This is a genomic window from Streptococcus sanguinis (genome assembly GCF_900475275.1).
Taxonomy (GTDB): domain Bacteria; phylum Bacillota; class Bacilli; order Lactobacillales; family Streptococcaceae; genus Streptococcus; species Streptococcus sanguinis_N.
In genome coordinates this window covers 1,211,101-1,326,443 of record NZ_LS483364.1, presented here as the reverse complement: position 1 = coordinate 1,326,443, position 115,343 = coordinate 1,211,101, and the positions used below count along the sequence as shown (strand labels likewise).

Below are 115,343 nucleotides of genomic sequence, written 5' to 3'. Positions count from 1 at the left end.
CAAGGTCAGCAATCAAACTCATCAGGACAAGCTGGCTCATCGCTTTGAGTCTTTTGAAAAAGCAGGTTTCACCATTTGCTCTCCTAAGAAGCAGGATTGGGAAGAAGCTTCGCTGCAGGTTTTTGAGCTTCTCAATCGCCTCTATCAAGATTTTCCGATTTATCGGTCTATTTCCAGTCAGCAGTTCAGTCAGATTTTTCAGAAATACCAGTATATTCTTGATTTTTCTATGGTTAAGCTGGCCTATAAGGAGGGCATGCTGGCTGGTTTTCTGATTGCCATGCCGGACTACGGTTCTCTGGTTTATCAAAAACTGACTCCTCTTAACCTAGCCAAGCTTTTTTGGGCTAAGCGCTTTCCCAAACGTTATACGATTATGTATCTAGGAGTAGATGAAGAATTCTTGGGGTTGGGCTCTGCCTTGGCCTATCCGATTTTTAAAGAAGCGCAGAAGCGACAAGCCTCAGCTATTGGAGCCTTGATTCATCAAAAAACAGTCACGCGCCACTATGCAGCGGAATTGCAAGGAGACAAGCATGAGTATGGTCTCTTTGAGTTGAATTTGAACTCCTGACTAACAAAGTAAATCACATTTTAAAAAGCAAATTTTCTAACCGAAGATTTGTTTTTTTAGTTAAAAATGAACACTATTTTCAGGTTGTTCAAAAACATGATGATTTCAGCTTTCAAAGATATATTTTTAAGCAAAAGCATTGAATTTTTGTAGGAAATTCTGTAAAATTTTAAGAGATTATTATATGGAGAAAAGGGAATTATTATGGAAAAAAGAATCACTGGCGATACGCTCCAGCGTTATTCTTTTAGAAAGTTATCAGTAGGATTGGTTTCCGCCACTATCGGAAGCTTCTTTTTGAGTACCGCAATAGGGGGAAATATAAGTACGGTTGAGGCTGCAGAAGTCTCAGCCGGCAAAACCGTTCCAGTTCAGTATCACTACGTAGTAGAGTCTGAACTGACTGAAGCTGAGAAGAATGCAGTTGTTAAGGAGCTTCCAAAGTTTGTGGAAGAAAACTCTGATGCTTATTATCTGGTTTACCGTCCTAAGACCCAGGGGCTTTCGGCAAAAAGTTTGCCAAAGACAGGCTACTCAAGTCTGTGGGAAGCAACTTTTGCAGCTGCTGGGCTGACTTTAGCAGTCTTAGTAATTGCACGAGGTAGAAATGGTAAGCGATACCTGTCTTCTATTTTACTGGTGACGGGTCTAGGCTCTATTCTCCTAGCTCCTTCTGTATTTGCAGTGACTAATATTGAATTAGCCGCCTACAATCAAAGGCTAAATTTGACAGTAGGAGATAAGCTGCCGGAGCCTTTAGAGATTGCTGGTTTTGAGTATGTCGGCTATCTTAAAAGCGGTGAACAAGGCAAGGAAAACACAGCAGGAAGTCATCAGCTTCCTACGGCACAGAAGGACTTGTCAGCTGTTGAAGTCGATCAGCAGGCGGGCAAATCTGCTAGTCTTTCTGGGAATCCGAGTGCTGCCAACAAGCCAGCATCTACTGAAACAGAGAAACTAACCGAGCAAGAAAAAGAGATTATTGCTGCCAAAGAGCGCGAATTTGCTCGGCTTTCTCCAGTCACTGAAGTACCAGAACTGGAATTCAAGAGCCAAGAAAGCAGCCAAACCCAAGTCCTGCCTTATCAAACAGAATACCAATATTCAAATGAGCTCGCAGAGGGGCAATCTCAGGTCATTCGCGCAGGTGTCGCTGGTACACGTACTGTTGTCACTCGCAATTATATTGCAGGTAAAGAAATTGTAAAAAGCGAAGTGGTTTCAGACCAGGTAACTGCAGAGCCAGTTTCGGAAATTGTGTTGGTTGGAACTGCTGCAGTAAAATCTGTTCCAAAAGAAGCGCCAGTTCAAGAAGTCCCAGAATTGACTATTTATGGAACTACACCAGATACCGCACCCGTGCAAGAAGTTCCCGAATTGACGGCCTATGGAACTACACCGGATACCGCACCAGTACAAGAAGTGCCTGAGCTAACAACTTATGGTACCTCACCAGATGAAGCACCCGTGCAAGAAGTTCCCGAATTGACGACTTATGGCACAACGCTAGATACAGCACCGGTTCAAGAAGTCCCAGAGCTAACAACTTATGGCACTGCGCCAGATACCGCACCTGTGAATGAAGTTCCCGAATTGACAACTTATGGCACTTCGCCAGATACCGCACCTGTGAATGAAGTTCCCGAATTGACAACTTATGGCACTTCGCCAGATACCGCACCTGTGAATGAAGTTCCCGAATTGACAACGTATGGCACTGCACCAGATACAGCGCCAGTACAAGAAGTTCCGGAACTAACAACTTATGGTACCGCACCAGATGAAGCACCCATGCATCAAGCTCCAGAATTAGAGCTGACTGCGACGGATGAAACAAGAAGAGAAAAGATCGATTTTTCCGTCGAAGAACAGTATACTGATGAGATTCCAGAAGGCAGTCGCCAAATTGTCACACCAGGTGTCCAGGGTGAGCGGGCTATTACCACTCGTATCTATACCTCGAATGGCCAAGAGGTTGACCGCCAAGTTTTATCGGATGAAGAAATTCTTGCAGCAGTCACTCAGATTATTAAAGTTGGAACAAGTAAGTCAAGCCTGATTCCGGCTGACGCACCAAAGGTTGAAGAACTACCAGAATACCCGCTAACATACACCGACGAAACGCGCGTAGAGAAAATCAACTATACTATTCGTGAAGAAGAGACTGATGAGCTGGTTCGTGATGCCCGTCAAATTGCGACTCCAGGAGTTGAGGGTGAGCGTACGATTAAGACCCGTGTCTATAGTTCCAATGGTCAAGAAATTGATCGCCAAGAGCTATCTAATGAGGAAACCCTAGCTCCAGTGACGCAAGTAGTCAAAGTTGGTACAGCTAAACCATATTTGGTTCCAACCGATTCACCAAAAACAGACGCCTTGCCAGAATACCCGCTGACTTATACGGATGAGACTCGTATTGAGAAAATAGCCTTCAACATCGAGGAGCAATATACCGATGAATTGCCTCAGGACGCCCGTCAAATTGCCACTCCAGGTGTTGAGGGTGAACGGACTATCAAGACCCGTGTCTACAGTTCCAATGGTCAAGAAGTTGAACGTCAAGAGCTGTCCAATGAGGAAACCTTGGCTCCCGTAACGCAAGTCGTCAAAGTCGGTACAGCTAAACCGCACATGGTACCAAGTGATGTGCCAAAAACAGAAGTTCTTCCAGAATATCCGCTGACATACACCGACGAAACTAGAGTTGAAAAAATCACCTTCACAATTCGTGAAGAAGAAACGGACGAATTGGTTCGTGATGCCCGTCAAATTGCGACTCCGGGCGTTCAAGGTGAGCGAACCATCAAGACTCGCATCTATAGTTCCAACGGTCAAGAAATTGATCGCCAAGAGCTTTCCAATGAAGAAACTCTAGCTCCAGTAACGCAAGTTGTTAAGGTCGGAACAAGTAAGTCAAGTCTGATTCCAGGTGAAGCACCAAAGGTTGAAGAACTACCAGAATATCCACTGACTTTCACAGACGAAACTAGAGTTGAAAAAATCAACTTCACTATTCGTGAAGAAGAAAGGGACGAATTGGTTCGTGGTGCCCGTCAAATCGCAACCCCGGGTGTTCAGGGTGAGCGTACGATTAAGACTCGCGTCTATAGTTCCAACGGACAAGAAATCGACCGGCAAGAGCTTTCGAACGAGGAAACTCTTGCTCCAGTAACGCAAGTTGTAAAAGTTGGTACTGCTAAGCCGAACATGGTACCAGGTGATGCACCAAAAGCCGATGCTTTGCCAGAGTATCCACTGACTTACACGGACGAAACCCGAGTAGAGAAAGTTGCTTTCAACATCGAGGAACAATATACCGATGAGTTGCCACAGGATGCCCGTCAAATCGCAACTCCGGGAGTGCAAGGTGAGCGTACGATTAAGACTCGTGTCTACAGTTCTAACGGTCAAGAAATCGACCGCCAAGAGCTTTCTAACGAGGAAACATTGGCTCCAGTAACGCAAGTCGTCAAAGTTGGCACGGCTAAGCCTCACATGGTACCGAGTGATGCACCAAAAGCAGATTCTTTGCCAGAGTATCCACTGACTTTCACAGACGAAACTAGAGTTGAAAAAATCAACTTCACAATTCGTGAAGAAGAGACGGACGAGCTAGTTCGCGATGCCCGTCAAATTGCCACTCCAGGTGTGCAAGGTGAACGAACCATCAAGACCCGCGTCTACAGCTCTAACGGTCAAGAAATCGATCGTCAAGAGCTGTCCAACGAGGAGACTCTAGCTCCAGTAACGCAAGTTGTCAAGGTAGGAACTGCTAAGCCAAATATGGTACCGAGTGATGCACTAAAAGCAGATTCTTTGCCAGAGTATCCACTGACTTTCACAGACGAAACTAGAGTTGAAAAAATCAACTTCACAATTCGTGAAGAAGAGACGGACGAGCTGGTTCGAGGTGCTCGCCAAATCACAACACCGGGTGTCCAAGGTGAGCGGATGATTAAGACTCGTGTCTACAGTTCCAATGGTCAAGAAGTTGACCGCCAGGAGCTGTCTAATGAAGAAACTTTAGCTCCAGTAACGCAAGTTGTCAAAGTCGGAACTGCTAAGCCAACCATGGTACCAAACGAAGCACCAAAAGCAGAGGCTTTGCCAGTATATCCGTTGACTTACACAGACGAAACACGCGTAGAAAAAATCATCTTTACTATTCGTGAAGAAGAGACGGACGAGCTGGTTCGTGATGCCCGTCAAATCGCGACTCCAGGAGTGCAAGGCGAGCGGACCATCAAGACTCGTGTATACAGTTCCAACGGACAAGAAATCGACCGCCAAGAGCTATCTAATGAGGAAACTCTGGCTCCAGTAACGCAAGTTGTAAAAGTTGGTACTGCTAAGCCGAACATGGTACCAGGTGATGCACCAAAAGCAGATGCTTTGCCAGAGTATCCACTGACTTACACGGATGAAACGCGTGTTGAGAAGATTAACTTCTCTATTCGTGAAGAAGAGACAGACGAGCTTGTTCGAGATGCCCGTCAAATCGCCATTCCAGGAGTTCAGGGTGAGCGTACGATTAAGACTCGCGTCTATAGTTCCAACGGACAAGAAATCGACCGCCAGGAGCTTTCCAATGAAGAAACTCTAGCTCCGGTAACGCAAGTGGTCAAAGTCGGAACAGCTAAGCCGCATATGGTACCGAACGATGCGCCAAAAGCAGATGCTTTAGAAGAGTTCGATTTAATTCAACTGCATAATTTATTAGCGGAAGCAGATCAGATTAAAGCTCAGGCACGTTATTTCAATGATAGTCAGAGTCATCAATCTAGCTATGATACTGCTTTGACAGCGGGTCAAGCGCTTCTGAGTCAATCACATGCTAGCCAAGCAGAAGTTAACCAACTGGTGGGACAAATCAATCAAGCCAAGGCTCAATTAAGCGGTCTTGAAGTTGTCAAAACTGCTCTTCAAACAGAGTACGATTTAAATCCAACTGTTAAAACAACTGCTAAATATAAAAATGCGGATTCAAATAAGCAGACAGCTTATACTGACGAATTGGCCAAGGCAGAAGGGGTTCTGAACAATCAAACTGCTACACAAGTGCAGGTCAATCAAGCATTTGCTAGCCTGACAGCAGCTAAAGAAGCTCTAAATGGAGTGCCTAAAGTTAAGCCGACAGTTTCTATTCTAAGTTTGACAGAAAATGCAGATGACAAGTCGGTTACAGTCCAATATAGATTAGAAGACCTGACCCAGTCCTTCCGTTCAGCAACTGCAGAATTGTACCAGGGTGATCAGCTTGTTCGTACTCTTCCGATTACCAATTTCGCAGGAAGTCTGAAGATTGGCGACTTAGACTACTACACAGGCTATACCCTGAAAACCAAGCTTACTTATGAACTGGATAATGGCAGCTTCACAGATCTTGAAACGGACAGCCGCAATTTCGAATTGGAATACAAGAAGATTGCCTTCCGAGATATTGATTCGGCTGAGTTTTACAGAAAAGAAAACGACCAGTTTAAGCGCGTCGTATCTATGAGCTCTATGCCTACAGATCTGTCTACCTACTTTGTCAAAGTCAAATCAAGTGAATCTAAGGAAATGCTCCTGCCGGTTCACAGCATAGCGGAAAGCCATAAGGATGGCAGGGATGTTTATAAGGTGACAGTCTCTCTGCCTGAGCTGGTCCAAGAAGGTGAGACAGGCTATAAGTCTGGCTATGACTTCTATATCAGTAAGGCAGTCCCTAGCCAGCAAAATGTCTACACCAGCTTTGCTGGTTTGATAGACGCTATGAAGAAAAATATGGCTGGCAACTATGTCCTGGGAGCTGATTTGGATGCTAGCGAAGTTAGTCTGGCACCTGCGGACTATGTCTATCTCAAAGGGAACTTCACAGGCAGTCTGACAGGTAACCATAATGGCAAGCAGTATGCGATTTATAATCTAGCCAAGCCTTTATTTGAAAACCTCAAGAGTGGTTCTTCTATTTCTAATCTGGATCTGAAAGAGGTCAATATTGTCGGTACTTACGACTCAGCTGCCCTAGCTCGCAATGCAGAAAATGCTCGAATCACAGATGTTTCAGTCCAAGGTAGAGTAGAAGTAAAAGAAAATGCTTCACAGGTAGCAGGTTTGGTAGTTATTGCTAACAATACCCAAATCACCAATAGCTCCTTTACTGGAACTATCGTGTCAAATGATAAACAGGGCAAAGAATACAATGTCGGTGGTTTGGTTGCCAATCTTAAGGGAGGAAACTCCTTGATTAGCCAAAGCAGGGCAGATGTGACCATTCTAGCAGGCGCTAGAGCCAACAACCAACGCTTCGGCGGTCTGGTTGGCCGTTTAGAAAACAATGCCCGCATCAGCCGTTCTTATGTAGCTGGAAAGATTCAAAACTCTACTAAGAACGGTCAGATTGGTGGCGTAGTAGGTTCCAATTACTTCAATGGCTTGATCGATAATGTCATCAGCAATGTCAGCGGTACAAATGTTTACAGTATTTCTGGCGATCAGGGTTATGAGAACAACCGCATCACAGAAGCTTATGCAGTTGAAGGAAATACTACACTGGAAAATGACAAGTTTGTCACTTCGACACTGACTCTGAACGAGGCAGAAGAAAAGCTGGCTGACCTAGACATTACGACCACGCTAGAAGACACGAATCTCAATATTTATTCTGTCAACTACGCTCAGGAAAAGAATGCTCGAGAAGACCGCCTGATAGCTTATGCTAACATGGAAAAACTCCTTCCGTTCTACAATAAGGAGACCATCGTTGCTTATGGAAATAAACTTCCAGATAATCACAAGCTTAATACCGAGTACTTGCTGGATGTTGTTCCGATGAAGGGCGATCAGATTATCACTGATATCAATAGCAATAAGACAGGAATTAACCGTCTGATGCTGCACTTTGAGGATAATACGGTTGACTACCTGGATCTGACCTATAAGGGAGATTTCAAATATAAGGCAATTGCAGAGTACAGTGTAAACGGCTTAGACCTCCTTTATACTCCAGAAGCGTTCCTATCAGACTATAGCAGAATTCTCAATCAAGTGCTGCCGGAGTTGAACCAGGTTGTCCTGGACTCACCGGCTATGCGAACTGTTTTAGGCGTGAATGCTGACACTTCTCTGGATGATCTCTATCTGGATACGGCTTTTGACCAAGTCAAGACCAAGCTGTCAGAAGAGTTACGCAAGGTACTGGCTATGGACAAGTCTATCAATACGGAAGGCAATGTTGTAGCAGACTATATAGCTCAGCAAATTAAAGACAATAAAGAAGCCTTCTTACTTGGTCTAACCTATCTCAACCGTTGGTATAATATCAACTATGACAATATCAATGTCAAGGAATTGTCAGCCTATAAATTTGACTTCTTTGGAAATCATAATGCTTCAACCTTAGATACCATCATTTCACTTGGTAAGTCAGGCATGAACAATCTTAAAGCTAAGAACAACTATATGGCTTATGATGCCTCGCTTTCTGAAGCGACTGGTAAACGAGGGCTCTTCAATTATCTAGAAAGTTATCGTCAGCTCTTCCTGCCGGACAAGTCCAATAATGAATGGCTCAAGACCAATACAAAAGCCTACATCGTTGAGGCTAAGTCGGATATAGCAGAAGCGAGACAGCTTCAGGATGCAGCCGAGGACAAGAGTAAGTATTCTGTCGGCGTTTACGACAAGATTACTGCTGATAACTGGGAACACAAGGGCATGCTCTTGCCACTCTTGACCATGACTGAGAAAGGTGTCTATGCTATCTCCAATATGTCTACCATCTCCATGGGGGCTTATGACCGTTATCGCCTTGATGCCAATGGCAGGGTTCGGACAGATGCAGAGCTAGCTGAATTTGTCGAAGACAGAGTGAGAAAAACTGCTGAATACCAGCGCGATCACTATGACTTCTGGTATAAGATTCTAAGCGATGAAAGCAAGGACAAGCTCTTCCGTTCTGTTCTGGTTTACGATGGATTCTCATTGGTTGACAAGAATGGTCAAAAATATTGGGCTCCAGCTAATGACAAAAAATCACTGGCTATGCAGGAATTCTTTGGACCAGCCGGCAAGTGGTATCCTAGCAAGGGCTATAATGCCTATGCTACAGGAAGTGTAACCCACTTTGATGCAGCTAAATTGTTAGAAGACTATGGTAACTCTGTCTACACGCATGAAATGACCCATAATTCTGACGGTGGTATCTACTTTGAGGGCAATGGCCGCCGCGAAGGTCTGGGAGCTGAGCTTTATGCTCGCGGACTCCTGCAGTCCACTCCAAGTGCAGATGAGGCAACCATTACACTCAATACCCTTTTCAAGGTGGACAAGGATTCTAAGACGCGTCTACACACATATAACTTCAAGGAACGCGTTCAAAATGCAGAAGACCTGCAACACTATGTCCATGGTATGTTTGACATGATCTACACCCTAGATTACCTAGAAGGTACCTCTATGCTGAAGCAGAGCGATGATGCTAAGCTTCAGTGGTTCAGGAAGATGGAGAATTACTATATTACAGATAAGTATGGTAAGGAGACCCATGCAGGTAACCAGACGCGAAGCTTTACTGCTGAGGAAATCAAGCAGCTGAAGACTTTTAACTCCCTGATTGAAAATGATGTTATCACTCGTCGGGAGAATAAGGATAGTGGGAAATACGGCCGAAATGGCTACCTCAGTCTCAGCCTCTTCTCACCAATCTACTCAGCCTTGAGCAATCCAAATGGAGCGCCGGGTGATGTCATGTTCCGCCGCACAGCCTATGAGTTGCTGGCAGCCAAGGGTTACCATGAAGGATTTATCCCTTATGTTTCTGGTAAGTACTCTAAGGAAGCCTTTGATGAAGGTAAGAAAACATGGGATGGATGGTCCGGAAGAGATGTTGGTCTGATAACAGACCAGAAAGTCTTGGAAAATGTATTCAAGGGTGAATATGACTCTTGGGTAGCCTTCAAGAAGGCCATGTACCAAGAGCGGATTAATCAGCTGACCAAGCTTAAACCAATCACCATTGAGTACGAGCTTAGAAATCCAAGTAGTACCAAGAAAGTAACTATTCGCTCTTATGAAGAGATGCAGAAGCTGATGGACGAAGCAGTAGCAGAGGATGTACGCAACATTGCCAATGCTACCAGCCGTGTAGATTCTAGCTGGGTCAATCTGCTTAAGAAGAAGATTTACAATGCTTATATTCGTGAGACAGATGACTTCAGACAGTCAATCTTTAATAAGTAAGCGACAAAATGTTTTTCAGAAATACCTTTAAAAATATCTAGACTGTAAAAAGTCTAGGTATTTTTTCTGCCATTTATTTCTAATATATCAATAATAATCCATCCAAGCCTGAATAAAGCAATTTTTTGTAACTTTTTTGTAACGAAAGTAGACAAAGAATAGAAAAATGATAATAAAAATTATAGTTTACAGGGCGTAAATTATAATTTTTATGTTATAATTGATATGTATATGTCATATTTGCTTATCATATACGAGTACTATCATTTTTAGTTTGGTAATAAATCTTGATTTAGAACCGACTGAAAATGAGGGGGTAGACAGGTGATGGTGTGCATGCCAGCATTTGTCTAAAATAAAATATAAAAAGAAGGAGGACCGCATTCAAGGTGAAACAAACTTATCATAAAGTGTCTCATGCTTTGATGACTTTGCTGCTTTTGGTATCAACCTTTCTTCCCTTGTTAAGCTCAAGTCCTAGGGTTTCTGCTGCAGAGTTAGGTGAAAGTGATTATCAGCTAACTACAGATGTCACTATTAATACTAATCCTTTAAAGGATACAGGCTACGGTGAAGGTAAATTTTACATTGCTCCGACCTATACATTTGAGGATAGCAAAGTATTAAATAATGGTGATACCATGGTTTATCGTGTTCCATCACAGTTCAAAATTGAGCGAACTTTGGAGGAAAACATTAGTGCACCGGATGGCACTGTTGTTGCCAAGTTGGTGACAGATCCTGTTTCCAATACAGCAAATATTACTGTCACAAATGCTGAGTATTTTGCGAAAATGCCAGATACCAAGCGTATTCAATCTTCTTTCACAGTGGTTTGGGCTGATAATATGCCTTATGACCAAGAGCAAGAAGTTAATTTCCCAGGTGCTAGAACCTATAGGCTGAAGCGTATCAAGGTTGATGAAGAACCACAGGGGTATTCCAAGTGGGGTGTTCAGGATTCTAAGGATCCTAATTATGTCAACTGGCGTATCCGTGTCAATCGTGATGTCCAAAATCTTGGTCAAGTTGTCATTGAGGACGCTATTCCAGAAGGTCAAGAGCTGGATGAAGATACAGGGATTACAGGTTACTACTTTACTGAGTGGGAAGGTGCTTCTGGCACACGTAAATCCTTTAACCCAAGCGATGTCGTTTCAATTACAGACTCCAATCATTTCACAGTTAATGCTGGGGATTTGAGTGGAAGAGGTATTTATGTTATCTACCGAACTCGTTTGACTGAGCCAGTAGATAAGGTAACCAAAAAAGCCTTTAACGATGTAACCGTTACATCTAATGGGCAAAAGATGCCTGATTTGTTAGCACGTCCATTCGCGCCTTTGACAACACTTGATGGTGTCGGGGAAGGTACCCGTTCTGATGAAGTTATCTTCAAAGTCAAAAAGGAATTGACTGGCCGCAATTTGGCAGATGGTGAATTTACTTTTGATTTGATCAATAAGGATGACAACGACAAAGTTGTTCAAACGGTAACCAATAAAGCTGGTGCCGTAACCTTTAAGAAACTTCGTTTCAAAAAAGAAGGAACCTTTAACTACGTCATTCGTGAACGCGCAAGTAATCTGCCAGGTGTGACAAACGATGCCAATTCAGACATCAATGTTACTGTTACTGTAACAGACAACAACGGCGTTAAGACAGCAGCGGTTACCTATGACCGTGATGCTTTCACCAATACATACAAGTTAGAGCCAGCGACTGCAACAATTACTGCTAAAAAAGTTCTGGATGGTAAAGCACTTGAAGCTGGTAAGTACACTTTCAAGCTGACTGAGGTTGGCGGAAATAACGTGGAACTTCAAGCAACAAATGACGCCAATGGTAATATCAAGTTTCCTGAAATCAACTATGATAAAGAAGGGACTTATACCTACAAGCTGACAGAAGTAGCTGGAAATGAAGCGGGAGTGACTTATGACAGTGCAGAACATACTGTGACTGTCACAGTGACTGAAAACAATGCCAAGTTGGAAGCTGCTGTTACAGACAACAATCCAACATTCACCAACAGTTATAAAGACTATGGTGTCAGCTATGAGTTTCTCAGCTCTAACCCAGCCTATCCAAACCTGCCAAAAGAAGTAACTGATTTGCTTCCAGCAGATACTAATCGCTACACTAGTGGTACTAATGTAGACGCTAAGCAGCCTACTAAAACAAGTGTTACAGTTACTGAAGGCACATGGACTTTCGAAGGCTATGCAGAAACGAATGCACAGACTGTTGCGGATAAGGACCTTAAATTTACCGGTAAATGGAATTTCACTCCAGCACCGAAATATAAGGTAACGTATGAATTTGTAAGCGAAGATCCGAATCGCGCCTTACCAGCAGAGGTAACAGAATTGTTGCCGACCGATGCCAATGAATACACAGATGGTACTGCAGTTCAAGCGGTTCAGCCAGCTAAGGATTCTATTGAAGTAACTGGAGGTACTTGGAAATTCCTTAAATATGACGCGGATAGTAAAACTATTGCAGGCTCAGATGTCAAATTTACAGGCACATGGACATTTGAAGCTAGACGTCCACAAGGACCAACACCACCACCATCTTCTTCAGATTCTACACCACCGTCATCATCTGGTGACAAACCAGTCGGTTCGACTGATGGAACCCCAGGTAATTCATCAGATAAAGATGGAAAAGATGTTCGTGGATCAGCAACTGGCAAAAAAGTTTTGCCGAAAACTGGCAGTGAAACATCTATCTTTGCGATAGCAGCAGGATTTGCACTGATTCTTTTATCAGCTCTTGTCTATCGTTTCAAAAAAGCTAATTAAAATTAGCCAAACGAATCATCTCAGCTAGCTGAGATGATTTTTTTGTCTTTGTCACCATCTATTCTCGATAATGTACTGATGTTTAAACTTATAAACTCTAAAGTAAACAGACATTTGAATGGCTGTTTTTACATTGGCTGAAATTTGCTAAGCTTGATTTTATAGTCAATAAATACCTTAAAATAAAAGTAAATATTGTTTTATAAAGAAGATTTGTTATAATAAAATAAGAAGAAGTTTCTTTATTTAAAGGGAGATGTGGATGAAAAATAAGAAGTTTAGGGTGATTCCTTTTTTGCCCTTAGTTTTGTATCTACTGGTTTTTCAGTACGGTTATTCGGGAATTGAGCCAGAGCCGGGGGTTGCTTATGGTTATCTTTACCTTTTTCTATTTTTAGTTCCTGTTGTCATTGCTTATTTTGTAGTTGCTGTTATGAATTTTGCAACACTGATGGGGGAAGTTACTTATTTACTCAAAGGACAGCTGTTAGGACATCTCTATCGTCTTTACTTTTCTATCTTTTTCTTTTCGATTTTGTTTTGCGGTCTTAATTATTATCAGTTGATAGCTCCATACGGCCCACAGATGAAAATTAGTGCTGGAGAAGCTTATAATCCCCTAGCAGCTTATGCCATTCCTATCTTGCTTTTTCTCTTAGGATTGTTAGGCAATCTCTTCTTCTGGGAGTTGGGAAAGAATGAAGTCCAAGAGGAGAAAGAGCAGCAGTATAGCGATAGTAATTGAGGAGTTTTTATTGCATTTAATCCTTAAAAGCCTGCTGAAAATCTATTTGCTCAGGCTTTCTTTGTGCTATAATAAAGAAAAACGATGAGGAGACATTCATGAATCAAACTGTTCAATATTTACAAGAATTAACGGCTATCCCTTCGCCAACAGGCTTTACGGCTGAGGTGGCAGACTATCTGGTGAAAACGCTGGGGGAAATGGGCTATGAGCCTGTCCGGACCAATAAAGGCGGCGTTCATGTTGTGGTTAAGGGCGAAAATGATGCCCAGCATCGGGTAGTGACTGCCCATGTGGATACACTGGGGGCTATTGTTCGGGCGGTTAAGCCAGATGGTCGTCTCAAGCTGGATCGGATTGGCGGTTTCCCTTGGAACATGATTGAAGGAGAAAACTGCCTAGTCCACGTGGCTAGCAGTGGTAAGACTATCAGTGGGACTATCTTAGTTCACCAGACTTCCTGCCATGTCTATAAGGATGCTGGGACGGTTGAACGTACTCAGGACAATATGGAAGTCCGTTTGGATGAAAAGGTGACGAGTGAGAAAGAAACTCGCGATTTAGGAATCGAAGTCGGTGATTTCATTTCCTTTGACCCTCGTACCACAGTTACTGAGTCAGGCTTTATCAAGTCTCGCTTTCTGGATGATAAGGTCAGCGCAGCTATTTTGCTCAATCTTTTGCGCGTTTATAAAGAGGAAAATATTCAGCTTCCGGTGACGACTCATTTTGCTTTCAGTGTCTTTGAAGAGGTTGGTCACGGGGCTAATTCCAGCCTGCCAGAACAAGCTGTAGAGTATCTGGCGGTTGATATGGGCGCTATGGGTGACGACCAGCAGACAGATGAGTATACGGTTTCCATTTGTGTTAAGGATGCTTCGGGGCCTTATCACTACGGCTTCCGCCAGCATTTGGTAAATTTGGCTAAGGAGCAGGACATTCCTTACAAACTGGACATCTATCCATTTTACGGATCAGACGCCTCTGCAGCTATGAGCGCAGGAGCAGAAGTCAAGCATGCCCTGTTAGGCGCTGGTATCGAATCCAGCCACTCTTATGAGCGTACCCATATTGATTCAGTTGTCGCGACAGAGCGTATGGTGGATGCTTATCTAAGAAGTGGCTTGGTTGAACAAAAAGGATAATTTTGTCTAAAATTATTGCTCAGATTATTGGTATAATTCTTAAAAATATGTTATGTTCGTATATAGAATTACTTTAGGTTAAAAGGGAGAAAATGAAAGTAGTTTGTGTGGATTCTTGTATCCGTGCTAGGGCATTTGGGATTGACATTGCCCTCCGCAATCGATTTGAGCTTTTTGAAGAAATGAAAGTGCCTTATGAGTTGTGGGTTTCTGAAGCGGATACAGATATATATGCTAATGTCTCTTCTAGGCAGCTTGTGCTGGATAGTTATGAAGCCTTGGGAATTGATAGGACTAAAGTCCGTTTTCTGGGCATAGAATTAGCTGGCAGGAGTCTGCAGGAGTTTGCTGAGGAGGAGCTTGAGCCAGAAGACTGGTTGATGATGGAGCGTCTGGATATTCCAGAAAATGTTCTCTTGAGACGTGGACAAGATTTTCATGTAGGTCGCGTCCTTCATCAGGATCATATGATCGCCCTCGGACAAGAGTTAAATAAAAAGGTCATGGGCTGGCTGGATCAGGATGTATTAGACTCTTTGATTTTGGTTGGGGAAAGCCAAGAGGCTTATCTGCCTCAAAAGATGAGGGATAAGGCCCTCTTTATTCCAACAACCTATGCAGATCAAGTGGTCCAATATCCAAGAGAGAGAGTCTTTGATCCTAAGGATATTCGCTTGGTGACAGTTAGTCGTTTGTCTGAGGAGAAAAATGTTCTGTTATTGCTGAAAATCATGGCTTTGCTCAAATTTAAAGGGTATGAGCAATTTAGCTTAGATATCTATGGAGATGGTCCAGATATGGCCATGCTGCAAGATGTCGTTCAGCTCAATGATTTGGAAGATATGGTTCATTTTAAGGGCTATCAGTCTAAGGTACCTTATCAAGCTTATGATGCCTATATTAGCACCTCCTTATCGGAAGCCTTTGCGACATCACTTTACGAGGCTCTAGTTAATGGCTTACCTCTGATAGGCTTGGATGTGCGTTATGCCAATCGCGCTTATATTAAGCATGGAGAGAATGGCTGGCTGATACCGCAAAATGACGCTAATCAGTATATTGCCCATCTAGAGCAATTTAGCCAATTTGGAGAAAAAGAATGGAGGGGATTTTCGGAAAAATCAAAAGAACTTGCTAATCGTTATCACAAAGGATTACTAGTCAATCTATGGGAAAAAGTTTTTAAAATGTCAAAAATAGGAGATTAAAAGGAGAATAATATGAAAAAGAGTTTAGGAAAAAAAGTAGAACTGGGACTGAAATTAGTTCCAATTCCTCTGTCTTTACTGCTTACTGGGACAATGGCAGTGACTATACAAGCAGATGAGGTAAATAATGAAACAGATGGGAATCAAGTCCAGAATAACCAGTCGACTCCTCCTATCACTCAAGAACTGCCAAATGATGGTACAATCAAAAATACACCAGCAGAGGGACCTTCTGGTCTAACCGTTTCAGAACAAGGAGAGAATGGTGCGGCCCAAGTCACGCCTGAAATCAAACGGTTAGCTCAAGAATTTTATGACTATCATACTCAGGAAGAGAGAGATGAAATAACTAAGGCTGCAACCATGACATCTGTCATGCCAGAGATACAGTCGGTGGAGCAAATAGAAGAAGCAGCTAAAAAGTATGATCATGCTTATGCAATCCGTAAGATGGATGGTGTCTTTAAATACATTAACTTAAAGGAAGTTGAAAATTTAAATCTAGTCAAAGATGAGGATTTTAGACAAGTTCCATCAAAAAGAGTATCTAGTTGGGATTCATTTATCCAAAATAATACAGCCCTTTTCTTTTTGAATAAGTGGGAGTCTATATTCAATCCAAATCCGACGCCAGAAGAAGTAGCTAGAATACCAAAATCTATTATTCCGCGCTCTGAATTGGATTTGACAGTTGATGAATCTATTCCAAAACGAGTGTTTTTGAGAACAGCATATACTCCACGAGAATGGCATGGTTGGAAAACCTACGAAGAGGCTTTTTCTAGAAAATATCTGCCTGAATCAGATCGTAGGATATTATCTATGAAAGAGATAAGGCAAATATATTCTGAAAATCCAGATATGTTCCGAGTTGAAGCGTTTCCTATTGAAAGGAGATTGTCTGAACGAGGACCTATTAATCCGTACTTTCAGAAAATTGTTATTAATCAAAAGGAAGTTGATTTTTATTCCCATCATTTCAATAACGATTTAAAGAATGGATTGTTTGATACACGAGATACGGATCCCTTAGGATTTGGTTATAGAGATCCCAATGAGCCATGGAGACAACAAAATTATCGTTTCAATGAATCTCAAATTGGTAGAATTTTTAGACTTCCTTTAGAATTAGATAAATATAACGATCTAGTGTATATCGACTGGCTGGGTAATAATCCGACTGTAATGGCGCCTTGGTTTGGTGAAAACAATATTAAAACCTTCCACTACAAACTGTATCTGATGAAACCTCATGACAGGACTCGCTATTATATCGATAGGGACTACACGATTCAAATTGAGGGCGTACATAATTTAATTGAGACGCCCGATGGTGGACTTACACCTGTTGAACCAACTTTTTATAGGGGAGGGAAGACTATACTTGGCTTAAGTATTAACCAACCTGACATAGATAGAGTTTTTAGAACGGTCAAAGCTGAAGGCTTCGTCTTTAAACTTTCAGATGTTAAGAAAGTTGATGAGGAACCGGGCAAGGTTCTTGTCCGTTACCAAGACGATCAGGGCAATGCCATTGCTAACCCCATTATGGATAAGCAATTGGCTAAAACCAGATACACAGTCAGCCCTAAGCCTCTTATTTCCTATAAGAATCAGCTCTATACTTATAAATCTCGATTATCATACTATGATGCTGAATCGGGAGAGTACGAAGCAAGAAGAACCAAAAGAATCGTCTATGAGTATGTACTCAGCCAGTTCCAACTTCCAAATGACGCTCCAAGCGAAGAACGACCAGTTTTAGAAATGACCCGCTTTGTAGATGAAAGCGGTCAAGAGCTGTCAGCCCCAGAACGAGGTTTGGTGGCGTCTAAGACTATTGCTGGTTATGACTTCCAGTCCAGCAGCAGCGAGGACGGCATCCGCACTCATGTCTATCGTTCTAGTGTGCATGAAGTGCCGCAAGATGCTCCGATTGAGGACAAGCCATCTATCGAAATCACTCGCTTTGTAGATGAATCAGGTCAAGAACTATCAGATCCAGAGCAAGGTTTGGTGGCGTCTAAGAGTATTATCAACTATGACTTCCAGTCCAGCAGTGACGAGGACGGCATTCGTACTCATGTCTATCGCGCCAGCGTGCATGAAGTCCCGACAGATGCTCCAAGTGAAGGCAAGCCAGTCATGGAAATGACCCTCTTTGTAGATGAATCAGGTCAAGAATTATCAGCTCCTGAACAAGGTTTAGTGCCATCTAAGAGAATTTCTGGCTATGACTTTCAGTCTAGTACTGATGAGAACGGCATTCGTACTCATGTTTACCGAGCAAGTGTACATGAACTACCGACAGATGTTCTAAGCGAAGACCTACCAGTCTTAGAAATGACCCGCTTTGTAGATGAAAATGGTCAAGAGCTGTCAGATCCTGAACGTGGTTTGGTGGCGTCTAAGAGTATCGCTGGTTATGACTACCAATCCAGCAGTGACGAGGATGGTATTCGCACACATGTCTATCGTACCAGCGTGCATGAAGTACCGACAGATGCTCCGGTTGAGGACAAGCCTTCTATCGAAATCACTCGCTTTGTAGATGTAGAAGGAAGACCTTTAGCAGCTGAGGAATTTGGTTTGCTAGATGCTAAGACTATTGAGGAGTATGGATTCGTTTCTGTATCAGATGCCAATGGCGTTCGCACTTATGTTTACAAGCCAAAAACGCATACTCAAACACCTTTGGGAACAGAAACTTCTGAGCAGAAGAGTCCTGTAAGGGTTGAAAACTCTGAGACTAGTCCAGTTCTATCTCGAGTGTCCAAACATCAATTACCAAATACTGGAAACACAAATTCATCATTCTTGGGAGCAGCAGTCATCAGTCTTTTGGCTTCCTTTAGCTTACTATATTCCAAGAAAGAACGAAAAAAATAAGGCCAATTTGGTCTTATTTTTCTTTTTCCATATTTTACTGCGACTTATCTAACACTCCAGACACTAACTGATTTTTCCTCCACAGGAAATTCTCCCCAGCCTTGGTCGTCAATGGTTACGATTTGGGAGCTGTTGCCCAGATAGTCGCTGAATTCTCTGCCAGCCCATTCTGAACCGACAAGCATGGATTTGCTGGCTGCTTGGTCATTACTGATAAGGACAGCGATTGGCTGACCATCGTCCTTACCTTGGCGGGTCCAGCCGATACAGTTGGCATCGTCGAAGTAGTCGTTCTGCTCGCCATAGGCTAGATTGAGGCGGATGTCTAGAAGTTTATCCAGTACCTCTTGAAAGCTCTCTTGTGCAAATTCTCCTCTAATGCCATAGTAGTCTCCGTAAAAGACGCAGGGCAATCCAGCTTCTCTTAGAAGTATGAGAGCATAGGCCGCAGGCTTGAACCATTCTTCGACGGTAGACTCCAGGGCCTGCCCTCTCTGAGTATCGTGGTTGTCCACAAAGGTTACAGCTGATTCGGGGTGATTTTTTGCAAGTGTCTGATCAAAAATAGTTCGCAGGTCATAGTCTGCTCCAGATTTGCTGGCATCAAATAAATTCTGATGGAGCTTGACATCGACTAGGTCAAAGCGATAGTCAATATTTTCTAGATAATCATTATTGGCCTTCTCATCGCTATTCCAAAATTCCCCAAAAACATAGAAATCTTCACCGTATTTTTCAGTAATATCGCGGATGAAATTCTTCATAAAGAAAGAATCAATGTGTTTGACAGCATCTAAGCGAAATCCATGTACACCAGTGCTTTCAATGAACCAATGGGCCCAGTCGTAGAGATTTTGGATGACTTCGGGGTGCTTGAAATCAATATCCGCATACATCAGATAATCGTAGTTGCCGTTCTCATTGTCCACTAGCTCATCATCTGCCCAACCTTTATTGTCTCCTTGAATGAGGAAAATGCCTGACTTGTTGTTTTTGGCATCATAGTCAGTGCCGGTGAAGTGGTACCAGTGCCATTTGAAGTCATTGTAAGTTTTATTGCGGCCTGGGAAGACAAACTTAGTCCAGCCTTTAATCTCGAAAGGTTCTGACAAGACCTTTGTGCGGTCGTTAGGATCAACTTCAACAACGGTAAAGCGCTCTTTATAGTCAGCTGCAGCCTTGTGATTGAGAACCACATCAGCAATAGCTTCGATACCGTTCTGGCTAAGTGCTTCAATCGCTCGGAGGTATTCTTCTTTCAATCCATACTTGGTGCGGACGGTCCCTTTTTGATCAAATTCACCCAAATCAAAAAGGTCGTATACACCATAACCGACGTCATTAGAGCCTGTTCCTTTGAAAGCGGGCGGCATCCAGACTTTGCGAATTCCTTTCGCTGCTAAGTTTGGTGCATCTTCCGCTAAGCGACTCCAATGCTGACCATCATCTGGCAGATACCATTCAAAATACTGCATTAAAGTTTGGTTTTCCATATAAATTTTCCTCTTCATTCTCACTGATTGGCTTTATTGTACCAAAAGAAGAGGAAAGGCGCAATCGTTTGCGTTTTTCTGCTACTATAGATATTTTGACATTTCCATAGATAAAAGATAGAATAGATTGAAACAAAAGCGCTTACATAGTATAATGGACTTGTTATAAAAGATTCTATCTAAAGAAAGGTGTCTTTATGAGAAAGAAAAGACTAGTTACATTACTCCTGCCAAGTTTGTTACTTGCACCTTTGGTATTGGCACAAGCTGTTCAGGCGGATGAGGCGACTCAAGCTAGCAGCGAGCGCACGGACAATCTCAAGACAGAAACAGTTGCAAAGGCTTCTGAAACTGGCTCCAAGGACCAAGAGTCAACGACAGTAGAAACTTCAAATCAGACTTCTTCAGAAGATTCGGTGCAGGAAAAGCAAGACAAGCCACCGCTTGCAGCTGAGGGAACGGTACCTAGTCTTAGCCCAGCGCAGGAGCAGGAGCTTCTTGCTTTGGCTAAAGATGTCAGCTCAGCACCTTCCGCTGCCTCAACTGCTGTGAAAGGTCAAGATTTATCTGCCTATACCGGCGGTCTTTCAAATCCTTCACTCTCAGATAAGGAAATAACCCTGCAGGAGGCTGTAGATGAATTGCTCAAGTGGGCAGCAGTCAGTGATTCTCAGTTGGGGAGCAGTGCCGAGGATAGAGCAAATCTAGCAAAGAGCCTGGGGATGATTGAAAAAGAGGCTGATTTGACAGCCAGTGTTCAGGGTGCTAATCTGCAATCTATGTATTCGGTTGCCAAGCGACTGCATGATGCTTATCGCTCCGAAAAGAAAGAGCCCCTCTTTTTGAATGGTCGTTCACAGCCAATTTTTCCATATAGTAGTGGTGAAGACAGATATGAGGAGTATACTTATGAAGGCAGTGAGATTGTTCGTTTCCCAGTCTATGTAGAGACTGACTACGATACGGATGGTGACGGTAAGCGAGATTTAGTCAAGGCTATTGTGCAGCTTCCTAAGGCAGCTGCTAAGGGTGATTATAAGGCTGCGACAATCTTGGAAGCTCGTCCCTATGTCGCTGGAACCTTGGATGAAGACCATGTGACGCTGGAAAGTCTCAATCTGCCGACAAACGGTTCTTATGACATGAAGAGCCTCCGCAATCAGCCAGCTAAGCGTCAGCCAGTTTCTAGCATGAGCAGTATTGATGCAGCAAAAAGAGCAATGTCATCGGATTGGTATTACTACAGTCCATATGAGGGGATTTATGACTATGAAAACTTGAACTGGTATGATTATTTCCTCGTCCGGGGCTATGCCTTTGTTTCTAGCGCTGGTCTAGGAACCAAAGGTTCTGAAGGTTTTAATACAACTGGCTCTGATTTAGAAATTGAAGCATTTAAAAATATTGTCGAATGGATCAATGGTAAACGAACGGCCTACACAGACAGAACTAACAATATCGAAATCAAGGCCGACTGGGCTAATGGCAAGGTCGGCATGACTGGTCTGTCTTGGGCTGGTACGACAACTTTCGGTGTGGCAACGACTGGCGTTGAAGGCTTGAAAACCATTGTTCCAGCAGCTGGAATTGCCAGCTGGTATGATTATTTCAATAGTCAAGGGTCGGCTTACACCAATCCGCCCTACAGTGATTTATCTTGGCTGTCGCTCTATGTCGCTACACGGTTGCTGGATCAAAAAGACTGGTCTGCTATTAGTAACAAGTATGCTGACTACATTAATCAGTTAAATAAGGACCAGAATGCGCACGGCCGTAACTATAGTCCGGTATGGCAGGAGCGGGATTACACGCTACATCCAGAAAAGATAAAGACCAGTGCCCTGCTAGTTCATGGTTTGAATGATGACAATGTCAAAACCAAACACTTTGAGCTCATGTATGATGCGCTAAAAAAAGCCGGTCAAGATGTGAAACTTTATCTTCACCAAGGAAATCATATCAATCCAGCTGCCGTATCTAGAGGCTTTGGTATTACAGCTAACAAGCAAGATTTTTATGACTTACTCAATACCTGGTTCTCTCATTACCTCTATGATGTAGAAAATGATGTCAGCAAACTTCCAGCTGTTTTAGCGCAAAATAACTATGATCCAAATAAATGGACCAGTTATGATGATTGGAAAAGCAGTAATCGCTTGATTCTGACAGCTCAGTCCAAGCGCTTAGAAGAAACGATTTCCAGTGACTACGCGGGAGCGGGAATTGATACCAGCAAGCGTGATGAAGCGGTTAGCAAAGCTTCTTCTAAAGCTAATTTGACCTTTATGACAGATGTCAAAGAGGATATGACCATTAAAGGACATATCCCAGTCCATTTCAAGGCAGCTCTGGCAAAGTGGGGCGGCAGTAATCTGCAGGTCAATGCCCTCCTAGTAGATGTATCAGACCAAGAGTTTGATGTGGTTGGAAACGGCGCAGCCAGTGATGAAAGTCAGAAAGACGGCTTTTGGATGGGCAGCAATCTCAACAATATGGATATCAAAAATTTTGCGACTATCAAAACCAAATACAAAGTCATTGCAAAAGGATGGGTCAATCTGGCTAATCCAGAATCGGGCTATACACCGTCTAGCTCGCAAAATAGTATTGATCCTCAAATTGGTCAATTCCAAGACTATACAGTCTATTTGCAGCCTAATCTCTATACGGTGAAAAAAGGTCATAAGCTGGCTCTTGTTTTCAACACGTACGACCCAAGCGACCTCACGATTGATCGTCAATATGAAGTAACTTTCAAGACGGACTCCATCAGTGCGCTAATACCTACTTTGGAAGCTAGTCGTTTGCAAAAGGCGAACTATATACCGAATGCTCTTGATACAGCTTATGCAGCTCTACCAGAGATTATTGGTGCCAAATTAGTTGCACCAGCAATTTTAGAAGTTCCTGAGTATATCTTTGACAGCGAAGAAGGAAAAGAAGTTCCGTCAGTTCAGTTGGCGGTTCACTATGCAGAACATTATGATCAGGCAGTAGGAAAAGTTCAGAAGATCAGCAAGCAGCAAGCTCCAGCTGCCTTACCTAAAACAGGAAGCAATTCAGATAAGGGAATCCTGCATCTTGGCCTGGCTCTGCTGGTCAGCACACTAGGCTTATCTAGTTTAGCAAAGAAATACAAACAACCGTAGTCGTTCTGTTTAATAAAGCAGCTGGAATTTCATAGTTAGATGAAGTTCAGCTGCTTTTAGCTTTATCTTGTAGCAGTCGTTAGGCAGAGACGAGACAAAAAGCCGCAAAAAGAGTATACTAATCTGTATAGAAATCGGTAAAGGAGCTCTCTTATGATTGAATTTAAAGATGTCACTAAAGTTTATGAAGGAACGGTAGCTCTCAATCAGCTGAATCTGACCTTGCAGAGCGGAGAAATCGTCGGTCTGATTGGTCACAATGGCGCCGGCAAATCTACTACCATTAAGTCATTGGTCAGCGTTATCAATCCTAGCAGTGGACAGATTTTTGTGGATGGGAAAGAATTGTCCGCTAATCGCTTGGAAATCAAGAAAAAAATCGGCTATGTAGCTGATTCACCTGATCTATTTTTGCGCCTAACTGCCAATGAGTTTTGGGAGCTGGTAGCGACTTCTTACGATATGACAAATGCTGAAGTAGAAGAGCGATTGGGAAATCTGCTCCATCTTTTCGACTTTGGCTCTCATCGCTATGAGGTTATTGATTCATTCTCTCATGGGATGAGGCAAAAAGTCTTCGTCATAGCGGCACTTTTGTCTGATCCGGATATTTGGGTGCTGGATGAGCCGCTTACTGGTCTTGATCCGCAGGCAGCTTTTGACCTCAAGCAGATGATGCGCCAGCATGCAGATAAAGGAAATACAGTTCTCTTTTCAACCCATGTCTTGGAAGTGGCAGAGCAGCTCTGTGATAAGGTGGCCGTTCTCAAAAAAGGGAAATTGATTTTCTACGGAACGATTGAAGAACTAAAAGGCCAACATCCAGAACAGTCTCTTGAAACCATTTATCTTGGTCTAGCTGGCCGTAGAGAAGAGGTGAGTCCTGATGCGCATTAAAGCTATAAAAAAACTCGTTGATATCAACATCCTCTACGCCATTCAGCCGTCTCAGCTGCAGCAGTACCGCAAGATGCAAGCTAAGAATCCTGAGCGCAAGGTCAATGTATCGCTGAAGGCCATCCGCATGTATCTGATTTTAGGACTGGTCTATCTCTTTCTTTTCGGCTTGATGGGCTCCCTGAACCAACTAGTTGGCAATCCTGGTCTCTTTGCCAATTTGGTTTCTGCTTTTGCTCTCTTTTCTATGTCTCAGGGCTTTCTGGTTTTTTACAATGTCTTTTATGAAAGCAAGGACTTGCAGTCTTATCGTCCCTACGCTTTTAGCGAAGCAGAAATCATCGTCGGCAAAAGCATTTCAGTTATTCTGACATTGCTGATTGCCATTTTGCCTATGTTCAGTTATTTCTTGGTTCTGGCTTTCCAAGGTGGTAATCCTTTCTTGGGCCTGCCCTTAGCTCTGCTTGCTATTCTGATTTTAAGTTCAGTTATCACCTTTCTGATTCTGATTGCCGTCCATTTCATTACCAAGACAGTCTTTTTCAGGAAGTACAAGACCATCCTGTCCAATGTCATTCTGGCTCTTGTTTCCGTCGGCTCCTTTTTCCTCTATTTTATGATTAATCAAATGAACAGCAGAAGCGTTGTAAATCGTACAGAGGTTAAAGCTTTCTTCCCGCCAGTTCAAGCTTTTTATGATTTTATTCTTCATCCTTTTCATACAGCTTCCTTGCTGGGATTTTTGGGTTGGGTGGCAGTCGCGGCTCTTCTATTTTTCATCGTAAAGACCAAGGTGATTCCAGAATTTTATGAGGCCGCTCTCATGACGGGCTCTTCAGTAGGAAAGCGGGAGCGCGTGCATGATATCAATATTACGGAAGCAAAAAATCTTAAAAAGTTTGTCTGGCGTTACAATATCCGGCTCTTGAGTGAGGGCTCTGTCATTATGCAGGCCATCTTTATGTCGGCCTTTCTCCCTTACATTGTCATTTTCAGTATGGGAATGGGTATGATACAAGGCGGCCTGTCTTTGACTTCTTATCTGGGACCGCGCTTTCTCTTGCCAATGATGGCTCTGGCTGTTTTGATTGCAACGCTAAACTCAGGCGGCAGCAATCTTACGGCTATTGGGATTTCTCTGGAAAGGGAAAATTTTGATTATCTCAAGGTTCTCCCCTTTGATTTGAAGCAGTATATTCATCTGAAGTTTTGGCAGCTCTTTGCCGTCCAGTCTATCCTGCCTCTGACCTTGCTTTTGATAACTAGCCTTGTTTCCGGTATGCATCCAGTGACTTTCTTGGGCATGGTGATTGTTTGGGCCTTGATTAGTCTAATGTGGAGTTCTTGGGGTTACTACCGAGACTATAAGCATCTCGTGACCAATTGGTCCAATGTCACAGAATTGATGAGCCGAGATAATAATATGGTGAAAACTCTCTTAGCTATCGCTCTGATTTTAGGAATGTTGATTGTCATTACTCTTCTCTTCTTTATATCCAATGTTCTTGCGCCTCTGGTAATTTATGTGATAGTCGCTCTAGTTTTAGCAGGCTTAGCTGTGTTGTCTTACATAGTCCACAAACACTACATGAAAAAGCTGAATGAAGATTTAGCAGTATTTTATTAAACAAGCATCAGGAAGTCGAAAGACTTTCTGATTTTTTGACTGAAAATCATCAAAATAACAGCTCTGTACATTTGCAGAACTGTTATTTGTTTTTCTTTATTTTTTCTACATCCAGTGGCATGAAAGTCGCCATAACTCGACCGATTAGTTTAGGTTCTTCCTCATGCGGGATAAACTTATCACTGTATTTTTTATTAAGGGAAATTAGACGGATACCAGATGGATCGTTGAAGACCCTTTTTATAATGGTTTGGCCGTCATAATCGATAGCATAGATAGCGCCAGCAAGCTCGAAATGAGTCTGCTTGATTAGCGCTACGGAATCTCTTGGATACTTGGGCTCTAACGAGTCAGTTCGTACCCAAAGGGCAATATCGTAGTCAATTTCTCTGTCCAGCCAGACTAAATCAGCTTGTTCAGGCTTATGCTGAGAGAGATAGTAATTCTCATAGACCAAGTAGGGGAAGTAGTCATCCTTTAAGCTGGCTTGTGTTTCTTGCTCAGTCAGGCTAGCTTCCAGTAGCTTTAATCCTTGCTCCTGTCTGTTTTGGTCAAGTTGTTGATAAATACGATTTAAATCGGGAAATTGTTGAGGGATGTCTGCAATTAATCGGTAACGAGGATCGATTTCTTCAATCTCTACCTTAAAAAAACTTGCAATCTTTTCTAGATTGGCTGCGATAGGCAGAGATGTCCCTTTGATATAGCCAGTCAGTGTACTAGCGGGAATGCCTGTTTCACGAGATAGCTCAACTTGTTTTTTACCTGTTTCCTTGAGAAGTTCTTTGAGTTTTTTAGAAATGAGAAGACTTGCTTCCTTATCTTGGGGGCTTGCGGCGCCTCTTCCTCTGGCCATAATATCAACTCCTTTACTTGGTTTTATTATAGCGAATTAAATCGAAAAAGTAAAGGATTAGGTCAATTATTTGAGCCTAATCCTTTACTTTTTAGATACTGTATTAAATTTCGTAGCCCATTAAGATTCCGCCTTCCTCAGCATAGAAGCTGCAGAGACCTGAAGTCGGCACCGTTTCGATTTGAGCTTGAGGATACTTTTCTTGTACCAGTTGACTAAATTGCTGGCAGAACTTTTCGTTATTGCGGTGAGCGATGATGAGTCGACCACCCTTGTAACCAGCTTTGAGGAGCTCTTCAATTGCAGAAGCAAGGGCTTTTTTCGGACCGCGTGCCTTTTGCAGAAGCTCTAGCGTGCCAGTCTGGCTAGCTTCACCGACCATACGGATATTGAGCAAGCCGACAACGGTTCCCAGAAGTTTACTCAGTCTACCGTTTTTGACCAAGTTATCTACCTTTGCCAAAACGAAGAGAAGCTTGGTTTTCTCCTGATAGCGACTAATGACTTCAACAACTTCATCAAAGCTGAGATCTTGCTGAATGAGTTCATTAAGCTTGGTTACAAGCAAGTCCACTTCGCCGCCAGCAGAAAGACTATCAATAACATGAATCTGGGCATCAGGATGTTCTTCCAAAAAGATTTTCTTAGCAACTTGTGCACTATTATTGCTGCCAGATAGAGTTCCAGTGATAGTCACCACAAAGATCTTGTCAGCTCCCTCAAAGCTTTTGAGGTAGTCATCTGGACTAGGGCAGGCAGACTTAGAAGCGGCAGAAGATGCATACATCTTCTCCATCATCAGGTCAATATCAAGCTGCTTATCATCTATAAAAATCTCATTTTCCACTTGAATGGTCAAGGGAACACTTTCAAACTGGGTGTCTTTAGCCAAGTTTGCCATTTCACGAAAGTCACAGCCAGAGTCAGCTATAATTTTCCAAGTCATATTTTTCTCCTTTTTTGTCAAGTATGTACAATAAAAAAATTGACAAAAAACCTGTCTTTTTTTACAATTATAACATGAAGAATGCTTACTAGAAAGCGGAAACTGTCAGCTGAGACAAGAGGGAAGAAATTGTTATGTCGGAAAAGAAAATATCGGAAAAATCACTCGCGAATTTAAAGAAATACAATCAGGAATCCAATCAAATCACGAGAGAGTCTCTGGAAATTTCTCTCATGCAGCTGCTGGAGAAGAAGGAACTCAAAAAAATTACGATTTCAGAGCTGGTTGAGCGAGCAGGGGTTTCCCGCGCTGCATTTTACCGCAATTATAGCTCTAAAGAGCAGATTCTGGAAGAGATTTTTAAAAACACTGTTCAAGGTATTACGGATAAATTGGAAGAGTTTAACTTTAAAACGGAGATGTACCAAATTTGGCTTTTTCTTTTTAAGGAAGCTAAGAAAGAAGCTCGGGTTATCAGCCTAGCCATCGACTATAATTTTGAAAAGCTACTGACTCAGGCTGTATTTGACTTTTTGGAAAAACGCAATCGCAATGCTAAGAAAACGACTAATTCTTACATGAATTCCTTCTGGAGTTCGGCAGTTGTTTCCGTTCTTTCCAAGTGGATTAAGGATGGCATGAAGGTTCCAGCTGAAAAAATAGCTTCTTTAGGCCTACCTCTTTTCCCACAGAAAAAGAAATCAAATAAAAACAAGTGAGTCATTAGGGCTCGCTTGTTTTTAGGTTCTGTAAGAAGCTGTTCAGTTCTTTTTGGTTCCTTAATTCGTAGAATTTCTGAGGAAAGGTTTGTCGGATTCTCTTATATCTTGCCAGTGCTGTCTGACGTCGTCCTTTCCAAAGAACCCAGCAGGTAAACTCCCAGTCAAACTTTTCGGGGCAGCCTGGAGCCATGCTTTCTCTGGTCCGATTGCGATATTTTAGATAGCGTTTGAAAGCTCGATAAAGGCAGTTCCAGCGAGAGAAGTTCAGGAAGATGATTTGGTCGGCTTCTGCCATCCGCCGTTCATAAAAACACCAAGAGTAGTTGCCGTCAATGATCCAGTCGGTATTTTTTGATAAAAAATTATCCATCTGTTCACTCATCCAATCACGGTCACTATCCTTCCATCCAGATTGGAACTGCAATCTATCCATGTGAAGTTTGGGAATGGAGTAGTGGTGGGACAGTTGTGCTGCTAAAGTGGATTTGCCAGAACCGGAATAACCAATAACTGCTATTTTCATCCCTATCTCCTTTATATTAGAAACAAAAAAAGCTCCTGAGAGCTCCCTTTGTATGCATTATTTAGCAAGTTTAGCTGAAAGGCGTGCTTTATCGCGGCTTGCTTTGTTTTTGTGGATCAAACCTTTTGTTTCTGCTTTATCGATAGCTGAGCTAGCAGCACGGAAAAGTTCTTCAGATGGGTTTGCTTCAAATGCTTTGATTGCAGTACGCATAGCTGACTTTTGAGCTGAGTTTTTTTCGTTATGTTTCACGTTCAATTCAGCACGTTTGATAGCTGATTTAATGTTTGCCAAGTTCTTTCACCTCCATTGAAAATACTAACTATCTAATTATATATGAAAAGTTAGGATTTGACAAGCTTTTTTATTTTTTTAAGTAAATTTCATCAATTTCGTGATTTCTAGCTTTATGCAGGATAATTTCTGCCCGATTGCGGGTTGGTTCAATGTAGTCTAGCAGGTTGACAAGATTAATGCTTTTCCAGACATTATGGGCGAAGGTTACTACTTCCTCTTCTGATTGAGTGGTGAAGCGGTGGTAGTAGTTTTTGGGGTCGTTTTCAGCCAGCGTCAGCATTTTTTTAAAGCGATCCAGATACCAATTTTCAATATTTTCGACTTCAGCATCAACATAGATAGAAAAGTCAAAAAAGTCTGTCATATATAGGCGCTCGTTCTGAGGATTCTGGAAAACATTGATGCCTTCGACAATAACAAAATCAGCAGCCTTTACCCCTTGCATTTCCTGAGGGACGATATCATAAGTTTCATGCGAGTAGACTGGAATTTGGAAATCCTGACCGTTTTTTATGCTATCCAGAAAGGAAAGAAGCAGCTCCATATCATAGCTTTCTGGAAAACCCTTGCGGTTTAAAATGCCATGATCTTCCAAGGTTTTATTCGGAAATAAAAAACCATCTGTGGTAACTAGCTCGACTGTCGCACTTGAAAAAGTCCGAGAAAGCAGAATCTGCAGCAAACGGCTGGTGGTGGATTTCCCAACGGCCACACTGCCAGAAACTCCGATGATAAAGGGCTGTTTCCGGCTTTCTTTTTGTAGAAAAATCCCCTTGGAAAAAGCCAAGTCTTCCTTAGAACGTTTATAAATCTGAATGAGATTGGTCAAGGGTAAATAAATGTCAGTCACGTCCTGCAGGCTAATCTTGTCATTGAAACTTTTGATAGAGTTAAGTTCAGCCTGAGTCAGGGGCGGAGTTGTTTTGCGGTGCAGGTTTTGCCAAGTATGGCGGCTGATTTTTTCAAAGTGAAGAAATTCGTTAGTCATAAATTACTCCTGTATGATGAACTTTAGTATAACATACTTTTTGGAGAAATGAAAACGATTTACAAATCTAGGAAAATTATGATAAAATGGTTGTATGACTAAAATGTATTTTGCAGAAAATCCTGATGCCAAACATGATATTCATGAATTAAATGTAGAACTGTTGGGACAGCGGCTGACTTTTTTGACAGATGCGGGTGTCTTCAGTAAAAAGATGATTGATTATGGCAGTCGGGTCCTTTTGTCTGCCCTGAATTTTGAAGCTGGAGAACGGGTCTTGGATGTTGGCTGCGGCTATGGGACTCTAGGTTTGACCTTAGCCAAAGCGTACGGAGTGGCTGCGACCATGGTAGATATCAACCAGCGGGCCTTGGACTTAGCTCAGAAGAATGCTGAGAGGAATCAGGTATCTGCTCATATCTTCCAGTCAAATGTTTATGAAAAGGTTACTGGAATTTTCGACCATATTATCAGTAATCCGCCTATTCGTGCTGGTAAGCAGGTTGTACATGAGGTTATCAGCGGAAGCTATGAGCATTTGACAGAAGGCGGTGATTTAACCCTTGTGATTCAGAAGAAGCAAGGAGCGCCCAGTGCCAAGTCGAAGATGGAAGCTATCTTCGGTAATTGTGAGATTGTTAAGAAGGACAAAGGCTACTATATACTAAGGAGCGAAAAATAGGATGCGTGCTGTAGATATTATCCAAAAGAAGAGAGACGGTCTGGAGCTAACCAGTCAGGAAATTCAGTGGCTGATTGAGGGTTATGTGAACGGGACGGTGCCCGACTATCAGATGGCAGCCTTTGCAATGGCTGTCTATTTTAAGGGCATGACGACTCGGGAAATTTCGGATTTAACCATGACCATGGTTGGAACTGGAGAGCAGTTTGACTTGTCAGAAATCGCGGGAATAAAAGTAGATAAACATTCTACTGGCGGTGTTGGTGATAAAGTAACTCTGGTCTTGGTACCATTGGTAGCTAGTTTCGGTGTGCCTGTTGCTAAAATGAGCGGCCGCGGGTTGGGCCATACTGGAGGAACCATTGATAAATTGGAATCCATTAAAGGATTTCAGGTAGAGCGCAGTCAGCAAGACTTTATCAAGCAGGTGCAGGAAATCGGCCTATCTGTAATCGGTCAGTCAGATCAGTTGGTGTTGGCGGATAAGCTACTCTATGCCTTGCGAGATGTAACAGCAACTGTTGATACGATTCCGCTGATAGCTAGCTCTGTTATGAGTAAGAAAATTGCTGCTGGTGCAGACAGTATACTTCTGGATGTGACTGTTGGTGAAGGCGCCTTTATGAAAAATATTGATGACGCTCGTGTACTAGCACGTACTATGGTAGATTTGGGCAAGGCTGTCGGAAGAAAAACAGTAGCTGTTCTGACAGATATGAGTCAACCTTTGGGAACCAGCATCGGCAATCGTCTGGAAATCTTAGAAGCTTTGGATATCTTGCAGGGCAGGGGTCGTGAAGACATCACAACTTTCATTTGTGAGTTGGCTCAGATTATGCTCGGACTGGCAGATGTTGAGAAAACGGTGGAAGAAGTAAGAGGACAGCTGACCAACGGTGCTGCTTTGAAGAAATTTGAAGCTATGATTGCTGCTCAAGGAGGTGACTTGGAAGATCTCTATCGTCCATCAAGTGCAGCTCATATTGTAGATGTGAAAGCAGAGCAGGCAGGTTATATCACTGAACTGCCTGCTATGGAGTTCGGACTTTTTGCCATGAGACTTGGAGCAGGACGCGCAGTTAAATCTGACGACTTAGATTATGAAACAGGAATTGTTTTCGAAAAGAAAGTCGGAGACAGGGTCGAAATTGGAGAAGTTTTCGCAAAAATTTATTCAAATGAAAAAATTTCTCAAGAACTAGTTACAGATTTTCAAAAAAATGTTAAAATAGGTGATGAAAGCGTTGCAGTAAGCGAGATTATCGAGGTTATTGCTTAATTCTAGGAGAAGCTAACATGAAATTAAACAAATACATAGACCATACGCTTTTAAAACCAGAAGCGTCAGAAGAGCAGATTCTGAAGTTAATTGAAGAAGCAAAAGTTTATGATTTTGCCAGTATCTGTGTCAATCCAACCTGGATAGAGTTTGCTGCGGAGCAGCTAAAAGGCTCAGAGGTCAAGGTTTGTGTGCCAATTGGTTTTCCTTTAGGAGCCAACACTTCCGATGTGAAAGCTTTTGAAACGAAGGACGCAATCCAAAAGGGTGCGGGTGAAGTGGATATGGTTATCAATGTCGGCGCTCTAAAGTCTAAAAATTATGATTTGGTAGAGCGAGACATCCGTGCAGTTGTAGAAGCTGCTAACGGTACCTTGGTCAAGGTAATTCTGGAAACTTGCCTACTGACAGATGAGGAAAAGGTTAAGGCCTGCCAATTAGCTCAGAAAGCTGGAGCTGATTTTGTTAAGACTTCTACGGGATTTTCAACTGGCGGTGCGACAGTCGAAGATGTTGCCCTTATGAGAAAAACAGTTGGTCCTGACATGGGCGTCAAGGCTTCTGGCGGTGCTCGTTCTTATGAAGATGCGCTGGCCTTTATTGAAGCAGGTGCGACTCGGATTGGAACTTCAGCCGGTGTGGCAATTATGAAGGGAGAAGAAGCTAGTGGCGACTACTGAGTTGATTGACTTGGCTGTCCAAGCCAGCAAAAATGCTTATGTTCCCTATTCTCATTTCCCCATCGGAGCAGTTTTGGTCGCTAAAGACGGACGGATATTTACTGGTGTTAATGTTGAAAATGCCAGTTTTGGCTTGACCAACTGCGGAGAGCGGACAGCTATATTTAAGGCAGTTTCAGAAGGAGTTTTAGACTTTGAGGAGCTGATTGTCTATGGTGAGACGGAAAAACCCATATCACCCTGTGGTGCCTGCCGCCAAGTAATGGCAGAATTTTTTGCTGAGGATCTAAAAGTGACCTTGGTCGCTAAAGATAAATCGACGGTCGTGATGACGGTCAAGGAATTACTTCCATATTCTTTTACAGATTTAACATAAGTCTGTTATCGGTCATTTGACCAAACTCAAACTTGCAACTGTGTTGCACATCTTATTTAGGAGGTTCAGAAATGAACAAAAAACAATGGCTAGGTCTTGGTCTAGCAACTGTCGCAGCATTCGGACTTGCTGCATGTGGAAACCGTGCTTCTCGCTCAGATTCTTCAAACGCGAAAACTGATTTGAAGGCTGCTATCGTAACTGATACTGGCGGTGTTGATGATAAGTCATTTAACCAGTCTGCATGGGAAGGTCTGCAAGCTTGGGGTAAAGAAAACGGTCTTTCTAAAGATAATGGTTTTACTTACTATCAGTCTAATGATGAGTCTCAATATGCGAATAACCTAAACCAAGCTGCTACGGATGGTTATAATTTAGTATATGGTATCGGATTTGCCCTTCGTGATGCGGTTGAATCTGCTGCCCAAGATAACACAGACATCAATTATGTTATTGTCGATGATGTTATCGAAGGAAAAGAGAATGTTGCTTCAGCTATTTTTGCTGACAATGAAGCTGCTTACCTTGCTGGTGTTGCTGCTGCAAAAACTACTAAGACAAAACAAGTTGGTTTTATAGGTGGTATAGAAGGCGCTGTTATCACACGTTTTGAAAAAGGTTTCGAAGCTGGCGTGAAATCAGTTGACCCGTCTATCAAGATTCAAGTAGACTATGCTGGCTCATTTGGTGATGCTGCTAAAGGTAAAACAATTGCTGCTGCTCAATATGCTGCAGGTGCAGACGTGGTTTACCAAGTTGCTGGTGGAACTGGTGCTGGAGTATTTAACGAAGCTAAGTCAATCAACGAAACAAGAAATGAAGATGAAAAAGTTTGGGTACTCGGTGTTGACCGTGATCAAACTGAAGAAGGTAAATACAAGTCTAAAGATGGTAAAGAATCTAACTTTGTTTTGGCATCAAGCTTGAAACAAGTTGGTAAGACTGTCCAAGACATTGCTAACCAAACTGCTAAAGGTAAATTCCCAGGCGGTAAAACTACAACCTTCGGTCTGAAAGACGGTGGAGTTGACTTGACAACTACAAACCTGTCAGAAGATGCGAAAAAAGCCGTTGAAGAAGCGAAAGCAAAAATCCTTGACGGCAGCATCACTGTTCCTGACAAATAAAACAATTTAAGAGCGATCCGACCGTGTAGGGTCGCTTCTTTTTGAAATTGAGACGCCTTTGTGTCAATAGAATTTATTAGCACTGGCTGTGCTAGTAAATTTTATTGAAATAAAATGAAATTCTGGAAAGGAAAGAGCCATGACACATGAAAATGTCATTGAAATGCGAGAAATTACCAAGATTTTTGGTGAATTTGTAGCCAATGATAAAATCAATTTGGAACTCAGAAAAGGTGAAATTCACGCTCTTTTGGGAGAAAATGGTGCCGGCAAGTCAACCTTGATGAATATGCTGGCTGGCCTGCTTGAGCCGACCAGCGGTGAGATTGTAGTGAATGGAAAGTCAGTTAAACTGGATTCTCCATCAAAGGCGGCCTCACTTGGTATCGGGATGGTGCACCAGCACTTTATGCTTGTTGAAGCATTTACTGTCGCTGAAAATATCATCCTTGGAAGTGAAATCACAAAAAATGGTGTGTTGGACTTGAAAGGTGCCGCTAAAGAAATTAAGGAACTTTCTGAGAAATACGGCTTGGCAGTTGATCCATCTGCTAAGATTGAAGATATTTCTGTCGGTGCCCAGCAGCGGGTTGAGATTCTGAAAACTCTTTATCGTGGGGCGGACATTCTCATCTTTGACGAGCCGACAGCCGTTCTGACGCCAGCTGAGATCGATGAATTGATGAAAATCATGAAGAATCTGGTCAAAGAAGGAAAGTCTATCATTCTTATCACTCACAAGTTGGATGAGATTCGGGCAGTTTCTGACCGCGTAACGGTTATTCGTCGCGGAAAATCCATTGAAACAGTTGAAATCGCTGGTGCAACTAACCAAGATCTGGCTGAAATGATGGTGGGACGAGCTGTTTCCTTCAAGACTGCGAAAGAGCCTGCTAATCCTCAAGAAACTGTCTTGTCAATCAAAGATCTTGTTGTTGAAGAAAACCGTGGTGTTCCAGCTGTTAAGGGACTTTTTCTTGATGTCCGAGCTGGTGAGATTGTTGGTATTGCTGGTATTGATGGCAATGGTCAAACCGAGCTGATTCAGGCTATTACAGGCCTTAGAAAAGCTAGCTCTGGCGAGATTACAATTAAGAACCAGTCTATTATTGGTAAGCAGCCGCGGCAGATAACTGAAATGAAAGTCAGCCACGTTCCTGAAGACCGCCACCGTGATGGTTTAGTCCTGGCAATGTCCATTTCTGAAAATATTGCTCTACAGACTTACTATAAAGAACCGCTCAGTAAAAATGGAATCCTGAATTACGGTAACATTTATTCTTACGCACGCAAGTTGATGGATGAATTTGATGTTCGGGCGGCTAGCGAATATGTACCTGCTTCAGCTCTTTCAGGAGGAAACCAGCAGAAAGCTATCATTGCTCGGGAAGTGGACCGTGATCCAGACCTTCTGATTGTCAGTCAGCCAACTCGCGGACTTGACGTGGGAGCTATTGAATACATTCATAAACGTTTGATTGAAGCGCGGACTCAAGGTAAGGCTGTCCTCGTTGTTAGCTTTGAGCTAGACGAAATCCTCAATGTTTCTGATAGAATCGCCGTTATCCACGATGGTAAGATTCAGGGAATTGTAACTCCAGAGGAAACTAATAAGCAAGAGCTTGGTATTCTCATGGCCGGTGGTAAGATTCAGAAGGGAGCTTCAAATGTCTAAAAAAACACAACAGATTGCGGTTCCTTTAATCTCAGTTCTTCTAGGGATTTTATTAGGAGCGGTTGTCATGGCCATCTTTGGTTATGATGCTATCTGGGGGTATGAATCCCTCTTTAAAACAGCTTTTGGTTCTTTGAGAAGTTTGGGTGAGATTTCTCGTGCGATGGGACCTCTGATTCTCATTGGTTTGGGCTTTGCTGTAGCTAGCCGGGCTGGATTCTTTAATGTTGGGCTTCCTGGTCAAGCCTTAGCTGGCTGGATTTTGGCTGGTTGGTTTGCACTTTCCTTCCCTAATTTACCTCGTCCTTTGATGTTATTGGCGACTGTAGTCATTGCAGCAGTAGCTGGTGGTATTGTTGGTGCTATTCCAGGAATTCTACGCGCTTATCTGGGAACGAGTGAAGTTATCGTAACCATTATGATGAACTATATTGTTCTTTTTGTTGGAAATGCCCTTATTCATAGTTTCCCAGAATCTGTGATGCAGAGTGTTGACTCTAGTAAGCGTGTCAGTGCCAATGCGATTTATCAAACAGAGTGGTTGAGAAGCCTTACATCTAACTCTCGTATGAATATCGGTATCTTCTTTGCCTTGATTGCAGTAGTGGTTATTTGGTACTTGCTTAAGAAAACAACACTTGGTTTTGAAATTCGTGCTGTAGGGCTTAATCCAAATGCATCTGAGTATGCAGGGATGTCATCTAAGCGTACTATTATCGTATCTATGATTATTTCAGGTGCTCTTGCAGGACTTGGAGGAGTTGTAGAAGGACTTGGAACTTATCAGAATGTCTTTGTTCAAGGAAGTTCCTTGAGTGTTGGTTTCAATGGTATGGCGGTAAGTCTCTTGGCAGCCAATTCTCCAATTGGAATCCTCTTTGCAGCCTTCCTCTTTGCGGTTCTGAGCGTTGGTGCTCCAGGTATGAACGTGGCTCAGATTCCAACAGAACTTGTAAACATCGTAACAGCTTCTATCATCTTCTTTGTCAGTGCGCACTATCTGATTGAGCGTATGACAGGTATGACAATCTTTGATTTCCTTAAAAATCGTCGCCAGGAAGCTAAAAAAGTGAAGGAGGGAAACTAGGATGAATATTGTAACGGTATTAAGTTTATTAGTATCATCTATGCTGATTTATGCGGCTCCCTTGATTTTCACAAGTATTGGCGGGGCTTACTCTGAACACGCTGGTGTGGTTAATGTCGGCTTGGAAGGAATCATGGTTATGGGGGCTTTTACAGGCGTTCTCTTTAACCTGACTTTCGAGAAGAGTTTTGGTAGTGCGACTCCGTGGCTTTCTTTGATTGCTGCTGGTTTGGTCGGAGTTGTCTTCTCTCTTATCCATGCTGTGGCAACTATTACTTTCCGTGCGGACCACGTTGTGAGTGGTACAGTGCTGAACTTGCTGGCGCCAGCCTTGGCAATTTTCCTTGTTAAAGCTATTTATAACAAGGGACAAACGGATAACATTCAGCGTTCATTCGGGAAGTTTAATTTCCCTGTCCTGTCTGATATTCCAGTCTTGGGAGACATTTTCTTCAAGCATACAAGCTTGGTTGGTTATCTTGCTATTGCTTTCTCTTTCCTCGCTTGGTTTGTCATGTTTAAGACCAAATTTGGACTGCGTCTTCGCTCAGTCGGAGAGCATCCGCAGGCGGCAGATACCTTGGGGATCAATGTTTATCTCATGCGTTATTGTGGTGTCATGATCTCTGGATTACTCGGTGGTATTGGCGGAGCTATTTATGCTCAGTCAATCTCTGTTAACTTTGCTGTGACAACTATCGTAGGTCCAGGATTTATCGCCTTGGCAGCTATGATTTTTGGTAAATGGAGTCCTATTGGTGCCATGTTGGCGAGTCTCTTCTTTGGAGCTTCCCAAAGTTTGGCGGTTATCGGGAACCAATTGCCATTGCTTTCAAGTGTTCCAACGGTTTATCTGCAGATTGCGCCTTACGTATTGACGATTGTAGTGCTTGCGGCATTCTTTGGTAAAGCTGTTGCTCCGAAAGCGGATGGTATCAACTATATCAAGTCTAAATAAACCTTTACACCAGTTCTTTGGAGCTGGTGTTTTTTGGTATTTGAAAGAAGCTATAATCATAGGAATAGAAAAAGCCTGCTTCAGGTGAAGCAAGCTTTTTAAGATTTTAGTTTGTTGCGATTTCATTTAGCAGGTCTTCTGCAGTAGTGGTTGGGTTAACGCGTACTCGGTTGAGTGTGAGCAAGCCATTGGATAGGGAGGCTAGACCGTTATTGGTTGTCAGTCCCATCTTGTAACCAAGGCTTTCAGCAATCTGCAAGGTTGCATCACTGTATCGTCCAGATGGATAGGCAACAGTTGTTGTGGTTTGAGACAGTTCTTTGTCTAAGTAAGACTTAGAATCTTTTAACTCAATTTTTTGTTGGTCTTCTGCAGTTGCTGAGAGGTCAGGATGGTTGACAGTGTGGTCTTCAAAGGACATGCCTTTGTCCTTCATTTCCTTTATCTCATCCAGTGTCAGCATATCTTCACGACCTGCTTGAACAAATCCAGTAATGACATTATTGGTTGCTTTCATGTCATATTTCTGGAGAAGTGGAAAGGCATTAGTATAGAAATCCCTTAAACTATCATCGAAGGTCAGCCAGACGACTTTTTTATTTTCTGGCAAGACATTCTCCGTCAGTACCTTGTATGCTTCTGCCGGTGTTAGTGGATAGTAGCCTGCGTCTTTCAAGGCTTTCAGATGGCTTTCAAATGTAGCTGGATCTACAATCAAACCAGCATTAGCTGCTTCTGATGGGTCCATGACGTGAATGGCATGATACATCAAGATAGGAACTTGAACTGGCTGGTCTTGCTTGACCCATTTGACTTTGTCTTTACTGTTGTCATCCGAAGTTGTCTTTTTTTCCCGAGTCGGTGCTGACGAAGTTTTAGATGAAGTATTAACCTGGTTCGTTGATACGTTATTAGCTTCTTTTTGATTGTGCGAGTTTTGCAGCTTGGCTAGTAAAGAAAAGCCACCTACAATCAAGACAAGAAAAAGTAATAAACTCGTTAAAGAAAGCAAAATAGCTCTTTTTCTAGCTTTGCGTTGCTGCATGCGATTTCCTCGGTGTTTTCCTGTCATAATATCTCCTTTTTTTAAAAAATTACAATTCCTTGCGGAAATTTACATCTATTATAACAAATAAAGAAGTAGTTTTGTAGGCATTTTTTTATAATTTTGTTATAATATTTTTTATACAAGAAATTTTCAAGGAGTGCTTCATGTCTATTAAAATAGCTTTACTTGGTTTTGGAACAGTGGCCAGCGGTGTGCCTTTTTTGCTGAAAGAAAATGGAGAAAAAATCGTTCAAGCGGCTCATTCAGAGATTGAGGTTGCTAAAGTCTTGGTCAAGGACGATGCCGAAAAAGATCGTCTTTTAGCAGCTGGAAATGACTTTAACTTTGTCACAAATGTTGAAGAAATTCTGAAGGATTCTGAAATTACCATCGTTGTAGAATTGATGGGACGAATCGAGCCAGCGAAAACGTTCATCACTCGTGCTCTTGAAGCTGGCAAACATGTGGTAACAGCTAATAAGGACTTGCTGGCTGTTCACGGAGCAGAGTTGCTGGAAATTGCTCAAAAGCAAAATGTAGCTCTCTATTATGAAGCAGCTGTTGCCGGTGGAATTCCAATCCTCCGTACCTTGGTTAATTCATTGGCTTCTGACAAAATTACCCGTATCTTGGGTGTCGTCAATGGAACCTCTAACTTTATGATGACCAAGATGGTGGAAGAGGGTTGGTCTTATGAAGATGCTCTTGCTGAAGCACAGCGTCTTGGTTTTGCTGAAAGCGACCCAACCAATGACGTAGATGGCATTGATGCGGCTTACAAGATGGTCATTCTTAGTCAGTTCGCTTTTGGTATGAATGTTAAGTTTGAAGATGTGGGACATCAGGGAATTCGAAATATCACACCAGAAGATGTGGCTGTTGCTCAAGATTTGGGCTATGTAGTCAAGCTGGTTGGTTCTATTGAAGAAACAGCATCAGGTATTGCAGCAGAAGTAGCTCCAACATTTTTGCCTAAAGCGCATCCTTTGGCTAGTGTCAATGGGGTAATGAACGCCGTCTTTGTCGAATCCATCGGCATCGGAGAATCCATGTACTACGGACCAGGAGCAGGTCAAAAACCAACCGCAACTAGTGTTGTGGCAGATATTGTCCGTATCAGCCGCCGTTTGAATGAAGGAACAGTTGGCAAGGCCTTTAATGAATTCAGCCGTGAGCTTGTGCTAGCTAAGCCAGAAGATGTGAAGAGCAGCTATTACTTCTCTATCTTGGCACCTGATTCTAAAGGTCAAGTTCTGCATTTGGCTGAGATTTTCAATGCTGAGGATATTTCCTTTAAGCAGATTCTGCAGGAAGGTACAGATGGTGAGAAGGCTCGCGTGGTGATTATTACCCATGCTGTCAGCAAGACACAGCTGGAAAATGTCACTGCTAAGCTCAAAGAAGTTGCTGAGTTTGACTTGCTCAATACCTTCAAAGTATTAGGAGATTAAGATGAAAATTATTGTACCGGCGACCAGTGCCAATATCGGTCCTGGCTTTGACTCCGTTGGGGTAGCTCTGTCAAAATATTTGGAAATTGAAGTCTTGGAAGAAAGTCAGGAGTGGGTGATTGAACATGACCTCAATCCGAGAATTCCTAAGGACCGACGCAATTTACTGGTTAAGATTGCGCTGCAGTTGGCTCCAGATATTCAGCCGCGCCGTTTGAAAATGACCAGTGATATTCCATTGGCTCGCGGGCTTGGGTCTTCTAGCTCGGTCATTGTGGCTGGCATTGAATTGGCTAACGAGCTGGCTCACCTTAATTTGTCGGATTATCAGAAACTGAAAATCGCTACCAAGATTGAAGGACATCCTGACAATGTTGCGCCGGCGATTTATGGTAATTTGGTCGTATCTAGCTCATCTAGAAATCAGGTGTCTGCTGTGGTGGCGGACTTTCCGGACGCAGACTTCATCGCCTATATCCCGGACTATGAGCTTCGGACAGTAGAGAGCCGCCAAGTCTTACCAAATCGGCTTTCTTACAAGGAAGCTGTTGCGGCTAGCTCCATTGCCAATGTTGCGATTGCTGCTCTTTTAAAAGGTGATATGAAAATCGCTGGTCGGGCAATCGAGTCTGATTTGTTCCACGAAAAATACCGTCAACCTTTGATCAAGGAATTTTCAGATATTAAGTTCTTAGCCAGAAAAAATGGCTCTTATGCAACCTATATTTCAGGAGCGGGCCCAACTGTCATGGTCTTATCGCCTAAGCACAAGACAGAGAAGATTTATCAGCTTCTGCAAAAACAGAATTTCAAGGGACAAATCTTCCAGCTTCAGGTGGATACTGAGGGTGTGCGAGTAGAAAAATAAATCATCAAGAGGTTTTCTATGAGCCTCTTTTTTCATTTCTAAGCTATGGAGTTGATATCCCTATCTTTTTATACCTAACTGTGCTATAATGGGTCTAGCTTAAAGGAGGATAATTCACTTTATGGATCATTTAGAATTACAGGCTCTGGCGAGTGAGTTAGCTTTCGGTGCCATCAGGAATGCTCTTTCTACTCAAACACAACGTTTTGCTACTAGGCAATTATAATCATTAAAAAGCTGACCTTTCTCAGCTTTTTCTTTGTAATCTATCGTAAATGCCATAGATTTTTGATATAATAGAGTGTATTTTGTTTACATAAAAGAGAGAAAATCATGCAAAAACTAGAGAAATTAAAATCTGAATTAGAGGGAATCGACATTCGCTTCAATGAGCCTTTGAGCCAATACACTTATACAAAGGTCGGGGGCGCAGCCGATTTCTTAGTTTTCCCCCGTAATCGTTATGAGCTAGCTCGCATTGTCAATTTTGCCAATCAAGAAGACATTCCTTGGATGGTGCTGGGAAATGCTAGTAACATCATTGTGCGAGATGGCGGTATCCGAGGTTTCGTGATTATGTTTGACAAGCTCAACAATATAGCAGTAGATGGCTATATGATTGAAGCAGAGGCTGGAGCTAATCTGATTCAGACAACCCATATCGCCCTGCAGAATAGTCTGACTGGCTTTGAGTTTGCCTGTGGCATTCCTGGTAGCGTCGGCGGAGCTGTCTTTATGAACGCTGGGGCTTATGGCGGCGAGATTGCTCATGTGTTGGTATCTTGTAAGGTACTGACTCCTCAGGGACAGGTCAAAACGCTGGACGTTCGAGATATGAAGTTTGGCTATCGCCACTCACTAGTTCAGGAAACAGGCGACATTGTTATTTCTGCTAAGTTTGCTCTTTCGCCTGGTGTTCACAGAACGATTCGTCAGGAAATGGAGCGCTTAACCCATCTGCGGGAGCTCAAGCAGCCTTTGGAATATCCATCCTGTGGCTCTGTTTTCAAGCGTCCTTTGGGTTACTTTGCTGGTCAGCTCATTAGTGAAGCAGGACTCAAAGGTCATCGGATCGGTGGTGTAGAGGTATCTGAGAAGCATGCCGGCTTTATGATTAACGTCGATAAAGGAACGGCTCAAGATTACGAAAATCTTATCGCTCATGTGATTGAAAGGGTGCGGGAAAATTCAGGTATTACTCTGGAGCGCGAAGTCCGCATCATTGGTGAATCTCTGTAAGACAGATATGATTTCCAGTAGAAGTATGCTGGATAAGGAACTGCAGCTGGCTGCAACTTAGTAAGGGGGTGAAAGCCTATCGACACGGAATTTATAAAGGGCCTTTACAGCCCTCACGAGGTAGCAGCGGTCTGACAGAACCCTTAATCTGTTAATACGAGAAAGAAGGAATTTATGACAATTGAAAAAACCAATCATCGAGTTTAAAAACGTTTCAAAAGTTTTTGAAGATAATAATACTGTCGTTCTGAAAGATATTAATTTCGAGCTGGAAGAAGGAAAGTTCTATACTTTGCTAGGCTCTTCCGGCTCTGGTAAATCAACGATTCTGAACATCATTGCTGGTCTTTTAGACGCGACAGACGGGGATATTTTTCTTGATGGCGTCCGCATCAATGATATTCCCACTAATAAAAGAGACGTCCACACGGTTTTTCAGTCCTATGCACTGTTTCCGCATATGAATGTTTTTGAAAATGTTGCCTTTCCGCTGCGTCTGCGCAAGGTTGATAAAAAAGAAATTCAAGAGCGGGTTGCTGAAGTGCTGAAAATGGTTCAGCTAGAAGGTTTTGAGCGCCGTTCTATTCGCAAACTGTCGGGCGGTCAGCGCCAGCGTGTAGCCATCGCGCGGGCAATCATTAATCAGCCGCGGGTTGTTTTACTGGATGAGCCGCTGTCTGCTCTGGATTTGAAGCTGCGTACAGATATGCAGTATGAGTTGCGGGAATTGCAGCAGCGTCTCGGCATTACCTTTGTCTTTGTCACGCACGACCAAGAGGAAGCTCTGGCTATGAGCGACTGGATTTTCGTTATGAATGACGGCGAGATTGTTCAGTCGGGGACGCCTGTTGATATTTATGACGAGCCCATCAACCACTTTGTTGCAACCTTCATTGGCGAGTCCAATATTCTGCCAGGTAAGATGATTGAGGACTATCTGGTTGAGTTTAACGGCAAGCGCTTTGAAGCAGTGGATGGTGGGATGCGCCCAAATGAATCTGTTGAAGTGGTGATTCGGCCGGAGGACTTGCGGATTACTCTGCCAGAAGAAGGCAAGCTGCAGGTTAAAGTTGATACCCAGCTTTTCCGTGGCGTTCACTATGAGATTATCGCTTATGATGAACTGGGCAATGAATGGATGATTCACTCGACTCGCAAGGCCATTGTTGGTGAAGAAATTGGTCTACATTTCGAGCCTGAAGATATCCATATCATGCGTCTCAATGAAACTGAAGAAGAATTCGATGCCCGTATCGAAGAATATGTAGAAGTAGAAGAGCAGGAAGCGGGGCTGATCAATGCTATTGAGGAGGAACGCGATGAAGAAAACAACCTCTAATCTTTTTCTCTTGCCATACCTGCTCTGGATTTTCCTCTTTGTCCTGGCACCTGTTGTCATGATTATCTGGAAATCCTTCTTTAATATTGAAGGCCAGTTTACGCTGGAAAATTACCAGACCTACTTTACATCGCAGAACTGGACCTATCTCAAGATGAGTCTGAATTCGGTCCTTTATGCAGGGATTATTACTCTCGTAACCCTGCTGATTTCCTATCCGACCGCCTTCTTTTTGACTCAGCTCAAGCACAAGCAGCTTTGGCTGATGCTGATTGTCCTGCCGACCTGGATCAATCTCCTGCTTAAAGCTTATGCTTTTATCGGAATTTTTGGTCAGAATGGCTCAATCAATCAATTTCTGACTTTTATTGGAGTAGGCCCGCAGCAGATTCTCTTTACGGACTTTTCATTTATCTTTGTAGCTAGCTACATTGAGCTGCCTTTTATGATTCTGCCCATTTTCAACGTTCTGGATGATTTGGATCCAAATCTTATCAATGCCAGCTATGACTTGGGAGCCAATCGCTGGGAGACTTTCCGTCGGGTCGTTTTCCCTTTGTCATTGAATGGTGTCAGAAGTGGAGTGCAGTCAGTCTTTATCCCTAGTCTCAGCCTTTTCATGCTGACCCGCTTAATCGGGGGTAATCGGGTAATTACTCTGGGGACAGCCATTGAGCAGCACTTCCTGACCACTCAGAACTGGGGCATGGGCTCTACTATCGGAGTGGTGCTGATTGTTGCTATGCTCTTTACCATGTGGGCAACCAAGGAAAGGAGAGGGCGATGAAAAAAATTGCAAATATCTATCTGGCTTTTGTCTTTTTGGTACTGTATATTCCCATCTTTTACCTGATTGCTTATGCTTTTAATGCTGGGGAAGACATGAATCGTTTTACAGGATTCAGTCTCAGCCATTTTCAGAATCTCTTTGAGGATTCACGCCTGATTTTGATTTTGGTTCAGACTTTCTTTCTGGCTTTCCTGTCGTCATTGATTGCGACGCTGATTGGAACTTTTGGAGCCATCTATATTTATCAAGCCCGCAAGAAATATCAGGATGCCTTTCTGTCTATCAACAATATCCTCATGGTAGCGCCGGATGTCATGATTGGGGCCAGTTTTCTGATTCTCTTTACTACTGCAAAATTCCAGCTGGGCTTCCTGTCTGTGCTGGCTAGCCATGTAGCCTTTTCCATTCCGATTGTGGTGCTGATGATTCTTCCGCGTCTGAAGGAAATGAATGATGATATGATTAAGGCTGCCTATGACCTAGGCGCCAGCCAATTGCAAATGCTGAAAGAAATCATGTTGCCTTATCTGACTCCAGCCATTATCGCTGGCTACTTCATGGCTTTTACCTATTCGCTAGATGATTTTGCTGTGACCTTCTTCGTTACAGGCAATGGTTTCTCTACTCTGTCTGTTGAGATTTACTCCCGCGCTCGTCAGGGGATTTCTCTGGAAATCAATGCCCTATCAGCCTTGGTCTTTCTCTTCAGCATTGCTTTGGTAATTGGGTATTACTTTATCACCCGTGAGAAGGAGGAGGCCGTATGAGAAAGCTCTATTCATTTTTAGCGGGGATTCTGCTGATTATCTTAGTCTTGTGGGGTGTTAGTTACCAGATCGAAAGTCGGACGCAGAGTAAGGAAAGCGATAAGTTAGTTATTTACAACTGGGGTGACTATATTGATCCTGAGCTGCTGACTGAGTTTACTAAGGAAACTGGTGTCCAAATCCAGTACGATACATTTGACTCCAATGAAGCCATGTATACGAAAGTAAAGCAGGGCGGCACAACATACGACATTGCTATTCCCAGTGAATATATGATTGCCAAGATGATGAAGGAAGGCTTGGTGGAAAAGCTAGATCATAGCCAGATTAAAGGTTTGGAAAATATCGGATCTGACTTTTTAGACCAGCCTTTCGATCCTGGAAATCAGTATTCGATTCCTTATTTTTGGGGAACGCTGGGCATTGTCTACAATGAAAAAATGGTTGATAAAGCTCCAGAGCATTGGAATGACCTCTGGCGTCCTGAATACAAAAACTCCATCATGATGATTGACGGAGCCCGCGAAGTCATGGGACTTGGTCTGAACTCGGATGGCCATAGTCTAAACTCCAAAGATGCAAATCAGTTGCAGGAGGCTGTTGATAAGCTCTACACTCTGACGCCAAACATCAAGGCCATTGTGGCTGATGAGATGAAAGGTTATATGATTCAGAACAATGCCGCTATCGGTGTGACCTTTTCTGGTGAGGCTCGTCAGATGCTGGAAGCCAATGAAGACCTGCGCTATGTCGTGCCTACAGAGGCCAGCAATCTTTGGTTTGACAATATAGTCATTCCAAAAACCGTCAAAAATAAAAAAGCGGCCTATCAGTTTATTAACTTTATGCTGAGACCGGAGAATGCTTATAAAAATGCCCTTTATGTCGGCTATTCGACACCAAATCTTCCTGCCAAGGCCATGCTGCCTAAGGAAATTCAGGAAGATGAGGCTTTTTATCCGACAGAAGAAACGATGAAACATCTGGAAGTTTATGAGCAGTTGGGCCCTAAATGGCTGGGAACCTACAACGATCTCTATCTTCAAGTCAAGATGTATCGGAAGTGATAGTCTAATAAGCTTACTTGATGAATACAAGAAAAACGCCTGGCTCAATGAGCTGGGCGTTTTCTGCTTGTTTAGTTTGAAGCTTCTGTCTGAGTATTGGTTGCAGTATCTTGACTCTGGCTAGAAGCGGTAGTGTCGCCTGCTGCTGTATTTGCTGCAGAGCTAGATGCACTAGTCTCAACCGCTGCTCCATCGCTGCTGGAAGCAGCAGTATCATTTGCAGCCGTTGAAGCGGGGCTGCTTGTTTCTTTTTCGATTTCCTTGATAATAGTTGTCGTTGCAGTAGAGCTGCTGGTATCAGTTTTGGATTTTTCATCCTTATGACTGGTCAGATTCATAATCGTGATGCTGGCAATGATGATGGACAAGATACTGGCAACCGTTGCAATGGTCTTTTGGAAGGCTGAAAGGCCGGTTTTAATATGCTGTTTAGTAGGTTTTTTAGATGATTTTGTCTTATTTTTATTACTGCGAGAATAGCTTTCCATGCTTGCAAGAATCTCCTTTTAAAATTTCAATGATTTCTTATCTCTCATTATACGTTTTTTATCTGAAAATGTCTTAAAAAAATCAAATTTTTATCTATGAAAACGCACACAGAAGATTGCTGTTAAGAAAAGAAGCTGCTCAAGTTTTGGTTGAGCAGCTTCTTGAGCTAGAATAGCAAAGTAATCATGCCTTCTCATCTTGGAGTGCCGCTTGAGCGACAGCCAGCCTAGCTGCTGGAACTCGATAAGGAGAGCAGGAGACATAGGTGACGCCAATTTCTTGGAAGAAGGGGATGGAAGCAGGATCGCCACCGACCTCGCCACAAATGCCGATAGGAAGTTCAGGCTTGACTTGACGCCCTTTGCTGATAGCTATGCGCATCAATTCACCAACGCCGTCCTGGTCAATACTTTGGAAAGGATCAAAAGGAAGAATTTCTTTCTCCTTATAATGGCCGATGAATTTTCCAATATCGTCTCGTGAGAAACCGTAGGTCATCTGGGTCAGGTCGTTAGTACCAAAGCTGAAGAAGTCCGCTTCCTGAGCCAGCTGGTCTGCAACCAGACAGGCGCGCGGAAGTTCAATCATAGTGCCAATTTCATAAGGGAAAGGCTCCTGACCTTGATGCCTAAAGAGCTTGTTAATATGTTGGATGAGAAAGGCTTTGACAGAGTCCAGCTCGGCCTTGTCCGCAATCAGCGGAATCATGATTTCTGGCTTGACAGTCAATCCTTCCTGACTCAGCTTGATAGCACTCTTGAAAACGGCTTCGACCTGCATCTTGTAAATCTCTGGTTGCGTAATCCCCAGACGGCAGCCGCGGTGACCCAGCATAGGATTGCTTTCTTGCAGCTGTTCAATGCGGCGAGTCAGTTTTTCTGGCGATTTGTGCAGTTTGTCAGCCAAAGCCTTGATATCCTGTGAATCTTTAGGTAGAAATTCATGCATGGGCGGATCCAAAAGACGGATAATCATAGGTTTGTCCTGAACTGCTTGGAACATTTGATAGAAGTCTTTTTCTTGGAACTCCAGCAGTTTTTTGAGGGCGGATCTAGTTTCCAATTCGTTGTCGGCCAGGATCAGGCGCCGCATTTCTAGAATCCGTTCTTGACCAAAGAACATGTGTTCGGTACGAGCCAGACCAATGCCCTTTGCCCCAAACTTAATAGCTGTTTTTAGATCTTGAACGGTCTCTGCGTTGGCACGGACTTTGAGCTGTGCGACTTCGTCTGCCCAAGAAAGCAGTCGTTGGAGTTCTTGGTCATTTTCGACTAGGACGGTCGGAATCTCACCGCTATAAATGCGCCCAGAGCTACCATCAACTGAAATGACATCACCTTCAGTCAAAACAAGACTTCCGCAGGAAACAGTTTTGCTTTCCTCGCTGATGGTCAACTCTCCACAGCCAGCCACACAGCAGGTTCCCATTCCTCGGGCTACGACAGCTGCGTGAGAGGTCATACCGCCCTGACTGGTTACGATGGCCTGGCTGACGACCATACCCTCAATGTCTTCAGGGGAAGTTTCCTGACGGACTAAAATGACCTTTTTACCCAAGGAGTGGTAGTCTTTGGCGCGCTCAGCTGTAAAGACAATCTCGCCAGTTGCAGCACCAGGGCTGGCTGGCAGTCCTTGAGCCAAGAAAGGAGCATCTTGCAGAGCTTTTTCTTTAAATACAGGATGGATGAGTTGGCTAATCGTAGCAGGAGATACGCGCTGGAGAGCTTCTTTTTTGCTAATAATGCCCTCGTCTACCAAATCTAAGGCGATTTTCAAAGATGCCTTGGCGGTCCGTTTACCGTTTCTAGTTTGGAGAATATAGAGTTTACCCTTTTCGATGGTAAATTCGATGTCTTGCATGTCCTTGTAGTGGTTTTCGAGAATCTTAGCATAGTCTTGGAAGGCTGCATAGGCCTGAGGGAGAGCTGTCTCAAGTGCAGCAATAGGCTCAGGGGTCCGAATGCCAGCTACGACATCCTCTCCTTGTGCATTGAGCAAGAACTCGCCAAATAGCTGATGCTCACCGCTGGCAGGGTTTCTCGTAAAGACGACTCCTGTACCACTGGCTTGGTCGCTATTTCCGAAAACCATGGCTTGGACATTCACCGCTGTTCCCAAGTCATGAGGAATATCATTCAAGTTGCGGTAAACCTCAGCACGGGGATTATTCCAAGACTTGAAGACCGCCTTGATAGCAGCATAAAGCTGCTCTTTCGAGCTTTGGGGGAAGGTTTGATGATGCTCACGATAAAGCTGCTTGTACTGGTCGATTAATGCTTGATGTTCATCCAATGTGAAATCCTTGGCCTGTTTGCCAGCATTCCTTTCAAAATAGCCCAAAAGGTCATCGAACTCATCTTTGGAAATGCCATAAACTACATCAGCAAACATTTGCAGCAGACGTCGATAGCAGTTGTAGGCAAAGTCAGCGTTGGTCTGCTCAGCCAGAGTCTGGGTTCTTAAATCGTTTAGACCTAGATTGAGAATAGTGTCCATCATGCCCGGCATGGAAAACTTGGCTCCGCTTCGAACAGACACTAAGAGCAAGGCTGAGTCGTTGCCACTGAAATATTTACCTGTTTTTTCTTCTAGGACAGTAACCGCTTTTAAAACATCTTCTTTTAAAGAGGATTCAAAGAAATAAGGGCTTTTTAAATATTCGATACAGCTTTCTGTAGTAATAGTAAAACCTGGAGGGACAGGCAGTCCCAAATTGGTCATTTCAGCTAGGTTGGCTCCTTTTCCGCCAAGCAAAGCCTTATCATCTGCACATCCTTCCTCGAAGGAGTGAATCCATTTCGCCATATTTACCTCCAAAATTATGAAATATGTGTCATATTGTAGGACAAATACATTGTAATATACATCACATATATTTGTCAACAGAAAAAAGCATCCTATTTCATTGACAATTTTTCTTTTTTTGTTATAATGTGTTACAAAATGATGATTATTTAAACGTTTAAAAATAAAATATGAGTTATAATTCCTAAATTTTAAGCGAATTCAGGCTAATCATCTATTATAAAGAACGAAGGAGTCAGACCTATTTGAAATTAAGTGAACGGCAAAAGAAAATTGTAGAAATTGTAAAAGAACACCAGCCACTCAGCGGTGAGAAAATCTCTGAATTACTCGATATTTCTCGGGCGACACTGCGCTCGGACCTGTCTTTTCTGACCTTGGTTGGGATTTTGAAGGCTACGCCTAAAGTTGGTTACACATACTCGGGCTCAGATTTAGAGACGCTTTTCTTTTTCGATACCTTTCGAAAGGAAGTGGCGGAAATTATGACATCTCCTGTTTTGGTATCTCATGATTCCTTTATTCAAGATGCCATTATCACCTTATTTATGTATGATGCGGATGTTCTCTATGTCATTGATGAGCATAAGCTGCTCTTGGGGATTTTGTCGCGTAAGGACTTGCTGCGGGCTTCGCTCAATACTAACATTGACAGCACGCCTGTAGCGGTCTGCATGACCCGAATGCCCCATATTAAAACTTGCTACAAGGATATGAATATTTTGGAAGCGGCAGCAGTTTTGCAGGATTTTGCGATTGATTCACTGCCGGTAGTGGATAAGGATAATGAACGTAAGCTTTTAGGAACTGTGACCAAGTCAGCTCTGCTGGATTATATTATTCAAGAGGCCAGAAGTGCTGAGGTTAATAGATAAGAGGAATGAACATGAAGAAAGAAATTATTGTTTACAGCATTTCAGATTCTTTGGGGGGGACTTCGCAGAAGCTATTGTCTGCGGTGACAGCCCAGTACCCAGATATTATTTTTAATAACAGCTATCGTTTTCCATTTATCAACAAAGAAGAAGAATTGCTGGATATTCTGCGCGATGCCATCAAGGACGATGCCCTTGTCATCAGTACACTGGTCGATGGTGGGCTAGCTGCTGCAGCTAGAGAGTTCAGCAAGGCCAATGGCCTTGCTTATCTGGATTTGATGCATCCATTTTTTGAGATTATCAGAGAAAAGACGGGCACCAGTCCTATAGAGGTGCCGGGTACTCTGCACCGGCTGGACACTGAGTATTTTAATAAAATTTCCGCTATTGAGTTTGCTGTCAAATACGACGACGGCAAGGCGCCACAAGGTTTTTTAGATTCAGATTTAGTGCTCCTAGGCGTCTCCCGTACATCCAAAACGCCACTCAGTATTTATCTGGCTAATAAAGGCTATAAGGTTTCCAACCTGCCTTTGATTCCAGAAGTCCCTCTGCCTCAGGTCTTGGATAAGGTTGATCCGGAGCGGATTATCGGCCTCTTATGTGAGCCAGAAAAACTGTCTAAGATACGCAGTAATCGCTTGAATTCTCTGGGATTGACCCAGTCAACCAGCTATACAGATCTGGAAAAGATATATGAAGAACTAGACTACTCAAAAGAAGTCTTTAAAAAGTATCGGGCTCATGTCATCAATATCACGGATAAATCAATCGAGGAAACGGCTTTCTTGATTGAAGACCATTTAAAGAAATTGAGATAAGAGAGAAGATTGCAAAAAGCGGTTATAGAGTGAGGGTTGATGATGGAGCAATATAAGCGGATTTTACTGAAAGAATTTGACAGTCGGCAGAAGGTCATTACAGAGCTGACCAATCTAGAGGCAATTTTGAATCTGCCCAAAGGGACGGAGCTGTATATCAGTGACATTCACGGGGAGTTTGCTGCTTTTGACTATATTTTGAGAAGCTGTGCTGGTATCCTCAATGAGAAGATCAAGGACTGTTTTGGAGATAGCTTGTCAGAAGCTCATAAAGACCGCTTGTCAGCGCTGGTTTCCTATCCTGAGCTAGTGCTGGGGGAAGAAACTAAAGGCCAAGACTGGTATCAGGAAACCATTCCCCAGCTCTTGAACTTGCTGGCTTTTGCAGGTGCAAAATATAGTCGGTCCAAGGTTAGAAAGGCTTTGCCGCCACAGTATGCCTATATTATCGAGGAGCTGCTCTATAGTGACAGGGCTTTGGCTGATAAAAAGTCTTATTTTGAGAATATCCTGACTTATGTGATTGAGCTGAGAGAAGCGGTGCCCTTTATTTTGGGCTTGGCCCGAAGTATTCGGCAGTTGTTGATTGACCATCTACATGTGGTTGGAGATATTTTTGACAGAGGAGCTGGCAGCGCTCAGGTCATGGATGAACTGCAGCATTTTCACTCGCTTGATATTCAATGGGGAAATCACGACATTATCTGGATGGGAGCCTTTTTTGGCTCCAAGGCTTGCTTGCTCAATGTGCTGCGCATAGCAGCTCGCTACGGTTATCTCTGGGATATCGAGAAAGATTATGGTTTAAACCTGCGCTCCTTGACTCTTTTTGCGGACAAGACTTACCAGTCTAATCCTAAGTTTAGACCCATTCTAGGCGGTAGAGAGCAGGAGTTTTCTGAAGAGGAAATTCTGCAGCTGGAAAAGGTTCACCAAGCCTTGGCGATTATCCAGTTCAAGCTGGAAAATCAACTCATCAAACGACGGCCTGAATTCCAGATGCAGGACCATGTTATGCTGGACAAGATTGATTATTGGGAAGAAAGTGTTACGATTGACGATACCAAGCATGCCCTGGTTAACACTTGTTTCCAAACTATCAATTCGGAAAATCCGTCAGCTTTGACACCAGAAGAAAATCAAGCTGTAGACAGTATGCTGGCCTCATTCCAAAGTTCTCTTAAGATGGCTGAGCATATGAGTCTTCTGATGAACAAAGGCTCTATGTATAAGATTTACAACCAGCACTTGCTTTTTCACGGCTGCATTCCTTTGGAGCCATCAGGAGAATTCCAGCCTTTCATTCTCAATCAAGCCCATTATGCGGGCAAGGAATTGCTGGATTTCTTTGAGTATCATATTCGGCAGGCGGCCAAGGACAAGGAAGTGGGCGATGATTTGTCGACTGATTTGATTTGGTATTGCTGGAAAGGTAAGCTTTCTCCTCTGTTTGGCAAAGAAAAGATGACTACCTTGGAGCGCTATTTCATTGAAGATAAGGAGACCCACAAGGAAGTGGAAAATTCTTATTTTTCTTATCGTAATTCTGAGAAAGTCTGCCAGCTGATTTTGGAAGAATTTGGTCTCTTTTCTCAAGAGTCTAGAATGGTCAATGGTCATACTCCGGTTAAGACAGGCAAGGGAGAGTCACCTATCCGTGGGGGCGGTCTGCTCTTTGTCATTGATGGTGGTCTCTGCAAGGCTTATCAGAAGAAGACTGGAACGGCTGGCTATTCACTGCTCAATAATTCCTATGGCTTCCAGCTGGTGACCCATCAGCCTTTCCAAAATGCTCAAAAAGTTGTAGAATCGCCTTTTGCTCAGACCTCCCTGAAAAAGGTGATTGAAAATGTAGAGGAACGAACCCTCATCAAATCTACTACCATCGGTCAGAGCTTGTTCGCTCAACAACAAGAACTCTTTGGCTTACTGCATGAGTTTTATGACCGGTGATGTTTAGCCCTAAGTTCTACAGAATTTAGGGTATTTTCTTTCTTGTTCCAGTTTCTCTTTCGTGTTACAATAGGAGTATTGAAATTTTGAGGAAAGAACATGATTTATTTAGATAATTCAGCGACAACCAAACCTTATCCTGAGGTTTTGGCCGCTTACACAGAAGTAGCTTCTAAAATCTGGGGAAATCCATCCAGTCTGCACAGTTTAGGCAGTCAGGCAACCCGTCTCTTAGAAGCTTCACGCAAGCAAATAGCAGAGCTTTTAGGCAAGTCTTCATCGGAGATTTTTTTTACGTCCGGAGGAACTGAAGGGGACAACTGGGTGCTAAAGGGAGTTGCTTTTGAAAAGGTTCCTTTTGGCAAACACATCATCGTATCTAATATTGAGCATCCCGCGGTTAAAGAATCAGCCCTCTGGTTGCAGAGTCAGGGATTTGAAGTCGATTTTGCTCCAGTGGATAATTCTGGTTTTGTTGAGGTAGACAAGCTAGCGGAGCTAATTCGACCAGACACCACTCTAATCTCCATCATGGCTGTCAATAATGAAATCGGCAGTATTCAGCCCATTCAGAAAATATCCGAACTGCTAGCAGACAAGCCGACTATTTCCTTTCATGTGGACGCTGTACAGGCTGTTACGAAGATTCCAACAGCTGCTTATCTGACGGATCGCGTTGATTTTGCGACATTTTCCAGTCATAAATTTCACGGTGTCCGGGGAGTAGGATTTGTCTATATCAAGTCTGGCAAGAAAATCAGTCCGCTTTTGACTGGTGGAGGTCAGGAGTCGGACAAGCGCTCCACAACAGAAAATTTAGCTGGCATTGCTGCGACAGCTAAAGCTCTGCGTTTGTCCATGGAAAAGCAAGAAGCATTTGCCCAGCGGACGACTCAGATGAAGAAGATTCTTCTTGAAGAACTGCAGAAGTATCCAGATGTGGTGATTTTCTCAGACATGGAAGATTTCGCCCCCCATATACTAACCTTTGGTATCAAGGGAGTGCGGGGTGAAGTCGTCGTCCATGCGTTTGAAGACTACGAGATCTATATCTCGACTACCAGTGCTTGCTCTTCTAAGGTCGGTAAGCCTGCAGGAACCCTAATCGCTATGGGCGTCGAAAAGTCTCTGGCTCAAACTGCTGTTCGCATCAGTTTGGATCTTGACAATGATATGAGTCAGATGGAGCAGTTTTTGACAACTTTTAAAATTATTTACGAAAAAACCAGAAAAGTAAGGTAAACAATGCAATATTCAGAAATTATGGTGCGCTACGGTGAGCTCTCAACCAAGGGCAAGAACCGCATGCGCTTTATCAACAAACTCAAACGCAATATCCAAGCTGTCTTATCAATCTATCCGCGGGTTCATGTCAAGGCTGACCGTGACCGCACTCATATCTATCTGCAAGGAACCGATTATAAGCCAGTCGCTGAATCGCTCAAGCAGATTTTTGGGATTCAGAATTTCTCGCCGTCTTACAAAATCGAAAAGTCTGTACCAGCCCTAATCGAGGCTGTTCAATCTATCATGAAGGAAGTCTATCAAGAGGGCATGACCTTTAAGATTACCAGCAAGCGCAGTGATCACAGTTTTGAATTGGATAGCCGCGAGCTTAACCATACACTTGGTGATGCTGTTTTTGAGGCTATTCCCAATGTTCAGGTCAAGATGAAAGCGCCGGATATTGAGCTACGGGTCGAAATTCGTGAAGAAGCGGCCTATATTTCTTATGAGACGATTCGTGGTGCTGGAGGCCTGCCAGTTGGTACTTCAGGAAAGGGTATGCTCATGCTGTCGGGAGGAATTGACTCACCAGTAGCCGGCTATTTGGCTCTCAAGCGCGGTGTAGATATTGAGGCGGTTCACTTTGCCAGTCCACCTTACACCAGTCCAGGTGCGTTGAAAAAAGCTCAAGATTTGACGCGAAAACTGACCAAGTTTGGTGGCAACATCCAGTTTATCGAAGTGCCTTTTACAGAGATTCAAGAGGAAATCAAGGCCAAGGCTCCAGAAGCCTACCTCATGACACTGACTCGTCGCTTTATGATGCGTATTACAGACCGGATTCGGGAGGAGCGGAGCGCTCAAGTCATTATCAACGGAGAAAGTCTTGGTCAGGTGGCAAGTCAAACGATTGAGAGTATGCAGGCTATCAACGCTGTAACCAATACACCGGTTATCCGTCCTGTCGTGACCATGGACAAGCTGGAAATCATTGACATTGCTGAAAAAATCGATACTTTCCAAATCTCTATCCAACCATTTGAAGACTGCTGTACCATTTTTGCTCCAGACCGACCTAAAACTAATCCGAAAATCAAGAATGCTGAGAAGTACGAAACTTACCTAGATGTTGAAGGTTTGGTTGAGCGCGCTGTCGCAGGAATCATGATTACAGAAATCAGACCGCAAGCAGAGGCTGATGAAGTTGACGAGCTGATTGAGGGGCTGCTGTAAAAGCGAGGGAAGGTGACGTTGATGCTTGCTGTTTTTCTCTTAATTCCTTTTTTGCTGATTCGTTTTCCTTTATTGAGTCATTTCGGCAAAAACGCTTTGTCTCGCGCGGCTTATTTTGCACCAGTCCAAGGAAAAGAAAAGATAGCTTATATGATTTATCAATTGAGCAATCTAGCCTTGTTCATAACTTCTTTTTTGCTTGAAATTAAGTTTGATTTTTCTGTTTACTTTTATGCTGGAGTGGCTATCTACCTGCTTGGTTTGGCTTTGTGTGCTATCAGTATGAGGGACTTCGCTAGACCAGATGAAAACGGTATGAATACAAAGGGGTTTTATCGCTATTCCCGTAATCCCATGTATGTAGCTTACCTTGTTTGTTTTTTGGGAATAGCTTTTTTGACCAAGTCAATGATTTTCATTTTGATTCTAGTCATGTTTCAGACTGCGGCCCACTGGTGTCTTGAAAAATTCGGGAAATCTTATCAAGAATATCAAGATAGGGTGCGGCGTTATATTTAGAAATTTTCTGAACTAATAATTATTTAATAAAGCAGTTAGCGGATAACAGAAATAGTCTTTGTTCATTAGTGGATAAAATCTAAAGATAATCCGTGAAAATCCGTTTTCATGAGATAAAAAAGCTTGCTAAAGAGCTGCAGAAGTGCTATACTTATAGAGTTGACTATGCACATTCCTGTGCAACCGCGCGAACATCGTTGCTCACTCTGTGAGATAGAAGTGGTTCGTCCCACGATGCTAGGCGAGTCTTCACAAAATTCGGGGAAACCCTAAAAAATCATAGGAGGTGCATAATGAGCACATACGCAATCATTAAAACTGGCGGAAAACAAGTTAAAGTTGAAGTTGGTCAAGCAATCTACGTTGAAAAGTTGAACGCTGAAGCTGGTCAAGACGTTACTTTTGACGAAGTTGTTCTTGTTGGTGGTGAAAACACTGTTGTCGGAACTCCGCTTGTTGCTGGAGCTTCTGTTGTCGGAACTGTTGAAAAACAAGGCAAGCAAAAGAAAGTTGTTACTTATAAGTACAAACCTAAAAAAGGCAGCCATCGTAAACAAGGTCACCGTCAACCATATACAAAAGTTGTCATCAACGCTATCAACGCTTAATTTTAAGGAGATTAAATGATACAAGCAGTCTTTGAAAGAGCCGAAGATGGCGAACTGAGGCGTGCAGAAATCACAGGTCACGCCGCGAGTGGTGAATACGGCTTTGATGTCGTGTGTGCGTCCGTTTCGACGCTCGCCATTAATTTTGTCAATTCAGTTGAGAAATTCGCAGGCTACGAACCAAACTTAGAATTAAACGAAATAGAAGGCGGTTATCTGAAGGTTGAAATTCCTCAGGATATACCGTCACACCAAAGAGAAATGACTCAGCTTTTCTTTGAATCATTTTTCCTAGGAATGGCAAACTTATCGGAGGACTCTTCTGAGTTCGTCCAAACCAGAGTTATCACAGAAAACTAACACGGAGGAAAAACATTATGTTAAAAATGAATCTTGCTAACTTGCAACTATTCGCCCACAAAAAAGGTGGAGGTTCTACATCTAACGGACGTGATTCACAAGCGAAACGTCTGGGAGCTAAAGCAGCTGACGGTCAAACCGTAACAGGCGGCTCTATCCTTTACCGTCAACGCGGCACTCATATCCATGCAGGTGTCAATGTTGGACGCGGCGGAGATGATACTTTGTTCGCAAAGGTTGAAGGCGTAGTACGCTTTGAACGCAAAGGACGCGATAAGAAACAAGTTTCTGTTTACCCAATCGCTAAATAATTAATAAGAAATCCCCATGCTCGGATAATTGAGCATGGGGATTTCTTATTAGAGACGGCACGATAAAGCATTTGTTTAATGATTCATGATGATGCTCATCAATTTTAGCATACAAACTCTGATAATATTCTAAAATTTTAATTTTTAGACTAATAAATATCTGAAATCGCTTGCAGTTCCTATTTTTTTATGTTATTCTATATAAAATAGATGCAATCATGTTTCTAAATCTAAAAAGATAAGGAGAAATTATGGAAAAAGAATCATTTAAACTTCCAGGCTTTTCATTGTACAAATTGAAAGTTGGATTAGCATCAGCAACTCTTCTATTTGCCTTTTCACAAGCTTCGCATGTTTTTGCAGACCAGGTTGGGACACCACCTTCAAGTGGTATTGCAAAAACTGAAGCAGTAAGCTCTCCGATTGAAGCTGCTGGTACTGAAATTGCTGCTGATACAACGAAACCTGTTGTTGAAGAATCCGCAGCGAAACCAGGAGATTTGATCGATGTCTCAAAAAATGTATCGCCTGTTGATGTCAAAGAAAGTCAAGAAGGCAATCAAACAGTCCATGTAGAAACGACAACCGTTGATGTTACAAAGACGGAAGTGGCTCCAGGAAAGGTTGATAAGGCGCCAGATCCAATAACTAGACGTACTGAAAATACTTTATCTGGCACAGATGAAAATGGGAATCCCTATACGCAGTACGAGCGAGTAGATAAGACTACAACCATTACCTACACCTCAACGCCACCAACTGTAACAAAAGCTGGTTCAGCTGATATTGTCTTTGTTGTCGACCGTTCAGGATCCATGGGTGGCACAATTGATATTGTTCGTGCAAATATTAATGAATTTGTGCGAAATATTACTAAAGAGGGGATTACAGCACGTTTTGGCTTGGCAACATTTAGTGATGAAGTCTACGGCCGTAATTCTGGCAGCAAAGATGAAGATACGGTTCTAACACGTTTTGGGTCATCTTATTTTACAACTGATCCGGCTGAGCTCGAAAAAGCGTTGGCTGCAATTCGTATAGCGAGTGGAGGAGATACTCCAGAAACACCAACTCCTGCCCTGAACCAGATTATTTCAACCTATGATTGGTCTAAGTCATCTAAAAATAAGAAATTCGTCGTTTTATTGACAGATGCTGAAATGAAAGAAGATCCTTCAATTCCGACAGTTGCTGATACACTTGCGGCTCTAAAAGCTGCTGGTATAGAAAGAACTGTAGCGACGGTAAAAGCGATTGAGGGAATTTACAAAAATTTTGCAACAGAAGGCAGAGTGCTTGATATCGAAAATAACTTAGCTGATGCTCTGACAAAGGGAACCACTTCATGGATTGTTGAAAGTGTCAATGAAGCTCGTTACTATAAGATCATAAAAGATAGTTATCAATTCTATCTTGAGCGTCGTACTACAATGCCTATATCTACCGTCTACCATGTTCAGGCACCAACACTTTTGGCCAAATCTGAACAGTCTCTTCCTAAAACAGGAAGTAGCGAAAAGGCAGTCTATAGTGTTGTGGGGCTTGGTTTGCTTCTGGCTGGATTGGGGCTAGGTATTAGTGTAAGAAAATCAAAAGAACAATAACCATCTGCTTATGAAAAATGAATTTTCTATTTGAGTGATTTTGAATAAAATAAATACCAGAAACGAAGACATACGTCCTCATTTCTGGTATTTTTCGTTATGGTGTAACTTCTTCATCTTTTATATTAACAACGCCATGCCAATTTGCATAATAGGTCTTTCCATTGTAGTTGACAATAGTTTCCCTATAAAGTTCACCGTACTCACCAAAGTAATAATAGTACTTTCCAATCTTATAAAGTCCGTTTTTATAAGGCGATCCATCTCCTCCGATGTAGAAGGTGTATTCAGTGAAATCAATAAATCTGTTTTTAACCAGTCGTCCGTAAGAATCAAAGAAGTATTGCTTGCCATCAACAGTGTAAAAGTTAATGACCCTTTGTCCTTTGTTATCAAAATAATAGACGTTGCCAGTTGGACTAGTATAGAATGAGTTTTTTAGATTCGTCGGAATTTGTTCTGCTGGGTCATCTTGAACTTTGTATGTATAACCAGAGAGATCCGTGCCGTAGTATTTACCCTCGTGAAGAACGATTCTATTTGTAATTCTTTCGCCAGACTCATCATAAAAAGCATTAGGGAACTCACTCTTAGGAGCCTCCGGAACCTTGATAGGTCCTGGATCATCAAAGATAGTAGGGTCGTCCTCAATATCTGGTACACTAGGATCGTAAATACCAACTTCACGTCTAGAAGCCCAGTCTGGGATTGACTTATTCTCCGCTTGAACTGTTCCGGTGGAAATCAAAGTAGCGGCTAAAGTCGCAGCAGAAGCCAGGGAAAGCCCCAGCCAGTAGCGGCGGTTGAACATTGCTTTGGTGTTCTTTTCTTGTCTCATAGCAAATCCTTTCTATGCAACTGTTAGCACAAGATAAAAGAATCTTGTTTTTAACAGTTAGGTTATGTTATTTCTATAAAATTATACCTCTGTAACATTTCTATAATATTGTAATACTATTTCATTTTTATAGAGATTATATTACTAATTGGTGATAAAAACAAACAATAATTAGATAATATGTAAACGTTTACAAACATCGTTTTTTGTGCTATTATTATAGGGATGAAAGGAGAATGCCTATGATGAAAAGGTATAAATTGCTATTGGCACTTGCCTTGTCATTGCTTGTTTTTTGGCCATTGGGAGCCATAAAAGCGGATACAGCCAATCAGCCGCCGGAATCTGCTAACCAGTCTGAACAAGCAAGTGCTGCAGTTGTAACGGACTCTTCTGATAGTGGTGTAGGAGGTAGTGGTACGCCAAGTCAGGATAGTCAGATTGCCGAAAAAGCCTTGCCAGTCTCTGATGCTCCGTCAGTTGCAGCTACTGAAACTGCTGCTTCAACCAAAGAAGGCAATACTGGTAATTTAGTAGAAGATTCTGCCAAACCAGCGACTGCCCAGCCTGCAGAAGTTCTCTCAGCTGCCAATCAGACGCAGGATCAGGAAGCGAGTGATGCGCCGCCGGCTTCTAAGAGAGTGCAGCAGCTTGTGGCGGATATGACGCTTCGTCAGAAGATTACCCAGATGCTGATGCCAGACTTCAGAAAATGGCAGCAAGGGGGTCAAGCCGCCCAGTCTGATATGACGGAGCTTAATAAAGAAGTGGCAGAAGCGGTTGATAAATACGACTTTGGCGGAGTTATTCTTTTTGCTGAGAATGTGAAAGGAACTGCTCAAACCTTGGCCTTGACGCAAGCCCTGCAGCAAGCAGCTATCAGCAATCAAGCTAATAATGGCAAGTTGCCGCTTTTGCTCGCGATTGACCAAGAAGGTGGTATCGTCTATCGTTTGGGCAGCGGGACAGCTCTTCCTGGGAACATGGCAGTTGGCGCGACGCGTGATCCGGAATTGGCTAATCAAGCAGGTCAAATTATCGGACGGGAATTATCGGCTTTAGGTTTGAATGTCAACTTTGCCCCAGTTTTTGACACAAATAACAATCCGCAGAATCCCGTTATTGGTTTGCGTTCCTTCTCTTCAGATCCTAAGGTGGTTGCCCGTTTGGGAACGGCTATGATGGAGGGGATTCAGAAATACAATGTCGCAGTAGCGGCTAAGCATTTCCCTGGGCATGGCGATACGGCGGTGGATTCTCACACTGGTCTGCCTCTGGTAGATAAGTCCTATTCGGAGTTAGAGGCACTGGAGTTGCTGCCTTTCAAAGCTGCCATTGACAAAAACGCTGATATGCTGATGACTGCCCATATTCAGTATCCTCAGATTGAAAAAGACACGGTTATATCTAAACAAACTGGGGAAACTATCTATATCCCTGCCACCTTGTCTGATGACATTATTACCGGCATTGTTCGCAAGAAATTTGGCTACAAGGGAGTTGTGGTATCTGATGCTATGGGGATGGATGCGATTGCCAAAAACTTCGGAGAATCTGAAGCGGCTATCATGGCAATCAAGTCTGGTGTAGATGTGGTGCTGATGCCAACCGTCTTACGTAGCAAGAGTGATTTAGCCAAGATTGATAAGATTATCAACGATATTGAACAGGCGGTTAAGAGAGGCGATATTCCAGTCAGCAGATTGGATGAGTCAGTGACCCGTATCTTGAACCTAAAAGAAAAAAGGGGTATTTTAGACTTTGACCCATCTGAGCGAACTCAGGAAAAGGCTGAAGCAACTGTTGGCTCAGAGTTTAACAGAGATACTGAACGAAAAATCGCTGCTAGTGCAGTGACCGTAGTTAAAAACGATAATACTGTTCTGCCCTTTAAGGTTAAATCTGGCGATAGAATTTTGATGCTAGCGGCTTATGACGATGAAGTACCTGGACTAGAGCTGGGTGTCAAGCGTCTGATAGCGGACGGAGTGATTCCAGCAGGTGTCACATATGAAGCGCTAAACTACAGCAAAACAACCAAGTTAGAAGATTTGAAAGGAAAGATTGATCAAGCGACTCACCTTGTCTTAATCTCTGAAATTGGTCGTCAATCTCAACTGGCCAGCGATTTCTGGCTGACAAGAGTTCCGACTGAAGTCGTGGACTACGCAAATGAAACTGGAAAACAAGCAGTTATCATGAGCATTTCTAAACCTTATGATGTAGCGAATTATCCAAATGCCAAGGCTATTGTAGCAGTTTATGGAAACAAGGGCATGGATCCAACAGAGTCTCTGAAGCCTGACAATGCCTTCGGCCCTAATATCCCAGCTGGTGTGGAAGTCGTTTTTAATGGTCAAAATCATATTGGGAAGTTACCAGTAAATGTGCCGCTCATCAAGGATGGTATCATGTCAGAGACAGAGGTTGCCTATCCTATCGGGCATGGTCTCTTTTATACCGATCCAGTTAAGGATATCAAAGTCAATATCCCTGCATCTGCTCAGCTAGATCAGCCTTTTACAGCTACGGTTACCCTGAGTGGACTAAACGGTCTAGAGAAAAATGACTACCGTCTTGCCCTTAAGGTGGATAGTCAGCATTTCAACATCCTGCCAAGTCCTGACTATACCATCTCTGGCGATACTGTTCTGATTTCTAAAAAAGCTAATGATACCAATCCGGTTGAGATCAGCTTGAAAGGATTAGTAGAGGGTCAGTTCAGTCCAGTGCTTTCCCTGACCTTGATTGACAGTCAGGACAGAGAATTCAGCATGGGAGAAGGTTATTACAAGGAGCTTGTTCAGATTGCTGCAGCTGGGCAGAACATGATTCCAGGCCAACAAACTCCTCCTCAGTTGAGTTTGAGTTCTGTTGAACCTGTAAGTTCTCGTCGGCAGCTAAGTCAGCAGGCTGCACAGTTTAATCAGCTTCCCAAAACAGGAGACAGCAGCAGTTTGTTCTTAGTCTTGCTGGGTGCTTTGTTCTTGTTTGGGGCTGTCTATCTGTATGACTTGTCTTCTCGCAGACTATAATCAATAAAAGAATGAGCCAGCAGTGTTGAAGAGCTCACAGTTTTACTTATTCTTGATAACATAACAAAAAGGAAGAATCCAAAGCAAGTTTGCGGTAAAAGCGGATTCTTCTTTTTTTGCTTGGAAATTTGCAGGAATGCGGTAACAGAAAGCTTTGTGTATTTCCTAAAAACACACGGGCTTGAATATTTTACTCATCTGTCATCGGTTTACTATTTACTTTTTATACGCTTTTTGGTATAATAGTTCATGTTATAAAATGTAACATCAAAGGAGGTTCTATCCATGAAAGCATCAAAGTGGTTGATTGCGACTGGAATTGCACTGAGTGCCGGGCTATTGCTAACGGCTTGTAGCCAGTCTTCATCTAGCACAAATAATTATACTTACGTTTATAGTTCAGACCCTGACAGCTTGAACTATCTTGCTACAAACCGTGCAACGACAGGTGATGTCATTTCCAATTTGGTCGATGGACTTTTTGAAAATGACAAGTACGGGAATCTAGTTCCCTCAATCGCCAAGTCATGGACAGTTTCTAAGGACGGTTTGACATATACTTATAAGCTGCGTGATGATGCTAAATGGTACACATCCGATGGTGAAGAATATGCAGAAGTAAAAGCTCAGGACTTTGTGACTGGCTTGAAGTATGCAGCGGATGAAAATTCTGAAGCTATTTATCTAGTTCAGGACTCTGTGAAGGGCTTGGATGCTTATATCAAGGGTGAAGATAAGAATTTTGACAATGTTGGTGTCAAAGCTATTGATGACCATACCCTGCAATACACTCTGGCTCGCCCTGAGCCATATTGGAACTCTAAAACGACCAGCACGATTCTTTTCCCAGTCAATGAAGAGTTTCTGAAAGCAGAAGGAAGCAATTTTGGCTCTGTCAAGCCATCTAGCATCCTCTACAATGGTCCTTACTTGCTCAAGTCGCTGACTTCCAAGTCTGTGATGGAATTTGTCAAGAACCAAAACTACTACGATAAAGATAATGTGACTCTAGATAGCATCAAGCTAACCTATTATGATGGAAATGATCAGGAAGCGTTGATTCGTAACTTTAGCGATGGCGTTTATAGCACAGCTCGTCTCTATCCAAATAGCTCAGGCTTTGCTTCAGTCAAGAAGAAATACGCGGACAATATCGTTTACAGCCCGCAGGATTCTACTTCTTATTACTATAATTTTAACTACAACCGTCAGTCTTACAATCATACTTCTAAAACAACAGACGCTCAAAAATCTGCGACCAACGAAGCAATCATGAACAAGGACTTCCGTCAGGCTATTAACTTTGCCTTTGACCGTACATCTTATGGTGCGCAAGGAAATGGTGAAGACGGAGCGACTAAGGTCTTGAGAAATACATTGGTACCACCTAGCTTTGTCCAAATTGGCGACAAGGATTTTGGAACTGTTGTTGGAGAAAAATTAGTCAACTATGGCAACCAATGGCAAGGAATTGACCTCTCTGACGCTCAAGATCCTTACTACAATCCTGAAAAAGCTAAGGCGAAATTTGCAGAAGCGAAGCAAGCCTTGCAGGCTAAGGGAGTTGAATTCCCAATTCACTTAGATATGCCTGTGGATCAGTCTAGCACCATTGGCGTTCAATGGGCTAGCTCAACCAAGCAGTCTATCGAATCGGCTCTTGGAGCGGAAAATGTCGTCATTGACCTGCAAAAGATGAGCACAGACGATCTTAATAACATCACCTATTTTGCTAACTCTGCTGCTCAGAAAGACTATGATATGTCTACTGGTGGTTGGACTGGTGACTACCAAGACCCATCTACCTATCTTGATACTCTCAATATCAAGAACGGCGGAAGCTTGCAAAACTTTGGTTTTGAGCCAGGTCAAGACAATGATAAGATTAAAGAGCTAGGCTTGGATACTTATACCAAGATGCTGGAAGAAGCCAATGCTGAAACCAACGATGTGCAGCTGCGTTACGAAAAGTATGCAGAAGCGGAAGCTTGGTTGCTAGATAGCGGCTTGATTATTCCGACTGTTTCACAAGGAGCAACACCGTCTGTTACTAAATCAGTGCCATTTACGAAGGCCTACTCACCAGTTGGTGTCAAAGGTTCAGCTTACAACTTCAAGCTGACCCAGCTTCAGAAGGATGTTGTAACGACCAAAGAATACGAAGCAGCTAAGAAAAAATGGAAAGAAGAAGCTACTGCGGCAAATAAAAAAGCCCAGGAAGAACTTGCTGACCACGTTGAAAAATAAAAAATGATTAACTTAGCGACATTGGGGCTGGATTTTTCCAGCCCCTTTTTGAATGGCTTGGTCTGGCTATTCGTGGTAGATTCGTGGTAGAATAGAAAGAAATACTGGAAGGAAGTGAGACGGATGCAAATAAGAATTTATAGTGCATTGCCTGAGAAAGAAAAGCAGGTTTTGTTTGAATTAGTTCAAGAGTGTAATAAGGTGGATGGAGGCTATCGGCTGCCCTATCTGGATAATAATTATAATACAGATCCTGAAATGCCAGCCTTTTTCGTGGCTGAGATGGGTGGTCGAACCATCGGTTTTTTATCAGTCTACGCAGATGAACCTGGCCAAGCTGAGGTTTCTCTCTGTGTTCTGCCATCGTATCGCCGTCAGGGTGTGGCTAATCAGCTTCTGGCTGCTTTTGCAAAAGTAGCGGATAAGTATGAATTGACCGAGATTGAGTATGTAGCGGAGCTAGCTTTTTTGAACGATCAACCTGACTTTGCTAGGAGATTTGATTACCAAGAGGATGAAGCGGAAATCTGGCTGGCACAGCCTGCTCAAGCTTTTCCTCTAGAAGAAAGAGAAGGGATTGAGGTTTTGCAGGGGAGTTTGGACTTGGCTGAAGAGATTGCAGCCTTTCAGTCACAAGTCTTTGAGACACCACTAGATGTTGCTTTGAAATACGCCAGAGAAGCCGTTAGCAGTGGCTCCAGTCTGCTTTACATCTTGAAGAAAGATGGTAGAGTTGTGGCTTCTGTGTCGGTTGATACGGATTTTGGTACCAATTATTTCTTTGGCTTGGCGGTTGATCAAGACTTTCAGGGGCAGGGGTTAGGAAGCTATCTCTTGCTTGCAAGTATGCAGGATTTGAATGTGCGCAATGGACAGGAGTTTCAGATTGTTGTAGAAAAGCAGAACACCCGAGCATTGAAACTTTATAAAAAGCTAGGCTTCAAAGAGATGACAGAGGTTGTCTATCTAAAAGAAAAATAGCAAATTTGTCTCAGATTGCTCATTAACTTAAAAGGAGAAGCCGGCTTCTTACAGCTGGTTTCTTTTGTTCTGCCTTGGTTTATGGTATAATGAGACGATATGTAAAGAAGGAAAATGTTATGAATATTCAACAATTGCGTTATGTGGTCGCCATTGCTAACAGTGGAACCTTTCGAGAAGCCGCGGAAAAAATGTATGTCAGCCAGCCTAGTCTGTCTATCTCTGTCCGTGATCTGGAAAAAGAGCTGGGCTTCAAGATTTTTCGTCGGACCAGCAGCGGGACTTTTCTGACTCGCCGAGGAATGGAGTTTTATGAGAAGGCTCAAGACTTGGTCAAGGGCTTTGATGTCTTTCAAAATCAATATGCCAATCCTGAGGAAGAGCGAGATGAGTTCTCAATTGCCAGTCAGCACTATGATTTTCTGCCGCCTCTGATTACACAATTTTCTCAGACCTATCCAGAGTATAAGAACTTCCGGATTTTTGAGTCAACAACTGTGCAGATTCTGGACGAAGTCGCGCAAGGCCATAGTGAAATCGGCATTATCTACCTCAATAATCAAAATACCAAGGGGATTATGCAGCGGGTGGAAAAGTTAGGCTTGGAAGTAATTGAGTTGATTCCTTTTCAGACCCATATTTACCTGCGGGAAGATCACCCTCTGACTCAGAAGAAGGAACTTGTCATGGAAGATTTGGCTGCCTTGCCGACTGTTCGCTTTACCCAGGAAAAGGACGAATATCTCTATTATTCAGAGAATTTTGTCGATACCAGTGCCAGCTCACAGATGTTTAATGTGACGGACCGGGCGACTTTGAATGGGATTTTGGAGCGTACCGATGCTTATGCGACCGGATCTGGCTTTTTGGACAGCAATAGTGTAAATGGTATTACTGTCATCAAGCTTCGCGACAACTTGGACAACCACATGGTCTATGTCAAGCGTGAAGATGTGGAGCTGACTCAGGTCGGAGAAGACTTTGTATCAGTTATGAAAGAGTATTTTGCACAGAAAAAATAAAGTATGAAAAGAAAAATTATTATTCCGTTTGCTGTCTTGGTTCTTATTGTTGTGGACCAGCTGGTTAAGTTATATATTGTCAGCGATTTTAAGCTGGGGCAGGTCAAGAATTTCATTCCGCATCTGGTGAGTCTGACCTATCTCCAGAATACCGGCGCAGCCTTCTCCATGCTGGAAAATCAGCAATGGCTCTTTACTTTGGTGACTTTTCTGGTCATCGGCGGAGCTGTTTACTACCTCATCAAACACCTAAATGCCTCAAAGTGGATGCTGGCTGGGCTGACCTTGGTGATTGCTGGCGGTTTGGGAAACTTTATTGACCGGATACGTCAAGGTTTTGTTGTGGACATGTTTCAGTTAGATTTTATCAATTTTGCTATTTTCAATGTGGCAGATATGTATCTAACCTTTGGTGTAGCTGTTTTACTGCTGATGATTTTGAAGGAAGAAAAAGATGGAAGTAAGAATTGAGGCTTCGGTAGCTGGTCAGCGATTGGACAAGGCGCTGGCAGAGCTGACAGACCTATCAAGGAGCTTGGCTAATGAGCAGATTAAGGACGGCAGGATTTTGGTCAATGGACAAGCCAAAAAAGCCAAATACGCTGTCAAAGAAGGTGACATCATCTATTATGAGCTGCCTGAGCCGGAAGTGGTTGAGTATGTAGCTGAAGATATTCCGCTAGAAATCGTCTATCAAGATGAGGACGTAGCAGTCGTCAATAAACCTCAGGGAATGGTGGTCCATCCTTCTGCAGGCCATACCAGCGGTACGCTAGTCAACGCCCTTATGTACCACATTAAAGACCTGTCTGGAATCAACGGAGTCCTCCGTCCGGGGATTGTTCATCGGATCGACAAGGACACTTCTGGGCTTCTCATGATTGCTAAGAATGACCAAGCCCATGTGGCTCTGGCTGATGAGCTCAAGGATAAGAAATCCCTACGCAAGTATTGGGCTATTGTTCATGGAAATCTGCCTAATGACCGTGGGGTGATTGAGGCTCCGATTGGCCGCAGTGAAAAAGACCGCAAGAAGCAGGCTGTGACGGCTAAAGGCAAGTCGGCTCTGACGCGTTTCCAAGTCTTGGAACGTTTTGGTGACTATAGCTTGGTTGAGCTTCAGCTGGAAACAGGCCGAACCCATCAGATTCGCGTCCATATGGCTTACATTGGACATCCTGTGGCTGGAGATGAAGTCTATGGACCGCGTAAGACGTTGAAAGGACATGGCCAATTTCTGCACGCGCGAACACTGGGCTTCACACATCCTCGAACTGGTGAAGTGCTAGAATTTACAGCTGAAGTGCCAGTTATTTTCCAAGAAACCTTGGAAAAATTGCGATAAGGATAGCAAGTCCATTCATTATTAAAATACAAATTTTCCTCTGACCGCTTTAACCGCGGTCGTTTTTATTTTCCGTAAATCGTGGTATAATAAGACAATCTAGCAGTGAAGGAAAAGGAAATGAAAGCAAAGCGAATCGTATTTAAGGTGGGGACTTCGTCATTGACTAACGCAGATGGCAGTCTGTCACGCGCCAAGGTAAAGGAAATCACTCGGCAGTTGGCTCTCTTGCATGAGGCAGGACATGAGTTGATCTTGGTCTCATCAGGAGCTATTGCGGCAGGTTTTTCTTCTCTAGGCTTTAAAAAGCGACCGACCAAGGTGGCGGATAAACAGGCTTCAGCTGCGGTTGGACAGGGTTTGCTTTTGGAGGAATATACAACCAATCTTCTTTTGAAACAAATCATTTCTGCTCAGATTCTTTTGACACAGGAGGATTTTGCAGATAAGCGTCGTTACAAAAATGCGCACCAGGCCTTGTCTGTCTTGCTGAATCGCGGCGCTATTCCTATCATCAATGAAAATGACACGGTGGCTATCGAGGAGCTCAAGGTCGGGGATAATGATACACTGAGTGCTCAGGTGGCAGCTATGGTTCAGGCGGATCTCCTAGTGCTCTTGACAGATGTCGATGGACTCTACACGGCCAATCCCTCTATCAATCCAGATGCTCGTCGACTGGAAAAGATTGAGAAGATTAGCTCTGAGCTGATTGATATGGCGGGCGGTGCAGGAACGAGCAACGGGACTGGTGGTATGCTGACAAAGATAAAAGCAGCAACTCTTGCGACCATGTCTGGCGTTCCGGTCTATATCTGCTCTTCACTCAAGACTGATGCTCTGCTGGAAGCTGCGGAGAAGACCAAGGATGGCAGTCTCTTTTTGGCCCAGGAAAAAGGTCTAAAAACGCAGAAGCAATGGCTTGCTTTCTATTCTAAAAGCCAAGGGGAAATCTATGTAGACCAAGGAGCAGCTGACGCTCTCAGAAATAATGGAAAAAGTTTGTTGGTATCCGGACTTGTATCTGTATCGGGGAGCTTTGCCTATCAAGATACGGTGACCGTTTATGAAGAAGGCAGCGGTGCTATTCTTGGTAAAGGGCGCGTGCGTTTTGGCAAGTCAGCTCTTAAAGATATGCTCAAGTCCAATAAACCTAAGGGTGTTATCATTCATCGGGACGACTGGATCTCTTTGACACCGGAGTTAAATGATTTATTTGCAGAATTTTAGAAGACGAGGAAAGGAGAAGAGATGACCTCAACACAAGCGATTTTTGAAAAGGTTCAGAAAGTCAAGAAGACGATCAACACGGCTACAACGGCTGAGAAAAACCATGCTTTGGAAGAAATGGCAAAGCAGCTCTGGCTCTCTCGTGCGGACATTTTAGCAGCCAATGAATTGGATATGGCCACGGCTAAAGGTAAGATTTCAGATGTAATGCTGGACCGCCTCTATCTGGATGAGGATCGGATTGTTGCTATGGCAGAGGGAATTCGCCAGTTGATTGACTTGGAGGATCCTGTAGGGCAAGTCTTGGAAAGGACCGAGCTTGAGAACGGCCTTGTCATCAGTAAAAAGCGGGTGGCCATGGGTGTGATTGGGATTATCTACGAAAGCCGGCCTAATGTCACCTCTGACGCTGCTGCTCTAGCTCTAAAAAGTGGTAGCGCAGTCGTCCTCAGAAGCGGCAAGGATGCCTATCAGACAGCGCTAGCCATTGTCACAGCTTTGAAAGAAGGTTTGGCTCAGACGAAGATTTCGCCGGATTGTATCCAGTTGGTTTCTGATACCAGCCGAGCTTCAGCTCAAGCTATGATGAAGGCCAAGGGTTATCTGGATTTACTCATTCCTCGCGGAGGTGCTGGACTAATTCAGGCGGTCGTGGAAAATGCGACTGTGCCGGTTATTGAGACAGGTACTGGAATTGTCCATGTCTATGTAGATAAGGATGCTGATCAAGACAAGGCTTTGGCGATTATTGAGAATGCCAAGACCAGTCGCCCTTCTGTCTGCAATGCCATGGAGGTACTGCTGGTTCATGAAGAGATTGCAGAAAGATTTTTACCACGTTTGCAGAAGATGTTGGTGACTGATCGTGTTGCTGCGCAAGAAAAAACTATTGAATTACGTTTGGATGAGAAAGCGGCTCAGTATATCTCAGGCTCGCAAGCTAGACCGGAAGATTTTGATACCGAATTTTTGGACTATGTCTTAGCGGTCAAGCTAGTTTCTTCGCTGGAAGAAGCGGTGGAGCATATTGAGGCTCACAGCACCCATCACTCGGATGCCATTGTGACGGAGAACGATTCAGCGGAAGCTTATTTCACAGAGCAGGTCGATAGTGCGGCCGTTTATGTCAATGCTTCAACCCGCTTTACAGATGGCGGTCAGTTTGGCCTTGGTTGCGAAATGGGGATTTCTACTCAAAAACTACATGCCAGAGGTCCTATGGGACTGAAAGAGTTGACCAGCTATAAATACGTCATCCAAGGGACTGGTCAAGTGAGGAAATAAAGATGAACATTGGATTTATCGGTTTGGGAAATATGGGTGGCAGTTTGGCTCGCCTAATTGCCCAAGATGAAAGATATAGAAGCGAATTACTACTAGCCAATCGCAGTCGTGACAAGGCTGAAAAGATTGCTGCGGAAGTTGGTGGGCAGCCGGTCAATAATGAAGAGGTTTTTGCTCAGGCAGAGGTGATTTTTCTGGGCATCAAACCAGCTCAATTTGCTGACTTGCTGACTGAGTATCAGGAAATTCTTGAAAAACGGGAGTCTCTTCTGCTTGTTTCGATGGCTGCAGGTCTTCCTTTGAAAACTTTGAAAAAATTAGTTCCTAGCCACCATCGTTGGATTCGGATCATGCCTAATACACCGGTAGCTGTAGGTGAGGGTGTTATTACCTATAGCTTATCTCAGCAGGCGAATCAAGCGGATGAAGACTTGTTGTGTGAGCTTCTGTCTTCAGCTGGCCTTTTAGTTAAACTAGAGGAAAAACAGTTGGATGCAGCGACAGCTCTTGCTGGCTGTGGACCAGCTTTCGTCTATCTCTTTATAGAGGCCTTAGCGGATGCGGGTGTCCGAGCAGGACTCAGTCGCGATATATCCCTGCAGCTAGCCAATCAAACCCTCTTAGGCGCTGCCAAGCTAAGTCAGGTTAGTGAGCAACATCCGGCTCAGCTCAAAGATCAGGTTTGCAGTCCGGCCGGTTCGACCATCGCCGGGGTAGCCAGTCTGGAAGAAAATGCCTTTCGAGGAACGGTCATGGATGCCGTTCAAGCTTCCTACAAGAGGACGCAGGAGTTGGGGAAATAAAGAAATCTACCAGTTTTAAGCTGGTAGATTTTGTATAGGTTGGTAGTCAAATCAGAGGGGGAATTATGTTCTTTCAACAATTTGCAGATGAAAATTTTATCTTGAATAATCTTCATAAATGGTACGGTCATGATTGTCAGATTTCTCAACTCTCAAAAGGTAGTGAAAATCTAAATTATTTGCTCGACGGCCAGTTGGTGGTTCGTGTGCTTTATTTGGCCAAAAGTTCGCCAATTTTTTCGAAAGCCCTTCCGTATCTAGAAAGAGAAGTGTATTTTGTCAATACTTTATACGAGAACAAGTTAAATGCGCTTCGGTATCTGTCTTTTCCAGATGGGAAGTTCATTCATCGGCTGGATGTGAAGGATGGAAGTCTCTTTTTTCTGAAATATTCTTATTTAAAAGGTGAACGAATGACTTTCTCTTCCTCTAATCTATCAGAACTTGCTCGAAAATTAGCAAATATACATAATTTTTCTCAGAGATATTTGATGACATTTGAAAGAATCCCCTTTTATGACGACCTGGTTTCTTCTTTACATTTCAGAGATTTTTCTTACAATCCTCAGCTTGAAAGAATCATTTCAGGCTATCAGGCATTGTGGAAAATATTTCAAGAGAACACAGAAAATTTGAAGTCAATGAAGTCTGAGAAGAGGAATGTTTTTATTCATAACGACTTACATGATGAAAATTTGCTCCTTTGTACAAAGGAAGTCGCCATATTGGATTTTGGAGATTGCAGATATTCATTGCCTGAAGAGGATATTGGAACCTTATTTTGGGGAATCCTGCAGAAAGTTGAAAAGTCAAAATATGAAGAAATGCTAGATAATTTTTTAAAATATTATTCCAGACCAATCGATAAAACTGTTTGTTTTCGTTATGCCTTGCAGAGATTTTTAGATATTCATTTGTATTATCTGAATGAAAATCTGAAAGAAGCAGGCTTAATCAAGTATCAAAAAGAAAAATTCAACAAAGAAGAAGCAATGATTAATTTTCTCATATCGAAAATTACTGAATAATACTTGCTTAATAAAAGTGTTTAAAGCTGGAAGCAGGGATTTGGCGATTATGATTTTAACCTTATTAATCCAACATTTATCCCGCTTGTCTTTGTGATTTATGTTATAATCTTACTATGCAAACCAAACCGACTTCTGCTTATGTGCACATTCCTTTTTGTACTCAGATTTGTTATTACTGCGATTTTTCCAAGGTATTTATCAAAAATCAGCCAGTAGATAGTTATCTGGAGCATTTGATTGAGGAGTATGATTCTTACGACATCAAAAAGCTCCGTACCCTCTATATCGGTGGTGGGACTCCGACGGCTTTATCAGCGCCTCAGTTGGCTTTTTTGCTTGAAAAGCTGTCGGACAAGCTGGACTTGTCTTATCTTGAGGAGCTGACCATTGAAGCCAATCCTGGGGATTTGGACCAGGAGAAGATTGCTGTACTCAAAGACTCACCTGTCAATCGGGTTTCGCTGGGCGTACAGACCTTCAATGACCGCATGCTCAAGCAGATTGGTCGCAGTCACTTGGAAAAGGACATCTATGAAAATATTGCCAATCTCAAAAAAGCGGGTTTTGACAATATTTCGATTGATCTGATTTATGCCCTGCCCAAGCAGACAATGGAAGATGTGAAAATCAATGTAGCCAAGGCTATTGCCCTAGACATTCCTCACATGAGTTTGTACAGCTTGATTTTGGAAAATCATACGGTCTTTATGAATCGGATGCGGCGTGGGAAGCTGCATCTGCCCAAGGAAGACTTGGAAGCGGAGATGTTTGAATACATTATAGCTGAGCTGGGAAAGGCCGGCTTTGAGCATTATGAGATTTCAAACTTTTCCAAGCCAGGCTTTGAGAGCCGCCACAATCTCATGTATTGGGACAATGCGGAATATTATGGTATTGGAGCGGGAGCGTCTGGCTATGTCGATGGTGTTCGCTATAAAAACCACGGACCTATTCGTCATTATCTGCAGGCGGTGGAAGCGGGCAATGCCCGAGTGCAGGAAGAAGTGCTGACGCTGAAAGAAAAGATGGAAGAAGAGATGTTTCTAGGACTGCGCAAGAAATCTGGCGTTTCCAAAAAACGTTTTGAGGAAAAATTCGGTATTTCCTTTGAAGGCCAGTATGGAGCTGTTGTGTCTGATCTGACCGAGCAGGGCTTGCTAGTGCCAGATAGAGATATCGTGCGCATGACCAAACAAGGCCTCTTTTTGGGCGATACGGTTGCTGAAAAATTTATATTGGAGTAAATCATGGGCTTAACTTATCAAATGAAAATGAAAATTCCTTTTGATATGGCAGATATGAATGGCCATATCAAGCTGCCGGATGTCATCTTGCTATCCTTGCAGGTATCGGGGATGCAGTCGATCGAGCTTGGCGTCAGTGACAAGGATATGCTGGAGCAGTATAACCTAGTCTGGATTATCACGGACTATGATATTGATGTGACACGTCTGCCACGATTTGCAGAGGAGATTACCATTGAGACAGAAGCTTTGACCTACAATCGGCTCTTTTGCTACCGTCGCTTCACGATTTTTGATGAAGCGGGTGAGGCCATTATCCAGATGATGGCAACTTTTGTTCTTATGGATCGGGATAGCCGCAAGGTTCGTGCCGTTGATCCGGAGATTGTAGCGCCATATCAATCAGACTTTTCCAAGAAATTACTGCGAGGTCCTAAGTATCCAGACTTGGAAAATCCTGTCAGCAAGGACTACCATGTGCGCTTTTACGACTTGGATATGAACGGGCATGTCAACAACAGCAAGTATCTGGACTGGATCTTTGAGGTCATGGGTGCAGATTTCCTCACCCAGCACATTCCCAAGAAAGTCCATCTTAAGTATGTCAAGGAAGTTCGACCAGGCGGCATGATTGCTTCTAGCTACGACCTAGAAGGTCTGCAGAGCAATCACCAGATTTCCAGTGACGGCGAAGTCAATGCCCAGGCTTTGGTTACCTGGCAAGAGTTTAAACAAGAGAATTAGGAAGAGCAGACATGACTTATAAAGGATATTTGATTGATTTAGACGGGACGATTTATAAGGGCAAGAGCCGGATTCCGGCTGGTGAAGCCTTTGTGCATGACTTGCAGAGGCGCAAGATTCCCTATCTTTTTGTGACCAATAATACCACGCGCACGCCAGAAACAGTGCAAACCATGTTGGCGGAGAATTTTAATATTGAGACGCCACTTGATACCATTTACACAGCAACTCTAGCTACCATTGACTATATGCAGGAGAAAAAACTGGGCAAGAAAGTCTACGTTATCGGTGATGTCGGGCTTAAACATGCCATAGAAGAAGCTGGATACATAGAGGATACAGAAAATCCAGACTATGTAGTAGTGGGGCTGGACTGGGAAGTGGATTACGAGAAGCTGACAATAGCGACTCTGGCTATTCAAAAGGGTGCTCACTTTATCGGAACCAATCCAGATCTCAACATTCCGACTGAGCGAGGTTTGCAGCCGGGAGCTGGCGCAATCAACGCCCTCTTGGAAGCAGCCACTCGGGTTGAACCGACCTTTATTGGCAAGCCCAATGCCATCATCATGGAAAAAGCCATAGAGCATCTAGGGTTGGCGCGTGAAGAAGTGGTCATGGTGGGCGATAACTATCTGACAGATATTCGAGCAGGAATCGACAACGGCATTCCGACCCTATTGGTTACGACAGGTTTTACCCTGCCAGAAGAAGTGCCCAATCTGCCGATCCAACCGACGCATGTCTTGTCCAGTCTAGCGGAGTGGGATTTCGATGCGTGATAAGTTGAGATTTTCAGCCAGCGCTTTGTGCTTGCTGGCAGTAGCTATTCTGCTGACCATTTATCTGGCTTGGCTTTTATACCCGATGGAGATTTCTTATTTCAACTTGCCGGATAAGGTGTATTTGAAAGCAGAGACCATCCAGTATAATTTTAATATTCTGATGAATTACCTGACCAATCCTTTTAGTCAGAAACTGGCGATGCCAGATTTTCGCTCGTCAGCTGCAGGGCTACATCATTTTCAGGCGGTCAAGTATCTTTTTCACTTGGCGCAAGCTATTTTTCTAATAACCTTGCCGGTTTTGATTTTCTTTATCAAAAAAGTGGTTAAAAAGGGATTTTTGGGTCTTTACAGACGGGCTTTTCTGGTGATTAGTCTCTTGCCGCTTGTCTTTGCTGGCTTGGCTTTTATGATTGGTTTTAATAATTTTTTTACACTCTTTCATCAAGTTCTCTTTGCCGGAGATAATACCTGGATGTTTGATCCAACTAAGGATCCAGTCATTTGGATTCTGCCGGAAGAATTTTTCATGCACGCCTTTATTCTTTTTGCTTTGCTTTATGAGGGAATCTTTTTGACCTTGTATTTCCTAAGCCGAAAGGGTAAGGAGAAAATTTAATATAGGAGATTTTATGTATTATATACCTGAACCTTTAAATCCTAAAAAAGATCTAGGACGATTTTCAGCGACTTGCTTTACTTATTTATGGGTCATGATTGCTGCTGTCTTCATTTACGTATTTGTTGCCTTTTTTGTCATCATGCCAGGACAAGGTATGGACATTCAAAAGACGCAAGACATTGTTACCAAATTCATGGAAAAGGACGGAGGAGCCTATATTCTAGCTTCCTGTCTTGGTGTTCTTACTTTCACAGTGTCTCGGGGCAAGCAGCTCTTTAAATACGACCTTCGTCGCAAGGGGCGGAAGATGACCCCTAAAGTTTTCTTTTATATGATTTGCTTCCTTTTATTCGCCCAATTGTTTACAGCCGTTGTCAATCAGATGATGCAGGCTATCATGCAACTCTTCAATCTAGATCTATCTAGTATGGAATCAGGAGGCGGCGGTTCTGAAACGCTGACCATGCTGATTTATTCATCTTTGATGGCTCCAGTTACGGAGGAAATCATTTTTAGAGGTGCTGGATTGCGAGCATTAGAGAAGCATGGAAAGGTTTTTGCCATTCTTCTGACTGCGATTTTGTTTGGTCTTTTTCACGAAAATCTTTATCAGTTTTATTTTGCTAGTTTGATTGGTTTAGGCTTTGGTTATATCGCTTTTGAGTATTCGATTATCTGGTCTATCATTTTTCATGCTCTCAATAACTTTGTCATAGCAGAAGGTATAGCTTTTCTTTCAAAAAAAGCTCCAGAGCCTATTGTTAACATCGTTTTTTACGGCCTGTTAATCGCTGGCAGCACAGTATTTCTTTTGCTTTTAATCTTGAAGTGGCCAAAATTTAAGGAATACATTGACACAAATCGTTCGCTCCCAGGGACCTACCGACAGGCTTTTAAGTCAGTCTGGTTCTGGGTTCTGGTTGTGTTTACTTTTCTTGGTACTTTTCTGCCTGTCATGGCAGCCTATCTTGTATCATTGATCAATAATAGCTAATTGCCTTTTATTTGGCAGTTATGCAACGATATGAAAGGAGTTGGATATAGTCCAGCTCTTTTTTGTTCGATAAGATAAAAAGATAGAAAATGAAAGATTTTGATAGAAATTGCTTGACATTGAAAATTAAAGAGGTATAATAATAATCGTAAACGATTCCAAAGGAGGTGCTTTATGCTGAAGTCGGAAAGAAAGCAAGTTATTCTAGAGACAGTCATAAGAGAGAAATTTGTTTCTTTAGACTATCTAGTACATGCTTTGAACACTTCAGAATCAACTATCAGAAGAGATTTGGATGAACTGGAGAGCGAGCATAAACTGCGACGAGTTCATGGTGGAGCCGAAAGCCTTCATTTTCTACAAGAAGAAGAGAGCAATCAGGAAAAATCTATCAAAAGCATTCAAGAAAAGACAGCTATTGCCAAGATGGCAGCAAGCTTGATTCAAGAGCATGATGTGATTTTTATTGATGCGGGGACAACCAATGAGCTTTTAGTCAATGAGTTGCATGATCCAAGAGTGACAGTGGTCACCAACTCCATTCACCATGCGACCAAGTTGGTAGAGCGTAATATTCCGACGGTCATTATCGGCGGAAAGGTCAAGCGTTCAACGGATGCCAGCATTGGCGGTGTGGCTCTGAATCAAATCGGTCAGTTGAATTTCGATAAGGCCTTTATTGGAATGAATGGCATTGGCGATGGCTTCTTTACCACTCCAGATATGGAAGAAGGAGCTGTCAAAAGAGCGATTTTGGAGAACGCTAAGAAAACTTATGTCTTGGCTGATCTTTCTAAACTAGGACAGACGTCCTTTGTCAAGGTTGCTCCTCTTGCCAAAGCAAGCATCATTACTAATCAAAATGAATCAGAAGTGATTCAAGCGCTCAAAGAAAAAACGGAGGTGATTGAAGTATGATTTATACTGTCACACTAAACCCTTCCATCGACTATATTGTCCGTCTGGACAAGGTTCTTATAGGAAGCGTCAATCGGATGGACAGTGACGACAAATTCGCTGGCGGAAAGGGTATCAATGTTAGCCGAGTTCTCAAACGTCTAGGTATTGAGAATACAGCGACTGGATTTATCGGTGGTTTTACTGGCAAGTTCATCACAGATACTCTGAAAGAGGAAGGAATCTCCAGCCATTTTGTAGAAGTTGAGCAGGATACTCGTATCAATGTCAAGATTAAAGCGGATGCTGAGACAGAAATTAACGGACCAGGTCCGGAAATTTCTAATCAGAAACTAGAAGAGCTGGAGAAGTTCCTTTCTTCTCTGACTTCAGAAGATACAGTAGTCTTTGCTGGCAGCAGTCCTAAAAATCTAGGAAATGTTGTCTACAAGAAACTGATTGGCATTACCAGAAAGACAGGAGCGCAAGTCGTCTGCGACTTTGAAGGCCAGACGTTGCTTGATTCATTAGAGTTTGAGCCGCTCTTGGTTAAACCTAACAATCACGAACTAGGTGATATTTTCGGAGTCAAGCTCGAAAGCTTGGATCAGATTGAGAGTTATGCTCGTCAAATCTTAGACAAGGGTGCCCAACATGTGATCATTTCCATGGCTGGTGACGGCGCTTTACTGGTAACTCAAGAGGGTGCCTATTTCGCTAAACCTATCAAGGGCAATGTGAAAAATTCTGTTGGTGCTGGCGACTCTATGGTGGCTGGGTTTACTGGAGAGTTTGTCCGCTCTGGCGATGTTATTCAAGCCTTCAAATGGGGAGTGGCCTGCGGAACGGCGACCACCTTCTCAGATGATTTGGCGACAACTGATTATATAAAAGAAATCTATGAAAAAGTAGAGGTAGAAAAAATATGAAAATTCAAGACTTACTAAGAAAAGATGTGATGTTGCTGGACTTGCAGGCAACCGAGAAAAAAGCTGTTATCGAAGAAATGATTCAGAGCCTAGTGGATCATGGCTATGTAACAGACTTCGATACTTTCAAAGAAGGGATTTTGGCTCGTGAAGCCTTGACTTCTACAGGTTTGGGTGACGGAATTGCTATGCCTCACAGCAAAAATGCCGCAGTGAAAGAAGCGACTGTCCTTTTTGCCAAGTCAAATAAAGGTGTCGATTATGAAAGTTTGGATGGACAACCAACTGATCTTTTCTTCATGATTGCAGCTCCAGAAGGTGCTAACGACACTCACTTGGCAGCCTTGGCTGAATTGTCCCAATACCTGATGAAAGATGGCTTTGCGGATAAACTGCGCCAAGTTACTTCGCCTGATCAGGTGATTGAGCTTTTTGACCAAGCTTCAGAAAAAGCAGAAGAACCTGCTGTTGTTGAACCTGCCAATGAAGGCGGAAATTTCCTTGTAGCTGTAACAGCTTGTACGACAGGAATTGCGCATACTTACATGGCTCAAGAGGCCTTGCAAAAGGTCGCTGCTGAAATGGGTGTTGGCATCAAAGTTGAAACCAACGGTGCCAGTGGTGTCGGAAATAAACTGACAGCAGAAGATATCAAAAACGCTAAAGCTGTTATCATCGCGGCAGATAAGGCCGTAGAGATGAATCGCTTTGACGGCAAGCCGTTGATCAATCGTCCAGTTGCAGATGGTATTCGTAAGACAGAAGAACTCATCAATCTGGCCCTTTCTGGAAATGCTGAGATTTACAAGGCTGCCAATGGTGGCGGTACGGCAGAGTCTAGTAATGAAAAACTTAGTCTGGGTGGCGCTTTCTACAAGCACTTGATGAGCGGTGTTTCCCAAATGTTGCCATTCGTTATTGGTGGTGGTATCATGATTGCCATTGCATTCTTGTTGGATCAGATTTTAGGTGTACCAAAAGATCAGCTTTCTAATCTAGGAAGTTATCATGAGATTGCAGCGCAATTTAAAGCAATTGGTGCAGCAGCCTTTGGCTTCATGTTGCCAGTATTAGCTGGTTATATAGCTTACTCAATCGCTGAAAAGCCAGGTCTGGTTTCTGGTTTCGTAGCTGGTGCAATTGCGAGCAGCGGTGCATCATTTGGTGCTGTTGCCTATGCTGAAGGCGGTCAGAAAACACTTGATTTAGTTGGTGTATCATCTGGTTTCCTTGGAGCTATGGTAGGCGGCTTCTTAGCTGGTGGTATCATCCTTTTCCTTCGTAAGCTTCTTGCAGGTCTGCCTCGCTCACTTGAAGGTATCCGTTCAATCTTGCTTTTGCCTCTTCTGGGTGTTCTTGTGACTGGATTTGTGATGTTGGCGGTCAATATTCCAATGTCGGCAATCAATACAGCCTTGAATGATTTCTTGGCAAGTCTGAGCGGAAGCTCTGCTGTCCTCCTTGGCCTCTTGGTAGGCGGTATGATGGCTGTCGATATGGGTGGGCCGGTTAATAAGGCTGCTTACGTATTTGGTACTAGTACACTTGCAAGCACTGTTTCAACTGGTGGTTCGCCTGTTATGGCAGCAGTTATGGCAGCTGGTATGGTTCCGCCTTTGGCAGTATTTATTGCAACTCTTTTGTTCAAACATAAATTCACTGAAGAAGAACGTGATTCAGGTTTGACAAACATCGTTATGGGACTATCTTTCATCACAGAAGGAGCGATTCCGTTTGGAGCTGCTGACCCAGCCCGTGCTATCCCAAGCTTTATCGTAGGTTCCGCTCTTACAGGTGCTCTTGTAGGCTTGTCTGGTATCAAGCTCATGGCTCCTCATGGAGGAATCTTCGTTATCGGATTGACAAATAATCCAATCCTTTACTTGGTATATGTATTGATTGGTGCAGTAGTCAGCGGCGTTATCTTTGGTTACCTGCGCAAACCACTTGAAAAATAATATTTAAAAGAATCTCGCTTGTCAGTGAGATTCTTTTTTGTGTTTTCCGGCCTGCAAATTTTAGCATGGAAACTTCACTCGATATATGGTATAATGAGCCTATCGCATATTTTTAGGAGAATAAAAATGAACATACAGCGCGAAAAAGAATTTGTTAGTCAGTACCATTTTGACGCCCGAAATTTTGAGTGGGAAAAAGAAAATGGAACACCTGAAACCAAGGTTGATGTGAATTTCCAATTGGTCAAAAGAGATGTCGAAGCACACACAACTTCATTGATTGTGATTTTGACCTTTATGATTGTTTTTGAAAATTTTGTTATCAGCGGAACTATTTCGCAAGCCAACCACATTCACGGTCGTCTTATTGAGGAACCGAGTGAATTTGACCACGATGAAGTAGAAGAGCTGGCTCGGCCTTGCCTGACCATGCTCAACCGCTTGACTTATGAAGTGACAGAAATTGCTCTGGATTTGCCAGGCATTAATTTGGAGTTTTAATCATGAAGTTAGCGGTTATCACAGATTCATCGGCCTATCTGCCAGCTTCGCTGCTAGAGAACGAAAATCTTTTCGTCTTGGACATTCCGGTCGTGATTGACGGTGAGTCTTATGTCGAAGGCAGAAACTTAACAGCCAGTGAATTTTATGAAAAAATGGCTCAGTCAGATGAACTACCCAAGACCAGTCAGCCTAGCATTGCGGACCTAGAAGAGATTCTCACCATTCTAGACGGCAAAGACTATACTCATGTTCTGGGACTCTTTCTATCTCGCGGAATTTCTGGTTTTTATCAAAACATTCAGTATCTGAAAGATGAATTTCACGGTTTGCAAATTGCCTTTCCGGATTCTAAGATTACCAGTGCACCGCTCGGTATTATGGTTCAATCTGCTCTAGAGTGGGCAGAAGAAGGACTAGATTTTGAAACAATTTTAGCTAATGTTCAAAAGCAGATTGATGGCACCAGCGCCTTTATCATGGTGGACGACTTGGACCACTTGGTCAAAGGAGGACGCCTGTCTAACGGTGCAGCTATTCTGGGAAATCTGCTCAGTATCAAGCCTATTCTGTATTTTAACAATCATGGTGTGATAGAAGTTTTTGAAAAGATTCGGACGGAGAAGAAGGCTACCAAGCGTATACTGGAACTTGTCCAAGAAAGAACAGCAGGCGGTGCTTATCAGATTATGGTTATCCATGGCAATGCGCCAGAAAAAGCAGCTGAGCTTCAGCAAAATCTGCTAGACAGCGGTATTGCTAGTGAAGTCCCTATCGTAACCTTTGGCAGTGTCATTGGAACGCATCTAGGCAAGGGGAGTGTTGCACTTGCTTATATTCCTGTGATTTGATTGTCTGAATATCTGAGTTTGTCTCTGTAAGGAGGAGAAACATGAGTATCAAAGTTATTATTGCTGGTTTTAAAGGAAAAATGGGCCAAGCAGCCTACAAAATGGTGACAGAAGATCCTGAATTAGAATTAGTTGGTTTGCTGGATCCTTTTACGGATGAAAAAGAAGTGGCTGGTGTTCCCGTCTTCAATGCCAAGGAAGAATTGGCTGGGCTAGAAGCCCATGTCTGGGTTGATTTTACAACCCCAAAAGTAGCTTATGACAATACTCACTTCGCTCTGGAGCAGGGATTTTGCCCAGTGGTCGGAACGACAGGTTTTACACCAGACCAGTTGGAAGAGCTAAGCGCATTGTCTAGGGAAAAGGAGCTGGGCGGATTGATTGCTCCAAACTTTGCCTTGGGAGCTGTTTTGCTGATGCAGTTTTCGGCTCTGGCAGCCAAGTATTTTGCAAATGTAGAAATTATCGAGTTGCATCATGATCAGAAAAAGGATGCTCCGAGTGGGACAGCTATCAAGACAGCCGAGCTCATCAGTCAAGTCAGACCAAGCAAGCAGCAGGGAGCTGCTGATGAGGAAGAGTCTATAGCCGGCGCTCGCGGAGCTGATTTCGATGGCATGCGTATCCACTCAGTTCGCTTGCCTGGTCTGGTTGCCCATCAAGAAGTAATCTTTGGTAGCCAGGGAGAGGGATTGACGCTGCGGCATGATTCCTATGACCGTGCTTCCTTTATGACAGGAGTTAATCTTGCCATTAAAGAAGTTGTCAAACGCTCAGAATTAGTCTATGGATTGGAACATTTACTATGAGATTAGAAACTCTGCCTTCTGAATTTCAGGAGGCTTTGCCAGTATTAGAGAAGATAAAAGTGGCTGGTTTTGAAGCTTATTTTGTTGGCGGCTCTGTTCGAGATGCCCTTTTGCAGCGACCTATTCACGATGTGGATATCGCTAGCTCCAGCTATCCTGAGGAAACTAAGCGTATCTTTGACCGTACTGTTGATGTGGGGATTGAGCATGGAACCGTCTTGGTTCTGGAAAATAACCGTGAATACGAGGTGACGACTTTCCGGACCGAGGATGTCTATGTGGACTACCGCAGGCCAAGCAAGGTTTCTTTTGTGCGCTCTTTGGAGGAAGATCTCAAGCGACGTGATTTTACCATCAATGCTCTAGCTTTGGATGAAAACGGTCAAGTCATCGATCTTTTCCAAGGTTTGGATGATTTGAAAAATCGGATTTTGCGGGCAGTTGGGACTGCTGCAGAACGCTTTAATGAAGATGCTCTACGCATCATGCGGGGGGTTCGTTTTCAGGCCGCCTTGGATTTTGATCTGGAGCAAGATACTTTTGCGGCTATGAAGGATTGTGCCCCCTTGCTTGAAAAGATTTCGGTTGAACGAATTTTTATCGAGTTTGACAAGCTCTTGCTGGCTCCATTTTGGCGCAAGGGTTTAGAGGCACTCTTGACAAGCGGTGCCATAGAATTTTTGCCAGATTTGAAGGGAAGCAGAGCTAAGTTAGAAAGGCTCTTTGACTTGGTTTCAGATTTCCGATTTTCAGCGTCAGAGCAGGCTTGGGCAGCTCTTTTACTGGCCTTGGATGTGCAAAATGTCAAAGGTTTTCTGAAAAAATGGAAGACTTCTCGTGAATTTGCCAATAAAGTAGAAGATCTGGTTGAGATTGCGGTTATTCGCTCAGAACGAGACTTGACCAAGCGCGACTGCTATGACTATGATATTGACTTATTGCTACAAGCAGAAGAGCTTCGGCAGGCGCAAGGTTTGGCAGTGGATTTCTCTGCTATTCAGAATATTGACACCAGTCTGACTATTCATAACAAGCAGGAAATGGTGGTCAATGGTGGCATGCTGATGCGGGAGTTTGACTTTGAGCCAGGACCAAAACTGGGCCAAATTCTGAAAGAGTTGGAATACGCTATTGTAGATGGCCATTTGCCTAATGACTTAGAGGCTATTTACGCCTATATCAAGGAGAAAAAATGAGCGATTTTATCGTTGACAAGCTAACCAAATCAGTAGGAGATAAGACTGTTTTTCGGGATATTTCCTTTATCATTCATGACCTAGACCGGATTGGTCTGATTGGTGTCAATGGAACTGGAAAGACAACGCTGCTGGATGTCTTGTCGGGCAAGTCGGGCTTTGACGGGGATGTCAGCCCTTTTTCTGCTAAGACAGGCTATAAGATTGCTTATCTGACTCAGGAGCCTGATTTTGATGAGGAGCAGACGGTGCTTGACACTGTTTTGTCTAGTGATTTACGGGAAATGCAGTTGATTCGAGAGTATGAGCTGCTCCTGACGGCTTATGATGAAAGTCAACAGTCTAGGCTAGAAGCGGTTATGGCCGAGATGGACTCGCTCCATGCTTGGGAAATCGAAAGCCAGGTCAAGACGGTCCTGTCCAAGCTTGGTCTGACAAATCTGTCGCTTAAGGTCGGTCAGTTATCAGGAGGTCTTCGTCGTCGAGTTCAGCTGGCCCAGGTTCTCTTAGGTGATGCAGATTTGCTCTTACTGGATGAGCCGACTAACCACCTAGACATTGATACCATTGAATGGCTGACGCATTTCTTGAAAAATTCAAAGAAGACCGTCCTTTTCATCACCCACGACCGCTATTTCTTGGATAATATTTCAACTCGGATTTTTGAGCTGGATGGCGGTCGCTTGATTGAATACCAAGGAAATTATCAAGACTATGTCCGTCTCAAGGCGGAGCAAGATGAGCGGGATGCGGCCTTGCTTCATAAGAAACAGCAGCTGTACAAGCAGGAGCTATCCTGGATGCGGCGGCAGCCTCAGGCTCGGGCAACCAAGCAACAGGCTCGTATCAATCGTTTCCATGACCTCAAGAAGGATTTGGTCGGTCAGACGACTGACAGTAATCTGGAAATGAACTTTGAAACCAGTCGTATCGGTAAGAAAGTCATTGAGTTTCAAAATGTAGACTTTGCTTATGATCAGAAGCCTATTCTCTCTCAGTTCAGTCTTTTGATTCAGAACAAGGACCGTATTGGGATTGTCGGAGATAACGGTGTCGGCAAGTCAACCTTGCTCAATCTGATTGTCGGTAAACTTCGGCCTCAGGCTGGTCAGCTCATTATCGGAGAGACAGTCCGAGTCGCCTATTTCTCTCAGCAGATCGAAGGCTTGGATGAGTCTAAGCGGGTCATCAATTACCTGCAAGAAGTGGCCGAGGAGGTCAAGATAGGCAGCGGGACGACTTCCATTGCAGAACTCTTGGAGCAGTTTCTTTTTCCTCGTTCTACTCATGGGACTTTAATCGAAAAGCTTTCTGGCGGAGAGAAAAAGCGACTTTATCTGCTCAAGCTTCTTTTGGAAAAGCCGAATGTCTTGCTTCTTGACGAGCCGACCAATGATTTGGATATTGCGACTCTGACAGTCTTGGAGAATTTTCTGCAAGGCTTTGCAGGTCCAGTCATTACAGTCAGCCACGACCGTTATTTCCTAGACAAGGTAGCCAGCAAGATTTTGGCTTTTGAAGATGGGGGTATTAGAGAAATTTTCGGTAATTACACGGATTACTTGGATGAAAAAGCCTTTCTAGCAGAAAGCTCTGCTATTTCTCAAAAGTCGGAAAAGGAAAAATCGGCCAAAGTGCGCGAGGAGAAAAAGCGTATGAGCTACTTTGAAAAGCAGGAGTGGGAGTCCATTGAGGCCGATATCGAGGCGCTTGAGGAGCGGATTTCTGAGATTGAAGCGGCTATGCAGGAGAATGGATCTGACTTTACTCGCCTGTCTCAACTTCAGCAAGAACTGGATGAGCAGAACGAGAAACTGCTGGAAAAATACGAGCGCTATGAATACCTGAGTGGTTTAGATGGATGAAAGAAGTAGTGTTTAGGCAGAGCTGGTTGAAGATATTCATTTTAGCTATATCGGCGAGCGCTCTTGCTGTCTTTATGACTACAGTTCTTGTATTACCATCTAAAAACGGATACCTATTATTCGACTCCAATATTTCTGTGGTTGAAAAAATGTTTTTAGTGATAGGTACAATTGTTTTTGATTTTTCCTCTATTTTAGTATGGATTTGTTTGTTTAGAGATAAACGTTTTTTACGTCTGACTGAACAGGGATTTTACTTTAGACCTCTTCTTTTTAGAGAAGTTTCGTTTCATAGTTGGGGAGAAATCCAGAGGATAGACTATAGAATTGAACGTATTCGACATTATGCAAAATATCAATTATTCAATAAGAGTCATATTTTGACGATTTGTTTTCATTCAGTGGATCCTGCGGTTTTGAAGAGAAGTAGGCTTGCTTCTAGAAAAAACAAAAAATATAAGTTTGGTATTCCTGAACCGTTAGAAATTACTCTTATGTTATTGAAAAAAGAGAAACCAAAATATATTTATGAAACGATGATGGATTACCATAATCAATGGCGAGCAAGTCAGAAGGATATTTAAGGTGAAGATATAGTCCGAACAGTTTCGTAAACTGTAAATCTAAAACCTTTAAAGATGGAACGGAGGCATCTATGAAACTAAGATTGGAAAATACCGATTCGAAGAAGACACAAGAATTGGGAAATTTAATCAGATCCTACAATCGCTCTAAGAGAGAGCCCTCCAAAAGTGAGCCTCTTAACATCTATGTAGAAGACGAACAAGGAAATCTGCTGGCTGGTATGGCGGCCGAAACTTTTGGTAATTGGCTGGAGATTGAATATTTGTATGTGAGCGAAGATTTACGAGGGCAAGGTATAGGCTCAGAAATACTGTGTAGGGCTGAACAAGAAGCCAGAGAAAGGAAATGCAAATATTCATTTGTAGATACGTATCAGTTTCAAGCGCCGGAATTTTATAAAAAGCACGGCTATACAGAAGTGTTCGCGTTGAAAGAATACCCCTATACTGGTGAAAGATATTATTATACAAAAGACTTGTGAGTTTACTTTGGGAATAAAGAAAAATTCGATTTTCACTTTTCTTTATGCAAACCTTTTCCTTACTGAAAAAATCTGATATAATGATGATAAATAAAACACAGAGGAGAACATCATGTCGAAAAAAATAATCGGAATTGACCTTGGTGGAACATCTATTAAGTTTGCTATTTTGACTTCAGAGGGCGAAATTCAAGAAAAATGGTCCATTAAAACCAATATTTTGGACGAAGGCAGCCACATCGTAGATGATATGATTGAGTCGATCCTGCATCGTTTGGACTTGCTTCAGCTTTCAGCAGAGGATTTTATCGGGATTGGTATGGGCTCACCAGGAGTAGTTGACCGTGAGAAAGGGACTGTTATAGGTGCTTACAATCTCAATTGGAAGACCCTGCAGCCGGTCAAGGATAAGATTGAAAAAGCGACTGGGATTCCTTTCTATATTGACAACGACGCTAACGTTGCCGCTTTGGGTGAACGCTGGATGGGTGCTGGAGAAAACCAGCCTGATGTAGTCTTTATGACACTGGGTACAGGTGTTGGCGGAGGAATTGTTGCAGAAGGCAAGCTCTTGCACGGACTTGCTGGAGCAGCAGGGGAGTTGGGTCACATCACTGTTGACTTCGATCAGCCGATTCTGTGTACCTGCGGCAAGAAAGGCTGCCTAGAGACGGTTGCATCCGCGACTGGTATTGTTAATCTGACTCGTCGCTATGCTGATGAGTATGCTGGTGATGCTGAGCTGAAAAAACTGATTGACAATGGTGAAGATGTTAATGCAAAGGTTGTCTTTGACTTAGCGAAAGAAGGCGATGAGCTAGCTCTGATTGTCTATCGCAATTTTGCTCGCTATCTAGGAATTGCCTGTGCTAATATCGGCTCTATCCTCAACCCATCTACAATCGTTATCGGAGGTGGCGTATCAGCTGCGGGTGATTTCTTACTTGATGGCGTACGCAAGGTTTATGAAGAGAATAGCTTCCCGCAGGTTCGTACTTCAACCAAGTTAGCCTTGGCTACTCTTGGAAATGATGCCGGTGTTATCGGGGCAGCTTCATTGGTTTTACAATAATTCAACAAGTATGCTTCATTTGTTCTCCTGCAGAAAGGTCTGTAGGAGAATTTTTATAGAAAATTTGCTATACTAGAAAAAGCTCACTGAACGAAGGAGAAATCATGACGCTAGCAGATATGATTTTCAAAGAGAATATTAAAAAAATTATGGAGCAAGGTGTTTTTTCTGAAAATGCTCGTCCGCGCTACAAGGATGGAAATGTGGCCAACTCCAAATATATCACTGGTTCTTTTGCTGAATATGATTTGAGCAAGGGAGAATTCCCAATCACGACTCTGCGCCCTATTGCCATCAAGTCTGCCATCAAGGAAGTCCTTTGGATCTATCAAGACCAGTCTAATAGCTTGGAACTGCTCAACGACAAGTATAATGTTCACTACTGGAATGATTGGGAAGTTGGCGATACGGGTACTATCGGGCAGCGCTACGGAGCTGTTGTCAAGAAGCACGATATTATCAATAAAATCCTCCAACAGCTGGAAGCCAATCCTTGGAACCGTCGCAATATCATCTCTCTCTGGGATTATGAAGCTTTTGAAGAAACAGACGGCCTGCTTCCATGCGCTTTTCAAACCATGTTTGACGTTCGTCGTGTAGATGGAGACATTTATCTGGATGCGACTCTGACTCAGCGGTCAAATGATATGTTGGTTGCTCACCACATCAATGCTATGCAGTACGTTGCTCTGCAGATGATGATTGCCAAGCATTTCGGCTGGAAAATTGGCAAGTTCTTTTACTTTATCAATAACTTGCACATCTATGACAACCAGTTCGAGCAGGCAGAAGAGTTGTTGCGTCGGGAACCTAGCGACTGCCAACCTCGACTCCTTTTAAATGTGCCGGATGGGACCAATTTCTTTGATATCAAAGCAGAAGATTTTGTCTTGCTGGACTATGATCCAGTAAAACCTCAGCTGAAGTTTGATTTGGCTATTTAACGATTTTGATAAATGTAAGAGAACTGCCAACCTCTGCAAAAGTTCTGCTGGAATCATACTTTAAACATGCCTTTTTACAGCAAATTTGATAGAATAGAGTTACTAATACAAAGGATAAAAGGATGACAAAGAAGATTATTGCCATTTGGGCTCAGGCAGAGGATGGTCTGATTGGAAAGGACAAGGTCATGCCTTGGCATCTCCCCGCAGAATTGCAGCATTTTAAGGCAACGACGACTGGACATGCTATTTTGATGGGCCGAGTGACCTTTGATGGCCTGCAGCGTCGCGTTTTGCCAAATCGAATCAGCCTGATTTTGAGCAAGGACAAGAACTACCAAGTTGACAATGAAAATGTCTTACTGTTCAACAATGTGGAAGATGTTTTGGATTGGTACCAAAAGCAAGATAGAAACTTGTATATTATCGGCGGAGCGCAAATTATCAGAGCTTTTGAGCCGTATTTAGAAGAATTGATTCAGACTCAGATTGCTGCTAAACTTGAAGGAGATACCTATTTCCCTGATACATTTGACTGGGCTCCTTATCAGGAAGTTAGCAGTGAATTTCATGCCAAAGATGAAAAGAATCCTTATGATTTCACTATAAAAAGATACCAAAGGAAGGACTCGTAAGAATGGAACGTAGTATTTTTGGTTTTTTTACGGCCTTTTTATGTGTCATTTGTCTTATTTGTGCCGTTCAAACCTTTCGGAAAAAGCGGTTTGGACTGGCAGCTTTATTTTTGCTGAATGCTTTTACAAACTTGGTAAATTCCATTCATGCTTTTTATATGACACTTTTTTAACATGTACGAAAGAAAATAAATAGATTTAGAATTTTAGAATTGGAGTAAACAATGCCTACAAGTCGTAATGATGATATGATGGTTTTTTGTTCTTTCTGTGGGAAGAACCAAGATGAGGTACAGAAGATTATCGCTGGTAACAATGCCTTTATCTGTAATGAATGTGTGGAACTGGCGCAGGAAATCATCCGTGAAGAGCTAGCCGAGGAAGTGCTGGCAGATCTGTCTGAGGTACCAAAACCTCAGGAGCTGCTTAATATCTTGAACCACTATGTTATCGGGCAAGACCGAGCTAAGCGTGCCTTAGCAGTAGCGGTCTATAATCACTACAAACGTATTAACTACCACGACAGCCGAGAAGAAGAAGATGTGGAACTGCAAAAGTCAAATATTTTGATGATTGGCCCGACCGGGTCAGGTAAGACCTTCCTGGCGCAGACTCTTGCTCGCAGTCTCAATGTGCCTTTTGCCATTGCTGACGCAACAGCTCTGACTGAAGCTGGTTATGTCGGGGAAGATGTGGAAAATATTCTCCTCAAGCTTTTGCAGGCAGCTGACTTTAATATTGAACGTGCAGAACGCGGCATTATCTATGTTGATGAGATTGACAAGATTGCCAAGAAAGGTGAGAACGTCTCAATTACTCGTGATGTTTCAGGCGAAGGAGTTCAGCAAGCTCTGCTGAAGATTATCGAAGGAACAGTAGCTAGTGTACCGCCGCAGGGTGGACGCAAGCATCCGCAGCAGGAAATGATTCAGGTTGATACCAAGAATATTCTCTTCATTGTTGGCGGTGCCTTTGACGGTATAGAAGAAATCGTAAAACAGCGTCTGGGTGAGAAAATCATTGGTTTCGGTCAGAATAATCGAGCGATTGACGAAGATGGATCCTATATGCAGGAAATCGTCTCAGAAGATGTCCAAAAGTTTGGTATTATCCCTGAGTTAATCGGCCGTTTGCCTGTTTTTGCTGCTCTGGAGCAACTAACAGTTGATGATTTGGTTCGGATTTTGAAAGAGCCTAGAAACGCCCTTATTAAGCAGTATCAGGCACTTCTATCTTATGATGATGTTAAGCTTGAATTTGATGAGGATGCTCTGCAGGAGATTGCCAATAAAGCGATTGAACGTAAAACAGGTGCTCGCGGTCTTCGTTCTATCATCGAAGAAACTATGATGGATGTCATGTTTGAAGTTCCAAGTCAGGAAAATGTCAAGCTTGTCCGCATTACCAAAGAAGCAGTTGATGGAACAGATAAGCCTATTCTAGAAACTGCCTAACGAGGTGCTTATGGAAATCAATACACACAATGCTGAGATTTTGCTGAGCGCAGCCAATAAATCGCATTACCCTCAAGACGATATTCCAGAGATTGCCTTAGCCGGCCGCTCCAACGTTGGAAAGTCCAGCTTCATCAATACACTGCTTAATCGCAAGAATTTAGCGCGAACTTCTGGAAAACCTGGAAAAACTCAGCTGCTAAACTTTTTCAACATTGATAACAAGCTGCGTTTTGTAGATGTGCCAGGCTATGGCTATGCCCGTGTTTCCAAAAAAGAGCGTGAAAAATGGGGCCGGATGATTGAGGAGTATCTGACCAGTCGTGAAAATCTCAGAGCGGTTGTCAGCCTTGTTGATCTTCGTCATGATCCGAGTGCAGATGATGTGCAGATGTATGAATTTCTGAAATATTATGACATTCCAGTCATTCTAGTAGCGACCAAAGCTGATAAAATCCCTCGCGGAAAATGGAATAAGCACGAGTCAGCTATTAAGAAAAAACTGGACTTTGACAAAAATGATGATTTCATTCTTTTTTCCTCTGTCACCAAGGATGGCTTAGATGCTTCTTGGGACGCGATTTTGTCAAAAATTTAATAATACGAATTAAATCCAACTCAAAAAACGAGTTGGATTTTTTGAAATAAAACGAAAAATGTCATATATTTGTAAATTATCAATAGTGTTTTTTTAATCTTTAGTATGTTACAATGGTATCATTAACATCTTATTCAGGAGAAGTACTGTGAAGAAGAGAATTTCAAAAAAAGGTAAGAGAATCCTTTCAGCTTTACTTGCAATGACAACGACAATTGCTGTTGGCTTCGTCTTGGCAAAGCATATTAATCCTGCTAGTGCCAATAATAGCGACCAGCAGCCTATGAATCAAACAGACTATTTCATTTCACAAATCGGTGAGCCAGCGCGTCAGTTGGGACAGGATAATGATCTTTATGCCTCTGTTATGATTGCACAGGCTATTTTAGAAAGTGGCTCAGGACAGTCTGGTCTGTCCGGTGAACCTCATTATAACCTTTTCGGTATCAAAGGTCACTACGACGGTCAGTCTGCTAATATGGAGACTTGGGAAGATGATGGAGAGGGAAATGCTTATACCATCAACGATAGTTTCCGTTCATATCCTAGCTATGTAGAGTCTCTGCAAGACTATGTTGCTGTACTCAAGCAAGGGCATTTTGCAGGTGCTTGGAAGAGCAATGCACCAACCTATCAGGATGCAACAGCTGCCCTGACTGGTGTCTATGCGACAGATACTAGCTATAATGCTAAATTGAATTATATTATTGAAAAATACGATCTGACTCGCTTTGATTCACCACTCTATGAGTCTGGAGCTGGCTATATCGTTTACAATCCTTATCGTCAGCAATACACTACTCAAGATATCTTGGATGTCGATACTGCTTGGGCGAATAGATTTTAATGAAGACAACAAAAAAGAGGGAGACCTCTTTTTTAGTATATAGGTTTTCTTTATAACCCAAATAAAAAATATATATGATTCCTTACTTTCCTTTATGATACAATAGGTAAATAGCAAAAAAATAAAGGAAGTATCATGGCTAAAAAAGATTCAAAACATGAACATTCTCAAAACCACAACTTTGAGAATGAAGGTGAATTTCAGCGTAAAATGACGAGCAGGCATCTCTTTATGCTGTCGCTTGGCGGTGTTATTGGGACAGGTCTTTTTATCAGTTCTGGTTATACGATTGCTCAGGCAGGACCTTTGGGGGCCGTCTTGTCTTATCTAATTGGTGCAGTGGTGGTTTATTTGGTTATGCTTTCTTTAGGAGAGCTTGCTGTTGCCATGCCAGTGACGGGTTCCTTCCATACTTATGCAACAAAGTTTATTAGTCCGGGAACAGGTTTTGCGGTTGCTTGGCTCTATTGGCTTTGTTGGACGGTGGCTTTAGGAACAGAGTTCTTGGGTGCAGGTATGCTGATGCAACGATGGTTTCCTAGTGTTCCAGCTTGGTTTTTTGCGGCTTTTTTTGCAGCTGTAATTTTTGGGATGAACGCTCTTAGTGTTAGATTGTTTGCAGAAGCAGAATTCTACTTTTCAAGTATCAAGGTAATTACGATTATTGTCTTTATTATCTTGGGAATTGGTGCGATATTTGGTCTGATTCCTATGAGTCACCATCAAAACGCGCCTTTCTTCAGCAATTTGACAGCTCATGGAGCTTTTCCTAAAAGCTGGACAGCGCTTTTGTCTATTATGCTGGCAGTTAACTACGCCTTTTCAGGTACAGAACTCATTGGTATTGCAGCAGGAGAAACGGATAATCCGACAGAAGCGGTGCCTAAAGCTATTAAAACAACGATTGGTCGTTTGGTAATTTTCTTTGTTTTGACAATCATTGTTCTAGCTGCTCTGTTACCAGTCAAGGAAGCAGGAGTGACACAGGCTCCTTTCGTAACAGTATTTGATAAGATTGGTCTACCTTATGCAGCGGATATCATGAATTTTGTTATCTTAACAGCTATTCTATCAGCGGGAAATTCTGGGCTATATGCTTCCAGTCGTATGCTATGGTCTTTGGCAAATGAAGGAATGATTAGCCGAAAGGTTGTAAAAATTAATCGTCATGGCGTACCAATGAGAGCTCTCTTATTATCTATGTTAGGTGCTGCTTTATCACTTTTTGCAAGTTTTTACGCAGCAGACACAGTTTTCCTAGCTCTGGTTTCGATTGCTGGTTTTGCGGTAGTAGTTGTTTGGTTGTCTATTCCCATTGCTCAAATTCGTTTCCGCAAACAATGGCTGAAAGAACATCGGGAAGAGGAACTAGCTTTCAAAACTCCCTTTAGTCCTTTCTTGCCTTACATTACGATAGTTCTTTTGGTTCTATCTGTCGTTGGAATTGCTTGGGATAAGTCGCAAAGAGCAGGACTTTATTTTGGCCTACCTTTTGTTGGTCTTTGCTATCTATATTATTTCCTTCGTCATCGTAGATTTTAGGAGTATTTCATGGGAAAATTTAAAGATTTGCTTGACAAGCAAGAAATTATTATTTTAGATGGAGCCTTAGGTACAGAGTTGGAAAGCCTGGGTTATGATGTATCTGGTAAGCTTTGGTCCGCTCAATACCTATTAGACCAGCCTCAGATTATTCAAGATATGCATGAAAGCTATGTAAGAGCTGGCAGTGACATCATCACTACGTCCAGTTATCAGGCTAGCATTCCAGCATTTATAGAGGCAGGACTAACTACTGAAAAGGCTTATAATCTTTTAAAAGAGACAGTCTTCTTAGCACGGAAGGCAATCGAAAATACCTGGCAAGTCTTATCTCCAGAAGAGCAGAAACAGAGACCTTATCCTCTGGTTGCAGGCTCGGTAGGGCCTTATGCTGCCTATTTAGCTGATGGTTCCGAGTATACGGGAGACTACCAGCTGAGTGAGGAAGAATTTCGAGATTTCCACCGTCCGCGTATCCAAGCTTTATTGGAAGCTGGGAGTGACTTGTTAGCTATTGAAACGATTCCAAATGGGGCAGAAGCGGCAGCAATCCTCCGACTTTTAGCTGAGGAATTTCCGCAAGCTGAGGCTTATTTGTCCTTTGTCGCCCAGTCGGAGAATGCTATATCAGATGGCACTAAGATTGAGGAATTAGGAAACTTGGCTCAAGAAAGCCCACAAGTCTTGTCAGTTGGTTTTAACTGTACAGCTCCACATTTAATTGCTCCATTATTAGATGGGCTTGGACAAGTGTGCAACAAACCTTTTCTGACCTATCCAAACTCTGGCGAAACTTATAATGGCTTGACCAAGACTTGGCATGACGATCCAGAGCAGGAGCGGAGCTTGCTGGAAAATAGTAAACTTTGGCAAGAGCAAGGAGTGCGTCTTTTTGGTGGTTGCTGCCGAACACAGCCAGAAGATATTGCTCAGTTATCAAAAGGATTTAAGGGTTGAAAATAGATTTTCAATCCTTTTTTAGAAAATTTAAAAAGGTTCTCGAAAACGCTATCAAAAGAAAGAACTTTGTGATATACTATACATAGTTTAAATTAATAGGAGAATTTTTTATGCCTGAATCGACATTTATCCCTAAAATTGAAGCAGCTTGCCGCAAGAAAGAAGCTTTGTTTGATACAAGCAAGGCCAAGTACGCTGTTCGTTCCATCTTTGCCGGAGCTTTCCTAACCTTTAGTACTGGTGCTGGAGCTATTGCGGCAGATTTGACGAATAAGATTGTTCCAGGAACTGGGCGTTTTCTCTTTCCTTTCATCTTTGCTTGGGGATTGGCTTACATTGTCTTTCTAAATGCAGAGTTAGTGACTTCCAACATGATGTTTCTGACTGCTGGTACCTTTTTGAAGAAGATTGACTGGAAAAAAGCCTTGATGATTTTGCTTTATTGTACCTTTTTCAATCTGATTGGCGCCTTGATTGCCGGCTGGCTCTTTGCTAACTCGGCTGCTTATGCGGGACTTAGCAAAGATAGTTTCATTTCTGGTGTTGTGCAGATGAAGCTTGCTCGATCAAATGAGCTGATTCTGCTCGAGGGAGTCTTGGCCAATATCTTTGTTAATATCGCTATTCTTTCCTTCGTTCTGGTCAAGGATAGTACAGCTAAGCTTTTCTTAGTTATATCAGCCATTTATATGTTTGTATTCCTGACTAACGAACACTTGGCAGCCAACTTTGCTTCCTTTGCTATCGTGAAATTCAGCTCAGCAGCAGCGGAAGTGCAAAATTTTGGTATTGGAAATATCCTACGCCACTGGGGCGTAACCTTTATCGGTAATCTCATCGGTGGTGGTCTACTCATAGGTTTGCCATACGCTTGGTTTAATAAGAAGGAAGAAAATTACGTAGATTAGAATGCAGCCTTAGGGCTGTATTTTTTTGAAAAAATATTTGGATTTTACACTTCAAAGGTCTAATTCAAACAAAGAAGTCAATTCCATTCAGTTCTCTAGTACGATCTTTGACTAACTTTCTAGTCTCTTTTTTTATGTTCGTCGGCTATCAATCTCTAATATCTAAGCAAAAAAGTTGACAGATATATCAAAGTTTGTTAAATTAATTTGGTATATTATGCAATCAAAAGGAGATGTTATGAATAAGATCACTATTCAGTCACCAGATGGAAGCAAAGTCAAAACCTTGTCACCATCCTACTCTATTACAACGTTACTATTTAGTTTTTTTGTACCACTTTTTCGAAAAGACTGGAAATACTTTGGTATTATTTTAGGTTCTTTCTGCGCTTTGCTTGTTATTGCTGTGCTTTTCATTCCAGAAGATTTGTTAAAGCCAACTGGAACAGCCTTTAATTTCTTTTGGACTTTTTTCTATAATCGTTTTTGGATAAAAGATCGTGTTTTCAATGATGGCTGGCTGCCTGCCGATGAAGAAAGCAGAAATCTGCTTAAGAAGACTTTTCCTAATATGCCATAAAACTACTGAAATAAATTTTTTCTATGATAAACAAAGTTACATACACAAAAGGAGGAATGCTATATAAAAGGAGATAAAGAATTGAGTTTAGGAGGAGCTGAGGGAAATGGGAAAAAGGATTAAGTTTTCGCCGCTAAAAGCTAGAATTTTGATGATGATTGGTCCAGTAATAAGTGCTATCTTCTTTGGTTTATATTCGTGTAGTTTTATTTATTATACATTAAAAGAAGGATTATCATTTTGGCTAGATATGATTCGTGATAATTTTATGTTTATTCTTTTCTTTATTTGGATCCATATGAGTTTAGTCGAGTCTATCTATAGAATGATAAAAAATAATCTTCTGTTAAACAGCAATATTCAGGAATTGAGAGGTTGTTACCCTGAGCTTGAAGATAGCTGGGACTATCTCAACGATGCGGACTACCTTGACAAAGATTTGCAAGTTTTGGTTTATGGCGATCATCTCATTTGTTACAGGACATTTGATATTGCCTACCTACCAGAATGCTCTAAGATAGGTGCATTTATGAAGGCGTCTGTTTTTCGTCTTTCCCGTTTTCGTGAGGTAAGACGAGTTCATTTTTCTGCATGGTACCTTGATGGCAGTGAATCTGAACTCCGGACAGATGAGTTGCGAAAGTTTATTGGAATGAATCAGAAAGCTCATAAAGACGCCTTATTTGATTATATAAGAGAGAACTTTGATTATATTGAACTCGAAACATACGACTAAGGGAAAGAAGTAGATATTAGTCAAGTAAGAAATTTGCAGAAAATAATGACTAAATTTAAAAAGATTGTATAAAAAGCTTGCAATCTTTTTTTTCTTTTGCTATAATTATCAATGGTTTGAAAAAACTGCCTAAGACAGTAGGGGAGCTCGACTCATAAAGATCCTACCGAGGACAAAACGTATCATGTAAAAAGAAGCGTATTGTACTTTCGTGTCTAGGTTTGGGCGCGTTTTTCTTTTGGAAAAATCCCCAAGCAAAATAATTACGGAGGTGAAACACTAAATGAGTGAAGCTATTATTGCTAAAAAAGCGGAACTGGTTGACGCAGTTGCTGAGAAAATGAAAGCTGCTGCATCTATCGTCGTTGTTGACGCTCGTGGTTTGACTGTTGAGCAAGATACAGTTCTTCGTCGTGAGCTTCGTGGAAGCGAAGTTGAGTACAAAGTTATCAAAAACTCAATCTTGCGTCGTGCAGCTGAAAAAGCTGGACTTGAAGACCTGGCATCTGTTTTTGTTGGACCATCTGCAGTAGCATTTTCTAACGAAGATGTTGTTGCTCCAGCGAAAATCTTGAACGACTTTGCTAAGAACGCTGATGCACTTGAAATCAAAGGTGGTGCAATTGAAGGCGCTGTCGCATCAAAAGAAGAGATTCTTGCACTTGCAACTCTTCCAAACCGCGAAGGACTTCTTTCTATGCTCCTTTCTGTACTTCAAGCGCCAGTTCGCAACGTTGCACTTGCTGTCAAAGCAGTTGCAGACAACAAAGAAGACGCAGCTTAATCTTAAGCTACGCAGCGTAGCCTAGCTACGAAAAAATATTATAAATTTAAAAATTATTTGGAGGAAATAACAATGGCATTGAACATTGAAAACATTATTGCTGAAATTAAAGAAGCTTCAATCCTTGAATTGAACGACCTTGTAAAAGCTATCGAAGAAGAATTTGGTGTAACTGCAGCTGCTCCTGTAGCTGTAGCTGCTGCTGGCGCTGGTGAAGCTGCTGCTGCTAAAGATTCATTCGATATCGAATTGACTGCTGCTGGCGACAAGAAAGTCGGCGTTATCAAAGTTGTACGTGAAATCACTGGTCTTGGCCTTAAAGAAGCTAAAGAACTTGTTGATGGTGCACCAAACGTTATCAAAGAAGGCGTTGCTGCAGCAGAAGCTGAAGAACTTAAAGCTAAATTGGAAGAAGCTGGAGCTTCAGTTACTCTTAAATAATAGAGTTTCCAATCATAGAAATCAACCAAGTCGAAAGACTTGGTTTTTTTGTATCCAAAAATCATTTTTATGTTAAAACGCTAACCAAAAATAGGATTCTATGATATAATTTAGACAGATTATTGCGATTTAGGAGATATTATGAATAAAATAAAAGTTATATGAGATTGTAGATTAGGAGATTTTTGTTAGGGGGATTCAGATGAATGAATGCAATGGCTTACTGTTGCTCATTCTCTGGTTAAAGGATTTATTATTCTTTTTAGAATAATTTGAAAGGGATTTTATGAAAAAGTTTTTTGGGGAGAAGCAAACTCGGTTTGCTTTTAGGAAATTAGCTGTCGGGCTTATTTCGGCTGCTATTTCTAGTTTGTTTTTTGTTTCTATCGTTGGGGTTGACTCTGTCCAAGCACAGGAAAAGTTGAATGTACACTATAAATACGTGACAGATACTGAAATAACTCCGCAAGAAAAGGAGTTGATTGTAAGTGGATTTCCTAAAATGTCAGAAGGCAACGAGGAGACTTACTATCTTGTCTACAGGTTAAACTCAAATTCTGGAGCAAAAACCTTACCGAATACAGGCGATAATAACAATTCCAATACTATGATGACGACTGGGCTATTTACGACGATAGGATTGGTTGTTTTTGTTGTGTCAAAAAGAAAGGTTCAAAGCAAGTTCCTACTGACTGTTTTTGTGGGTGCTGGTGTCGGAGGAGGATTGATACTATCCGTAGATGCACTGGAAAATGGGATCTTGCTGCAGTATAATGCCGAATATCAAGTGTCGGCTGGGGAAAGTCTGCCGTTACCAGGTGAAATTTCGGGCTATACTTACCTTGGCTACATAAAAGATGAATCAATTAAAAAATTATTAGACAATAAGATTCTTGACAATCAGCAGAATGCTAATCTGGATAAAGAAACTTTAAACCAAAATAGGAAACTAGATTATTCAGTTTCTTTTGATAAGAATGGGCTGAAAAATCAAACGCTTGGCGTCAATACAATTGAGCCTCAAGATGAAGTCTTGTCTGGCCGAGTAGCTAAGCCTGAACTATTATACAAAGAAGAGGCCGTTGAAACTGAGATAGCCTATGAAGAACAGATACAAGAAAATCCGGATTTAGCTGAAGGTACTGTAAGAGTAAAACAAGAAGGCAAACCAGGCCGTAAAATCGAAGCCGTCCGAATTTTTACGGTAGATAATGCGGAAGTTTCTAGGGAAGTTCTTTCGACAAAAATAGAGGAAGCGTCTCCTAAAATAGTGGAAAAAGGTACTAAAAAACTTGACGCGCCTAGCGACAAACCAGTAGCTTCTAACTTGGTGGCACCCGAGCAAGTCGCTCCCTTACCAGAGTATACAGGCGTCCAATCCGGTGCAATCGTTGAGCCTGAGCAGGTCGCTTCCTTACCTGAGTATACAGGTACATTATCTGGAGCCATCATTGAGCCTGAACAAATTGAACCGGAGATTGGAGGTGTTCAATCTGGTGCGATAGTCGAACCTGAGCAAGTGACTTCATTGCCTGAATACACTGGTGTTCAATCTGGTGCAATAGTCGAATCTGAGCAAATGACGCCTTTATCTGAATACACAGGAACGCATGCCGGTGCGATTGTTGAACCTGCACAAGTGACTCCGTTGCCGGAGTATACAGGCGTCCAATCAGGGGCCATAGTCGAACCTGAGCAAGTTACTCCATTACCTGAATATACAGGAGTTCAATCCGGTGCAGTAGTAGCACCCGAACAAGTTACTCCATTGCTAGAGTATACAGATGTTCAAGCAGGAGCAATCGTTGAACCTGAGCAAGTGCCTTCTTTACCTGAATACACAGGATCTCAAGCAGGAGCGATTGTTGAGCCTGAGCAGGTAGAACCTCCGCAAGAGTATACTGGAAACATCGAACCAGCAGCGCCAGAAGCGGAAAATCCTGCTGAAAAAGCTCAAGAGCCAAAAGAGCAGAAGCAAGGACCAGAAAAGAATATCGAGTTAAGAAATGTATCTGATGTGGAATTGTATAGTCTAACTGATGGAAAATACAAACAGCACGTTTCTCTGGATGCCATTCCAACCAATCAAGAGAATTATTTTGTGAAGGTGAAATCATCTAAATTTAAAGATGTCTTCTTGCCGATTTCTTCAATAGTCGATAGCACGAAAGATGGCCAGCCGGTTTATAAAATTACAGCAAGTGCTGAAAAATTAAAACAGGACGTTGACAATAAGTACGAGGACAATTTTACTTTCTATCTAGCTAAAAAGGCAGAGAGAGAAGTCACAAACTTTACTTCCTTTAGTAACTTGGTTCAAGCTATAAATAACGATCTCAGTGGAACCTATTATTTAGGTGCTAGTCTGAATGCCAACGAGGTCGAACTAGAAAATGGCGCTAGCAGTTATATAAAGGGTAGATTTACTGGTAAGCTCTTTGGCAGCAAAGACGGAAAAAATTATGCTATTTATAATTTGAAGAAGCCTTTATTTGATACGTTAAGCGCTGCTACTGTAGAAAATCTGGCTCTTAAAGATGTAAATATCTCAGGGAAAACTGATATTGGAGCCCTTGCAAATGAAGCGAATAATGCAACAAGGATTAACAATGTCCATGTAGACGGTGTTCTGGCTGGTGAACGTGGCATTGGTGGCTTGGTGTGGAAGGCTGATAATTCTAAGATTACGAACAGCAGTTTCAAGGGAAGAATTGTCAACTCCTATGAAACGAGGTCTCCATACAATATCGGAGGATTAGTAGGTCAACTGACTGGCATCAATGCACTGGTCGACAAATCAAAAGCTACGATTACCATCTCGTCAAATGCGGATAGCACAAACCAAACTGTCGGCGGTCTTGCAGGTCTTGTCGAGAAAGATGCGCTTATCAGCAATAGTTATGCCGAGGGCAACATTAATAATGTGAAACGCTTTGGAAGCGTTGCTGGTGTGGCTGGCTACTTGTGGGATAGAGATTCTAGCGAAGAAAGACATGCTGGAAGATTGCATAATATTCTTAGTGATGTCAACGTTATGAACGGGAATGCGATTAGTGGCTATCACTATCAAGGGATGAGGATAACTGACTCATATAGCAACAAAGATAACAGAGTCTACAAAGTGGCTCTTGAGAAAGATGAAGTTGTCACCAAGGAATCTCTCGAAGAGAGAGGAACAATCCTTGATGCTTCTCAAATCGCAAGTAAGAAATCTGAAATCAACTCTCTTGCTGTACCGACTGTTGAAACCTTACTGACTAGAACTAATAAAGAAAGCGATTTTTCTAAGGTTGAAGGCTATCAAGCCAGTCGAGCTTTAGCATATAAGAATATAGAAAAACTACTGCCGTTTTATAATAAGGCAACCATTGTCAAATACGGTAATCTAGTAAAAGAAGATAGCGCCTTGTATGAAAAAGAAATCTTATCTGCAGTCATGATGAAGGATAATCAAGTGATTACAGATATCGCTTCGCATAAAGAGGCAGCTAATAAGCTCTTGATTCATTATAAAGATCATTCATCTGAAAAGCTAGATCTCACCTACCAATCTGACTTTAGTAAGGTAGCTGAATACCGTGTGGGAGATACAGGTCTCATCTATACGCCAAATCAATTCTTGCATAGTCATAGTTCAATCATCAATGAAGTTTTGCCTGATTTGAGAGCGGTCGATTATCAGTCAGAGGCTATCAGAAACACCCTAGGTATTTCTTCAGGAGTTTCATTAACGGAATTATACTTAGAAGAGCAGTTTGCTAAAACCAAGGAAAATCTAGCAAATACACTGGAAAAACTTTTGTCTGCCGATGCAGTCATTGCCAGCGAAAATCAAACGATTAATGGTTATGTCGTTGATAAAATCAAACGCAACAAGGAAGCCTTGCTTCTAGGTTTGACCTATTTAGAGCGCTGGTACAACTTTAACTATGGTGACGTGAATATCAAAGACTTAGTCATGTACCACATGGATTTCTTTGGTAAGGGCAACGTATCACCACTAGACACGATCATTGAATTAGGTAAATCTGGCTATAACAATCTTCTGGCCAAGAACAACGTAGATGCCTATAGCATCAGCTTAGCAAACAATAATGCATCACAAGATTTGTTCAGCACGCTTGCCAATTACCGAGAAGTATTTTTACCAAACAAAACAAATAATCAATGGTTCAAAGAGCAAACCAAGGCTTATATCGTTGAAGAAAAATCAGCTATTGATGAGGTGAGGGTCAAACAAGAGCAGGTTGGCAGCAAGTATTCTATCGGGGTATATGATCGAATTACTAGCGACACTTGGAAATACCGAAATATGGTCCTACCTTTGCTGACAATGCCTGAAAGATCTGTCTTTGTCATCTCGACTATATCCAGTCTGGGTTTTGGTGCCTATGACAGATATAGAAATAATGAGCATAGAGCAGGAGCAGAACTCAATAAGTTTGTTGAGGATAATGCCCAAGAAACCGCAAAACGTCAACGCGACCATTATGATTATTGGTATAGAATATTAGACGAGCAGAGCCGTGAAAAGCTCTATCGAAATATCTTGGTCTATGACGCCTATAAGTTTGGAGATGATACTACTGTCGGCAAGGCTACAGCGGAGGCGCAATTTGACAGTTCTAATCCAGCTATGAAGTATTTCTTTGGACCGGTTGGAAACAAGGTTGTACACAATAAGCATGGTGCCTATGCTACTGGTGATAGTGTTTACTACATGGGCTATCGGATGCTGGACAAGGACGGAGCCATTACCTATACCCATGAAATGACGCATGATTCTGATAATGAGATCTATTTAGGCGGATATGGAAGAAGAAGCGGACTTGGTCCTGAATTCTTCGCCAAGGGCTTGTTGCAAGCACCGGATCATCCAGATGATGCGACAATCACGGTCAACTCAATTCTCAAATATGACAAGAATGATGCGACAGAAAAATCTCGTTTGCAAGTCTTGGATCCAACTAAACGTTTCCAAAACGCGGATGATCTGAAAAACTATGTTCATAACATGTTTGACGTCATTTATATGTTGGAATATCTAGAAGGAATGTCAATCGTGAATCATCTGTCTGATGTGCAGAAAGTGAATGCTCTGAGGAAGATTGAGAATAAATATGTCCGAGATGCGGATGGGAATGATGTTTACGCAACGAATGTGATAAAAAATATTACAATGGCGGATGCGCAAAAATTAAACTCATTCGACAGTCTCATTGAAAATGATATTCTTTCAGCGCGTGAGTACAAAAATGGTGACGTAGAAAGAAATGGCTACCATACGATTAAGCTTTTCTCTCCTATTTATTCGGCATTAAGCAGTGAAAAAGGAACGCCTGGAGATCTTATGGGACGGCGTATGGCTTATGAACTTCTGGCAGCCAAGGGCTTCAAAGAAGGCATGGTCCCTTATATCTCTAATCAGTATGAAGATGATGCTAAGCAAAACGGGAAAACAATCAGTATCTATGGTAAGACCAGAGGTCTGGTAACTGATGACTTGGTTTTACGCAAGGTCTTCAATGGTCAGTTTAATAATTGGACAGAGTTTAAGAAAGCTATGTATGAAGAACGTAAAAACAAGTTCGACAGCTTGAATAAGGTCACATTTGATGATACGAGACAACCATGGACAAGTTATGCTACTAAGACTATAAGTACCGTGGGAGAGTTGCAGGCATTGATGGATGAAGCCGTACTCAAAGATGCAAATGATAATTGGTATTCTTGGAGCGGCTATAAACCAGAATATAACAGTGCTGTCCATAAGCTTAAAAAAGCAGTCTTCAAAGCTTACCTCGATCAAACCAATGATTTCAGAACATCAATCTTTGAAAACCAGAAGTGATTGGTTTGAACTGTCAAATAGTCTGCAAAGTTCCAAGTCTGAAATGACCTTTACCCTACTTCATATTTTTGTTATAATATTTGTATTAAAGCGTGCATTTGCGCGCTCTTTTCTGTGTTTAGAAAGCACTAGGGTGCTTTAGAGTGAGTTATTTTTGAATAGATAGTGAAGGAGGACTTATGTTATACATTTGGTCTTATTTGAAGAGATATCCTAAGTGGCTGGTCTTGGACTTTGTTGCGGCAATCTTTTTTGTGATTGTCAATCTAGGGTTGCCAACGGTACTGGCTCGGATGATTGATGAGGGAATCAATCCTAAGCAGACAGATCGGCTCTTTTTCTGGGCTTGGGTGATGTTTGGCGTTATTATCTTAGGAGTGCTGGGGCGAATTGTTTTGGCTTATGCGGCTGGGAAGCTAACGACGACCATGGTGCAGGACATGCGCAATGATCTCTATGCTAAGCTGCAAGAGTATTCTCATCATGAGTATGAGCAAATCGGTGTATCCTCTTTAGTCACGCGCTTGACCTCGGATGCTTTTGTTCTTATGCAGTTTGCAGAGCAAACTCTGAAAATGGGTGTCATTACTCCCATGATGATGCTGTCCAGTATTCTCATGATTTTTCTGACCAGTCCGTCTCTGGCCTGGATTGTAGCTGTTTCAGTGCCTTTCTTGGCTGTCGTGGTCATTTATGTAGCGGTTAAAACCAAGCCCTTGTCTGAAAAGCAGCAGAAGACTCTTGATAAGATTAATCAGTATGTAAGGGAAAATCTGACTGGTCTACGCGTTATTCGAGCTTTTGCAAGAGAAGAATTTCAAGAGAAGCGTTTTTCTGATGAAAATGAGGTCTATGCGCAAAACTCCAATAAGCTCTTTAAGCTGACCGGTCTGACAGAGCCACTCTTTGTGCAGATTATTATTGCGATGATTGTGGCCATTGTCTGGTTTGCCCTAGATCCTTTGCGGGATGGAAGTCTTGAAATCGGAAATCTTGTTGCCTTTATCGAATACAGCTTTCACGCCCTGCTGTCCTTCCTCTTCTTGGCCAATCTCTTTACTATGTATCCTCGGACAGCGGTATCGAGCCAGCGGCTCAAGGAAGTCATGGACATGCCCATTTCCATCAATCCTAATGAAGATGGTGTAACCGAGACAGATACGCAGGGTTATCTGGAGTTTGACAATGTAACCTTCGCTTATCCAGGTGAGACGGAGAGTCCTGTACTGCATAATATTTCCTTCAAGGCTAAACCGGGTGAGACTATTGCCTTTATCGGTTCAACTGGTTCTGGTAAGTCTACACTGGTGCAGCTGATTCCGCGCTTTTACGATGTAACACTAGGTAAGATTTTAGTGGACGGTGTGGACGTCCGTGAGTACAATCTGAAAGCTTTGCGTCAGAAGATTGGCTTTATTCCGCAGAAGGCTCTGCTATTTACCGGAACTATCGCAGCAAACCTGCGCTATGGAAAGGAAGAAGCCAGCCAAGAAGAGCTGAGTCAGGCAGCTGAGGTGGCTCAAGCCAAGGACTTCATCGAGAGTCGGGAAGAGCGTTTTGAGACTCATCTGGCCGAGGGAGGCAGCAATCTATCCGGAGGGCAGAAGCAGCGGCTCTCTATCGCTCGCGCGGTGGTCAAAAAGCCGGATATTTATATCTTTGATGACTCTTTTTCTGCTCTGGATTATAAGACAGATGCGGTGCTTCGTCGTCGCCTCAAGGAAGTGACAGGTCAGGCAACGGTGCTGATTGTAGCCCAGCGGGTGGGAACCATCATGGATGCTGACCAAATTATTGTTCTGGATCAGGGTGAAATCGTTGGACGCGGGAAGCATGAAGAGCTGATGGAAACCAATGATATCTATCGTGAGATTGCGGATTCGCAGCTGAAAAATCAAGCTTGGACAGAGAAATAGAAAGGAGACTGATATGAAAAACACATCTACTTTTGCTCGTTTATGGAGCTACCTAAAAGTTTATAAATTTGCAGTCGCCTTTGCGATTTTCCTCAAAAACCTCAGCGTCGTTATGAGTGTCGTCGAGCCCTTTGTCTTAGGTCTAGCCATTACTGAACTGACAAATAATTTACTGGATATGGCTAAAGGTGTGGCTGGTGCCCAGATTAATGTGTCCTATGTTGGCTGGGTTATGGTCTTGTATTTTGTGCGGGCGATTTTTTATGAAATCGGTTCTTACTATTCTAATTACTTTATGACCAATGCAGTGCAGGCTACCATTCGTGACTTGCGAGATGAACTTAGTCATAAGATTAATCGTATTCCCGTTTCTTACTTTGATAAGCACCAGTTTGGTGACTTGCTGGGGCGTTTTACCAGCGATGTCGAAGCTGTTTCCAATGCCTTGCAGCAGTCCTTTCTGCAGGTTATCAACGCAGTCTTTACTCTAATCTTGGTCATCTTCATGGTATTGGTGCTTAATCTGCAGTTAGGTATCATTGTGGTAGTTTCGATTCCAATTACCTACCTTAGTGCTCGCTTTATCGTGAAGAAATCCCAGCCGTACTTTAAACAGCAGGCAGATGCACTGGGAGCTATGAATGGCTTTGTTCAGGAGAATTTGACTGGTTTTAATATCTTGAAGCTCTATGTCAGAGAAGAAAGTTCGCAGGAGGATTTTCGACAAATTACGCAAAAACTGCAGAAAGTAGGTTTTAAAGCCAGCTTTATCTCTGGTTTGATGATGCCTGTTTTGAATGTTATTTCAGATCTGACCTATCTCTTGCTGGCTCTGCTGGGCGGTCTTCAGGTTATTGCTGGGCGCTTGACAGTCGGGAATATGCAGGCATTTGTTCAGTATGTCTGGCAGATTAACCAGCCCATTCAAAACCTGACTCAGCTGGCTGGTCAGCTGCAGAGTGCCAAGTCTTCTTTGGACCGAATTTTCCAAGTGCTGGATGAAGCAGACGAAGTCAATGATGAGACAGAAAAGCTGGATCAAGATCTGACAGGTCAGGTTAGCTTCAAGGATGTGAACTTCCAGTATGTAGCAGACAAGCCGCTCATTCGGAATTTCAATCTGGAAGTCAAACCTGGAGAAATGGTGGCTATTGTAGGTCCGACTGGTGCTGGTAAAACCACGCTGATTAACTTGCTCATGCGTTTCTACGATGTAACTAGAGGTGCGATTACAGTTGATGGGCATGACATACGACATCTGTCCCGTCAGGATTACCGTAAACAGTTCGGTATGGTGCTACAGGATGTCTGGCTTTATGAAGGCACCATCAAGGAAAATCTTCGCTTTGGCAATCTGCAAGCCACTGATGAAGAAATTGTAGAAGCGGCCAAGGCAGCTAATGTGGACCGCTTTATCCGAACCCTACCAGGCGGCTACAATATGGAAATGAATCAAGAATCCAGCAATATCTCGCTGGGGCAGAAGCAGTTACTTACGATTGCGAGGGCTCTTTTGGCCAATCCTAAGATTCTGATTTTGGATGAAGCGACCTCATCTGTCGATACACGGCTGGAGCTCTTGATTCAGAAGGCTATGAAAACACTCATGCAGGGCAGGACTAGTTTTGTCATTGCTCACCGACTATCGACCATTCAGGAAGCGGATAAGATTTTGGTGCTCAAGGATGGTCAGATTATCGAACAAGGCAATCATGAGAGCCTATTGGCTGATAAAGGATTTTATTATGACCTTTATCAGAGCCAATTTTCTAAAAAAGCAGAAGAAGCCTGATAATGCTTGCTATATTTTTTGACAACTGCTAGAATATAAGCAAAGTGAGGTAGCAATGTCTTTAACTAGTCAAATTATTACAGCAGAATTTCCCGATTTGGATAAGGTTGAGGCTTTAAACCGCGAGGCTTTTCCTATAGAGGAAAGGGTACCTATCAGCGAATTTCTCCGCTATACCAATGATGAACGGTCTCATTTCTTTGCCTTCTACAATGAGGACGAATTTGTTGGTTTTGCTTTTGCAGTTTATAACGAAAAAATGTTCTATGTCAGCTTCTTTGCGATTATGCCGCACCTTCGCAGCCATGGCTATGGGGGAGAGATTATTCATAAGCTGACAGAGTTTTATCAAAAAACCATGGTTCTAGAGGTGGAACGTGTCGATGAAGAATGTGACAATCTAGAGCAACGTCAAGCGCGTATGGACTTCTATAAGCGTAATGGCTTCCAAACGACTAATGCCTTTCTGGAATATGAAGGATTAAGCTTTGAAATCCTGTATTTAGGACATCATTTTGATGAGGAGGCTTATCGAGATATTTTCCATATGCTACAAGAGAAGAACTTCTTTGAATTCGAAATTAAGTACCGAAGATTTAGCGATGTGTAAAGAATGCTAAATGATTTATAGCCATTTTTAAAAGGTTGAGACTTCCTATCTCAACCTTTTTACTATGAAAAATCTCTTTTATTTTGTTTTGGATCAGGAAGGACAATATTGTATTTTTCTCGCATTCAGCAATAGTTGAGTATATCTGTTTAAAGAAAGTGAACCATCAAAAAAAATAAAGAGAGGTTGGTAAATTATGCGATTTAAAACAAATTTATTTATCTTACTTTAAAATAAGCCTTAAATCTGTGGATAAGTCAGGAATTTGCTAAAAATCTTCAAAAATATTTCGATTTATTTCGTTTTTTAAACCAACTTACCGTGAAAAGTTAAAAGCCTTGCGGAGCGGGCTATTTCCGTATATAATGATAAAGCATGAAAAAATTTAAAGGAGATTCCCGTGATTAAAAAAGGTGCTTTGACAGGCTTGCTCTTATTTGGAATATTTTTCGGTGCCGGAAACTTGATTTTCCCGCCTTCACTTGGAACATTATCTGGCCAGCATTTTTGGTCAGCTATTGCAGGATTTGTCCTGTCTGGGGTTGGGCTTGCTGTGCTGACTTTGATTATCGGAACTCTCAATCCTAAGGGCTATATCCACGAGATTTCTCAGAAGATTGCGCCTTGGTTCGCTATTGTCTATCTTGTAGCCTTGTATCTGTCAATCGGACCCTTTTTTGCTATCCCACGGACTGCGACGGTGGCCTATGAAGTTGGTATCTCTCCTATGCTGTCTAAAAATATGACAGGTATCGGATTGATTGTTTTCACGACACTTTACTTTGCGGCGGCTTATCTGATTTCTTTGAATCCATCTAAGATTTTGGATCGGATTGGACGTATTCTGACGCCTGTCTTTGCAGTTTTGATTATTATCTTAGTCATTCTAGGAGCTTTGAAATACGGAACAACGACACATCAGCAGGCTTCGCAAGCTTATTCTGCGTCAGCTTTTGGGCAAGGGTTCTTGGAAGGTTATAATACTTTGGATGCCTTGGCTTCCGTGGCTTTCAGCGTAATTGCTGTAACAACTCTTAACCAGCTTGGTTTCAAGAATAAAAAGGAATATATTTCAACCATCTGGGTTGTTGGTTTGATGGTAGCGCTGGGCTTTAGCGCCATGTATATCGGTTTGGCTTTTCTAGGCAATCATTTCCCAGTTCCAGCTGAGATTATTGCCAAAGGCAATCCAGGTGTTTATGTCCTATCGCAGGCGACACAGGCTATCTTTGGACCTACAGCACAGATTTTCCTTGCAGCTATGGTTACTGTGACTTGCTTCACAACAACAGCAGGACTTATTGTATCGACTGGGGAATTCTTTCATAAAACTTTCCCTAAGCTATCTTATAAAGTGTACGCAACAGTCTTTACTTTGATTGGGTTTGTGATTGCCAATCTTGGGCTCAATGCTATTATTCAATATTCTGTTCCAGTCTTGCAAATTCTCTATCCAATTACCATTGTTATCGTTCTGATTGTCATTGTCAATAAATTCTTGCCACTGTCCAAAATCGGTATGCAATTGACGGTGGCAGCAGTGACTTTGATTTCCTTTGCGAGCATTCTTGGGCAGCAGTTCCATATCGCTTGGGTAAGTGATAAGGTAAATGCCCTTCCATTTGCTCAGGCTTCCCTGCCTTGGTTGGTGCCAGCTCTAGTTGGAATCCTGCTTTCTCTCTTTTTGCCAAACAAGCAGAAGAGTGAGCGTTTCGAGATTGAAAGCTAATAGATGACATCCGCCACAATGTGGTGGATTTTTTTGACTCATTGTCAATTATAGTAGGGAATTTATGGCGAAGGAATTCAAGCTGTTTTTTTGTGATCAATATGACAATATAATCATTTTATAAGATAGATTTAAGAAAAATTTTAACTTTTTCTTAACCATTTTTAATCTTAGGAGATTATACTAAAGTCATAAAAAAACCTAAAGGAGAATCTTATGAAATTCAATTCAAATCAAAAATATACCCGCTGGTCAATTCGTCGTTTAAGCGTGGGTGTGGCTTCCGTTGTTGTTGCCAGTGGTTTCTTTTTGCTAGTTGGTCAACCAAATACCGTACATGCGGATGATCTCACCTCAACTCCTACTAAAGTTCTTCAAGAAGATTCGTCATTATTAGAAAAGAATAAGTTGCCAGAGACAGCTTTAAAAGAAGAAATGGATTCTGCTCTATCTGCAAATCAGTCAGCTCCTAAGGAAGAGGTTGATGAAACTATTTCTCTAGATAAGTCTAGCCTAGCTCCTAAGGAAGAAGTGGTAAAACCAAAAGAAGAACAGACTATGGCAGAAGTTAGCAATCAAAAAGAAGAAGCTAAACCGGAGGCAACTCTTGTTGAAGTTTCAAACCAAGATCGTGAAGCGGCTACTTCTCAATCGGTAACGACTCCAGATGAAGTTAGAAAAGGAGTTGAAGAAAATACTAAGGACTCAGTAGACGTTCCTGCCAGCTACTTAGAAAAAGCAAACGTTCCTGGTCCATTCTTAGCAGGTGTTAATCAAGTTATTCCGTATGAAGCTTTCGGTGGAGACGGCATGTTGACTCGCCTCTTGTTAAAAGCCTCAGACAAAGCCCTATGGTCAGATAATGGTTCGGCTAAAAATCCTGCTCTATTGCCGCTTGAAGGCTTGGCAAAAGGTCAATACTTCTACGAAGTGGATTTGAACGGCAATACTACAGGTAAAGACGGGCAAGCCCTTCTTGACCAACTTCGTATTAATGGCACTCATGATTACCAAGCGACTGTCAAAGTCTATGGTGCTAAAGATGGTAAACCAGATTCGACCAATCTTGTAGCAACAAAAAATGTAACTGTTAGTTTAAATGGCCTTGTTTCAAAAGAATCAGTCAAAGACTCAGTCACCAAAAATATTAAAGACCATATTGATGTTCCAGCTAGCTATTTAGAAAAGGCAAACGTTCCTGGTCCATTCTTGGCAGGTGTTAATCAAGTTATTCCGTATGAAGCTTTCGGTGGAGATGGTATGTTGACTCGCCTCTTACTCAAATCTTCTGACAAGGCTCCTTGGTCAGATAATGGTTCGGCTAAAAATCCTACTCTATTGCCGCTTGAAGGCTTGGCAAAAGGTCAATACTTCTACGAAGTGGATTTGAACGGCAATACTACAGGTAAAGACGGACAAGCCCTTCTTGACCAACTTCGCATCAATGGCACTCATGCTTACCAAGCGACTGTCAAAGTCTATGGTGCTAAAGATGGTAAACCAGATTTGACTAATCTTATCGCAACTCGTCAAGTAACGATTCAGCTTCGTGGAAAAGAAATGGCTGCACAACCATATCAACAAGAACAAATGAATGTGAAACCTTCTACAACAGATTCTATGAGTACAGCTATGGGTTTGAAGGAAATGGATCACCGTATAGCTGATCTGAAGGAGAAACATCCCACTTCTAATCCGATGGCAGATATGGTGAAAAAAAATGATAAGCCTTCGTTACCAAAAACTGGTGAAGCCCAGACTTCTACAGCAACAATTGGTTTCTTCGGGCTAGCCTTGGCAGGAATTCTTGGCTTTCTAGGTTTGAAAGAAAAACAAAAAGATTAAGTAAGGTTCAAATTATTTAAAAATTACTAAAAATAGTGTTATACTAAAGCCAGTATAACACTGTTTTTATGAGGAGATTGGCAATGGGAAAGACAATTTTACTTGTTGATGATGAGATTGATATTCTGGATATCAAAAAGCGCTATCTTGTGCAGGCTGGCTACCAAGTTTTAGTGGCTCGAGATGGCGTGGAGGGATTAGAGCTTTTCAGAAAGAAATCTGTTGACCTGATCATCACGGATATTATGATGCCAAATATGGACGGCTATGACTTTATCAGTGAGGTTCAGTATATAGTACCTGATCAACCTTTTCTTTTTACAACGGCTAAGACCAGCGAGCAAGACAAAATTTACGGGTTGAGCTTAGGAGCAGATGATTTTATAGCCAAACCTTTTAGTCCACGCGAGCTAGTTCTAAGAGTCAATAATATTTTGCGCCGACTTCATCGTGGAGGTGAGATCGAACAAATTGAGCTCGGTGACTTGATGATGAATCATGTGGTTCATGAGGCTCGTATCGGGGAGTGTTTGTTGGAATTAACAGTGAAGTCCTTTGAACTGCTTTGGATTTTAGCTAGTAATCCTGAGAGAGTTTTTCAAAGACGGAGCTTTACGAGAAGGTGTGGCAGGAAGACTTCGTAGATGATACCAATACACTTAATGTTCATATCCATGCTCTGAGACAGGAATTGACCAAGTATGCCAGTTCAAACACTCCTGCCATCAAAACTGTCTGGGGTCTTGGGTATAAAATGGAAAGATCACGAGGTGGAAAATGAAATTAAAAAGTTACATTCTAGTAGGGTACCTAATTTCTAGCCTACTAACGATTTTACTCGTTTTCTGGGCAGTCCAGCGAATGTTGATTGTAAAAAGTGAGATTTATTTCCTAGTTGGAATGACATTGATTGCTAGTTTTATAGGAGCGGCAGTCAGTCTCTTTCTTTTATCGCCAGTATTTTCTTCCCTTCGGCATTTGAAAAAACAGGCTCAGAATATTGCTGACAAGGATTTTAGTACAGAGATTGACTCCAAGGGCCCTATCGAATTTCAAGAGTTGGGTCAGGCTTTTAACGATATGTCGCATAATTTGCAAGAAACGTTTGAGTCGCTTGATGAAAGTGAACGAGAAAAAGGAATGATGATTGCCCAGCTTTCTCACGATATTAAAACTCCCATTACCTCTATTCAGGCGACTGTGGAGGGGATTTTAGATGGAGTGATTGAAGAAGAGGAGCAGATTCATTACTTGACCACGATTAGCCGTCAGACAGAGCGTTTGAATAAATTGGTGGAAGAATTGGATATTTTGACTCTTAATGCCCAGCCTCAAATAGAATCAGATGGAGAAGCTGAAATAGTCTTTCTAGACCAGCTATTGATTGAGGTCATGAGTGAATTTCAACTATTGATTGAGCGGGAGGAGCGGGATATCTACATTCAAGTGTCTCCCGAGTCAGCGAAAATTAAGAGCCATTACGATAAACTTTCCCGTATTTTGCTCAACTTGCTAAATAATGCCTTTAAATACTCCGACCCTGGGACTAAAATTGAGATCGTGGCTCAGTTAACTGAGCAAATCTTGACAATCAGTGTGAAGGATGAGGGACGGGGTATTTCTCCTGAGAATTTGGATAAGATTTTTAAACGCCTTTACCGTGTGGAAACTTCTCGAAATATGAAGACAGGTGGGCATGGTCTGGGCCTTGCTATTGCACGTGAGTTGGCTCATCAGCTGGGTGGGGAAATAACGGTCGAAAGCCAGTATGGCCTAGGAAGCACTTTTACATTTACTCTCAACTTAACATAAATCCACAATAAGTGATAAACATTTTTAACTCTTGATTTAGCAAAGATAACATCAAATTCAAGTTTTTTCAAATCTATCTCCCTATTTTTAGGGGGATTTTTATTTTATACTAGAGTCAGAAATTGATAGAGAGGTTTTTGAAATGGCAACAAGTTTTTTGTTCTTTATTTCTGTTTTTCTGGCGGGGATTCTATCTTTTTTCTCGCCCTGTATTTTACCACTTATGCCAGTCTATGTGGGGATTTTGCTGGATTCGGATCAGCCGAAAACGGTTCGGTTTATGGGAAGAGACGTTTCCTGGTATGGTCTAGCTAAGACTCTCTGCTTTATAGCTGGCTTATCAACTGTATTCTTAGTTTTGGGCTATGGAGCTGGTGCTTTGGGGCAAGTCCTCTATGCCCCTTGGTTTCGCTACGTTCTTGGTGGGATTGTCATTCTACTGGGAATCCATCAGATGGGAATCATTAATATCCAGCAACTGCAAAAGCAAAAGAGCATCCAACTTAAAAAGAATAGTAAAAGAAGTGATTTCCTTAACGCCTTTCTCTTAGGTATCACCTTTAGCTTTGGTTGGACGCCCTGTGTAGGACCTGTTCTGAGTTCTGTTTTAGCAATTGCAGCTTCTGGCGGTAACGGCGCTCTTCAGGGAGGCTTGCTTATGTTGGTTTATACATTGGGATT

Annotated in this window: 92 protein-coding genes, 1 pseudogene and 2 other annotated features (2 of these 95 only partly in view); of the genes and pseudogenes, 83 read left to right on the top strand and 10 right to left on the bottom strand. The window is 42.5% G+C overall.

Going from position 1 to position 115,343, the window contains the following annotated elements; translation table 11 throughout:
• The 7 genes from DQM55_RS06745 to DQM55_RS06715 all read left to right on the top strand — a co-directional run.
• Positions 1–574 carry the 3' portion of a hypothetical protein gene (locus tag DQM55_RS06745; RefSeq protein ID WP_111675914.1) on the top strand. It extends 500 nt beyond the left edge of the window, so the window shows 574 of its 1,074 coding nt (coding positions 501–1,074); its start codon lies off the left edge, out of view; the stop codon is at positions 572–574.
• Between the two features lie 204 nt (positions 575–778).
• The gene (locus DQM55_RS06740) at positions 779–9,796 is read left to right on the top strand and encodes an SIALI-17 repeat-containing surface protein (RefSeq protein WP_111675913.1); all 9,018 of its coding nucleotides are present in this window, start codon (positions 779–781) and stop codon (positions 9,794–9,796) included.
• Between the two features lie 389 nt (positions 9,797–10,185).
• Positions 10,186–12,603 (top strand): SHIRT domain-containing protein, encoded by a 2,418-nt coding sequence (locus tag DQM55_RS06735; protein ID WP_111675912.1) that lies wholly within the window; start codon positions 10,186–10,188, stop codon positions 12,601–12,603.
• Positions 12,604–12,859: 256 nt separating this feature from the next.
• The gene (locus tag DQM55_RS06730) at positions 12,860–13,348 is read left to right on the top strand and encodes an ABC transporter permease (RefSeq protein WP_111675911.1); all 489 of its coding nucleotides are present in this window, start codon (positions 12,860–12,862) and stop codon (positions 13,346–13,348) included.
• Positions 13,349–13,446: 98 nt separating this feature from the next.
• Entirely contained in the window at positions 13,447–14,493 is a 1,047-nt protein-coding gene (locus DQM55_RS06725; RefSeq protein WP_111675910.1) for a M42 family metallopeptidase, read from the top strand.
• A 92-nt stretch (positions 14,494–14,585) separates the two neighbouring features.
• The gene (locus tag DQM55_RS06720; RefSeq protein ID WP_111675909.1) at positions 14,586–15,701 is read left to right on the top strand and encodes a glycosyltransferase; all 1,116 of its coding nucleotides are present in this window, start codon (positions 14,586–14,588) and stop codon (positions 15,699–15,701) included.
• A gap of 12 nt (positions 15,702–15,713) precedes the next feature.
• Entirely contained in the window at positions 15,714–18,590 is a 2,877-nt protein-coding gene (locus tag DQM55_RS06715) for a MucBP domain-containing protein (RefSeq protein ID WP_111675908.1), read from the top strand.
• 44 nt (positions 18,591–18,634) lie between these two features.
• Here DQM55_RS06715 and DQM55_RS06710 read toward each other — a convergent pair whose 3' ends face one another.
• Positions 18,635–20,101, bottom strand: coding sequence for an alpha-amylase (locus tag DQM55_RS06710; protein WP_111675907.1), 1,467 nt, complete (start codon positions 20,099–20,101; stop codon positions 18,635–18,637).
• A 179-nt stretch (positions 20,102–20,280) separates the two neighbouring features.
• Here DQM55_RS06710 and DQM55_RS06705 point away from each other — a divergent pair, with 179 nt between their 5' ends.
• The 3 genes from DQM55_RS06705 (at position 20,281) to DQM55_RS06695 (ending at position 25,756) form a co-directional block, all read left to right on the top strand.
• A complete protein-coding gene (locus tag DQM55_RS06705) occupies positions 20,281–23,232 on the top strand; it encodes a CocE/NonD family hydrolase (protein ID WP_111675906.1) in 2,952 nt (983 codons plus the stop codon).
• Positions 23,233–23,385: 153 nt separating this feature from the next.
• Entirely contained in the window at positions 23,386–24,129 is a 744-nt protein-coding gene (locus tag DQM55_RS06700) for an ABC transporter ATP-binding protein (protein WP_111675905.1), read from the top strand.
• Positions 24,119–25,756, top strand: coding sequence for a hypothetical protein (locus DQM55_RS06695; protein ID WP_111675904.1), 1,638 nt, complete (start codon positions 24,119–24,121; stop codon positions 25,754–25,756). Before DQM55_RS06700 ends, DQM55_RS06695 begins: the two co-directional genes overlap by 11 nt.
• 82 nt (positions 25,757–25,838) lie before the next feature.
• On the opposite strand, the gene DQM55_RS06690 is transcribed toward DQM55_RS06695, so the two are convergent.
• Positions 25,839–26,612, bottom strand: coding sequence for an XRE family transcriptional regulator (locus DQM55_RS06690; RefSeq protein ID WP_111675903.1), 774 nt, complete (start codon positions 26,610–26,612; stop codon positions 25,839–25,841).
• 103 nt (positions 26,613–26,715) lie between these two features.
• Positions 26,716–27,558: a DegV family protein gene (locus DQM55_RS06685; RefSeq protein ID WP_111675902.1), complete on the bottom strand. Its 843-nt coding sequence runs from the start codon at positions 27,556–27,558 to the stop codon at positions 26,716–26,718.
• 134 nt (positions 27,559–27,692) lie between these two features.
• Between DQM55_RS06685 and DQM55_RS06680 the strand changes: the two genes are divergently transcribed.
• On the top strand, positions 27,693–28,277 hold the full coding sequence (locus DQM55_RS06680) for a TetR/AcrR family transcriptional regulator (protein WP_002906696.1): 585 nt from the start codon (positions 27,693–27,695) through the stop codon (positions 28,275–28,277).
• 4 nt (positions 28,278–28,281) lie between these two features.
• Here DQM55_RS06680 and DQM55_RS06675 read toward each other — a convergent pair whose 3' ends face one another.
• The 3 genes from DQM55_RS06675 to coaA form a co-directional block, all read right to left on the bottom strand.
• Positions 28,282–28,803: a DNA topology modulation protein gene (locus tag DQM55_RS06675; RefSeq protein WP_111675901.1), complete on the bottom strand. Its 522-nt coding sequence runs from the start codon at positions 28,801–28,803 to the stop codon at positions 28,282–28,284.
• A gap of 57 nt (positions 28,804–28,860) precedes the next feature.
• Positions 28,861–29,097, bottom strand: coding sequence for a 30S ribosomal protein S20 (gene rpsT / locus DQM55_RS06670; protein ID WP_002895661.1), 237 nt, complete (start codon positions 29,095–29,097; stop codon positions 28,861–28,863).
• Between the two features lie 70 nt (positions 29,098–29,167).
• The gene (coaA, locus tag DQM55_RS06665) at positions 29,168–30,088 is read right to left on the bottom strand and encodes a type I pantothenate kinase (protein ID WP_111675900.1); all 921 of its coding nucleotides are present in this window, start codon (positions 30,086–30,088) and stop codon (positions 29,168–29,170) included.
• A 94-nt stretch (positions 30,089–30,182) separates the two neighbouring features.
• Between coaA and DQM55_RS06660 the strand changes: the two genes are divergently transcribed.
• From DQM55_RS06660 to DQM55_RS06625, 8 genes are all read left to right on the top strand, one after another.
• Positions 30,183–30,770 (top strand): class I SAM-dependent methyltransferase, encoded by a 588-nt coding sequence (locus DQM55_RS06660; protein ID WP_111675899.1) that lies wholly within the window; start codon positions 30,183–30,185, stop codon positions 30,768–30,770.
• 1 nt (position 30,771) lies between these two features.
• On the top strand, positions 30,772–32,049 hold the full coding sequence (locus DQM55_RS06655; RefSeq protein WP_111675898.1) for a pyrimidine-nucleoside phosphorylase: 1,278 nt from the start codon (positions 30,772–30,774) through the stop codon (positions 32,047–32,049).
• Between the two features lie 17 nt (positions 32,050–32,066).
• Positions 32,067–32,729, top strand: a complete 663-nt coding sequence (gene deoC / locus DQM55_RS06650) for a deoxyribose-phosphate aldolase (RefSeq protein ID WP_111675897.1) — start codon at positions 32,067–32,069, stop codon at positions 32,727–32,729.
• A complete protein-coding gene (locus DQM55_RS06645; protein ID WP_002895647.1) occupies positions 32,716–33,105 on the top strand; it encodes a cytidine deaminase in 390 nt (129 codons plus the stop codon). Before deoC ends, DQM55_RS06645 begins: the two co-directional genes overlap by 14 nt.
• Positions 33,106–33,176: 71 nt before the next feature.
• Positions 33,177–34,232, top strand: a complete 1,056-nt coding sequence (locus DQM55_RS06640) for a BMP family lipoprotein (protein ID WP_111675896.1) — start codon at positions 33,177–33,179, stop codon at positions 34,230–34,232.
• Positions 34,233–34,371: 139 nt separating this feature from the next.
• Positions 34,372–35,907: an ABC transporter ATP-binding protein gene (locus DQM55_RS06635; protein WP_111675895.1), complete on the top strand. Its 1,536-nt coding sequence runs from the start codon at positions 34,372–34,374 to the stop codon at positions 35,905–35,907.
• Positions 35,900–36,994, top strand: coding sequence for an ABC transporter permease (locus DQM55_RS06630; RefSeq protein ID WP_111675894.1), 1,095 nt, complete (start codon positions 35,900–35,902; stop codon positions 36,992–36,994). The genes DQM55_RS06635 and DQM55_RS06630 overlap by 8 nt, the downstream gene beginning before the upstream one ends.
• Before the next feature lies 1 nt (position 36,995).
• Positions 36,996–37,952, top strand: coding sequence for an ABC transporter permease (locus DQM55_RS06625; protein ID WP_002897685.1), 957 nt, complete (start codon positions 36,996–36,998; stop codon positions 37,950–37,952).
• Between the two features lie 106 nt (positions 37,953–38,058).
• Here the strand turns inward: DQM55_RS06625 and DQM55_RS06620 are convergent, their stop codons facing one another.
• Positions 38,059–39,024, bottom strand: a complete 966-nt coding sequence (locus DQM55_RS06620; RefSeq protein ID WP_111675893.1) for a polysaccharide deacetylase family protein — start codon at positions 39,022–39,024, stop codon at positions 38,059–38,061.
• Between the two features lie 140 nt (positions 39,025–39,164).
• On the opposite strand from DQM55_RS06620, the gene DQM55_RS06615 reads away from it, so the two are divergent.
• The 7 genes from DQM55_RS06615 (at position 39,165) to DQM55_RS06585 (ending at position 46,521) form a co-directional block, all read left to right on the top strand.
• Complete coding sequence (locus DQM55_RS06615; RefSeq protein WP_111675892.1) at positions 39,165–40,451, top strand: homoserine dehydrogenase; 1,287 nt, start codon at positions 39,165–39,167, stop codon at positions 40,449–40,451.
• Between the two features lies 1 nt (position 40,452).
• On the top strand, positions 40,453–41,319 hold the full coding sequence (thrB, locus tag DQM55_RS06610; RefSeq protein ID WP_111675891.1) for a homoserine kinase: 867 nt from the start codon (positions 40,453–40,455) through the stop codon (positions 41,317–41,319).
• Between the two features lie 333 nt (positions 41,320–41,652).
• Positions 41,653–42,558, top strand: a complete 906-nt coding sequence (murB, locus tag DQM55_RS06605) for a UDP-N-acetylmuramate dehydrogenase (protein ID WP_111675890.1) — start codon at positions 41,653–41,655, stop codon at positions 42,556–42,558.
• Positions 42,559–42,739: 181 nt separating this feature from the next.
• A complete protein-coding gene (locus DQM55_RS06600) occupies positions 42,740–43,897 on the top strand; it encodes an ABC transporter ATP-binding protein (RefSeq protein ID WP_002904388.1) in 1,158 nt (385 codons plus the stop codon).
• Entirely contained in the window at positions 43,878–44,684 is an 807-nt protein-coding gene (locus tag DQM55_RS06595; protein WP_111675889.1) for an ABC transporter permease, read from the top strand. The genes DQM55_RS06600 and DQM55_RS06595 overlap by 20 nt, the downstream gene beginning before the upstream one ends.
• On the top strand, positions 44,681–45,454 hold the full coding sequence (locus tag DQM55_RS06590; RefSeq protein ID WP_111675888.1) for an ABC transporter permease: 774 nt from the start codon (positions 44,681–44,683) through the stop codon (positions 45,452–45,454). Before DQM55_RS06595 ends, DQM55_RS06590 begins: the two co-directional genes overlap by 4 nt.
• Positions 45,451–46,521, top strand: coding sequence for an ABC transporter substrate-binding protein (locus DQM55_RS06585; protein ID WP_009660359.1), 1,071 nt, complete (start codon positions 45,451–45,453; stop codon positions 46,519–46,521). The genes DQM55_RS06590 and DQM55_RS06585 overlap by 4 nt, the downstream gene beginning before the upstream one ends.
• Positions 46,522–46,592: 71 nt before the next feature.
• Here the strand turns inward: DQM55_RS06585 and DQM55_RS06580 are convergent, their stop codons facing one another.
• Both DQM55_RS06580 and ppdK read right to left on the bottom strand, forming a co-directional pair.
• Positions 46,593–47,009 (bottom strand): DUF6556 family protein, encoded by a 417-nt coding sequence (locus tag DQM55_RS06580; RefSeq protein ID WP_111675887.1) that lies wholly within the window; start codon positions 47,007–47,009, stop codon positions 46,593–46,595.
• Between the two features lie 184 nt (positions 47,010–47,193).
• Positions 47,194–49,815, bottom strand: coding sequence for a pyruvate, phosphate dikinase (gene ppdK / locus DQM55_RS06575; RefSeq protein WP_111675886.1), 2,622 nt, complete (start codon positions 49,813–49,815; stop codon positions 47,194–47,196).
• Positions 49,816–50,060: 245 nt separating this feature from the next.
• Here ppdK and DQM55_RS06570 point away from each other — a divergent pair, with 245 nt between their 5' ends.
• The 10 genes from DQM55_RS06570 to DQM55_RS06525 all read left to right on the top strand — a co-directional run bounded on the left by DQM55_RS06570 (position 50,061) and on the right by DQM55_RS06525 (position 59,329).
• Entirely contained in the window at positions 50,061–50,690 is a 630-nt protein-coding gene (locus tag DQM55_RS06570; RefSeq protein ID WP_002921433.1) for a CBS domain-containing protein, read from the top strand.
• Between the two features lie 5 nt (positions 50,691–50,695).
• Positions 50,696–51,514 carry a pyruvate, water dikinase regulatory protein gene (locus tag DQM55_RS06565; RefSeq protein ID WP_002924939.1) on the top strand — a complete coding sequence of 273 codons (819 nt, stop codon included), beginning with the start codon at positions 50,696–50,698 and terminating at the stop codon, positions 51,512–51,514.
• 42 nt (positions 51,515–51,556) lie between these two features.
• Positions 51,557–53,467: a fructose-1,6-bisphosphatase gene (locus DQM55_RS06560; RefSeq protein ID WP_111676936.1), complete on the top strand. Its 1,911-nt coding sequence runs from the start codon at positions 51,557–51,559 to the stop codon at positions 53,465–53,467.
• A 99-nt stretch (positions 53,468–53,566) separates the two neighbouring features.
• On the top strand, positions 53,567–54,709 hold the full coding sequence (locus tag DQM55_RS06555; RefSeq protein WP_111675885.1) for a cysteine desulfurase family protein: 1,143 nt from the start codon (positions 53,567–53,569) through the stop codon (positions 54,707–54,709).
• 3 nt (positions 54,710–54,712) lie between these two features.
• Positions 54,713–55,927: a tRNA uracil 4-sulfurtransferase ThiI gene (thiI, locus tag DQM55_RS06550; RefSeq protein ID WP_111675884.1), complete on the top strand. Its 1,215-nt coding sequence runs from the start codon at positions 54,713–54,715 to the stop codon at positions 55,925–55,927.
• A gap of 21 nt (positions 55,928–55,948) precedes the next feature.
• Complete coding sequence (locus DQM55_RS06545; RefSeq protein WP_111675883.1) at positions 55,949–56,446, top strand: methyltransferase family protein; 498 nt, start codon at positions 55,949–55,951, stop codon at positions 56,444–56,446.
• 171 nt (positions 56,447–56,617) lie between these two features.
• Positions 56,618–56,705 (top strand) — a sequence feature (ribosomal protein L21 leader region).
• A 34-nt stretch (positions 56,706–56,739) separates the two neighbouring features.
• Entirely contained in the window at positions 56,740–57,054 is a 315-nt protein-coding gene (rplU, locus tag DQM55_RS06540; RefSeq protein WP_002904398.1) for a 50S ribosomal protein L21, read from the top strand.
• A 15-nt stretch (positions 57,055–57,069) separates the two neighbouring features.
• Entirely contained in the window at positions 57,070–57,414 is a 345-nt protein-coding gene (locus DQM55_RS06535; RefSeq protein WP_002900460.1) for a ribosomal-processing cysteine protease Prp, read from the top strand.
• Between the two features lie 17 nt (positions 57,415–57,431).
• A complete protein-coding gene (gene rpmA, locus DQM55_RS06530; protein ID WP_002895619.1) occupies positions 57,432–57,725 on the top strand; it encodes a 50S ribosomal protein L27 in 294 nt (97 codons plus the stop codon).
• A 251-nt stretch (positions 57,726–57,976) separates the two neighbouring features.
• On the top strand, positions 57,977–59,329 hold the full coding sequence (locus DQM55_RS06525; protein ID WP_111675882.1) for a vWA domain-containing protein: 1,353 nt from the start codon (positions 57,977–57,979) through the stop codon (positions 59,327–59,329).
• Between the two features lie 97 nt (positions 59,330–59,426).
• On the opposite strand, the gene DQM55_RS06520 is transcribed toward DQM55_RS06525, so the two are convergent.
• Positions 59,427–60,167, bottom strand: a complete 741-nt coding sequence (locus tag DQM55_RS06520; protein WP_111675881.1) for a hypothetical protein — start codon at positions 60,165–60,167, stop codon at positions 59,427–59,429.
• A 236-nt stretch (positions 60,168–60,403) separates the two neighbouring features.
• Here DQM55_RS06520 and DQM55_RS06515 point away from each other — a divergent pair, with 236 nt between their 5' ends.
• From DQM55_RS06515 to ccdA2, 47 genes and pseudogenes are all read left to right on the top strand, one after another.
• Positions 60,404–63,202, top strand: coding sequence for a glycoside hydrolase family 3 N-terminal domain-containing protein (locus DQM55_RS06515; protein ID WP_172454736.1), 2,799 nt, complete (start codon positions 60,404–60,406; stop codon positions 63,200–63,202).
• Positions 63,203–63,487: 285 nt separating this feature from the next.
• Positions 63,488–65,449 carry a peptide ABC transporter substrate-binding protein gene (locus DQM55_RS06510; RefSeq protein WP_111675879.1) on the top strand — a complete coding sequence of 654 codons (1,962 nt, stop codon included), beginning with the start codon at positions 63,488–63,490 and terminating at the stop codon, positions 65,447–65,449.
• 123 nt (positions 65,450–65,572) lie between these two features.
• The gene (locus tag DQM55_RS06505) at positions 65,573–66,430 is read left to right on the top strand and encodes a GNAT family N-acetyltransferase (protein ID WP_004191420.1); all 858 of its coding nucleotides are present in this window, start codon (positions 65,573–65,575) and stop codon (positions 66,428–66,430) included.
• Positions 66,431–66,549: 119 nt separating this feature from the next.
• Positions 66,550–67,452 carry a LysR family transcriptional regulator gene (locus tag DQM55_RS06500; protein ID WP_032908183.1) on the top strand — a complete coding sequence of 301 codons (903 nt, stop codon included), beginning with the start codon at positions 66,550–66,552 and terminating at the stop codon, positions 67,450–67,452.
• 3 nt (positions 67,453–67,455) lie between these two features.
• Positions 67,456–67,923, top strand: a complete 468-nt coding sequence (gene lspA / locus DQM55_RS06495) for a signal peptidase II (protein WP_111675878.1) — start codon at positions 67,456–67,458, stop codon at positions 67,921–67,923.
• Positions 67,907–68,797 (top strand): RluA family pseudouridine synthase, encoded by an 891-nt coding sequence (locus DQM55_RS06490; RefSeq protein WP_111675877.1) that lies wholly within the window; start codon positions 67,907–67,909, stop codon positions 68,795–68,797. The genes lspA and DQM55_RS06490 overlap by 17 nt, the downstream gene beginning before the upstream one ends.
• Before the next feature lie 120 nt (positions 68,798–68,917).
• Positions 68,918–70,027 carry a glutamate 5-kinase gene (proB, locus tag DQM55_RS06485; RefSeq protein WP_111675876.1) on the top strand — a complete coding sequence of 370 codons (1,110 nt, stop codon included), beginning with the start codon at positions 68,918–68,920 and terminating at the stop codon, positions 70,025–70,027.
• 21 nt (positions 70,028–70,048) lie between these two features.
• Positions 70,049–71,311 (top strand): glutamate-5-semialdehyde dehydrogenase, encoded by a 1,263-nt coding sequence (locus DQM55_RS06480; RefSeq protein ID WP_111675875.1) that lies wholly within the window; start codon positions 70,049–70,051, stop codon positions 71,309–71,311.
• Between the two features lie 2 nt (positions 71,312–71,313).
• Positions 71,314–72,114 carry a pyrroline-5-carboxylate reductase gene (proC, locus tag DQM55_RS06475; RefSeq protein ID WP_111675874.1) on the top strand — a complete coding sequence of 267 codons (801 nt, stop codon included), beginning with the start codon at positions 71,314–71,316 and terminating at the stop codon, positions 72,112–72,114.
• A gap of 65 nt (positions 72,115–72,179) precedes the next feature.
• Positions 72,180–73,142, top strand: a complete 963-nt coding sequence (locus tag DQM55_RS06470; RefSeq protein ID WP_004187077.1) for a phosphotransferase — start codon at positions 72,180–72,182, stop codon at positions 73,140–73,142.
• Between the two features lie 116 nt (positions 73,143–73,258).
• The gene (gene hemW / locus DQM55_RS06465; RefSeq protein ID WP_004187076.1) at positions 73,259–74,389 is read left to right on the top strand and encodes a radical SAM family heme chaperone HemW; all 1,131 of its coding nucleotides are present in this window, start codon (positions 73,259–73,261) and stop codon (positions 74,387–74,389) included.
• A 3-nt stretch (positions 74,390–74,392) separates the two neighbouring features.
• On the top strand, positions 74,393–75,133 hold the full coding sequence (locus DQM55_RS06460) for an acyl-[acyl-carrier-protein] thioesterase (protein WP_004187074.1): 741 nt from the start codon (positions 74,393–74,395) through the stop codon (positions 75,131–75,133).
• Between the two features lie 11 nt (positions 75,134–75,144).
• Positions 75,145–75,915 (top strand): TIGR01457 family HAD-type hydrolase, encoded by a 771-nt coding sequence (locus DQM55_RS06455; protein WP_004187072.1) that lies wholly within the window; start codon positions 75,145–75,147, stop codon positions 75,913–75,915.
• Positions 75,908–76,537: a TIGR01906 family membrane protein gene (locus tag DQM55_RS06450; protein ID WP_004187066.1), complete on the top strand. Its 630-nt coding sequence runs from the start codon at positions 75,908–75,910 to the stop codon at positions 76,535–76,537. Before DQM55_RS06455 ends, DQM55_RS06450 begins: the two co-directional genes overlap by 8 nt.
• Positions 76,538–76,550: 13 nt before the next feature.
• Positions 76,551–77,534 carry a CPBP family intramembrane glutamic endopeptidase gene (locus DQM55_RS06445; protein ID WP_004187064.1) on the top strand — a complete coding sequence of 328 codons (984 nt, stop codon included), beginning with the start codon at positions 76,551–76,553 and terminating at the stop codon, positions 77,532–77,534.
• Between the two features lie 174 nt (positions 77,535–77,708).
• Positions 77,709–78,452 carry a DeoR/GlpR family DNA-binding transcription regulator gene (locus DQM55_RS06440; RefSeq protein WP_004187062.1) on the top strand — a complete coding sequence of 248 codons (744 nt, stop codon included), beginning with the start codon at positions 77,709–77,711 and terminating at the stop codon, positions 78,450–78,452.
• Positions 78,449–79,360, top strand: coding sequence for a 1-phosphofructokinase (gene pfkB, locus DQM55_RS06435; RefSeq protein WP_111675873.1), 912 nt, complete (start codon positions 78,449–78,451; stop codon positions 79,358–79,360). The genes DQM55_RS06440 and pfkB overlap by 4 nt, the downstream gene beginning before the upstream one ends.
• Positions 79,357–81,318, top strand: coding sequence for a PTS fructose transporter subunit IIABC (locus DQM55_RS06430; RefSeq protein WP_111675872.1), 1,962 nt, complete (start codon positions 79,357–79,359; stop codon positions 81,316–81,318). Before pfkB ends, DQM55_RS06430 begins: the two co-directional genes overlap by 4 nt.
• Before the next feature lie 126 nt (positions 81,319–81,444).
• Positions 81,445–81,819 carry a DUF1149 family protein gene (locus DQM55_RS06425; protein WP_002915309.1) on the top strand — a complete coding sequence of 125 codons (375 nt, stop codon included), beginning with the start codon at positions 81,445–81,447 and terminating at the stop codon, positions 81,817–81,819.
• Positions 81,820–81,821: 2 nt separating this feature from the next.
• Positions 81,822–82,670 carry a DegV family protein gene (locus tag DQM55_RS06420; RefSeq protein WP_111675871.1) on the top strand — a complete coding sequence of 283 codons (849 nt, stop codon included), beginning with the start codon at positions 81,822–81,824 and terminating at the stop codon, positions 82,668–82,670.
• Between the two features lie 41 nt (positions 82,671–82,711).
• Complete coding sequence (dapB, locus tag DQM55_RS06415; RefSeq protein ID WP_111675870.1) at positions 82,712–83,479, top strand: 4-hydroxy-tetrahydrodipicolinate reductase; 768 nt, start codon at positions 82,712–82,714, stop codon at positions 83,477–83,479.
• Positions 83,476–84,675, top strand: coding sequence for a CCA tRNA nucleotidyltransferase (locus DQM55_RS06410; RefSeq protein WP_111675869.1), 1,200 nt, complete (start codon positions 83,476–83,478; stop codon positions 84,673–84,675). The genes dapB and DQM55_RS06410 overlap by 4 nt, the downstream gene beginning before the upstream one ends.
• Positions 84,672–86,540 carry an ABC-F family ATP-binding cassette domain-containing protein gene (locus DQM55_RS06405; RefSeq protein ID WP_111675868.1) on the top strand — a complete coding sequence of 623 codons (1,869 nt, stop codon included), beginning with the start codon at positions 84,672–84,674 and terminating at the stop codon, positions 86,538–86,540. Before DQM55_RS06410 ends, DQM55_RS06405 begins: the two co-directional genes overlap by 4 nt.
• The gene (locus DQM55_RS06400) at positions 86,537–87,124 is read left to right on the top strand and encodes a hypothetical protein (protein WP_111675867.1); all 588 of its coding nucleotides are present in this window, start codon (positions 86,537–86,539) and stop codon (positions 87,122–87,124) included. Before DQM55_RS06405 ends, DQM55_RS06400 begins: the two co-directional genes overlap by 4 nt.
• Positions 87,125–87,195: 71 nt before the next feature.
• Positions 87,196–87,606 carry a GNAT family N-acetyltransferase gene (locus tag DQM55_RS06395; RefSeq protein ID WP_111675866.1) on the top strand — a complete coding sequence of 137 codons (411 nt, stop codon included), beginning with the start codon at positions 87,196–87,198 and terminating at the stop codon, positions 87,604–87,606.
• A gap of 112 nt (positions 87,607–87,718) precedes the next feature.
• On the top strand, positions 87,719–88,678 hold the full coding sequence (locus DQM55_RS06385) for an ROK family glucokinase (RefSeq protein WP_111675865.1): 960 nt from the start codon (positions 87,719–87,721) through the stop codon (positions 88,676–88,678).
• Positions 88,679–88,782: 104 nt separating this feature from the next.
• Positions 88,783–89,622 carry a thymidylate synthase gene (locus tag DQM55_RS06380; protein WP_111675864.1) on the top strand — a complete coding sequence of 280 codons (840 nt, stop codon included), beginning with the start codon at positions 88,783–88,785 and terminating at the stop codon, positions 89,620–89,622.
• A 122-nt stretch (positions 89,623–89,744) separates the two neighbouring features.
• Entirely contained in the window at positions 89,745–90,257 is a 513-nt protein-coding gene (locus tag DQM55_RS06375; protein ID WP_111675863.1) for a dihydrofolate reductase, read from the top strand.
• Positions 90,258–90,481: 224 nt separating this feature from the next.
• Complete coding sequence (gene clpX, locus DQM55_RS06365) at positions 90,482–91,711, top strand: ATP-dependent Clp protease ATP-binding subunit ClpX (protein WP_111675862.1); 1,230 nt, start codon at positions 90,482–90,484, stop codon at positions 91,709–91,711.
• A gap of 10 nt (positions 91,712–91,721) precedes the next feature.
• The gene (gene yihA / locus DQM55_RS06360; RefSeq protein WP_111675861.1) at positions 91,722–92,309 is read left to right on the top strand and encodes a ribosome biogenesis GTP-binding protein YihA/YsxC; all 588 of its coding nucleotides are present in this window, start codon (positions 91,722–91,724) and stop codon (positions 92,307–92,309) included.
• A 148-nt stretch (positions 92,310–92,457) separates the two neighbouring features.
• Positions 92,458–93,156 (top strand): glucosaminidase domain-containing protein, encoded by a 699-nt coding sequence (locus DQM55_RS06355; protein ID WP_111675860.1) that lies wholly within the window; start codon positions 92,458–92,460, stop codon positions 93,154–93,156.
• A 135-nt stretch (positions 93,157–93,291) separates the two neighbouring features.
• Complete coding sequence (locus tag DQM55_RS06350) at positions 93,292–94,698, top strand: amino acid permease (RefSeq protein WP_111675859.1); 1,407 nt, start codon at positions 93,292–93,294, stop codon at positions 94,696–94,698.
• Positions 94,699–94,707: 9 nt separating this feature from the next.
• Positions 94,708–95,655 (top strand): homocysteine S-methyltransferase, encoded by a 948-nt coding sequence (gene mmuM / locus DQM55_RS06345; protein WP_111675858.1) that lies wholly within the window; start codon positions 94,708–94,710, stop codon positions 95,653–95,655.
• A 113-nt stretch (positions 95,656–95,768) separates the two neighbouring features.
• On the top strand, positions 95,769–96,566 hold the full coding sequence (locus tag DQM55_RS06340; protein WP_111675857.1) for a formate/nitrite transporter family protein: 798 nt from the start codon (positions 95,769–95,771) through the stop codon (positions 96,564–96,566).
• Between the two features lie 238 nt (positions 96,567–96,804).
• The gene (locus tag DQM55_RS06335) at positions 96,805–97,146 is read left to right on the top strand and encodes a hypothetical protein (protein WP_032911987.1); all 342 of its coding nucleotides are present in this window, start codon (positions 96,805–96,807) and stop codon (positions 97,144–97,146) included.
• A 106-nt stretch (positions 97,147–97,252) separates the two neighbouring features.
• Complete coding sequence (locus tag DQM55_RS06330) at positions 97,253–97,882, top strand: hypothetical protein (RefSeq protein ID WP_111675856.1); 630 nt, start codon at positions 97,253–97,255, stop codon at positions 97,880–97,882.
• 110 nt (positions 97,883–97,992) lie between these two features.
• Positions 97,993–98,128: a sequence feature (ribosomal protein L10 leader region), on the top strand.
• 37 nt (positions 98,129–98,165) lie between these two features.
• Positions 98,166–98,666, top strand: a complete 501-nt coding sequence (gene rplJ / locus DQM55_RS06320; protein WP_002897628.1) for a 50S ribosomal protein L10 — start codon at positions 98,166–98,168, stop codon at positions 98,664–98,666.
• A 72-nt stretch (positions 98,667–98,738) separates the two neighbouring features.
• On the top strand, positions 98,739–99,107 hold the full coding sequence (gene rplL / locus DQM55_RS06315) for a 50S ribosomal protein L7/L12 (protein ID WP_002900419.1): 369 nt from the start codon (positions 98,739–98,741) through the stop codon (positions 99,105–99,107).
• 286 nt (positions 99,108–99,393) lie between these two features.
• Positions 99,394–104,958: a ZmpA/ZmpB/ZmpC family metallo-endopeptidase gene (locus tag DQM55_RS06310; protein ID WP_111675855.1), complete on the top strand. Its 5,565-nt coding sequence runs from the start codon at positions 99,394–99,396 to the stop codon at positions 104,956–104,958.
• A gap of 179 nt (positions 104,959–105,137) precedes the next feature.
• Complete coding sequence (locus DQM55_RS06300) at positions 105,138–106,874, top strand: ABC transporter ATP-binding protein (RefSeq protein WP_101771322.1); 1,737 nt, start codon at positions 105,138–105,140, stop codon at positions 106,872–106,874.
• A 13-nt stretch (positions 106,875–106,887) separates the two neighbouring features.
• The gene (locus DQM55_RS06295) at positions 106,888–108,666 is read left to right on the top strand and encodes an ABC transporter ATP-binding protein (RefSeq protein WP_111675854.1); all 1,779 of its coding nucleotides are present in this window, start codon (positions 106,888–106,890) and stop codon (positions 108,664–108,666) included.
• 55 nt (positions 108,667–108,721) lie between these two features.
• Positions 108,722–109,276 carry a GNAT family N-acetyltransferase gene (locus DQM55_RS06290; protein WP_111675853.1) on the top strand — a complete coding sequence of 185 codons (555 nt, stop codon included), beginning with the start codon at positions 108,722–108,724 and terminating at the stop codon, positions 109,274–109,276.
• Positions 109,277–109,676: 400 nt separating this feature from the next.
• The gene (gene brnQ, locus DQM55_RS06285) at positions 109,677–111,005 is read left to right on the top strand and encodes a branched-chain amino acid transport system II carrier protein (RefSeq protein ID WP_111675852.1); all 1,329 of its coding nucleotides are present in this window, start codon (positions 109,677–109,679) and stop codon (positions 111,003–111,005) included.
• Between the two features lie 216 nt (positions 111,006–111,221).
• Positions 111,222–112,850: an SSURE domain-containing protein gene (locus DQM55_RS06280; protein ID WP_111675851.1), complete on the top strand. Its 1,629-nt coding sequence runs from the start codon at positions 111,222–111,224 to the stop codon at positions 112,848–112,850.
• Positions 112,851–112,933: 83 nt separating this feature from the next.
• Positions 112,934–113,631 (top strand): annotated as a pseudogene (locus tag DQM55_RS06275) (response regulator transcription factor).
• The gene (locus DQM55_RS06270) at positions 113,628–114,662 is read left to right on the top strand and encodes a HAMP domain-containing sensor histidine kinase (RefSeq protein ID WP_002933807.1); all 1,035 of its coding nucleotides are present in this window, start codon (positions 113,628–113,630) and stop codon (positions 114,660–114,662) included. Before DQM55_RS06275 ends, DQM55_RS06270 begins: the two are co-directional and overlap by 4 nt.
• Positions 114,663–114,804: 142 nt before the next feature.
• On the top strand, positions 114,805–115,343 hold the 5' portion of the coding sequence (gene ccdA2, locus DQM55_RS06265; protein ID WP_111675850.1) for a thiol-disulfide oxidoreductase-associated membrane protein CcdA2. Its footprint extends 172 nt past the window's final position; only the first 539 of its 711 coding nucleotides appear in the window; it begins with the start codon at positions 114,805–114,807; the stop codon falls past the right edge of the window.

What these genes read in the sequence shown, in the direction of transcription:
- DQM55_RS06740 (WP_111675913.1), top strand. Translation starts at nt 779, where the DNA reads ATGGAAAAAAGAATCACTGGCGATACGCTCCAGCGTTATTCTTTTAGA.
- DQM55_RS06730 (WP_111675911.1), top strand. Translation starts at nt 12,860, where the DNA reads ATGTGGATGAAAAATAAGAAGTTTAGGGTGATTCCTTTTTTGCCCTTA.
- DQM55_RS06725 (WP_111675910.1), top strand. Translation starts at nt 13,447, where the DNA reads ATGAATCAAACTGTTCAATATTTACAAGAATTAACGGCTATCCCTTCG.
- DQM55_RS06720 (WP_111675909.1), top strand. Translation starts at nt 14,586, where the DNA reads ATGAAAGTAGTTTGTGTGGATTCTTGTATCCGTGCTAGGGCATTTGGG.
- DQM55_RS06715 (WP_111675908.1), top strand. Translation starts at nt 15,714, where the DNA reads ATGAAAAAGAGTTTAGGAAAAAAAGTAGAACTGGGACTGAAATTAGTT.
- DQM55_RS06710 (WP_111675907.1), bottom strand. Translation starts at nt 20,101, where the DNA reads ATGAAGAGGAAAATTTATATGGAAAACCAAACTTTAATGCAGTATTTT.
- DQM55_RS06705 (WP_111675906.1), top strand. Translation starts at nt 20,281, where the DNA reads ATGAGAAAGAAAAGACTAGTTACATTACTCCTGCCAAGTTTGTTACTT.
- DQM55_RS06700 (WP_111675905.1), top strand. Translation starts at nt 23,386, where the DNA reads ATGATTGAATTTAAAGATGTCACTAAAGTTTATGAAGGAACGGTAGCT.
- DQM55_RS06695 (WP_111675904.1), top strand. Translation starts at nt 24,119, where the DNA reads ATGCGCATTAAAGCTATAAAAAAACTCGTTGATATCAACATCCTCTAC.
- DQM55_RS06690 (WP_111675903.1), bottom strand. Translation starts at nt 26,612, where the DNA reads ATGGCCAGAGGAAGAGGCGCCGCAAGCCCCCAAGATAAGGAAGCAAGT.
- DQM55_RS06685 (WP_111675902.1), bottom strand. Translation starts at nt 27,558, where the DNA reads ATGACTTGGAAAATTATAGCTGACTCTGGCTGTGACTTTCGTGAAATG.
- DQM55_RS06680 (WP_002906696.1), top strand. Translation starts at nt 27,693, where the DNA reads ATGTCGGAAAAGAAAATATCGGAAAAATCACTCGCGAATTTAAAGAAA.
- DQM55_RS06675 (WP_111675901.1), bottom strand. Translation starts at nt 28,803, where the DNA reads ATGAAAATAGCAGTTATTGGTTATTCCGGTTCTGGCAAATCCACTTTA.
- coaA (WP_111675900.1), bottom strand. Translation starts at nt 30,088, where the DNA reads ATGACTAACGAATTTCTTCACTTTGAAAAAATCAGCCGCCATACTTGG.
- DQM55_RS06660 (WP_111675899.1), top strand. Translation starts at nt 30,183, where the DNA reads ATGACTAAAATGTATTTTGCAGAAAATCCTGATGCCAAACATGATATT.
- DQM55_RS06655 (WP_111675898.1), top strand. Translation starts at nt 30,772, where the DNA reads ATGCGTGCTGTAGATATTATCCAAAAGAAGAGAGACGGTCTGGAGCTA.
- deoC (WP_111675897.1), top strand. Translation starts at nt 32,067, where the DNA reads ATGAAATTAAACAAATACATAGACCATACGCTTTTAAAACCAGAAGCG.
- DQM55_RS06640 (WP_111675896.1), top strand. Translation starts at nt 33,177, where the DNA reads ATGAACAAAAAACAATGGCTAGGTCTTGGTCTAGCAACTGTCGCAGCA.
- DQM55_RS06635 (WP_111675895.1), top strand. Translation starts at nt 34,372, where the DNA reads ATGACACATGAAAATGTCATTGAAATGCGAGAAATTACCAAGATTTTT.
- DQM55_RS06630 (WP_111675894.1), top strand. Translation starts at nt 35,900, where the DNA reads ATGTCTAAAAAAACACAACAGATTGCGGTTCCTTTAATCTCAGTTCTT.
- DQM55_RS06625 (WP_002897685.1), top strand. Translation starts at nt 36,996, where the DNA reads ATGAATATTGTAACGGTATTAAGTTTATTAGTATCATCTATGCTGATT.
- DQM55_RS06620 (WP_111675893.1), bottom strand. Translation starts at nt 39,024, where the DNA reads ATGACAGGAAAACACCGAGGAAATCGCATGCAGCAACGCAAAGCTAGA.
- DQM55_RS06615 (WP_111675892.1), top strand. Translation starts at nt 39,165, where the DNA reads ATGTCTATTAAAATAGCTTTACTTGGTTTTGGAACAGTGGCCAGCGGT.
- thrB (WP_111675891.1), top strand. Translation starts at nt 40,453, where the DNA reads ATGAAAATTATTGTACCGGCGACCAGTGCCAATATCGGTCCTGGCTTT.
- murB (WP_111675890.1), top strand. Translation starts at nt 41,653, where the DNA reads ATGCAAAAACTAGAGAAATTAAAATCTGAATTAGAGGGAATCGACATT.
- DQM55_RS06595 (WP_111675889.1), top strand. Translation starts at nt 43,878, where the DNA reads ATGAAGAAAACAACCTCTAATCTTTTTCTCTTGCCATACCTGCTCTGG.
- DQM55_RS06590 (WP_111675888.1), top strand. Translation starts at nt 44,681, where the DNA reads ATGAAAAAAATTGCAAATATCTATCTGGCTTTTGTCTTTTTGGTACTG.
- DQM55_RS06585 (WP_009660359.1), top strand. Translation starts at nt 45,451, where the DNA reads ATGAGAAAGCTCTATTCATTTTTAGCGGGGATTCTGCTGATTATCTTA.
- DQM55_RS06580 (WP_111675887.1), bottom strand. Translation starts at nt 47,009, where the DNA reads ATGGAAAGCTATTCTCGCAGTAATAAAAATAAGACAAAATCATCTAAA.
- ppdK (WP_111675886.1), bottom strand. Translation starts at nt 49,815, where the DNA reads ATGGCGAAATGGATTCACTCCTTCGAGGAAGGATGTGCAGATGATAAG.
- DQM55_RS06565 (WP_002924939.1), top strand. Translation starts at nt 50,696, where the DNA reads ATGAACATGAAGAAAGAAATTATTGTTTACAGCATTTCAGATTCTTTG.
- DQM55_RS06560 (WP_111676936.1), top strand. Translation starts at nt 51,557, where the DNA reads ATGGAGCAATATAAGCGGATTTTACTGAAAGAATTTGACAGTCGGCAG.
- DQM55_RS06555 (WP_111675885.1), top strand. Translation starts at nt 53,567, where the DNA reads ATGATTTATTTAGATAATTCAGCGACAACCAAACCTTATCCTGAGGTT.
- thiI (WP_111675884.1), top strand. Translation starts at nt 54,713, where the DNA reads ATGCAATATTCAGAAATTATGGTGCGCTACGGTGAGCTCTCAACCAAG.
- DQM55_RS06545 (WP_111675883.1), top strand. Translation starts at nt 55,949, where the DNA reads ATGCTTGCTGTTTTTCTCTTAATTCCTTTTTTGCTGATTCGTTTTCCT.
- rplU (WP_002904398.1), top strand. Translation starts at nt 56,740, where the DNA reads ATGAGCACATACGCAATCATTAAAACTGGCGGAAAACAAGTTAAAGTT.
- DQM55_RS06535 (WP_002900460.1), top strand. Translation starts at nt 57,070, where the DNA reads ATGATACAAGCAGTCTTTGAAAGAGCCGAAGATGGCGAACTGAGGCGT.
- rpmA (WP_002895619.1), top strand. Translation starts at nt 57,432, where the DNA reads ATGTTAAAAATGAATCTTGCTAACTTGCAACTATTCGCCCACAAAAAA.
- DQM55_RS06525 (WP_111675882.1), top strand. Translation starts at nt 57,977, where the DNA reads ATGGAAAAAGAATCATTTAAACTTCCAGGCTTTTCATTGTACAAATTG.
- DQM55_RS06520 (WP_111675881.1), bottom strand. Translation starts at nt 60,167, where the DNA reads ATGAGACAAGAAAAGAACACCAAAGCAATGTTCAACCGCCGCTACTGG.
- DQM55_RS06515 (WP_172454736.1), top strand. Translation starts at nt 60,404, where the DNA reads ATGCCTATGATGAAAAGGTATAAATTGCTATTGGCACTTGCCTTGTCA.
- DQM55_RS06510 (WP_111675879.1), top strand. Translation starts at nt 63,488, where the DNA reads ATGAAAGCATCAAAGTGGTTGATTGCGACTGGAATTGCACTGAGTGCC.
- DQM55_RS06505 (WP_004191420.1), top strand. Translation starts at nt 65,573, where the DNA reads ATGCAAATAAGAATTTATAGTGCATTGCCTGAGAAAGAAAAGCAGGTT.
- DQM55_RS06500 (WP_032908183.1), top strand. Translation starts at nt 66,550, where the DNA reads ATGAATATTCAACAATTGCGTTATGTGGTCGCCATTGCTAACAGTGGA.
- lspA (WP_111675878.1), top strand. Translation starts at nt 67,456, where the DNA reads ATGAAAAGAAAAATTATTATTCCGTTTGCTGTCTTGGTTCTTATTGTT.
- DQM55_RS06490 (WP_111675877.1), top strand. Translation starts at nt 67,907, where the DNA reads ATGGAAGTAAGAATTGAGGCTTCGGTAGCTGGTCAGCGATTGGACAAG.
- proB (WP_111675876.1), top strand. Translation starts at nt 68,918, where the DNA reads ATGAAAGCAAAGCGAATCGTATTTAAGGTGGGGACTTCGTCATTGACT.
- DQM55_RS06480 (WP_111675875.1), top strand. Translation starts at nt 70,049, where the DNA reads ATGACCTCAACACAAGCGATTTTTGAAAAGGTTCAGAAAGTCAAGAAG.
- proC (WP_111675874.1), top strand. Translation starts at nt 71,314, where the DNA reads ATGAACATTGGATTTATCGGTTTGGGAAATATGGGTGGCAGTTTGGCT.
- DQM55_RS06470 (WP_004187077.1), top strand. Translation starts at nt 72,180, where the DNA reads ATGTTCTTTCAACAATTTGCAGATGAAAATTTTATCTTGAATAATCTT.
- hemW (WP_004187076.1), top strand. Translation starts at nt 73,259, where the DNA reads ATGCAAACCAAACCGACTTCTGCTTATGTGCACATTCCTTTTTGTACT.
- DQM55_RS06460 (WP_004187074.1), top strand. Translation starts at nt 74,393, where the DNA reads ATGGGCTTAACTTATCAAATGAAAATGAAAATTCCTTTTGATATGGCA.
- DQM55_RS06455 (WP_004187072.1), top strand. Translation starts at nt 75,145, where the DNA reads ATGACTTATAAAGGATATTTGATTGATTTAGACGGGACGATTTATAAG.
- DQM55_RS06450 (WP_004187066.1), top strand. Translation starts at nt 75,908, where the DNA reads ATGCGTGATAAGTTGAGATTTTCAGCCAGCGCTTTGTGCTTGCTGGCA.
- DQM55_RS06445 (WP_004187064.1), top strand. Translation starts at nt 76,551, where the DNA reads ATGTATTATATACCTGAACCTTTAAATCCTAAAAAAGATCTAGGACGA.
- DQM55_RS06440 (WP_004187062.1), top strand. Translation starts at nt 77,709, where the DNA reads ATGCTGAAGTCGGAAAGAAAGCAAGTTATTCTAGAGACAGTCATAAGA.
- pfkB (WP_111675873.1), top strand. Translation starts at nt 78,449, where the DNA reads ATGATTTATACTGTCACACTAAACCCTTCCATCGACTATATTGTCCGT.
- DQM55_RS06430 (WP_111675872.1), top strand. Translation starts at nt 79,357, where the DNA reads ATGAAAATTCAAGACTTACTAAGAAAAGATGTGATGTTGCTGGACTTG.
- DQM55_RS06425 (WP_002915309.1), top strand. Translation starts at nt 81,445, where the DNA reads ATGAACATACAGCGCGAAAAAGAATTTGTTAGTCAGTACCATTTTGAC.
- DQM55_RS06420 (WP_111675871.1), top strand. Translation starts at nt 81,822, where the DNA reads ATGAAGTTAGCGGTTATCACAGATTCATCGGCCTATCTGCCAGCTTCG.
- dapB (WP_111675870.1), top strand. Translation starts at nt 82,712, where the DNA reads ATGAGTATCAAAGTTATTATTGCTGGTTTTAAAGGAAAAATGGGCCAA.
- DQM55_RS06410 (WP_111675869.1), top strand. Translation starts at nt 83,476, where the DNA reads ATGAGATTAGAAACTCTGCCTTCTGAATTTCAGGAGGCTTTGCCAGTA.
- DQM55_RS06405 (WP_111675868.1), top strand. Translation starts at nt 84,672, where the DNA reads ATGAGCGATTTTATCGTTGACAAGCTAACCAAATCAGTAGGAGATAAG.
- DQM55_RS06400 (WP_111675867.1), top strand. Translation starts at nt 86,537, where the DNA reads ATGAAAGAAGTAGTGTTTAGGCAGAGCTGGTTGAAGATATTCATTTTA.
- DQM55_RS06395 (WP_111675866.1), top strand. Translation starts at nt 87,196, where the DNA reads ATGAAACTAAGATTGGAAAATACCGATTCGAAGAAGACACAAGAATTG.
- DQM55_RS06385 (WP_111675865.1), top strand. Translation starts at nt 87,719, where the DNA reads ATGTCGAAAAAAATAATCGGAATTGACCTTGGTGGAACATCTATTAAG.
- DQM55_RS06380 (WP_111675864.1), top strand. Translation starts at nt 88,783, where the DNA reads ATGACGCTAGCAGATATGATTTTCAAAGAGAATATTAAAAAAATTATG.
- DQM55_RS06375 (WP_111675863.1), top strand. Translation starts at nt 89,745, where the DNA reads ATGACAAAGAAGATTATTGCCATTTGGGCTCAGGCAGAGGATGGTCTG.
- clpX (WP_111675862.1), top strand. Translation starts at nt 90,482, where the DNA reads ATGCCTACAAGTCGTAATGATGATATGATGGTTTTTTGTTCTTTCTGT.
- yihA (WP_111675861.1), top strand. Translation starts at nt 91,722, where the DNA reads ATGGAAATCAATACACACAATGCTGAGATTTTGCTGAGCGCAGCCAAT.
- DQM55_RS06350 (WP_111675859.1), top strand. Translation starts at nt 93,292, where the DNA reads ATGGCTAAAAAAGATTCAAAACATGAACATTCTCAAAACCACAACTTT.
- mmuM (WP_111675858.1), top strand. Translation starts at nt 94,708, where the DNA reads ATGGGAAAATTTAAAGATTTGCTTGACAAGCAAGAAATTATTATTTTA.
- DQM55_RS06340 (WP_111675857.1), top strand. Translation starts at nt 95,769, where the DNA reads ATGCCTGAATCGACATTTATCCCTAAAATTGAAGCAGCTTGCCGCAAG.
- DQM55_RS06335 (WP_032911987.1), top strand. Translation starts at nt 96,805, where the DNA reads ATGAATAAGATCACTATTCAGTCACCAGATGGAAGCAAAGTCAAAACC.
- DQM55_RS06330 (WP_111675856.1), top strand. Translation starts at nt 97,253, where the DNA reads ATGGGAAAAAGGATTAAGTTTTCGCCGCTAAAAGCTAGAATTTTGATG.
- rplJ (WP_002897628.1), top strand. Translation starts at nt 98,166, where the DNA reads ATGAGTGAAGCTATTATTGCTAAAAAAGCGGAACTGGTTGACGCAGTT.
- rplL (WP_002900419.1), top strand. Translation starts at nt 98,739, where the DNA reads ATGGCATTGAACATTGAAAACATTATTGCTGAAATTAAAGAAGCTTCA.
- DQM55_RS06310 (WP_111675855.1), top strand. Translation starts at nt 99,394, where the DNA reads ATGAAAAAGTTTTTTGGGGAGAAGCAAACTCGGTTTGCTTTTAGGAAA.
- DQM55_RS06300 (WP_101771322.1), top strand. Translation starts at nt 105,138, where the DNA reads ATGTTATACATTTGGTCTTATTTGAAGAGATATCCTAAGTGGCTGGTC.
- DQM55_RS06295 (WP_111675854.1), top strand. Translation starts at nt 106,888, where the DNA reads ATGAAAAACACATCTACTTTTGCTCGTTTATGGAGCTACCTAAAAGTT.
- DQM55_RS06290 (WP_111675853.1), top strand. Translation starts at nt 108,722, where the DNA reads ATGTCTTTAACTAGTCAAATTATTACAGCAGAATTTCCCGATTTGGAT.
- DQM55_RS06280 (WP_111675851.1), top strand. Translation starts at nt 111,222, where the DNA reads ATGAAATTCAATTCAAATCAAAAATATACCCGCTGGTCAATTCGTCGT.
- DQM55_RS06270 (WP_002933807.1), top strand. Translation starts at nt 113,628, where the DNA reads ATGAAATTAAAAAGTTACATTCTAGTAGGGTACCTAATTTCTAGCCTA.